At 68.6% G+C, this 112,049-nt stretch carries 112 protein-coding genes and 1 pseudogene (2 of these 113 cut by a window edge); 80 read left to right on the top strand and 33 right to left on the bottom strand.

Annotation, left to right across the window (positions count from 1 at the left end; genetic code table 11):
* The 3 genes in view from ACSHWB_RS06185 to smc are tightly spaced (at most 60 nt apart) and all read left to right on the top strand, a layout consistent with a single transcriptional unit that may run on beyond the window.
* A protein-coding gene (locus tag ACSHWB_RS06185; RefSeq protein WP_093593275.1) for a sigma-70 family RNA polymerase sigma factor crosses the window boundary here: on the top strand, positions 1-309 show its 3' portion. It extends 198 nt beyond the left edge of the window; only the last 309 of its 507 coding nucleotides appear in the window; its start codon lies beyond the left edge, outside the window; it ends in the stop codon at positions 307-309.
* Positions 306-944: an anti-sigma factor family protein gene (locus ACSHWB_RS06180; RefSeq protein WP_439661122.1), complete on the top strand. Its 639-nt coding sequence runs from the start codon at positions 306-308 to the stop codon at positions 942-944. Before ACSHWB_RS06185 ends, ACSHWB_RS06180 begins: the two co-directional genes overlap by 4 nt.
* A gap of 60 nt (positions 945-1,004) precedes the next feature.
* Positions 1,005-4,712 carry a chromosome segregation protein SMC gene (smc, locus tag ACSHWB_RS06175; RefSeq protein WP_439661121.1) on the top strand — a complete coding sequence of 1,236 codons (3,708 nt, stop codon included), beginning with the start codon at positions 1,005-1,007 and terminating at the stop codon, positions 4,710-4,712.
* A 155-nt stretch (positions 4,713-4,867) separates the two neighbouring features.
* Here the strand turns inward: smc and ACSHWB_RS06170 are convergent, their stop codons facing one another.
* From ACSHWB_RS06170 to ACSHWB_RS06160, 3 genes are all read right to left on the bottom strand, one after another.
* A complete protein-coding gene (locus ACSHWB_RS06170; protein ID WP_439661120.1) occupies positions 4,868-5,581 on the bottom strand; it encodes a lysophospholipid acyltransferase family protein in 714 nt (237 codons plus the stop codon).
* Positions 5,582-5,606: 25 nt separating this feature from the next.
* Positions 5,607-5,945, bottom strand: coding sequence for a hypothetical protein (locus tag ACSHWB_RS06165; RefSeq protein WP_439661119.1), 339 nt, complete (start codon positions 5,943-5,945; stop codon positions 5,607-5,609).
* Between the two features lie 128 nt (positions 5,946-6,073).
* Positions 6,074-6,523 carry a tetratricopeptide repeat protein gene (locus tag ACSHWB_RS06160; RefSeq protein ID WP_439661118.1) on the bottom strand — a complete coding sequence of 150 codons (450 nt, stop codon included), beginning with the start codon at positions 6,521-6,523 and terminating at the stop codon, positions 6,074-6,076.
* Positions 6,524-6,611: 88 nt separating this feature from the next.
* Here ACSHWB_RS06160 and ACSHWB_RS06155 point away from each other — a divergent pair, with 88 nt between their 5' ends.
* Entirely contained in the window at positions 6,612-7,535 is a 924-nt protein-coding gene (locus tag ACSHWB_RS06155; protein ID WP_439661117.1) for a GNAT family N-acetyltransferase, read from the top strand.
* Here the strand turns inward: ACSHWB_RS06155 and ACSHWB_RS06150 are convergent.
* Together ACSHWB_RS06150 and ACSHWB_RS06145 are read right to left on the bottom strand one after the other, a co-directional pair.
* A complete protein-coding gene (locus tag ACSHWB_RS06150) occupies positions 7,485-9,059 on the bottom strand; it encodes a sodium:solute symporter (protein WP_439661116.1) in 1,575 nt (524 codons plus the stop codon). The genes ACSHWB_RS06155 and ACSHWB_RS06150 overlap by 51 nt on opposite strands.
* A complete protein-coding gene (locus tag ACSHWB_RS06145) occupies positions 9,047-10,177 on the bottom strand; it encodes an anhydro-N-acetylmuramic acid kinase (RefSeq protein WP_439664530.1) in 1,131 nt (376 codons plus the stop codon). The genes ACSHWB_RS06150 and ACSHWB_RS06145 overlap by 13 nt, the downstream gene beginning before the upstream one ends.
* A gap of 120 nt (positions 10,178-10,297) precedes the next feature.
* Here ACSHWB_RS06145 and ftsY point away from each other — a divergent pair, with 120 nt between their 5' ends.
* The gene (gene ftsY / locus ACSHWB_RS06140) at positions 10,298-11,584 is read left to right on the top strand and encodes a signal recognition particle-docking protein FtsY (RefSeq protein ID WP_439661115.1); all 1,287 of its coding nucleotides are present in this window, start codon (positions 10,298-10,300) and stop codon (positions 11,582-11,584) included.
* Positions 11,585-11,664: 80 nt separating this feature from the next.
* On the opposite strand, the gene ACSHWB_RS06135 is transcribed toward ftsY, so the two are convergent.
* Positions 11,665-12,411 carry an IclR family transcriptional regulator gene (locus tag ACSHWB_RS06135; RefSeq protein ID WP_439661114.1) on the bottom strand — a complete coding sequence of 249 codons (747 nt, stop codon included), beginning with the start codon at positions 12,409-12,411 and terminating at the stop codon, positions 11,665-11,667.
* Between the two features lie 77 nt (positions 12,412-12,488).
* Here ACSHWB_RS06135 and aceB point away from each other — a divergent pair, with 77 nt between their 5' ends.
* The 4 genes from aceB to ACSHWB_RS06115 all read left to right on the top strand — a co-directional run bounded on the left by aceB (position 12,489) and on the right by ACSHWB_RS06115 (position 16,996).
* Positions 12,489-13,973, top strand: a complete 1,485-nt coding sequence (aceB, locus tag ACSHWB_RS06130; protein WP_439661113.1) for a malate synthase A — start codon at positions 12,489-12,491, stop codon at positions 13,971-13,973.
* Entirely contained in the window at positions 13,973-15,142 is a 1,170-nt protein-coding gene (locus ACSHWB_RS06125; protein ID WP_439661112.1) for a DUF6986 family protein, read from the top strand. Before aceB ends, ACSHWB_RS06125 begins: the two co-directional genes overlap by 1 nt.
* A 75-nt stretch (positions 15,143-15,217) precedes the next feature.
* Positions 15,218-15,685 (top strand): Imm1 family immunity protein, encoded by a 468-nt coding sequence (locus ACSHWB_RS06120; RefSeq protein WP_439661111.1) that lies wholly within the window; start codon positions 15,218-15,220, stop codon positions 15,683-15,685.
* Between the two features lie 30 nt (positions 15,686-15,715).
* On the top strand, positions 15,716-16,996 hold the full coding sequence (locus ACSHWB_RS06115) for an FAD-dependent oxidoreductase (RefSeq protein WP_439661110.1): 1,281 nt from the start codon (positions 15,716-15,718) through the stop codon (positions 16,994-16,996).
* On the opposite strand, the gene pucL is transcribed toward ACSHWB_RS06115, so the two are convergent.
* Together pucL and uraD are read right to left on the bottom strand one after the other, a co-directional pair.
* Positions 16,923-17,801, bottom strand: a complete 879-nt coding sequence (gene pucL / locus ACSHWB_RS06110; RefSeq protein WP_439661109.1) for a factor-independent urate hydroxylase — start codon at positions 17,799-17,801, stop codon at positions 16,923-16,925. The two genes, ACSHWB_RS06115 and pucL, sit on opposite strands and share 74 nt — an antisense overlap.
* Positions 17,802-17,805: 4 nt before the next feature.
* A complete protein-coding gene (uraD, locus tag ACSHWB_RS06105; RefSeq protein ID WP_439661108.1) occupies positions 17,806-18,327 on the bottom strand; it encodes a 2-oxo-4-hydroxy-4-carboxy-5-ureidoimidazoline decarboxylase in 522 nt (173 codons plus the stop codon).
* A gap of 84 nt (positions 18,328-18,411) precedes the next feature.
* On the opposite strand from uraD, the gene ACSHWB_RS06100 reads away from it, so the two are divergent.
* From ACSHWB_RS06100 to ACSHWB_RS06025, 16 genes are all read left to right on the top strand, one after another.
* The gene (locus ACSHWB_RS06100) at positions 18,412-19,158 is read left to right on the top strand and encodes a hydroxypyruvate isomerase family protein (RefSeq protein ID WP_439661107.1); all 747 of its coding nucleotides are present in this window, start codon (positions 18,412-18,414) and stop codon (positions 19,156-19,158) included.
* Positions 19,155-20,012, top strand: coding sequence for an NAD(P)-dependent oxidoreductase (locus ACSHWB_RS06095; protein WP_439661106.1), 858 nt, complete (start codon positions 19,155-19,157; stop codon positions 20,010-20,012). Before ACSHWB_RS06100 ends, ACSHWB_RS06095 begins: the two co-directional genes overlap by 4 nt.
* Before the next feature lie 3 nt (positions 20,013-20,015).
* A complete protein-coding gene (gene gcl / locus ACSHWB_RS06090; protein WP_439661105.1) occupies positions 20,016-21,716 on the top strand; it encodes a glyoxylate carboligase in 1,701 nt (566 codons plus the stop codon).
* Positions 21,717-21,775: 59 nt separating this feature from the next.
* Complete coding sequence (locus ACSHWB_RS06085) at positions 21,776-22,789, top strand: glycerate kinase family protein (protein ID WP_439661104.1); 1,014 nt, start codon at positions 21,776-21,778, stop codon at positions 22,787-22,789.
* 5 nt (positions 22,790-22,794) lie between these two features.
* Positions 22,795-24,084 (top strand): allantoinase AllB, encoded by a 1,290-nt coding sequence (gene allB / locus ACSHWB_RS06080; RefSeq protein WP_439661103.1) that lies wholly within the window; start codon positions 22,795-22,797, stop codon positions 24,082-24,084.
* Positions 24,081-25,073 carry an allantoicase gene (gene alc, locus ACSHWB_RS06075; RefSeq protein WP_439661102.1) on the top strand — a complete coding sequence of 331 codons (993 nt, stop codon included), beginning with the start codon at positions 24,081-24,083 and terminating at the stop codon, positions 25,071-25,073. The genes allB and alc overlap by 4 nt, the downstream gene beginning before the upstream one ends.
* 112 nt (positions 25,074-25,185) lie before the next feature.
* Positions 25,186-26,721 (top strand): alpha/beta fold hydrolase, encoded by a 1,536-nt coding sequence (locus ACSHWB_RS06070; protein WP_439661101.1) that lies wholly within the window; start codon positions 25,186-25,188, stop codon positions 26,719-26,721.
* 186 nt (positions 26,722-26,907) lie between these two features.
* Positions 26,908-28,686, top strand: a complete 1,779-nt coding sequence (locus ACSHWB_RS06065; RefSeq protein ID WP_439661100.1) for an FtsX-like permease family protein — start codon at positions 26,908-26,910, stop codon at positions 28,684-28,686.
* A 238-nt stretch (positions 28,687-28,924) separates the two neighbouring features.
* Positions 28,925-30,268 (top strand): ammonium transporter, encoded by a 1,344-nt coding sequence (locus ACSHWB_RS06060; RefSeq protein ID WP_439661099.1) that lies wholly within the window; start codon positions 28,925-28,927, stop codon positions 30,266-30,268.
* The gene (locus tag ACSHWB_RS06055) at positions 30,265-30,603 is read left to right on the top strand and encodes a P-II family nitrogen regulator (RefSeq protein ID WP_030479675.1); all 339 of its coding nucleotides are present in this window, start codon (positions 30,265-30,267) and stop codon (positions 30,601-30,603) included. Before ACSHWB_RS06060 ends, ACSHWB_RS06055 begins: the two co-directional genes overlap by 4 nt.
* A gap of 17 nt (positions 30,604-30,620) precedes the next feature.
* Positions 30,621-32,945, top strand: a complete 2,325-nt coding sequence (locus ACSHWB_RS06050) for a [protein-PII] uridylyltransferase (RefSeq protein ID WP_439661098.1) — start codon at positions 30,621-30,623, stop codon at positions 32,943-32,945.
* A 279-nt stretch (positions 32,946-33,224) separates the two neighbouring features.
* The gene (locus tag ACSHWB_RS06045) at positions 33,225-34,232 is read left to right on the top strand and encodes a hypothetical protein (protein WP_439661097.1); all 1,008 of its coding nucleotides are present in this window, start codon (positions 33,225-33,227) and stop codon (positions 34,230-34,232) included.
* A gap of 68 nt (positions 34,233-34,300) precedes the next feature.
* Positions 34,301-34,861 (top strand): AAA family ATPase, encoded by a 561-nt coding sequence (locus tag ACSHWB_RS06040; RefSeq protein WP_439661096.1) that lies wholly within the window; start codon positions 34,301-34,303, stop codon positions 34,859-34,861.
* Positions 34,858-35,472, top strand: coding sequence for an HAD family hydrolase (locus ACSHWB_RS06035; RefSeq protein WP_439661095.1), 615 nt, complete (start codon positions 34,858-34,860; stop codon positions 35,470-35,472). Before ACSHWB_RS06040 ends, ACSHWB_RS06035 begins: the two co-directional genes overlap by 4 nt.
* 26 nt (positions 35,473-35,498) lie before the next feature.
* Positions 35,499-37,064: a signal recognition particle protein gene (gene ffh / locus ACSHWB_RS06030; RefSeq protein ID WP_439661094.1), complete on the top strand. Its 1,566-nt coding sequence runs from the start codon at positions 35,499-35,501 to the stop codon at positions 37,062-37,064.
* A 2-nt stretch (positions 37,065-37,066) separates the two neighbouring features.
* Positions 37,067-38,122 (top strand): amidohydrolase family protein, encoded by a 1,056-nt coding sequence (locus ACSHWB_RS06025; protein ID WP_439661093.1) that lies wholly within the window; start codon positions 37,067-37,069, stop codon positions 38,120-38,122.
* On the opposite strand, the gene ACSHWB_RS06020 is transcribed toward ACSHWB_RS06025, so the two are convergent.
* Complete coding sequence (locus tag ACSHWB_RS06020) at positions 38,119-38,595, bottom strand: carboxymuconolactone decarboxylase family protein (RefSeq protein ID WP_439661092.1); 477 nt, start codon at positions 38,593-38,595, stop codon at positions 38,119-38,121. The genes ACSHWB_RS06025 and ACSHWB_RS06020 overlap by 4 nt on opposite strands.
* Before the next feature lie 114 nt (positions 38,596-38,709).
* On the opposite strand from ACSHWB_RS06020, the gene ACSHWB_RS06015 reads away from it, so the two are divergent.
* The 15 genes and pseudogenes from ACSHWB_RS06015 to dprA all read left to right on the top strand — a co-directional run bounded on the left by ACSHWB_RS06015 (position 38,710) and on the right by dprA (position 51,170).
* The gene (locus ACSHWB_RS06015) at positions 38,710-39,585 is read left to right on the top strand and encodes an RNA polymerase sigma-70 factor (protein WP_439661091.1); all 876 of its coding nucleotides are present in this window, start codon (positions 38,710-38,712) and stop codon (positions 39,583-39,585) included.
* Between the two features lie 344 nt (positions 39,586-39,929).
* On the top strand, positions 39,930-40,706 hold the full coding sequence (locus ACSHWB_RS06010) for a lysostaphin resistance A-like protein (RefSeq protein WP_439661090.1): 777 nt from the start codon (positions 39,930-39,932) through the stop codon (positions 40,704-40,706).
* Positions 40,706-41,437, top strand: a complete 732-nt coding sequence (locus ACSHWB_RS06005) for a LamB/YcsF family protein (RefSeq protein ID WP_439661089.1) — start codon at positions 40,706-40,708, stop codon at positions 41,435-41,437. Before ACSHWB_RS06010 ends, ACSHWB_RS06005 begins: the two co-directional genes overlap by 1 nt.
* Positions 41,438-41,562: 125 nt before the next feature.
* Positions 41,563-42,006, top strand: a complete 444-nt coding sequence (rpsP, locus tag ACSHWB_RS06000; protein WP_439661088.1) for a 30S ribosomal protein S16 — start codon at positions 41,563-41,565, stop codon at positions 42,004-42,006.
* Positions 42,003-42,242, top strand: a complete 240-nt coding sequence (locus ACSHWB_RS05995; RefSeq protein WP_030468017.1) for an RNA-binding protein — start codon at positions 42,003-42,005, stop codon at positions 42,240-42,242. The genes rpsP and ACSHWB_RS05995 overlap by 4 nt, the downstream gene beginning before the upstream one ends.
* 19 nt (positions 42,243-42,261) lie before the next feature.
* Entirely contained in the window at positions 42,262-42,777 is a 516-nt protein-coding gene (rimM, locus tag ACSHWB_RS05990; protein ID WP_439661087.1) for a ribosome maturation factor RimM, read from the top strand.
* Positions 42,767-43,513: a tRNA (guanosine(37)-N1)-methyltransferase TrmD gene (gene trmD, locus ACSHWB_RS05985; protein ID WP_439661086.1), complete on the top strand. Its 747-nt coding sequence runs from the start codon at positions 42,767-42,769 to the stop codon at positions 43,511-43,513. Before rimM ends, trmD begins: the two co-directional genes overlap by 11 nt.
* A 153-nt stretch (positions 43,514-43,666) precedes the next feature.
* Positions 43,667-44,026 carry a 50S ribosomal protein L19 gene (gene rplS / locus ACSHWB_RS05980; protein ID WP_090013775.1) on the top strand — a complete coding sequence of 120 codons (360 nt, stop codon included), beginning with the start codon at positions 43,667-43,669 and terminating at the stop codon, positions 44,024-44,026.
* A 3-nt stretch (positions 44,027-44,029) separates the two neighbouring features.
* Positions 44,030-44,758, top strand: a pseudogene (gene lepB, locus ACSHWB_RS05975) (signal peptidase I); the annotation flags it as partial.
* 16 nt (positions 44,759-44,774) lie between these two features.
* A complete protein-coding gene (lepB, locus tag ACSHWB_RS05970; protein WP_439661085.1) occupies positions 44,775-45,638 on the top strand; it encodes a signal peptidase I in 864 nt (287 codons plus the stop codon).
* Positions 45,635-46,426, top strand: a complete 792-nt coding sequence (locus tag ACSHWB_RS05965) for a ribonuclease HII (protein WP_439661084.1) — start codon at positions 45,635-45,637, stop codon at positions 46,424-46,426. Before lepB (ACSHWB_RS05970) ends, ACSHWB_RS05965 begins: the two co-directional genes overlap by 4 nt.
* On the top strand, positions 46,426-46,749 hold the full coding sequence (locus tag ACSHWB_RS05960) for a DUF2469 domain-containing protein (protein ID WP_030468024.1): 324 nt from the start codon (positions 46,426-46,428) through the stop codon (positions 46,747-46,749). Before ACSHWB_RS05965 ends, ACSHWB_RS05960 begins: the two co-directional genes overlap by 1 nt.
* Positions 46,750-46,911: 162 nt before the next feature.
* Complete coding sequence (locus tag ACSHWB_RS05955; protein ID WP_439661083.1) at positions 46,912-47,283, top strand: YraN family protein; 372 nt, start codon at positions 46,912-46,914, stop codon at positions 47,281-47,283.
* Position 47,284: 1 nt separating this feature from the next.
* Positions 47,285-48,805 (top strand): YifB family Mg chelatase-like AAA ATPase, encoded by a 1,521-nt coding sequence (locus ACSHWB_RS05950; protein ID WP_439661082.1) that lies wholly within the window; start codon positions 47,285-47,287, stop codon positions 48,803-48,805.
* Between the two features lie 1,249 nt (positions 48,806-50,054).
* Complete coding sequence (dprA, locus tag ACSHWB_RS05945) at positions 50,055-51,170, top strand: DNA-processing protein DprA (RefSeq protein WP_439664529.1); 1,116 nt, start codon at positions 50,055-50,057, stop codon at positions 51,168-51,170.
* A 25-nt stretch (positions 51,171-51,195) separates the two neighbouring features.
* Here dprA and ACSHWB_RS05940 read toward each other — a convergent pair whose 3' ends face one another.
* Both ACSHWB_RS05940 and ACSHWB_RS05935 read right to left on the bottom strand, forming a co-directional pair.
* A complete protein-coding gene (locus ACSHWB_RS05940; RefSeq protein WP_439661081.1) occupies positions 51,196-52,728 on the bottom strand; it encodes a M48 family metalloprotease in 1,533 nt (510 codons plus the stop codon).
* Positions 52,725-53,261, bottom strand: a complete 537-nt coding sequence (locus tag ACSHWB_RS05935) for a hypothetical protein (RefSeq protein ID WP_439661080.1) — start codon at positions 53,259-53,261, stop codon at positions 52,725-52,727. Before ACSHWB_RS05935 ends, ACSHWB_RS05940 begins: the two co-directional genes overlap by 4 nt.
* 157 nt (positions 53,262-53,418) lie before the next feature.
* Here ACSHWB_RS05935 and ACSHWB_RS05930 point away from each other — a divergent pair, with 157 nt between their 5' ends.
* Entirely contained in the window at positions 53,419-54,396 is a 978-nt protein-coding gene (locus ACSHWB_RS05930) for a tyrosine recombinase XerC (RefSeq protein ID WP_439661079.1), read from the top strand.
* Positions 54,371-55,366 (top strand): FliA/WhiG family RNA polymerase sigma factor, encoded by a 996-nt coding sequence (locus ACSHWB_RS05925; RefSeq protein ID WP_439661078.1) that lies wholly within the window; start codon positions 54,371-54,373, stop codon positions 55,364-55,366. Before ACSHWB_RS05930 ends, ACSHWB_RS05925 begins: the two co-directional genes overlap by 26 nt.
* A gap of 1,281 nt (positions 55,367-56,647) precedes the next feature.
* On the opposite strand, the gene ACSHWB_RS05920 is transcribed toward ACSHWB_RS05925, so the two are convergent.
* Complete coding sequence (locus tag ACSHWB_RS05920; protein ID WP_439661077.1) at positions 56,648-57,121, bottom strand: M23 family metallopeptidase; 474 nt, start codon at positions 57,119-57,121, stop codon at positions 56,648-56,650.
* Positions 57,122-57,493: 372 nt separating this feature from the next.
* On the opposite strand from ACSHWB_RS05920, the gene rpsB reads away from it, so the two are divergent.
* The 7 genes from rpsB to ACSHWB_RS05885 all read left to right on the top strand — a co-directional run bounded on the left by rpsB (position 57,494) and on the right by ACSHWB_RS05885 (position 62,757).
* Positions 57,494-58,330 carry a 30S ribosomal protein S2 gene (rpsB, locus tag ACSHWB_RS05915; protein WP_439661076.1) on the top strand — a complete coding sequence of 279 codons (837 nt, stop codon included), beginning with the start codon at positions 57,494-57,496 and terminating at the stop codon, positions 58,328-58,330.
* 71 nt (positions 58,331-58,401) lie between these two features.
* Positions 58,402-59,217 (top strand): translation elongation factor Ts, encoded by an 816-nt coding sequence (gene tsf, locus ACSHWB_RS05910; RefSeq protein ID WP_439661075.1) that lies wholly within the window; start codon positions 58,402-58,404, stop codon positions 59,215-59,217.
* A 126-nt stretch (positions 59,218-59,343) separates the two neighbouring features.
* The gene (pyrH, locus tag ACSHWB_RS05905) at positions 59,344-60,054 is read left to right on the top strand and encodes a UMP kinase (protein WP_396426237.1); all 711 of its coding nucleotides are present in this window, start codon (positions 59,344-59,346) and stop codon (positions 60,052-60,054) included.
* Positions 60,055-60,115: 61 nt separating this feature from the next.
* Positions 60,116-60,673, top strand: coding sequence for a ribosome recycling factor (gene frr / locus ACSHWB_RS05900; RefSeq protein WP_439661074.1), 558 nt, complete (start codon positions 60,116-60,118; stop codon positions 60,671-60,673).
* A gap of 68 nt (positions 60,674-60,741) precedes the next feature.
* Positions 60,742-61,596, top strand: coding sequence for a phosphatidate cytidylyltransferase (locus tag ACSHWB_RS05895; RefSeq protein ID WP_439661073.1), 855 nt, complete (start codon positions 60,742-60,744; stop codon positions 61,594-61,596).
* A 40-nt stretch (positions 61,597-61,636) separates the two neighbouring features.
* Entirely contained in the window at positions 61,637-62,170 is a 534-nt protein-coding gene (locus ACSHWB_RS05890; RefSeq protein WP_439661072.1) for an RNA polymerase sigma factor, read from the top strand.
* Positions 62,167-62,757, top strand: a complete 591-nt coding sequence (locus ACSHWB_RS05885) for a hypothetical protein (RefSeq protein WP_439661071.1) — start codon at positions 62,167-62,169, stop codon at positions 62,755-62,757. Before ACSHWB_RS05890 ends, ACSHWB_RS05885 begins: the two co-directional genes overlap by 4 nt.
* Here ACSHWB_RS05885 and ACSHWB_RS05880 read toward each other — a convergent pair.
* Complete coding sequence (locus ACSHWB_RS05880; protein ID WP_439661070.1) at positions 62,754-63,572, bottom strand: VOC family protein; 819 nt, start codon at positions 63,570-63,572, stop codon at positions 62,754-62,756. The genes ACSHWB_RS05885 and ACSHWB_RS05880 overlap by 4 nt on opposite strands.
* A gap of 95 nt (positions 63,573-63,667) precedes the next feature.
* Here ACSHWB_RS05880 and ACSHWB_RS05875 point away from each other — a divergent pair, with 95 nt between their 5' ends.
* The 4 genes from ACSHWB_RS05875 to ACSHWB_RS05860 all read left to right on the top strand — a co-directional run bounded on the left by ACSHWB_RS05875 (position 63,668) and on the right by ACSHWB_RS05860 (position 67,306).
* Positions 63,668-64,411, top strand: coding sequence for a class I SAM-dependent methyltransferase (locus ACSHWB_RS05875; protein WP_439661069.1), 744 nt, complete (start codon positions 63,668-63,670; stop codon positions 64,409-64,411).
* A gap of 85 nt (positions 64,412-64,496) precedes the next feature.
* Complete coding sequence (locus ACSHWB_RS05870; RefSeq protein ID WP_439661068.1) at positions 64,497-65,594, top strand: polymorphic toxin-type HINT domain-containing protein; 1,098 nt, start codon at positions 64,497-64,499, stop codon at positions 65,592-65,594.
* A gap of 85 nt (positions 65,595-65,679) precedes the next feature.
* Positions 65,680-66,318, top strand: coding sequence for a hypothetical protein (locus ACSHWB_RS05865; protein ID WP_439661067.1), 639 nt, complete (start codon positions 65,680-65,682; stop codon positions 66,316-66,318).
* Positions 66,319-66,328: 10 nt separating this feature from the next.
* Positions 66,329-67,306, top strand: coding sequence for an aldo/keto reductase (locus tag ACSHWB_RS05860; protein WP_439661066.1), 978 nt, complete (start codon positions 66,329-66,331; stop codon positions 67,304-67,306).
* A 1-nt stretch (position 67,307) separates the two neighbouring features.
* On the opposite strand, the gene ACSHWB_RS05855 is transcribed toward ACSHWB_RS05860, so the two are convergent.
* On the bottom strand, positions 67,308-67,811 hold the full coding sequence (locus tag ACSHWB_RS05855; protein ID WP_439661065.1) for a PadR family transcriptional regulator: 504 nt from the start codon (positions 67,809-67,811) through the stop codon (positions 67,308-67,310).
* Between the two features lie 77 nt (positions 67,812-67,888).
* Between ACSHWB_RS05855 and rlmN the strand changes: the two genes are divergently transcribed.
* The 3 genes from rlmN to ACSHWB_RS05840 are packed head-to-tail and all read left to right on the top strand — an operon-like array spanning position 67,889 to position 70,351.
* Entirely contained in the window at positions 67,889-68,995 is a 1,107-nt protein-coding gene (gene rlmN, locus ACSHWB_RS05850) for a 23S rRNA (adenine(2503)-C(2))-methyltransferase RlmN (RefSeq protein WP_439661064.1), read from the top strand.
* A 43-nt stretch (positions 68,996-69,038) separates the two neighbouring features.
* Positions 69,039-69,680: a hypothetical protein gene (locus tag ACSHWB_RS05845; protein WP_439661063.1), complete on the top strand. Its 642-nt coding sequence runs from the start codon at positions 69,039-69,041 to the stop codon at positions 69,678-69,680.
* Positions 69,677-70,351, top strand: coding sequence for a hypothetical protein (locus ACSHWB_RS05840; RefSeq protein ID WP_439661062.1), 675 nt, complete (start codon positions 69,677-69,679; stop codon positions 70,349-70,351). The genes ACSHWB_RS05845 and ACSHWB_RS05840 overlap by 4 nt, the downstream gene beginning before the upstream one ends.
* Positions 70,352-70,733: 382 nt before the next feature.
* Here the strand turns inward: ACSHWB_RS05840 and ACSHWB_RS05835 are convergent, their stop codons facing one another.
* Both ACSHWB_RS05835 and ACSHWB_RS05830 read right to left on the bottom strand, forming a co-directional pair.
* Positions 70,734-71,228: a beta-class carbonic anhydrase gene (locus ACSHWB_RS05835; protein ID WP_439661061.1), complete on the bottom strand. Its 495-nt coding sequence runs from the start codon at positions 71,226-71,228 to the stop codon at positions 70,734-70,736.
* Between the two features lie 117 nt (positions 71,229-71,345).
* Positions 71,346-72,542: a ricin-type beta-trefoil lectin domain protein gene (locus ACSHWB_RS05830; RefSeq protein WP_439661060.1), complete on the bottom strand. Its 1,197-nt coding sequence runs from the start codon at positions 72,540-72,542 to the stop codon at positions 71,346-71,348.
* 136 nt (positions 72,543-72,678) lie between these two features.
* Here ACSHWB_RS05830 and ACSHWB_RS05825 point away from each other — a divergent pair, with 136 nt between their 5' ends.
* Positions 72,679-74,241, top strand: a complete 1,563-nt coding sequence (locus tag ACSHWB_RS05825) for a serine/threonine-protein kinase (protein ID WP_439661059.1) — start codon at positions 72,679-72,681, stop codon at positions 74,239-74,241.
* Here the strand turns inward: ACSHWB_RS05825 and ACSHWB_RS05820 are convergent.
* A complete protein-coding gene (locus ACSHWB_RS05820) occupies positions 74,231-74,593 on the bottom strand; it encodes a winged helix-turn-helix transcriptional regulator (protein WP_439664528.1) in 363 nt (120 codons plus the stop codon). The genes ACSHWB_RS05825 and ACSHWB_RS05820 overlap by 11 nt on opposite strands.
* A gap of 103 nt (positions 74,594-74,696) precedes the next feature.
* On the opposite strand from ACSHWB_RS05820, the gene ACSHWB_RS05815 reads away from it, so the two are divergent.
* A complete protein-coding gene (locus ACSHWB_RS05815) occupies positions 74,697-75,596 on the top strand; it encodes an NADP-dependent oxidoreductase (protein WP_439661058.1) in 900 nt (299 codons plus the stop codon).
* On the opposite strand, the gene ACSHWB_RS05810 is transcribed toward ACSHWB_RS05815, so the two are convergent.
* Positions 75,593-75,850, bottom strand: a complete 258-nt coding sequence (locus ACSHWB_RS05810) for a DUF2631 domain-containing protein (protein ID WP_360047324.1) — start codon at positions 75,848-75,850, stop codon at positions 75,593-75,595. The genes ACSHWB_RS05815 and ACSHWB_RS05810 overlap by 4 nt on opposite strands.
* A 154-nt stretch (positions 75,851-76,004) precedes the next feature.
* Here ACSHWB_RS05810 and ACSHWB_RS05805 point away from each other — a divergent pair, with 154 nt between their 5' ends.
* The gene (locus tag ACSHWB_RS05805) at positions 76,005-77,144 is read left to right on the top strand and encodes an ABC transporter ATP-binding protein (RefSeq protein ID WP_439661057.1); all 1,140 of its coding nucleotides are present in this window, start codon (positions 76,005-76,007) and stop codon (positions 77,142-77,144) included.
* Complete coding sequence (locus tag ACSHWB_RS05800; RefSeq protein ID WP_439661056.1) at positions 77,137-78,273, top strand: polyamine ABC transporter substrate-binding protein; 1,137 nt, start codon at positions 77,137-77,139, stop codon at positions 78,271-78,273. The genes ACSHWB_RS05805 and ACSHWB_RS05800 overlap by 8 nt, the downstream gene beginning before the upstream one ends.
* On the opposite strand, the gene ACSHWB_RS05795 is transcribed toward ACSHWB_RS05800, so the two are convergent.
* Both ACSHWB_RS05795 and ACSHWB_RS05790 read right to left on the bottom strand, forming a co-directional pair.
* Positions 78,260-79,372 carry a cytochrome P450 gene (locus ACSHWB_RS05795; protein WP_439661055.1) on the bottom strand — a complete coding sequence of 371 codons (1,113 nt, stop codon included), beginning with the start codon at positions 79,370-79,372 and terminating at the stop codon, positions 78,260-78,262. The genes ACSHWB_RS05800 and ACSHWB_RS05795 overlap by 14 nt on opposite strands.
* Positions 79,347-79,886, bottom strand: a complete 540-nt coding sequence (locus ACSHWB_RS05790) for a TetR/AcrR family transcriptional regulator (RefSeq protein WP_439661054.1) — start codon at positions 79,884-79,886, stop codon at positions 79,347-79,349. The genes ACSHWB_RS05795 and ACSHWB_RS05790 overlap by 26 nt, the downstream gene beginning before the upstream one ends.
* 114 nt (positions 79,887-80,000) lie before the next feature.
* Between ACSHWB_RS05790 and ACSHWB_RS05785 the strand changes: the two genes are divergently transcribed.
* The 4 genes from ACSHWB_RS05785 to ACSHWB_RS05770 all read left to right on the top strand — a co-directional run bounded on the left by ACSHWB_RS05785 (position 80,001) and on the right by ACSHWB_RS05770 (position 83,969).
* Positions 80,001-80,840 carry an ABC transporter permease gene (locus ACSHWB_RS05785; protein ID WP_439661053.1) on the top strand — a complete coding sequence of 280 codons (840 nt, stop codon included), beginning with the start codon at positions 80,001-80,003 and terminating at the stop codon, positions 80,838-80,840.
* A complete protein-coding gene (locus tag ACSHWB_RS05780) occupies positions 80,837-81,643 on the top strand; it encodes an ABC transporter permease (RefSeq protein ID WP_439661052.1) in 807 nt (268 codons plus the stop codon). Before ACSHWB_RS05785 ends, ACSHWB_RS05780 begins: the two co-directional genes overlap by 4 nt.
* A 74-nt stretch (positions 81,644-81,717) precedes the next feature.
* A complete protein-coding gene (locus tag ACSHWB_RS05775; protein ID WP_439661051.1) occupies positions 81,718-83,322 on the top strand; it encodes a sensor histidine kinase in 1,605 nt (534 codons plus the stop codon).
* Positions 83,319-83,969: a response regulator gene (locus ACSHWB_RS05770; RefSeq protein ID WP_439661050.1), complete on the top strand. Its 651-nt coding sequence runs from the start codon at positions 83,319-83,321 to the stop codon at positions 83,967-83,969. The genes ACSHWB_RS05775 and ACSHWB_RS05770 overlap by 4 nt, the downstream gene beginning before the upstream one ends.
* Before the next feature lie 61 nt (positions 83,970-84,030).
* Here ACSHWB_RS05770 and ACSHWB_RS05765 read toward each other — a convergent pair whose 3' ends face one another.
* Complete coding sequence (locus tag ACSHWB_RS05765) at positions 84,031-84,297, bottom strand: GlsB/YeaQ/YmgE family stress response membrane protein (protein WP_439661049.1); 267 nt, start codon at positions 84,295-84,297, stop codon at positions 84,031-84,033.
* Between the two features lie 135 nt (positions 84,298-84,432).
* Here ACSHWB_RS05765 and dxr point away from each other — a divergent pair, with 135 nt between their 5' ends.
* The 7 genes from dxr to map all read left to right on the top strand — a co-directional run bounded on the left by dxr (position 84,433) and on the right by map (position 91,760).
* Positions 84,433-85,563, top strand: a complete 1,131-nt coding sequence (gene dxr / locus ACSHWB_RS05760; RefSeq protein WP_439661048.1) for a 1-deoxy-D-xylulose-5-phosphate reductoisomerase — start codon at positions 84,433-84,435, stop codon at positions 85,561-85,563.
* Between the two features lie 7 nt (positions 85,564-85,570).
* Positions 85,571-86,782 carry a M50 family metallopeptidase gene (locus tag ACSHWB_RS05755; RefSeq protein WP_439661047.1) on the top strand — a complete coding sequence of 404 codons (1,212 nt, stop codon included), beginning with the start codon at positions 85,571-85,573 and terminating at the stop codon, positions 86,780-86,782.
* A gap of 50 nt (positions 86,783-86,832) precedes the next feature.
* Positions 86,833-87,963: a flavodoxin-dependent (E)-4-hydroxy-3-methylbut-2-enyl-diphosphate synthase gene (gene ispG / locus ACSHWB_RS05750; RefSeq protein ID WP_036016096.1), complete on the top strand. Its 1,131-nt coding sequence runs from the start codon at positions 86,833-86,835 to the stop codon at positions 87,961-87,963.
* A 140-nt stretch (positions 87,964-88,103) separates the two neighbouring features.
* Positions 88,104-88,955: a GNAT family N-acetyltransferase gene (locus tag ACSHWB_RS05745; protein ID WP_439661046.1), complete on the top strand. Its 852-nt coding sequence runs from the start codon at positions 88,104-88,106 to the stop codon at positions 88,953-88,955.
* An 18-nt stretch (positions 88,956-88,973) separates the two neighbouring features.
* Positions 88,974-90,764, top strand: a complete 1,791-nt coding sequence (locus tag ACSHWB_RS05740) for a penicillin-binding transpeptidase domain-containing protein (RefSeq protein ID WP_439661045.1) — start codon at positions 88,974-88,976, stop codon at positions 90,762-90,764.
* Positions 90,764-90,892, top strand: a complete 129-nt coding sequence (locus tag ACSHWB_RS05735) for a hypothetical protein (protein ID WP_439661044.1) — start codon at positions 90,764-90,766, stop codon at positions 90,890-90,892. The genes ACSHWB_RS05740 and ACSHWB_RS05735 overlap by 1 nt, the downstream gene beginning before the upstream one ends.
* 10 nt (positions 90,893-90,902) lie before the next feature.
* Positions 90,903-91,760 carry a type I methionyl aminopeptidase gene (gene map / locus ACSHWB_RS05730; protein WP_439661043.1) on the top strand — a complete coding sequence of 286 codons (858 nt, stop codon included), beginning with the start codon at positions 90,903-90,905 and terminating at the stop codon, positions 91,758-91,760.
* Here map and ACSHWB_RS05725 read toward each other — a convergent pair.
* Entirely contained in the window at positions 91,747-92,427 is a 681-nt protein-coding gene (locus ACSHWB_RS05725; RefSeq protein WP_439661042.1) for a hypothetical protein, read from the bottom strand. The two genes, map and ACSHWB_RS05725, sit on opposite strands and share 14 nt — an antisense overlap.
* 28 nt (positions 92,428-92,455) lie before the next feature.
* Between ACSHWB_RS05725 and ACSHWB_RS05720 the strand changes: the two genes are divergently transcribed.
* Complete coding sequence (locus ACSHWB_RS05720) at positions 92,456-93,955, top strand: cobyric acid synthase (protein WP_439664527.1); 1,500 nt, start codon at positions 92,456-92,458, stop codon at positions 93,953-93,955.
* Here the strand turns inward: ACSHWB_RS05720 and ACSHWB_RS05715 are convergent.
* Positions 93,879-94,772 carry an EamA family transporter gene (locus ACSHWB_RS05715; RefSeq protein ID WP_439661041.1) on the bottom strand — a complete coding sequence of 298 codons (894 nt, stop codon included), beginning with the start codon at positions 94,770-94,772 and terminating at the stop codon, positions 93,879-93,881. The genes ACSHWB_RS05720 and ACSHWB_RS05715 overlap by 77 nt on opposite strands.
* A gap of 73 nt (positions 94,773-94,845) precedes the next feature.
* On the opposite strand from ACSHWB_RS05715, the gene ACSHWB_RS05710 reads away from it, so the two are divergent.
* Complete coding sequence (locus tag ACSHWB_RS05710; protein WP_439661040.1) at positions 94,846-95,736, top strand: LysR family transcriptional regulator; 891 nt, start codon at positions 94,846-94,848, stop codon at positions 95,734-95,736.
* On the opposite strand, the gene ACSHWB_RS05705 is transcribed toward ACSHWB_RS05710, so the two are convergent.
* Positions 95,733-96,824, bottom strand: coding sequence for a winged helix DNA-binding domain-containing protein (locus ACSHWB_RS05705; protein WP_439661039.1), 1,092 nt, complete (start codon positions 96,822-96,824; stop codon positions 95,733-95,735). The genes ACSHWB_RS05710 and ACSHWB_RS05705 overlap by 4 nt on opposite strands.
* 79 nt (positions 96,825-96,903) lie before the next feature.
* On the opposite strand from ACSHWB_RS05705, the gene ACSHWB_RS05700 reads away from it, so the two are divergent.
* Positions 96,904-98,112 (top strand): RNA-guided endonuclease InsQ/TnpB family protein, encoded by a 1,209-nt coding sequence (locus ACSHWB_RS05700; RefSeq protein WP_439661038.1) that lies wholly within the window; start codon positions 96,904-96,906, stop codon positions 98,110-98,112.
* A 54-nt stretch (positions 98,113-98,166) separates the two neighbouring features.
* On the opposite strand, the gene ACSHWB_RS05695 is transcribed toward ACSHWB_RS05700, so the two are convergent.
* A complete protein-coding gene (locus tag ACSHWB_RS05695; protein WP_439661037.1) occupies positions 98,167-99,270 on the bottom strand; it encodes an epoxide hydrolase family protein in 1,104 nt (367 codons plus the stop codon).
* A 45-nt stretch (positions 99,271-99,315) separates the two neighbouring features.
* A complete protein-coding gene (locus ACSHWB_RS05690) occupies positions 99,316-99,987 on the bottom strand; it encodes a FadR/GntR family transcriptional regulator (RefSeq protein WP_439661036.1) in 672 nt (223 codons plus the stop codon).
* 117 nt (positions 99,988-100,104) lie between these two features.
* Here ACSHWB_RS05690 and ACSHWB_RS05685 point away from each other — a divergent pair, with 117 nt between their 5' ends.
* Both ACSHWB_RS05685 and ACSHWB_RS05680 read left to right on the top strand, forming a co-directional pair.
* The gene (locus ACSHWB_RS05685) at positions 100,105-101,280 is read left to right on the top strand and encodes an MFS transporter (protein WP_439661035.1); all 1,176 of its coding nucleotides are present in this window, start codon (positions 100,105-100,107) and stop codon (positions 101,278-101,280) included.
* A 57-nt stretch (positions 101,281-101,337) separates the two neighbouring features.
* A complete protein-coding gene (locus ACSHWB_RS05680) occupies positions 101,338-101,742 on the top strand; it encodes a VOC family protein (RefSeq protein WP_439661034.1) in 405 nt (134 codons plus the stop codon).
* On the opposite strand, the gene ACSHWB_RS05675 is transcribed toward ACSHWB_RS05680, so the two are convergent.
* The 3 genes from ACSHWB_RS05675 to ACSHWB_RS05665 all read right to left on the bottom strand — a co-directional run bounded on the left by ACSHWB_RS05675 (position 101,739) and on the right by ACSHWB_RS05665 (position 104,270).
* On the bottom strand, positions 101,739-102,152 hold the full coding sequence (locus ACSHWB_RS05675) for a hypothetical protein (RefSeq protein ID WP_439661033.1): 414 nt from the start codon (positions 102,150-102,152) through the stop codon (positions 101,739-101,741). The genes ACSHWB_RS05680 and ACSHWB_RS05675 overlap by 4 nt on opposite strands.
* An 87-nt stretch (positions 102,153-102,239) precedes the next feature.
* Positions 102,240-103,613 carry a mycothione reductase gene (locus ACSHWB_RS05670; RefSeq protein WP_439661032.1) on the bottom strand — a complete coding sequence of 458 codons (1,374 nt, stop codon included), beginning with the start codon at positions 103,611-103,613 and terminating at the stop codon, positions 102,240-102,242.
* 129 nt (positions 103,614-103,742) lie between these two features.
* Positions 103,743-104,270, bottom strand: a complete 528-nt coding sequence (locus ACSHWB_RS05665; RefSeq protein ID WP_439661031.1) for a YbhB/YbcL family Raf kinase inhibitor-like protein — start codon at positions 104,268-104,270, stop codon at positions 103,743-103,745.
* A 178-nt stretch (positions 104,271-104,448) separates the two neighbouring features.
* On the opposite strand from ACSHWB_RS05665, the gene ACSHWB_RS05660 reads away from it, so the two are divergent.
* The 3 genes from ACSHWB_RS05660 (at position 104,449) to ACSHWB_RS05650 (ending at position 106,184) form a co-directional block, all read left to right on the top strand.
* Complete coding sequence (locus ACSHWB_RS05660) at positions 104,449-105,129, top strand: polysaccharide deacetylase family protein (protein ID WP_439661030.1); 681 nt, start codon at positions 104,449-104,451, stop codon at positions 105,127-105,129.
* A 65-nt stretch (positions 105,130-105,194) separates the two neighbouring features.
* Positions 105,195-105,644, top strand: a complete 450-nt coding sequence (locus tag ACSHWB_RS05655; protein ID WP_439661029.1) for an AMIN-like domain-containing (lipo)protein — start codon at positions 105,195-105,197, stop codon at positions 105,642-105,644.
* 63 nt (positions 105,645-105,707) lie between these two features.
* On the top strand, positions 105,708-106,184 hold the full coding sequence (locus ACSHWB_RS05650) for an AMIN-like domain-containing (lipo)protein (protein WP_439661028.1): 477 nt from the start codon (positions 105,708-105,710) through the stop codon (positions 106,182-106,184).
* A gap of 63 nt (positions 106,185-106,247) precedes the next feature.
* On the opposite strand, the gene lon is transcribed toward ACSHWB_RS05650, so the two are convergent.
* Positions 106,248-108,599 (bottom strand): endopeptidase La, encoded by a 2,352-nt coding sequence (gene lon, locus ACSHWB_RS05645; protein ID WP_439661027.1) that lies wholly within the window; start codon positions 108,597-108,599, stop codon positions 106,248-106,250.
* 76 nt (positions 108,600-108,675) lie between these two features.
* Positions 108,676-109,326 carry a hypothetical protein gene (locus tag ACSHWB_RS05640; RefSeq protein ID WP_439661026.1) on the bottom strand — a complete coding sequence of 217 codons (651 nt, stop codon included), beginning with the start codon at positions 109,324-109,326 and terminating at the stop codon, positions 108,676-108,678.
* 144 nt (positions 109,327-109,470) lie between these two features.
* On the opposite strand from ACSHWB_RS05640, the gene ACSHWB_RS05635 reads away from it, so the two are divergent.
* Positions 109,471-110,268, top strand: coding sequence for an SAM-dependent methyltransferase (locus ACSHWB_RS05635; protein WP_439664526.1), 798 nt, complete (start codon positions 109,471-109,473; stop codon positions 110,266-110,268).
* Here ACSHWB_RS05635 and srmL read toward each other — a convergent pair.
* Positions 110,241-111,269: a PheS-related mystery ligase SrmL gene (srmL, locus tag ACSHWB_RS05630; protein ID WP_439661025.1), complete on the bottom strand. Its 1,029-nt coding sequence runs from the start codon at positions 111,267-111,269 to the stop codon at positions 110,241-110,243. The two genes, ACSHWB_RS05635 and srmL, sit on opposite strands and share 28 nt — an antisense overlap.
* Before the next feature lie 133 nt (positions 111,270-111,402).
* Positions 111,403-112,049, bottom strand: partial view of a patatin gene (locus ACSHWB_RS05625; protein ID WP_439661024.1) — the 3' portion only. 1,234 nt of this gene lie beyond the right edge of the window; the window shows 647 of its 1,881 coding nt (coding positions 1,235-1,881); its start codon lies beyond the right edge, outside the window; its stop codon occupies positions 111,403-111,405.

Here is a 112,049-nt window from a genome sequence, read left to right as displayed (position 1 = left end):
AACCTGGTGATCTCCGGTTACCGCCGCCGCAACGCACGCGCGACCGAGGTGCCGCTCGAGCCGGTGGACCTGCCACCGGTCAGCGACCAGGTCGAACACGTGCTGCAGACGTGGCAGATCGCGTCGGCGCTGCGGGCGCTCACGCCTGAGCACCGGACGGTCGTCATCGAGCTCTACTACCGCCGCCGCACCGTCGCGGAGGCCGCCAAGACGCTCGGCATCCCGCCGGGCACCGTCAAGTCGCGCTGCTTCTACGCACTGCGGGCGCTGCGCGACGCACTGGAGGAAAGAGGGGTGACCGAGGCGTGAGCTGCCAGCACACCGTCGACGTCGGCGCCTACCTCTTCGGCTCGCTCGACCTCAAGGAACGGGCCGCGTTCGAACGTCATCTCGGCGACTGCGACTGCTGTCAGGCCGAGATGCTGCGGCTGGCCCCGCTGCCGGGCCTGCTCGGCCGCCTGAGCCTTCCGGACGTCGAGAACCTCGACGAGATCCCCGCCTGCCCGCCCGAGCCGAAGCACGACCATCGGCGCGTGCTGATCGCGTGTGCTGCCGTCCTGGTGCTGCTGGCACTGGCCGGGGGGAGTTTCTTCCTGCGGCAGACGCCGTCGCAGCCCACTGCGGCGCCGCCGTCCTCGTCGTCGCAGCCCCCGACGCCGACCTGGGCCGCCAAGGACGCCGCCAGCGGCGTGAACGGCGAGGTCTCGATGGTGTCGAAGACCTGGGGCACCGAGATGTGGTTCAAGCTCGGCGAGGTCAAGCCGGGTGCGCGCTGCAAGGTCATCGTGTTCGACCGGCAGGGCCAGCGGGAGGTCGGCGGCTGGTGGGGCTCCGATCACGGCGCTGACGAGCGGATTCCCGGTTCCACGTCGTTCCGGGTCGACCAGATCGAACGCATGGAGGTCTCCGACGAAAGCGGGCTGTTGGTTACTCTCCGTCCATAGACGCGCAGGTCACGGCATGCCTAACGCATCCAACGCAAACGCTTGGGTACTCTGCCCGGCGTGCATCTCAAGAGCCTGACGCTGAAGGGCTTCAAGTCCTTCGCCTCGGCTACCACGCTGCGCTTCGAGCCCGGCATCACCTGTGTGGTCGGCCCCAACGGGTCCGGCAAGTCCAACGTGCTCGACGCCCTGCGCTGGGTGATGGGCACGCAGGGTGCCAAGGACCTGCGCGGCGGCAAGATGGAGGACGTCATCTTCGCCGGCACGTCCGGCCGCGCGCCGCTCGGCCGCGCCGAGGTGACGCTGACCATCGACAACGCCGACGGCATCCTGCCGATCGAGTACACCGAGGTGTCGATCACCCGCCGCATGTTCCGCGAGGGCGCCACCGAGTACGAGATCAACGGCAACTCGTGCCGCCTGATGGACATCCAGGAACTGCTGTCCGACTCCGGCATCGGCCGCGAGATGCACGTGATCGTCGGTCAGGGCCAGCTCGCCGCCATCCTCGAGTCCAAACCGGAGGAACGGCGCGCGTTCATCGAAGAGGCCGCCGGCGTCCTGAAGCACCGCAAGCGCAAGGAAAAGGCGCTGCGCAAGCTGGAGGCGATGCAGGCGAACCTGACGCGCCTCACCGACCTCACCGCGGAACTGCGCCGCCAGCTCAAGCCCCTCGGCAAGCAGGCCGAGATCGCCCGCCGCGCGCAGGTCGTCCAGTCCGAGCTGCGGGACAGCAAGCTCCGCCTGCTCGCCGACGACCTGGTGACGCAGCGCGAGACCATCGCGCAGGAGGAGCACGACGAGGCGAAGGCCCGCGTGCGCCGTGCCGAGGTCGAGAAGTCGTTGCAGTCGGCGCAGTACCAGCAGAACGAGCTGGAGGAGCGGGTCGCGGCCGACTCGCCGAAGCTGCAGGCCGCGCAGGACACCTGGTACCGGCTGTCCGCTTTGGAGGAACGTCTGCGCGGCACCGTGAGGCTCGCCGCCGAACGCGCCCGCCACCTGTCCGACGTCGTGGACGCGCCCTCGCGCGGACGTGACCCGGACGACCTCGACCGCGAGGCCGAGGAGACCGCCGAGATGGAGCTGGAGCTCCAGGAGGGCGTGACCGAGGCCCGCATCGCGCTCGCGGAGGCCGTGGAGACGCGCGCCGAGCTGGAGCGCATGGTCTCGCAGGCGGAGAAGGCGCACATCGCCGCCGTCCGCGCGATCGCCGACCGCCGGGAGGGCCTCGCCCGCCTGTCCGGTCAGGTGGAAGCGTTGCGCAGCAAGACGAACGCGACCGCCGAGGAGATCGAACGCCTCTCCGTCACGCTGTCAGAGGCCTCCGAACGCGCCGAGTACGCGTCGATGGAGCTGGCAGAGGCCCAGGAGATCACCGGCACCGAGGACGAGGACGACCACGGTCTCGACGAACGCCACCACCAGGCCGTGCAGTCCAACGACGCGGCCAGGCAGCGCGTCGAGGAGCTGGTCAAGGCCGAACGCACCGCGGAACGCGACATCGCGTCGTGGCGCGCCCGCGTCGACGCCCTCTCGCTGGGCCTCACGCGCAAGGACGGTGCGGGCGCGCTGCTCGCGTCGGACGTGCCGGGCCTGCTGGGGTCCGTCGCCGCGCTGCTGACCGTCGAACCCGGCTTCGAGGTGGCGCTGGCCGCAGCCCTCGGCCCGATCGCCGACGCCGTCGCGGTGTCGTCCGGCGACGGCGCGCTGCAGGCGCTGAAGTTGTTGAAGGAGAAGGACGCCGGCCGCGCGGGTGTGCTGATCGGCTCGCATGGATCCACTGTGGACACGTCGCAGTGGGGCTACCTGCCGCAGGGCGCGCGCTGGGCGATCGACGTCGTGCACGCGCCGGAGGCGTTGCGCCCGGCACTGGCCCGCGCGCTCGATCGCCTTGCCGTGGTGGACGATCTGGACACCGCGGCCAGGATGAACGTCCGCGCGGTGACTCGCGATGGCGACCTGTTCGGCACGGACTGGGCGGTCGGCGGTTCGGGTGGCCAGGGGCAGAGCGTCATCGAGGTGCAGGCCGCCGTCGACGAGGCGCAGGAGCAGCTCGCGACCGCGGAACGGGCGCTGGAGCACGCCTCGGCCGCGCTGGAGGGCGCCCGTGCCGAGCAGCAGGCCCGTCGCAAGGTGCTCGACGCGGTCAAGGAGGCCGTGCAGGAGGCCAAGGTCCGGCAGGCCCGCTCCGGCGAGCGGCTGAACCGGATGGCCACGGCCGTGCGGTCCGCGCAGGCCGAGGTCAGCCGCATCTCCGAGGCCCGCGGCAAGGTCGAGCGGTCGCGCGAGGAAGCCCTGATGAAGCTGGCCGAGCTCGAAGAGCGGCTGCTGATGGCCGAGGAGGAGCAGACCCTCGACGACGAGCCGGACACCGACCAGCGGGACGCGCTGGCCGCGGAGCTGGCTCAGGCGCGTCAGGGCGAGATGGACGCACGTCTGGTGCAGCGCACCGCGGAAGAGCGCGCACGGGCGTTGCAGGGCAAGGCAGAGGGTCTGCGTCGGGCCGCGCGCGCCGAGCGTGAGGCACGCGAACGCCACGCCCGCGCGACCCAGCACCGCGCCCGTGGTGCCGTGGTGGCGAAGGCCGTCGCGCACGGCGGCGAGCAGGCGTTGGAACGCATCCAGATCTCGCTGGCCCGTGCCGCCCGTGAACGCGATCAGGCGCAGGAACGCCGTGCGCAGCACGAGCTTCTGCTGACCCAGGTGCGCGCGCTGGTGCGTGAGATGTCCGGCGAGCTGGAGAAGCTCGTCGACGCCGTGCACCGCGACGAGGTCATGCGCGCCGAGCAGCGCATGCGCATCGAGCAGCTGGAATCCAAGATCGCCGAGGACTTCGGCATCGGCCTGGAAGACCTCGTCAACGAGTACGGCCCCGACGTCCTGGTGCCCGCGTCGGCCGCGGAGATGGCCGAGTACCAGGCGGCCAAGGAACGCGGCGAGCAGGTCTCCGAGCCGCAGCCGATGCCGTACGACCGCGACACCCAGGCCCGCCGCGCCAAGCGCGCCGAGCGCGACATGTCGTTGCTGGGCAAGGTGAACCCGCTCGCGCTGGAGGAGTTCGCCGCGCTGGAGGAGCGCTACAAGTTCCTCTCCACGCAGCTCGAGGACATCAAGGACACCCGCCGCGACCTGCTCACCGTCGTGAAGGAGGTCGACGACAAGATCCTTGAGGTCTTCACGCTGGCCTACGAGGACGTGGCGCGCGAGTTCGAGATCGTCTTCAAGGTCCTGTTTCCCGGTGGCGAGGGCCGGCTGGTGCTGACCGAGCCCGGCGACATGCTGACCACCGGCATCGAGCTCGAGGCCCGTCCGCCCGGCAAGAAGGTCAAGCGCCTGTCGCTGCTCTCCGGTGGCGAGAAGTCGCTGGCCGCGGTCGCGATGCTGGTCGCGATCTTCCGCGCCCGCCCCTCACCGTTCTACGTGATGGACGAGGTCGAGGCCGCGCTGGACGACACGAACCTGCACCGGCTGATCAGCCTGTTCGAGCAGCTGCGGGAGAAGTCGCAGCTGCTGATCATCACGCACCAGAAGCCGACCATGGAGATCGCGGACGCCCTGTACGGCGTCTCGATGCGCGGTGACGGCATCTCGCAGGTGATCTCGCAGCGGCTGCGCAACTCGAGCGACGAGCCCGCGCGTGCGGCGGCGAAGCCCGTTGCCGAGGCCGTCGAGTCCGTGGAGTCCGCCGAGCCCGTGGAGTCCGCTGAGCCCGCTGAGCCCGCTGAGACTGCGGAACCTTCGCCGGAACCGGCGGAAGCAGAGGCGTGAAGGGGCGGTCGGAGCGGGTGCCTGGGGGGCTTGAACCGGCTCCGACCGCGGCCTGGCACCTGGTGGTGTGAGATCCCCCAGTCCCAACCTCACCGTTCCAGGTGCGCACGGCCCACTCTGCCGGACGATGCTTGTGGAAACCTTGTATCGCCAGGTCAGGCGCCGCGAGCGTCCAACGCGGCCGCTTCCTCGGGCGTGGGCGCGGTGCCACCGAGGTGCCTCGGCGCCCACCAGGCGCCCGGCTCCGTCGGGTACGCGGCCTGTGCGGTGTCGAGCAGCTCCTGCATCCGCTTGCGCAGCACGTCGTCACCGGAGTCGCCGGGGGCGGGCTCGAACGGCTCGCCGATGAGGATGGTGACGGGGACGTGCCGCTGGGTCAGGTCCTTGGGACGGCCCTTGGTCCACAGTCGCTGGGTGCCCCACAGCGCGACGGGGATGATCGGCACGCCGGCCTCGTGGGCCAGGCGGTTCGCGCCGGACTTGATGTCCTTGACCGTGAACGATCGGCTGATCGTGGCCTCGGGGAAGATCCCGACGACCTCGCCGGTGCGGAGCGCGGACAGGGCCTGCTGGTAGGAGGCCTGGCCCGCGCTCCGGTCGACGGGGATGTGGTGCATGCCGCGCATGAGCGGGCCTGCGATCTTGTTGGCGAAGATCTCGTGCTTCGCCATGAACCGCGTGAGGCGCCCCGAGGGATGCGCCCCGTATCCCGCGAAGATGAAGTCGAGGTAGCTGACGTGGTTCGACGCCAGTACCGCTCCACCTGTGCGCGGGACGTGGTGCGCCCCCTCCACGGTGAGCCGCACGTCGAGCACCTTGAACATGAGCTTCGCTGCGGCGATCACCGGGGGATATACGCGATCCGACATGCTTCCTAACGCTAGCCTAGGAAACCTACTGGCCGGTAGCGGACCCTTCGTGTTCTCGCATGACCTTCGGCACGCCCGCCAGATCCTCGTCGTTGCACAGCAGCTTGAGGTCGTAGTACGGGTTGCCATGGGTGTCGTCATAGTCCAGATGGACTGCGATCACGTCCACGGGTTCGCCCAGCCAGTCCTGGGTCTGCCGCAACCAGGCGGCAGCACGTTCCAGAGCTGACGGAAGATCATCGTCTCGGAATTCGACCGGCCGGTAGGGAACGCCCTGGACACCGTCCCGGATGTTCGCCGGCAAGGGCAGGTCGACAGCCACCCCGGATTCGTTGAGATCGAGTTGGATCGTTTCCTCACTCACCGTAGAAGAGTCCCCCACCCTCACCTGCCCTGCAAGCCCGAATCTGGGTGTTGTGCCTGCGACGTCGGTGTTCGTGAGGTGGCATACCAGCGTCGCGGAGTCCACCGGTGTGAGTGATGTCTCGCACGTCATGTAGTGCGCTTCAAGAACGCGATGTCGCGCTTCACCTTCGTGATCCGGTCGTGAGTGGGCATGAGCACGCGGGACAACGCGGCCAGCAACTGCTCCAGGTCCTCGGCCGCCCCCGCCGCGTCACCGGCCGAGTAGCGCAGGCTGGCGAGCAGCTGCCGGGTCTCCAGCACGTCGGCGTGGTCGGGACCCAGCACGCGAACCTGGTCGCGCAGCAGCGGTTCGCAGGTGTCGATGGCCCTGGCGTACTGCTTCGCCGTGCCGAGCACCCGCGCGAGGTCCAGCCGGACGGCGAGCGTCTGCGGGTCGTCCGCGCCTGCTGTCCGCGCGTAGTCCCTGGAGAGTGCCCTGAACTCGGAGGCGGCGCCCCTGAAGTCGCCCGCGTGGGCCTTGGCCTGGGCCAGCTCGGTCCTGGAGGCCAGCTCGTCGAGTTCTGGAACGGTGGGCATCCGCGCCATTTTACAGTGCCGCGCGATCGTGACCTTGGTCCAGGAAAACCCCTCGCTTCGAACGGCCGTGCGAGCAACCATTCCTCCTATGTACGACATCCGTTTCGCCGAACCTGGCGACCTCGGCGCCACGATGGCGCTGCTGGTCCGGCTCCAGGCCGACAACGCGCATCACATCGGGTACCTCGGTGAGACAGTCGAAGAGCTCCGCGCGGAGCTCGGCGAGTTCGAGCCCAGCTGGGCGGACTGCACGGTGGTGGCCGTCGACGCAGACGACAACATCACGGGCATGCTCAGCGTGGAGGTCGATGCCGAGCTCGGCCGTGCGTGGCTGCACGGACCGTTCGTCGACGTACCGGTCAACCACCCGGCGGGCAGCCGCATCTGGGACCAGACCGCCGACGCGATGTTCCGGCGCGCCACCGAGCTCCTCACCGGCATCACCGACCTCGAGCTCTACGGGCACACCGCCCACAAGCGGCTGGCGGCGTTCGCCGAACGGCACGCCTTCAGCGCGGGCAAGGCCAGTGCCATCCACATACTCGACAACGGGGATCTGCGCACGCTGCTGCTCAGGGACGCCAAGTGTCCCAGCGACCGCGAGATGCGCGTCCTCCCGACAGATCGGTTCGTGCACGAGGCCGTCGCCGTGCTGCACGAGCGATGTTTCCCGCACACGTACTTGTCCGGCAAACAACTCGTCGAGTCAGAGCCGGCCAAACGCACGGTCGTCGTCGCGATGGACGGCCAACGTGTGCTCGGGTACGCCGCCGGCAAGGCCCAACCCGAGGAGTACTACGTCGACTTCGTGGCCGTCGAACCCGAGGTTCGCGGTCAGGGCGTGGGTGCCGCGCTCGTCACCGAACTGCTGTGGAAACTCGCGGCGGACCACGGCGCCAGGCCGCAGGCCGCCGCGTCGATCCACGCGGGCAACGAGTCGTCGCAGCACATGTTCGCCCGCCTAGGATTCCGCCTTCACATCGAGCTCGTCGCGTACCGGCACCCGGCGTGAATGGCTACCCAAATGATGTCGCACTGACAGCAACCCACCCACGAGCAAGGTGACCGTCACCCCCAGGGGCGTGTTCCACCAGCCGGTCAAGGACTTCAGGTCAGCCGTGGCCTTGCCGAAGTTGATCGTCGGTGTGCTGCCGGCGAACTTGACACCGAGAATCACGAAACCGACGACCAGCACCGTCGACACGAACGCGATGATCGCGTCCACCTGACTGGCGCGCTTGAAGATGAGGCCGAGGAGGAAGGCCCCGAGCAGCGCGCCGTAGGTGTAGCCGGCGATGCCGAGCGCCTGCACCACGATCGGATCCGCCGTGGTCTTGTTCGAGGAGGCGAACAGGCCCGCGCACACGATCAGCAGACCCGCCCACACGAGGGTCCAGATCCGCCCGTGGCGCAGGCGTTCCTCGTCGGTCATCGGGGTCCTGCGGATGCGTTCGTAGACGTCTGTGACGGTGCTGGAGGCCAAGGCGCCCAACGACGACGACAGCGCGGCCGCGAGGATGCCGGCGATCACGAAGCCGGACAGGCCCGACGGCAGCGAGTTGACGATGAAGTAGCCGAAGAGCTCGTCCTTGTTGCCGAGCTTCAGGTCCTTCACCGGGTCGACGCCGTTGTAGAAGGCCCACATCATCACGCCGATGAACAGGAAGAACGCGAACTGCAGGAACACCACGAAACCGGAGGCGATCAACGCCTTCTGCGCGGACTTCACGTCCTTCGTGGACATGAGCCGCTGCACGATCAGCTGGTCCGCGCCGTGCGAGGCCATCGACAGCAGCGCGCCGCCGAAGAACGCGGCGATGAAAGGGTAGGCGCCCGTCAGCGGTGACGAGGTGAAGTCGAAGATCTGGAACTTGTCGACGTCGACGGCCTTCGAGAACCAGCCGTCGGGCAGCTGGCCGGAGAGCCACCAGATGACGATCACGCCGCCCAGCACGTACCAGAGCATCTGGATGGCGTCGACCCACACGACCGCGCGCACGCCGCCGAAGAAGCTGTAGAACACCATCGCGATGCCGAGCGCCAGGATGATCGTCCAGTAGTTGGCGTTGATGCCGTACTGCGCGAGCACCAGCTTGATCGGGATCGCCGTGGCGAAGAGCCGGATGCCGTCCGCGAGCAGGCGCGTGAAGAGGAACGTCACGGACGCCGTTGCGCGCATGCCGTTGCCGTAGCGCTGGCCCAGGAACGCGTACGCCGTCACGAGATCACCGGCGATGTAGCGGGGAAGCAGCACGAAGCTGACGATGATGCGGCCGACGATGTAGCCGAGCGCGAGCGTCAGATACGTCATGCCGCCCTGCGCGGGCGTCGCCATGTACGCGATCACCGGCACGCTCAGCACGGTCAGCGTCGACGTCTCCGCGGAGACCACGCTCAGGCAGACGACCCACCAGGAGATGCGCTTCTCGCTGACGAAGTAGTCGGTGGACGACTTCTGCCTGCCGCCGATCCACATGCCCAGCAACGGCATGCCGACGAGGAACAGGACGATGATCGCGAGGTCTAGTCCGCGCACTTCGGTTCCCCCACATTCAGCTTGGTCACTGGACCGGTGACGGGTTCGGGCAGTCGCAGCGGCCCGTCGCCGGGGGTGATGCTGCCGAGCAGCCGCGGTCCGGACGCGCCGGTCGCGGACGGCGTGTTGCCCGCGACCCCGTGCCACGTCAGGAATCCGAGCAGCGCGGCGAGGTAGGCCTCCTTGCCGTCGCGCGGCAGGCCCAGCGAGTCGCTGATCTTCAACGGGATGGGGTCGAGCGCCTTCTCCAGCGCCTCGACCAGCACCGGGTTGCGCATGCCGCCACCGGACGCGACGACCGTGCTCGCGTCGTGCGCGCGGCAGGCGTCCGCGATGGTGCGGGCGGTCAGTTCGGCGAGGGTCCTGAGCATGTCCTCGGCCTGGACCGTGGGAAAGCCCTGGAGGTACTCGGCGTTGAAGTGCTCCTTGCCCGTCGACTTCGGCCACGGCTTCGCGTAGTACGGGTCGGCGAGGAGCTTCTTGAGGACGTCCTCGCGAACGGTGCCCCTGCGCGCGAACTCGCCGTCGGTGTCCTGGCGTCGTTCGCCGCGGGAGAGGACCTCCATGACGGCGTCCATCAGCGCGTTGCCGGGGCCGGTGTCGTAGGCCAGCGGCGGGCTGCCGGGTCTGACGACCGTGATGTTCGCGATGCCGCCGATGTTGAGCGCGATCGCCGGTGCGTCGCCGACCATGCCGGTGAGCCACAGCGCGTCGAGGGTGCTCGCCAGCGGTGCCCCCTGGCCACCCGCGGCGACGTCGCGGACCCTGAGGTCGGCGATCACGGGGAGGCCGGTCCGTTCGGCGATCCAGGCGGGCTGGCCGAGCTGCAGCGTGCCGAGGCAGTCGCCGTCCTGCACCTCGTGGTGCACGGTCTGCCCGAGCGAGGAGATCAGGTCCGCCGGCAGGTACCCGGCGGCGACTTCACCGAAAGCCTGCCCCAGCGACGTGTCGAAGGCGCACACTTCAGCGAGGTCCCGCGGTTTCTCCAGCAGGTCCTTCGGGAACGGGTGCTCGGCACACTGCACCGGCACGAGCTCGACGACGTCACCGTTGATCGACAGGTCGGCGACGGCGACGTCGATGCCGTCCATCGACGTGCCGGAAATCAGTCCGATCACCCTCACGACGTGTGGTCTATTCCACACTGTGGCGGGACGCAAGAGCTTTGGTGAAATCTTCGCCTAAATGAGCAATACATGGTTGACAGGTCACATGCGGGTCTGTGAAACCATGAGCCCGTGCCAACGTCCTCCCTTGTCCTGATCCTCGTCGTCGTGGCGGTCGTGCTGACTGCCGCGCTGGTGACCGGTGTGGTGCTGACGCGTCGCCGTCGCATCAGCCTGACCCAGAAGGAGGAGACGCCGAGGCCTGGCGGATACCAGGCGTCGTCCGGGATCTCGCTCACTCCGGCCGCCCCCGACGCCACCGATGCCGAGGCGGTGGCCGTCGCCGAGGTGGCACCGGTCGAGCACCCGGTGGCCGACAGGACCGAGGTCGACGGCCAGCCGGGTGTCGGCGACGACGCCTCCGTGCCGCGCGACTCGGAGAAGCGCGGTTTCGTCGAGGTCGACCTGCCCGTCGAGGCGTCCGAGGTCGAGGAGATCGAGCCCACCTCCGGCCGCCTGGAGCGGCTGCGCGGCAAGCTCTCGAAGTCGCGCAACGCGTTCGGCACGTCGCTGCTCGGGCTGCTGGGCGCCGGCGACCTGGACGAGGACTCGTGGCAGGACGTCGAGGACACGCTGCTGATCGCGGACCTGGGCGCGGCGCTGACCACCGAGATCGTCTCGACCCTCCGGTCGAAGATCGCCGGTGCCGGCGTGCGGACCGAGGAGGAGGCGCAGGCGTTGCTGCGCACCGTGCTGGTCGACGCTCTCGGACCGCGGATGGACCGGTCCTTGAAGGCGCTGCCGCACGAGGGCAAGCCCGCGGTGCTGCTCGTCGTGGGTGTCAACGGCGTCGGCAAGACCACCACCACCGGCAAGCTGGCGCGCGTGCTGGTCGCTGACGGGCGGACTGTTCTGCTCGGTGCCGCTGACACGTTCCGCGCGGCCGCTGCCGACCAGCTGGAGACCTGGGGCAAGCGGGTCGGCGCGGAGACCGTGCGCGGGCCGGAGGGTGGAGACCCTGCTTCTGTTGCCTTCGAGTCGGTGAAGCGCGGTATGGACACCGGGGTCGACACGGTGCTGATCGACACCGCTGGGCGCCTGCACACCAAGAAGGGCCTGATGGACGAGCTCGGCAAGGTCAAGCGCGTCGTCGAGAAGCAGGCGGTGGTGGACGAGGTGCTGCTGGTCCTGGACGCCACCACCGGGCAGAACGGGTTGACGCAGGCCCGGGTCTTCGCCGAGCAGGTGGACATCACCGGGATCGTGCTGACCAAGTTGGACGGTACGGCCAAGGGCGGCATCGTCTTCCAGGTGCAGCGCGAGCTCGGCGTGCCGGTGAAGCTCGTCGGTCTCGGTGAAGGCGCCGACCACCTGGCGCCGTTCGAGCCGGGCGCCTTCGTGGACGCCCTGCTCGGCTAGCGGCTTCTTCGCCGCACGCGGGGACCTTTCGTACTGTCATGCAGTACGAAAGGTCCCCGCGTGCGGCGAGCAGCAGGGGGTCAGGCTGTTGCGGCCTGGTCGGCGAGTTTCTTCGCCACCGCCAGCACCTCAGGGAGGATGCGGTTCACCGCGTCCTTCGTGAGCCGTCCCTCCGGGCCCGACACCGACACCGCGGCCAGCGTCGGCCCGCCGATCACCGGCACCGCGATGCACCGCACGCCCAGTTCCTGTTCGGACTCGTCCAACGCGAACCCGCGCGCCGAGATCTCGTCCAGCGAGTCCAAGAGCTGGGTCGCGTCCGTGATCGTGTTCGACGTGTACGCGGGCAGGCCCGTGCGTTCCAGCAGCGCGCGCACGTCCGCACGCGGCAGCTGCGACAGCATCGCCTTGCCCACACCGGTGCCGTGCGGCAGCAGCCGCCTGCCCACCTCCGTGAACATGCGCATCGAGTGCTTCGACGGCACCTGCGCCACGTAGACGACCTCGTCGCCGTCCAGCACAGCGAGGTTCGCGGTCTCCTCGACCGAGTCGACGAGCTGCGACAACAACGGCCGCGCCCACGTGCCGTACTGGCGTGAAGCCGTCTCGCCGAGGCGGATCAGGCGCGAGCCGAGGGTGTAGCGCCGGTTGCTGTTCTGGCGCACATAGCCCAGCGTGACAAGGGTGCGGATGAGCCGGTGGATCGTGGGCAGGGGTAGCCCTGACGATGCCGCGAGCTCCGAGAGCGACGCTTCGCCGCCCGCGTCCGCCAGGCGTTCGAGCAGGTCGAAGGCTCTTTGCAGGGACTGCACGCCACCTGTCGTCACGGTGCGGCTCCTCTCGTTGCAGTTCCGCAATGCAAAAACTATAGTCCACACAGCAAAACCGAGAGAGGTGGATCCAGGTGCAGGTCCTGACCGAAGAGGCTCTTGAGTTCGTCGCGAAGCTGCACGAGGCGCACGCCGCCCGCAGGGACGAGTTGCTCGCCCTTCGCAAGGAGCGCCGGCCGCTCGGTTTCCTCGCCGAGACCCGAAGCGTTCGCGACGGTGAGTGGCAGGTGGCCGAGGCGCCGGAGGCACTGCGCGATCGGCGCGTCGAGATCACCGGGCCCACCGAGCGCAAGATGACGATCAACGCGCTGAACTCCGGGGCGAAGGTGTGGCTCGCGGACCTCGAGGACGCGAACACGCCGCACTGGGACAACGTCGTGCAGGGGCAGGTGAACCTGTACGAGGCGGCACGGGAGACGATCGAGTTCACCTCGCCGGAGGGCAAGGAGTACAAGCTCAAGGGCGGGCCGTACCCCACGATCGTCGTGCGGCCGCGCGGCTGGCACCTCGACGAGCGCAACCTCCAGTTCGGCGGCAAGAACGCCGTGGGTGCGCTGGTCGACTTCGGACTGCACTTCTTCCACAACGCCGAGATCGGCAAGCCGTACTACTACCTGCCGAAGATGGAGTCGCATCTCGAAGCACGGCTGTGGAACGACGTCTTCACGACGGCGCAGCAGTTGCTGAACGTCCCGCACGGCACGATCCGTGCGACGGTGCTCATCGAGACGATTCCGGCCGCGTTCCAGATGGAGGAGATCCTCTACGAGCTGCGCGACCACGCGTCTGGGCTCAACGCCGGTCGCTGGGACTACCTCTTCAGCGTCATCAAGTACTTCCGTGACGCGGGTGCGGACTACGTGCTGCCGGACCGCAACAGCGTGACGATGACGGCGCCGTTCATGCGCGCGTACACCGAGCTTCTGGTGAAGACGTGCCACAAGCGCGGGGCGTTCGCCATGGGTGGCATGGCCGCGTTCATCCCGAACCGGCGTGATCCCGAGGTCACCGAGAACGCGCTGCGCAAGGTCCGCGAGGACAAGACGCGCGAGGCGAACGATGGTTTCGACGGGTCGTGGGTGGCGCATCCTGATCTCGTGCCGATTTGCCGCGAGATCTTCGACGGGGTGCTGGGCGACCGGCCGAACCAGATCGACAAGCAGCGTCCGGAGGTCAGCGTCACGGCAGAGCAGCTGCTGGACTTCAAGTCCGCCGGTGGCTCGGCCACGCGGGCAGGCCTGGAGGCCGCTGTCGACGTCGGCGTGCGCTACATCGCGTCCTGGCTGGGCGGCAACGGCGCCGCGGCGATCCACAACCTGATGGAGGACGCGGCCACCGCGGAGATCAGCAGGTCCCAGATCTGGCAGTGGATCAACAACAAGGTCGTGCTCGACGACGGCACGCAGGTCACCGCCGACGCCGTGCGGGAAGTGCTGGCGCGCGTGGGCAACGAGCTGGAAGGCCCGCACGTCGCGGCGGCCGTCGAGCTGTTCGAGCAGGTCGCGTTGTCCGAGGACTTCGTGGACTTCCTGACGCTGCCGGCGTACGAGCGCATCTGATGTACGAGACATCGCTGTCCCCTGAGGACGTCGCGCGGGTGACCGCGCGGCTGTCCACAGTGGAACGCAGCTGGCCGTCGGGCCGTCAGCCCGTGCACACGTGCTACGTGCCCGCCGGCCGCATCATCGGGTCCACGATCGCCGACTGGGGCCGCGAGGCGCTGGAGTCGATCGAACCGGAACTCCTGCCGGAACTCCCCGAGGGCGTGCTGAAGCGCGTCGAGGCGAAGCTCGCGAAGGAGCCGATCGAGGACCTGCGGATCGACTTCGAGGACGGCTACGGCGCGCCCGAGGACGACGTCGAGGACATGGACGCCGAGAGCACGGCGAACCTCGTCTCGCGCTGGGTCGCCGACGGCACCGCGCCGCCGTCGTTCGGGCTGCGGATCAAGTCGTTCGACACGGCAGAGCTGCGCGAGCGAGGACTGCGCACGCTGGACATCTTCCTGACAGCACTGGGAGAGATCCCGCCAGGTTTCGTCATCACTTTTCCCAAAGTGACATCAGTCGACCAGGTCGAGGTGTTCGGGGAGGTGCTCGACCTCTTCGGCGGCGATCTGAGGTTCGAGATCCAGGTCGAGACCACGCAGTCCATTGTGGACCGCGAGGGTCGTCTCGCGATCCCGCGGTTCATCGAGGCGGGCCGCGGCCGGGTGACAGGTCTGCACTTCGGCACCTACGACTACACGGCGGGCTGCGGGCTGTCCGCCGCGCAGCAGCACCTCGCCCACGGCGCGTGCGACTTCGCCCGGCACGTGATGCAGGTTTCCGCAGCTGGCACGGGTGTGCGGCTGTCCGACGGCTCCACCAACGTGCTTCCGGTAGGCGACCAGAAGAAGCACGGCTGGGACACGCACTACCGGCTCACACGACGTTCGCTGGAGCACGGTTTCTACCAGGGTTGGGACCTCCACCCGGCACAACTGGTGACACGATATGCGGCTGTTTACGGTTTCTACCGCGAAGGTCTGGAAGCGAACGCGGCACGTTTGAAGGCGTACGTGCAGAACGTCTCAGGAGGCGTTTTGGACGAGCCCGCGACCGCCCAGGCGCTGTCCTCGTTCTTCCTCCGAGCGGTGGACTGCGGTGCGCTCGATCCGGTGGAAGTGCAGGTGGCGACGGGTCTGGACGAGTCAGCACTGAGGGGCCTCGCCACCCGTTCGAGCTGATCGGGTCATCACCCGTTCGTGTGGTTCTGTCAATGGGTGTCGAATAGTGCGGGCAATGGGTGCAGGGTGGCTCGCATGAGCATGCGAGCGGGCCTGTGGACCGGGCTACCCGACCTCGACGCTGCCGAGCACAAGTACCAGGTCGTCGCGTGCGAGGCGGATGTGGACACGTTGATCAGGCTGCTGGGGCGGCCCGAGTGCAACGACGGGTCGCTCGACCACTTCGGCCGCAACCTCACCGCGGAGGGCGACCCGGACCACAACGTCGTGCTCGCCGTGCGTGGCGCGTGGGGCTACATGTACTACGTCGACAACGGCTTCATGGGGTGGCCGAAGGGCACCGAGGAAGCGCCGTACGTCAACGAGAAGTACACGGACTTCCCGCCCGGTGTCGGCGTGCCGCTGTGCCTGTTCCGGCAGCTGCTGATCGAGTTCATGATCTCCGGCGAACGGCCGACCGGGGTCGACTGGTACTCCGAGGCGGACCTGTTCCACTCGTGGCGCGACCAGCAGATGTCGTTGCGCACTACGGAGAACCGCTGACTCTCAGCTGGTCGCTGGTTGAATGGCCGTATGAAGGCCGTGGTGATGGGTGGGGGAATCGCCGGCTTGCTGGCGGCTCGCGTGCTGGGCGAGTCTCACGAAGTCGTTGTCCTGGAACGCGATGAGCTGACGAACGTGCCCGAGTACCGCGCGGGCGTGCCGCAGGGCAGGCACACGCACGGACTGCTGGTGCGCGGCGGCGAGCTCCTGGAGGAGCTGTTCCCCGGTCTGCGCGACGAGCTGGTGGCGGAGGGGGCAGTGCTCGCCGACGCGGGCGACATGCAGATCCTCAACCCGCTCGGCTGGCTCGCCAAGACGCACCTGGGCATGCCGCTGCTGTCGTTGAGCCGGCCGTTGCTGGAGACCTGCATCCGGCGACGGGTCACCGCCGAGATCGTGAGCGGTGTGCACGTCACCGGGCTGTCGTTCCGCGACGGCGTGGTCGACGGCGTGCTCACCAAGGACGGCAGGATCGACGCGGACCTGGTCGTGGACGCGTCCGGCCGGTCGTCGAAGCTGCCGGCCTGGCTCGCCGCCGCGGGGATCACCACGCCGAAGCCCGAGGTGGTCGACTCCGGTACCGGGTACGCGACGCGGATCTACACCGCGCCGGAGGGTTTTCCCGTGGTGTACGCGGAAAGTCTGTCCGCGCCGGACCTGCCGCGCGGTGTCGCGGCGATGCGCGTCGAGGGCGACCGGATCATGGTCACCGCACAGGGCGCCGTCGGAGACCACCCTCCGCGCGATCTCGACGGGTTCCAGGAGTTCCTGGACTCGTTGCGGGTGCCCATCTCGGAGCTGCTCGCCGAGGCCGAACCGCTCACGCCCGTCTACCTGTTCGCGCGCACTGCCAGTCGTCGCAACGCTTTCGAGGACGTGCCGGGCTGGCCGGGCGGGCTCGTCGCGGTGGGAGATGCGGTGTGCGCGTTCAACCCCGTGTACGGGCAGGGGATCACGGTGGCGGCGATGCAGGCGCTGTTGTTCCGGCAGCACCGGGACTTCAGCGCCAAGGGATGCCGGGCGTTCCAGCGGAAGGTCGCCAAGGCCTCGCAGGTGCCGTGGGCGATGTCCAGCAACGCCGACCGCAGCTGGGTGGAGTCCCAGCGCGGTGGGCTGCTCGGCTGGTACCTGAAGAAGTGGCAGGCCGGGATCGTGCGCGACCCCGACCTGTTCCGCCGCTTCGTCCGGGTCGTGCACATGGTCGCGACGCCGGCGAGCCTGCTCAACCCGGTGGTGTTCAGAAGGCTGGCAAAGTACTCCAGGCCAGACCGGCGTCCGGGGCGTCGTCCCGCAGGATCGACCCCTCGATGAGCCCGTACGGACGGTCCGCGGCGTAGAAGACCTCGTTGTCGTTCTCCAGGCCGAACGCGCTGAGGTCCACCAGGAAGTGGTGCTTGTTCGGCATGGAGAGCCGCACCTCTGCTACCTCGGAGCGCGCGTTCAGCACCGCCTCGCCCATCGCGTACAGCGTCTGCTGCAACGACAGGGAATGCTTGTCCGCGAACGTCTTCAGCATCACGGACCGGATCTCGGCGTACGACTTCGCCCAGTCGACGTCCGTGTTCACGTAACGCCAGCGGGCCGTCACCGACGTCGCCAGGATCCGGTCGTCGGTCTCCTTCAGCGTCGTGTACGGATCCTTCGGATAGCCGTGGAACTCCGAACCCGTCGACTTCAGCACCACGAGGTCGCGCACGCCCGACACGACCCAGGCCTGAGAGCCCTCGATCGTCACGGCGGTGGTGCGCTTCTCGTTCGACCCCTGCGAGAACGCGTGGTCGTGGCCGTCGATGCGCTCCCACGCGTGCTCGTCGATCAGGATCCGCGCGCCGGAGATGGCCTCCTGCGTGCCGACGAAGTGCCGGCCCAGCCGCAGCGCGAAGTCCTCGATCTCACCGACCGGCGCCTGCTTGGCGAAGGCGTAGACGGTGTTCTTCTGCGTGTCGGTCGCGAGCACCTTGGTGTTGTCGCCGGTGAGGTGCGTGTCGGCGAGGTCTCCGCGCAGCGAGGTGCTGACGGTCAGGTCTTTGACGGTGTGCACGGAACCGTTGCGCGACACCGTGACGAGGCGGTTCTCCGCCTTCCCGTACTGGTTGGGGCCCAGGACGATGGCCATGAAATCAGCTCCCGATCAGCTTCTGCAGCCGCAAGGCGGCGATCTTCGCGAGTTCGTCGTTGACGACGCGGAGCTCGACATCCGGCGGGTTGTCCATGCGACTGGACAGGTTGCCGAGCATCTCCGCACCGCTCAGGCCGGTCGCGCACACCAGGTAGATGTGCCCGAACCGATCCTCGTACGCGGCGTTGGCCGCCGCCAGGCGATCAGCCTGGGAGCTGTCCACGCCGGACTGTTCGGACCGCGACCACCTCGCCGACACCCCACCTGTCTTCTGTCGTTCGCCGATGCGCGGGTGCCCGGCGATGGCGCCGAGCACCTCCTCGTCGGAAAGTCCTTGTGCGGCAACCGAAGAAGCCGCGAGGAGTGCATCCATCGACGCGTAGGGCCTGCCCGCCACCATCGCGTCGATCCAGCGGGGTACCGCGAGGCACTCGGAGAGGAGAGGTCGCAGTTCGGCCTCCGGGGCGCTGTTGAAGCTGTCCACGGTTCTCCAAGATTCTGTATCGCGGAATTGAACTTCCACATTCTTGACCCGGGCTGCGCGAGATGTCTAGTGTCTCCGTAGTACGAAATCCAACTTCCGCTATGTGGAAGGAACGCATCCAAGATGTTCGACGCAAACCTGTCCATGCTCTTCACGGAGCTACCGCTGCTGGAGCGTCCTCGAGCCGCCAAGGCCGCCGGGTTCGACGCGGTCGAGATCTGGTGGCCGTTCGCGGACGCCGTACCCGAGACACGGGAGATCGAGGCGTTCGAGGGCGCCATCGTCGACGCGCAGGTGCGCCTCGTCGGCCTGAACCTCTACGCGGGCGACATGCCGGCGGGAGACCGCGGGCTGGCGAGCTGGCCCGGCCGCGAGACGGAGTTCCGCGCGAACGTCGAGATCACCGCGGCCATCGCGGCCCGCCTCGGCTGCCGCACGCTCAACGCGCTGCACGGCAACTTCGAGACGACCGCGCAGACCGTCTCCAACTACCGCTTCGCCGCCGACGTCGCGGCCGAGGCAGGCGCCCAGCTCGTGATCGAACCGCTCAGCGGCGCGCCGAAGTACCCGATCAAGACCGCCCACCAGGCGTTCGAGCTCATCGACGAGATCGACCGCGGCAACGTGAAGCTGCTCGCGGACCTCTACCACCTCGCCACGAACGGCGACGACCTCGACCTCCTCGCCGACCACGTCGACCGCATCGGTCACGTGCAGATCGCCGACGCTCCCGGACGCGGCGAGCCCGGTACCGGCGAGCTCGACCTCTTCGGGCACCTGCAGAAACTCCGCGCCAACGGCTACACGGGCTTCGTGGGCGCCGAGTACAAGCCCGTCACCCACTCCTTCGCTTGGAGGGACAACGCATGACCCGCATCGGTTTCATCGGACTCGGCATCATGGGCAGCCCGATGGCGGCCCACCTCGTAGCCGCCGGGCACGACGTGACGGGCTTCGACCTCAGCTCGGCCTCGCTGGAGAAGCTCGTCGCCGACGGCGGCAAGGCGGCTGCCACAGCACAGGAGGCCGTGAGCGGCGCCGAGGTCGTCATCACGATGCTGCCGAACCACCCGCAGGTCGAGGCGGTGATCGACGAGGTCACTTTCGACGACGGCACGCTGCTGATCGACATGAGCACGATCCGTCCGTCCACGTCGATCGACATCGCGAAGAAGCTCTCGAACGTCCGCGTGCTCGACGCGCCCGTGTCAGGCGGCCAGACCGGCGCCGTGCAGGCGTCGCTCAGCATCATGGTCGGAGGCGAGGAACAGGACTTCGCCGCGGCCAGGCCGTTCCTGGAGGTCGTCGGCAAGACGATCGTCCACGTCGGACCGCACGGCGCCGGCCAGGTCGTGAAGGCCGCGAACCAGCTGATGGTCGGCGGCATCTACGCCCTCGTCGCGGAGTCGATCGTGCTGCTGGAGGCGTCCGGCGTCGACCCGAAGGCGGGCCTGGACGTGCTCGCGGGCGGTCTCGCGGCGAACCGGATCCTGGACCTCAAGCGCGAGTCGATGATCGCGCGCGAGTTCCAGCCGGGCTTCCGGATCGACCTGCACCACAAGGACATGGGCATCGCACTGGACGCGGCACGTGCCGCCGACGTCGCGCTGCCGGTCACCAACCAGATCGCCGCACTGGTCGCGGCGGCACGCGCGCAGGGTTACGGGTCGCTCGACCACTCCGCGCTGCTCAAGGTCATCGAGAACTTCGCGGGAAGGGCCTGACACATGCCGAAGATCCCAGTCATGCAAGCGGTCGTCGAGGTCCTCAAGTCCGAGGGCATCGACGTCGTGTTCGGCTGCCCCGGCGCCGCGATCCTCCCGCTGTACAAGGCGATGGAGCAGGACGGCTCGATCGAGCACCTGATCGTGCGGCACGAGGAGGGCGCGACCCACATGGCGGACGGCTGGTCGCGCACGACCGGCAACGTCGGCGTCGCGATCGGCACCTCTGGTCCGGCCGGCACGAACATGATCACCGGGCTCTACACCGCGCAGGCGGACTCCGTGCCGATCCTGTGCATCACCGGCCAGGCCGCGGTCTCCAAGCTGCACCAGGAGGCGTTCCAGGCCGTCGACATCGTCTCGATCGCCGCGCCCGTCACGAAGTGGGCGGTGCAGGTCAAGGAAGCCGCGCAGATGCCGTGGATCTTCCGCGAGGCGTTCCGGATCGCCCGCTCCGGCAGGCCCGGCCCGGTCCTGATCGACCTGCCGATCGACGTGCAGAAGCAGGAGATCGAGTGGGACTCCAGCATCGACGAACCGTTGCCGGTGCCCAAAAGCGTGCCTTCTGACGCACGGGTCGAGCGCGCGCTGGAGATGTTGCTGGCCGCGGAACGTCCACTGCTGCTCGCGGGTGGCGGTGTCATCCTCGGCGAGGCGTCCGCCGAGCTGCTGGACCTGGCTGAGCTCCTGCAGATCCCGATCCAGGCCACGCTGATGGGCAAGGGTGCGATCGACGAGGACCACCCGCTCTACGCGGGCATGACCGGCATCCAGACCTCGCAGCGCTACGGCAACGCGTCGTTCCTGGAGTCGGACCTGGTGCTGGCGCTGGGCGCGCGCTTCGGCGACCGGCACACCGGTGACCTCGCGACCTACCGCGGCGACCGCAAGTTCATCCACGTCGACGTCGAGCCGACGCAGATCGGCAAGGTGTTCGGGCCCGACCTCGGGATCGTCGCGGACACCAAGCTGTTCCTGCAGGCGCTCCTGGAGAAGGCCCGCGCACGGGGTCCGCGCGCGGCCGGCGAGTGGGTCGGCCGCTGCCAGGAGCTCAAGCGGACGCTGCTGCGGCGCGAGGACTTCGAGACCGTGCCGGTCAAGGCGCCGCGGGTCTTCAAGGAGATCAACGAGTTCTACGGCCCGGACACCTACTTCGTCACGGCCATCGGGCTCTACCAGATCTGGTCCGGCCAGCACCAGAAGGCGCACAAGCCGCGGCACTACCAGGTCTGCGGCCAGGCGGGCCCGCTCGGCTGGGAGATCCCGGCGGCGATCGGCGTGAAGAAGGCGCGGCCGGACGCGGAGGTCGTCGGCATCGTCGGCGACTACTCGTTCCAGTTCCTCGTGGAGGAGCTCGCGGTCGGCGCCCAGTACGACGTGCCGTTCGTGCTGATCATGCTGAACAACGAGTACCTCGGCCTGATCAGGATGGCGGAGGACCACGGCGGCTACGACATGAAGTACGAGGTCGACATCCACTACGACACGAGCGGCTCGGACAACGTGAAGATCATGGAGGCCTACGGCTGCTCCGGCATCCGGGTCGCCGATCCGAGCGAGATCCGCGGCTCGCTGGAGTGGGCGCGCAAGGAGGCTGACAGGACCAGCCGCCCCGTCCTCGTGGAGATCATGATCGAACGCGAGGGCAACACCGCGAACGGCACGTCGATCGCCGCGATGAAGGAATTCGAGCCGCTGCCGTGACCCACCGTGATCGCACGCGGGGCGCTTTCGTACTGAATGACAGTACGAAGGCGCCCCGCGTGAGAAAAAACAAGGCTGTGATCGTCGCGCCGGACAAGTTCAAGGGATCGCTCACCGCCCCGCAGGTCGCTGCCGCTGTCGCGCGCGGTCTGCGGGAGGCGGTCCCGGACGTGGACGTGCGCCTCCTCCCGGTGGCCGACGGCGGCGACGGCACCGTCGACGCCGCCGTCGCCGCCGGGTTCATGAAGGTCGGGCGCTGGGTCACCGGTCCGGTGGGCAAGCCGGTGCCCGCCTCGTTCGCGGTCAAGGGCACGACCGCCGTGGTGGAGGTGGCCTCGGCGGCCGGGCTGACGTTGCTGGAACGGCCGGCGCCGCTCGACGCCACCAGCTACGGCGTCGGTGAGCTGCTGAAAGCCGCGCGGGACGTCGGCTGCACCACGATCGTGCTCGGGCTGGGCGGCAGCGCGTGCACCGACGGCGGCGCGGGGATGCTGGAGGCGCTGGGCGAGGCGTCGTTCGACGGCGTCGACCTCGTGCTGGCCTCGGACGTCGACAACCCGCTGCTCGGGCCTTCTGGTGCCGCCGCGGTCTACGGGCCGCAGAAGGGCGCTTCACCCGACCAGGTGGAGATCCTCGAAGCGCGCCTCGAAGCGTTCGCCCAGCTCATCGGCCCTGAGTACGCCACGCGGCCGGGAGCGGGGGCGGCCGGCGGGATCGGGTTCGCGGCGCTCGCGGTGCTGGGCGCGCGGTTCCGGCCCGGCATCGAGGTGGTGCTGGAACTGGCCGGGTTCGCGCAGGCGGTGCGGGACGCGTCACTGGTGATCACGGGCGAGGGATCGCTGGACGCGCAGACCCGGCACGGCAAGGCGCCGTACGGGGTGGTCAAGGCCTCCGGTGACGTGCCGGTGGTCGCGGTTGCCGGCCAGTGCTCGGTCGAACCCGGTGACCTGGGGCTGAAGGCCGTTTACGCGTTGCTGGACGTCGAACCGGACGTCACGCGCTGCATGGCGCGGGCCGATTCGCTGCTCGGCGTTCTCGGCGGTCGCATCGCCCGCGACTGGGTGTCAGAGTGAGTGCCATGGACCTGGTCTTCCGCGCCCGCAGGGTCGTGACCCCGCAGGGTGAGATCGCGTGCGACGTCGGTGTCGTCGACGGCAGGATCGTCGCCGTCGAGCCCCGCATCGACTCGCCGAACGTCGTGCACCTCGCGGACGACGAGGTGCTGCTGCCAGGCCTGGTCGACACCCACGTGCACGTCAACGACCCCGGCCGCAGCGAGTGGGAGGGCTTCGAGACCGCCACCCGCGCGGCCGCGGCCGGGGGAGTCACGACGATCATCGACATGCCGCTCAACAGCATCCCGCCGACGGTCGAGGTGGCGGCGCTGGAGATCAAACGCAAGGCCGCGGCGAACGTCTCGGTGGACGTCGGGTTCTGGGGCGGCATCGTCCCCGGCAACCTCGCGGACCTGAAGCCTTTGCACGAGGCCGGCGTCTTCGGCTTCAAGTGCTTCCTGCTGCACTCGGGCGTCGACGAGTTCCCCGCGGTGACCACCGAGGAATTGGAAGCAGCGCTGCGGCAGCTGGCCACGCTCGACGCGTTGACGATCGTGCACGCCGAGGACGCGCACACGGTCCGTGAGTCGGAGCCGGACTACGCGGGCTTCCTGGCGTCACGGCCGCGCGAGGCCGAGAACAAGGCGATCAGCGACGTCGTGGAGCTGACCCGCAGGACCGGCGCCCGCACGCACATCCTGCACCTGTCGTCGTCGGACGCGCTCTCGATCCTGGAGGCCGCGAAGCGCGAAAGCCTGCGGATCACCGCCGAGACCTGCCCGCACTACCTCACGTTCACCGCGGAGGAGATCCACGACGGGCAGACGGAGTTCAAGTGCTGCCCGCCGATCCGCGAGGCGGAGAACCGCGAGGCGTTGTGGCAGGGCCTGCGCGACGGCGTGATCGACCTGGTCGTCAGCGACCACTCGCCGAGCACGGTGGAGCTCAAGGAAGGCGACTTCGCGACGGCGTGGGGCGGCATCGCGTCGCTGCAGCTCGGCCTGCCGGCGGTGTGGACGGGCGCACGGGAGCGCGGCTTCCAGCTCACCGACGTCGTTCGCTGGATGTCCACGCACCCGGCGCGCCAGGTCGGGCTGGAGACCAAGGGCGCCATCGAGGTCGGCAAGGACGCGGACCTCGTGGTCTTCGCGCCGGACGAGACCTTCGTGGTGGACAAGGACAAGCTCCACCACCGCAACCCGGTCACGCCGTACCACGGCCGCGCGCTGAACGGCGTTGTGCGGCAGACGTGGTTGCGGGGCAAGGAAATCAGCACAACGCAGGGCAAGTTGCTACGCAGAGGAGAAGCATGACCGAGTGGACCCGGCTGCCCGATCTCGCCTCGCGCGCGGCAGGAGGTGGTGTGGTGTGGGCGAACGACGAGCTGTTCGCCGAGCGGGAGAACCTGATCAAGCCCGCCGAGCCGGTCTACCAGACCTACACCTTCGGTCACAAAGGCCAGGTCTACGACGGCTGGGAGACCCGCCGCCGTCGTGAGGCCGGCGTGGACCAGGCCGTGGTCAGGCTCGGCATGCCCGGCGTCGTGCGCGGGATCGTGGTCGACACGGCGTTCTTCAAGGGCAACTACCCGCCGTTCTGCTGGGTCGAGGGCGCCCAGGTCGACGGCTACCCGTCCGGCGACGAGATCACCGAGTGGTTCCCGCTGGTCGAACGCACCGCGCTGAAGGGCGACGAGAAGCACTTCTTCGACGTCACCGAGGGACGCCGCGTCACGCACGTACGGCTGACCATCGACCCGGACGGCGGTGTGGCCCGGCTGCGCGTGCACGGCGAACCGCTGGCCGACCCGCGTCTGCTCGTGGGCGGCATCGACCTCGCCGCGCTGGAGAACGGCGCTGTCGTCACCGGCTGCAGCAACATGTTCTACAGCTCGCCGAACAACCTCATCGCCCCTGGTCAGGCCACGGTCATGGGGGAGGGATGGGAGACCGCGCGCCGCCGTGACGACGGCAACGACTGGGTGTCGCTCAGGCTCGCCGCGGCCGGGGTCGTGCAGCTGGTCGAGCTCGACACGAGCCACTTCAAGGGCAACGCGCCGGGCTGGGCGTCCGTCCGCGGCTGCGACGAGCGCCAGGACCCGGACACGTGGTTCGACCTGCTCCCGCGCACCCGGCTGCAGCCCGACACGCGGCACCGGTTCGTCGTGGAGGCGGCCGAGGCGACGGCCGTGCGGCTCGACATCTATCCGGACGGCGGTATGGCACGGCTCCGGGTGCTCGGCACCCCTACGAGTGACGGCCTATCCCACCTGCGGACGATGTGGGCCAAAACGACTAACTGAGGGTGGTTGTACGACCACGGTCTGATTCTTCTCCCTACCTAGGTTGGTTGTCTGCGTCACACGATCGGTGGAAGCGTTCCTCCCGGAAGTTCGGGGATCAGGGAGGAATTCCATGCAACCGATGGTGCGCGCCTTCGGCGCCGCGATCGCCAGTTCTGCATTGGTTCTAGGCGCGAGTCAGGTCGCGATCGCGGCTCCGGAAGGGCAGCCGGAGTACCAGGTCGGCGCGATCGACTGGAAGCCGTGCGAGGAGAAGCCGACGGTCGACTGCGGCTTCCTCGAGTTGCCCATCGACTACAAGAAGCCGAACGGCGAGAAGTTCAAGCTCGCCGTGTCGCGCCTGAAGGCGGCGAACCCGTCGCAGCGCATCGGCGCGATGGTGATCAACCCCGGTGGACCGGGTGGTTCGGGCGTCGACTTCTCGATGTTCGCGGACGGGTACTTCAGCAAGGAGATCATCGACAAGTTCGACGTCATCGGGTTCGACCCCCGTGGTGTCGCGCGCAGTGCGCCGATCAAGTGCTCGGCGGAGCTGCTGCAGAAGACGCCGTCGAGCTACCCGAAGACCAAGGCCGAGTTCGACGCTCTGGTCGTGTTCAACAAGGCCCTGCGCGAGGACTGCGCGAAGCAGAGCGGTCCGATCTTCAACTTCGCCTCGACCGCGGAGGTGGCGCAGGACATCGACTCCATCCGCCGCGCGCTGGGCGAGAAGAAGATCAACTACTACGGCATCTCGTACGGCACGATCATGGGCCAGCACTACGCGGAGAAGTTCGGCAAGAACATCCGCGCCATGATCATCGACTCCAACATGGACCACAGCCTCGGCACGAAGCAGTTCCTCGACTCCGAGGCGCGCACCGCCGAGGACTCGTTCAACGAGTGGATCAAGTGGAACGACCGCACGCCGACCTCGCCGTTCGCCGGCCAGGACCTCCGCAAGATCTGGAAGGACCTGCTGGCCAAGGCGGAGCGCGGTGAGGTGCCCGCCCCGTGGGACCCGACCGTCAAGATGACGCCGGAGGACCTCGGTGGCGGCGTGGTCAGCATGGCCTACGGGCCGGCCTGGCAGCGGTTCGCCGAGCAGATCAAGCAGATCATCGACGGCGCGCAGGCCCCGAAGTCGGCCTTCTCGGCGTTCGCCGCCGACGAGACGTTCGACAACCCGTTCCCGGGCATCTTCTGCAACGACTACAACCTCCGCGTCAGCTCGTGGGGCGAGTACCAGTCGCTGGTGAAGTCCGAGTACCGGATCGCGCCGAACACCCGTGGCTCGTCGCTCGGCCACGGCGCCATGATGGGCTGCGTCGGGTTCCCGAAGGCCACGAACCCGCAGCGCACGCTGAAGATCAAGAACTCGCCGAAGATCCTGCTCACCAACGCCAAGCACGACCCGGCGACGGCGTACGAGTGGGCGGTCAACGCACACCGTCAGACCCGTGACACCACCGTCTTCGTGACCTACGAAGGCTGGGGCCACGGCGTGTACGACCGCAGCGAGTGCACGCTGAAGATCAACAACGAGTACCTGGTCTCGCTGAAGCTGCCTCGCAACGGCACCTCGTGCGCTGCGGTCGAGCCGCCGGCGCAGGCGTCGGTCATGTCCGTGAAGCCGCGGATCCCGGCGGGCCCGTTCTCGGTTCGCTAATACAGGTCAGCAGTCGTGCCCCCGGTGTTGGACGCCGGGGGCACGGTGCTGTCAGCGGCCTGGTGGCGTCGGCCGTTCCGAGCAGCGTCCCAGCGGAACCCCTCTATTCCCTGTCGCAACCTGCGGGCGAACCGCAGGTCAGAAGCTATACCTGCGGTGTATACGTCGGGGGTATAGTGCCGTCCCATGGCTGGCCTGTGGTGGCCTCGCGGCAGAGGGGCGTGGGCGCGTTTCGCGTTCACGGCCGCCGGCGTGGCCGTTGGCGTCACGGTTCTGATGCTCTGTCTGACGGCCCAAAGCGCACTGCAGGGCCGTGCGGACCGTTCGGCGTGGCAGTACACCCGCGCGGACACGCCGGGTTCCGGGTCTGTGCAGTGGCTGGCCGTCTCCGACTACTTCCGCGGCGAGCAGATGCTGCGGATCCACGTCGCCGACGTCGGTGCCGACTCGCCCTCGCCGGGATTCACGCTGCCCCGTGCCGGTGAAGTCGTTGCCTCACCGGCGATGCAGCGGCTGTTCGAGTCCACTCCGGACGATCAACTCGACGACCGGTATCCGGGCGAGGTCGTCGGCACGATCCCCGTGGACCTGCTCGCCCATCCCGCGCAGCTCGTCGCCGTGGTAGGCGGCCGGGTGCCCGGCATGTTCACCGCGTCGGGCATCGCCACCTCGCCCGACCACGCGTTCTTCGCGTTCACCCGGATCATCCTCGGGATCGCGGCCCTGGTGCTGCTCGTGCCCGTCGCGGTGTTCTTGGCGATGGCGACCAGAATTGCCGCGGCCCAACGGGAACGCCGCCTGGCCGCATTGCGACTGGTCGGCGCCACCAGGCTGCAGACCGCCCTGATCGCGGCAGGCGAGACCGCGATCGCGGCACTGGCGGGAACGTTCGCGGGGTGGCTGGCCAATGAAGGCTTGCGCCGAGTGCTCGCTTCCTCGGTGACGTACGAGGGTTTCCCGTTCCACGCCGCCGATGTGCGCGCGCCGCTGGCCGTGCTGGCCCTGGTGCCGTTGCTCGCGGTCGTCGTCTCCGTCGTGTCGTTGCGCCGTGTCGACATCGGCCCGCTCGGGATCATCCGGCGCGCCGCGGCCAGGCCCCCGACGGCGTTGCGCGTGTTGCCACTGGTGATCGGCATCGGTGGGTTGTTCCTGGTCACGTACACCTCGGGGCCCGGCTTCGACGAGCTGTCCGCGGTGTTCGTGATCGCGACCCTGGTGGGCGTCGCCGTCGTCGGGCCGTGGGTGTGCCTGCAGGTCGGACGGTTGCTGGCGCGTGCCTCCAGCGCGACGACGGTGCTGGCCGCGCGCCGGATCGAGCAGGACCCGAAGGCGTCGTTCCGCGCGGCGAGCGCGTTGGTGTTCGCGGCCTTCGCGGCGACGTACCTGAGCGGGCTGGTCAGCGCGTACGGAGATCAGCCCGGCACCGCCACCCCGCCGGGCGTGGTGACCGTGTTCGACGGCCGCGACCGCGAGATCCGCAGTGACGGCACGGTGGCCGACGAGGAACGCATCCGCACCCGCGAGGCCATCGCCGCTCCGAACGCCATCATCAACACCCGCCGCGAGTTCGCGCTGCGCGAGCAACGGCTCTGGGACGACATCGAGTCCGCGGTCCGGTTCTCCCTGCTCGTCGTCGTGGTGGTCGCGGGATGCGGTCTCGCGGCCGGTGCGGCCGGAGGCGTGCTCGAACGGCGGCGCTCGTTCGCGTTGCTGAGGGCGACCGGCACGACGCTCGGTCAGCTGCGCCGGGTCGTGCTGCTGGAGACGGGCGTGCCGCTGGTGGCGATGACCGGGCTCGGGGTGGTGCTGGGCGTGGTCACGCTGGTCGCGACGAAGGGACCGTTGCCGGCGCTCGGGTTCGCCGGGGTGGTCGCGTGCGGTCTCGTGGTGGCGTTGCTGATCTCCGCGACCCCGCTGGTGGTGCTGGGGCAGAGCACGGGCGCCGAGACGGTCCGCCGGGAGTGAACCCGGAGTGTCCGGCGGGCTCGTCGCGCCCGGCCGCAATGCCCCGGAAGGGGACACCGCCGACTACTTCTCGTTATCGCGCCGACGCCGTGAGGTGGCCGAATCGAGTCCGTGAACGGCGTGAAACGCGGACGTAACACGTCCAGGTCGACAGTTCACCTCCGCGAAACGTTCCGCGTAAGTGGGGGAAACAGGACATCCCGATGCTCCCTGCAACCGACGTGCAGTGGAGGTCGAAGTGGATACAGGGGACACCGCCTGGGTGCTCACCAGCGCCGCATTGGTGCTGCTGATGACGCCGGGCCTTGCCTTCTTCTACGGAGGCATGGTCCGTTCGAAGAGCGTGCTCAACATGATGATGATGAGCCTGGGCGCGATGGCCGTGGTCGGTGTCCTCTGGGTGCTCTTCGGGTACTCGACGGCATTCGGTGCGGACGTCGCCGGAGGCCTGCTGGGCAAGCCGTTCGAGTTCTTCGGCCTCGACGGGCTGCTGGGCGCCGACTCGCTGTCGGGCAAGATCCCGAGCACCGTGTTCGTGGCGTTCCAGGCGATGTTCGCGATCATCACCGTCGCGCTGATCTCCGGTGCGATCGCTGACCGCGCCCGCTTCGGCCCGTGGCTGCTGTTCGCCGGCCTGTGGGCCACGATCGTCTACTTCCCGGTCGCGCACTGGGTGTTCGACTTCGACGGCAAGGACGCGGCCGGCAACGTCGTCGACCCCGGTGGCTGGATCGCCAACAAGCTCCTCGCGATCGACTTCGCCGGTGGTACGGCGGTGCACATCAACGCCGGTGCCGCGGGTCTCGCGCTGGCGATCGTGCTCGGCAAGCGCGTCGGCTGGCCGAAGGAGCCGATGAAGCCGCACAGCCTGCCGCTGGTCGTGCTCGGCGCCGGTCTGCTGTGGTTCGGCTGGTTCGGGTTCAACGCCGGTTCCGCCCTCGGTGCGAACGGCCTCGCCGGCGTCACGTTCATCAACACGCTCGTCGCGACCTGCGCGGCGATGCTCGGCTGGCTGCTCACGGAACGCATCCGCGACGGCAAGGCCACCACGCTCGGTGCGGCGTCCGGTGTCATCGCCGGTCTGGTCGCGATCACGCCCGCCTGTTCCTCGGTCACCCCGATCGGCGCCATCGCGGTCGGTGCGATCACCGGTGTCCTCTGCGCCCTGGCCGTGTCGCTCAAGTACCGCTTTGGCTTCGACGACTCGCTCGACGTCGTCGGCGTGCACCTCGTCGGTGGTCTGTCCGGCACGATCCTGATCGGCCTGTTCGCCAGCGAGTCGGCCCCGGCCAAGATCAACGGCCTGTTCTACGGCGGCGGCTTCGACCAGCTCTGGCGCCAGGCCGTCGGTGCGTTCGCGGTGCTCGGCTACTCCTTCGTGCTGAGCCTCGCGCTCGGTTACCTGGTGAAGTTCACCGTCGGCTTCCGCGCGTCGGAAGAGGCCGAGGTGGCGAGCATCGACGAGTCCGAGCACGCTGAGCGGGCTTACGAGTACGGCAGCCTCACCAGCGCGCGTGGTACCGGCAAGCCGAGCGTGGCCGCTGGCGCGACCGCGGTCCTCGAGGGGAGCAACAAGAAATGAAGCTGGTCACCGCGATCATCAAGCCGTTCACGCTGGACGACGTGAAGGGCGCCCTGGAACAGCTCGGGGTGCTGGGCATGACGGTCAGTGAAGTGCAGGGCTACGGGCGCCAGAAGGGCCACACCGAGGTCTACCGCGGTGCGGAGTACTCGGTGGACTTCGTGCCCAAGATCAAGATCGAGGTCGTCATCGACGACACGGCCGTCGAGAAGGTGCTGGAAGCAGTGGTCGAGGCCGCCCGCACCGGCAAGATCGGCGACGGCAAGGTGTGGGTGACTCCGGTCGAAACCGTCGTCCGTGTGCGCACGGGTGAACGTGGATCGGACGCGCTTTAACAACTAGGAGACGGCCCGTGGAGAACAACGAAACGGCCGTCGTCACGGCTGACGACCTGGTGCGAGCACGCGAAAGGCTGCTCGTGCCAGGTCGTCGTCGCTTGGCCGCCGAACCGCTGCGCGAGGCACTCGTGGACCTGCACGAGTTCTGGCTCACCAAACATGCGGGGGGAGCGGGGATATCCGGACCGGGTATCGCGCTCGTGGCGGTCGGCGGGCTGGGGCGGCGTGAGCTCGTGCCCTACTCCGACCTAGACCTGGTCCTGGTGCACAACGGCGTCAAGAACGTCGACGAGATCGCCGAGAAGCTCTGGTATCCACTGTGGAACTCCGGCATCGGGCTCGACCACTCGGTGCGCACCGTGGGAGAAGCACTGAGGGTCGCCGCCGGTGACCTGCGCACCGCGTTGGGACTGCTGGACATCCGGCACATCGCGGGTGACCCCGAGGTCACCGCGAAGCTCGCGGAAGGCGCCAAGCAGGCGTGGCGCGGCAACGTTCGCAACCGGCTGGACGAGATGGCCGAGTCGTCGCAGAAGCGCTGGGCGCGCGGCGGCGAGATCGCACACCGCGTCGAACCCGACCTCAAGCACGGTCGCGGGGGACTGCGGGACCTCACACTCCTGGACGCGCTGTCACTCGCGCAGCTGGTGGACCGGCCGTCGGCCGATGTCGACGACGCACGCCGCCTGTTGCTGGACGTGCGGACCGAACTTCGCCGGGTGGCAGGGAAACCTCGTGACGTGCTGCGGGCGCAGGACGGCGACGAGGTGGCCTCCGCGCTGGGGCTGGCGGACCGTTTCGCTTTGGCTCGTTCACTTTCCTCTGCCGCACGCACGGTCGTCTACGCGTTCGACGTGGCCATGCGGGCCGCTCGGGCCGCCGCGCCGAAACGCGGGCTCGGGGCGTTCCTGAGAGGACAACCCCCGCGCAGGCCGTTGGACGAAGGCGTGGTGCTGCACGGGTCTGAGGTCTCGCTGGCCCGTGACGCGATTCCCAGCCGTGATCCGGCGTTGTTGCTCCGTGTCGCGACGGCGGCGGCACGCAGCAAGCACCCGATCGCGACAGGAACGTTGTCCAGGCTCGCGGACTCGGCGCCGGAGCTGCGCCAGCCGTGGCCGCGGGAGGCCCGCGAGGAACTGCTGGCGTTGCTGGGCAGCGGTAGTGGACTCGTGGACGTCGTGGAAGCGTTGGACCGCACGGACTTGTGGGGCCGGCTGTTCCCCGAGTGGGGTGCGGTGCGGGACCTGCCGCCGCGCGACGCCGCGCACATGTGGACGGTCGACCGGCATCTCGTGCAGACCGTCGCCCACGCGGCCAGGCTGGCGACCACGGTGGCGCGGCCGGACCTGTTGCTGCTGGGCGCGTTGATCCACGACATCGGCAAGGGCAGGCAGCAGGACCACTCCGAGGTCGGGGCCGCGCTGGCGACCCAGATCGGGGAGCGCATCGGGTTGTGGCCGCAGGACGTCGAGACGTTGTCCGCGATGGTCCGGCACCACCTGTTGCTGCCGCACACCGCGACCCGGCGCGACGTCGAGGACGAGGCGACCGTGCACCGCGTGGTCGAGACGCTCGGCGGCGACCCGATCCTGCTGGAACTGCTGCACGCGCTGGCGGAGTCGGACTCCATCGCGACGGGGCCCGGCGTGTGGACGGACTGGAAGGCCGCGCTGATGGCCGACCTGGTCTCCCGCTGCCGCAAGGCGATGGCAGGGGAGGCGTTGCCCAAACCGGAACCGCTCGACCCCGTGCACGTGGCGATGGCGGAACGCGTTGCGGCGTCGGGAAAGCCGGACGTGCTGCTGGAGAAGCAGGACCACGCGGCGATCGTGACGGTGATCGCGCCGGACCGGCCCGGCCTGCTGTCCAAGGCCGCCGGTGTGCTCGCGCTGAACTCGCTGGAGGTCCACGCGGCGACGTTGCACGCGCACGGCGGTGCGACGGTGGACGCGTTCACGGTGTCGCCGCGGTTCGGCTCGCTGCCGGACGCCACGCTGCTGCGCGAACAGCTCTCCAGAGCGATCGAGGGGTCGTTGTCGCTGACGGAGAAGCTCGCCGCGAAGGAACGCGACTACGGTGGCCCGCCGCTCGACCCGCCGCCCTCGAAGGTGCTGTGGTTCGACGACGAGGCGACCGGCGCGGTGGTGCTGGAACTGCGGGCCGCCGACCGGATCGGGCTGCTGCACCGCGTGGCCGGAGCACTGGAGCAGTGCGGTGCCGACGTGCAGTGGGCGCGCGTGTCCACGCTGGGCGCGACGGTCGTCGACTCGTTCAGCATCGCGGGCACCGACCTCGACCGGCGCCGGATCGAACGGGCGGTGCTCGACGCGGCCAGGTAGAGGTTGAGTAGGTCTACGCACAACCTCTCCGGGTGCTCACGCTCCTGCGCGCTTCGGAAACCAGGCAGTGTTCGTGGTGTCCGGAAAGCGTCCTCGAGGGGTGGATCGCTTCCCGGACGGGCAGAGGTGGTGGTGACGGGTGACGGCGCCGGGGGAGGTACCGCGCACCCGCACCGCCGCCGCTGTTTCCCGGTCCTGACAACGAGACAGCTTCCTGGACAACCTTCGCGGGGTCCGGGCAGTGTCAGGTTCTCGTGTTCTGACTGGGGAGGAAGAACGTTGAGAACTTTCATGGTGGCCGCCATCGCCGCGGCCTTGATCATTCCCGCCACCGCGCAGGCCGCTCCGGCCGCCGAGGACCTCGGCACGTTGCCCGGTGATCTTCGAAGCACGGCGGCCGACATCAACGACGCCGGCACGATCGCCGGCGTCTCCTACGGCACCGGCACCACCCAGCACGCCGTCCGGTGGGACCGCTGGGACGGCATCAAGAAGCTCGGCGACCTCGGGTTCGACTCGTGGGCGGCGGCCATCAACCGCGACAACGTTGTCGTCGGCTACGCCGTGACCTCCGCGGGCGCGACCCAGGCCGTGAAGTGGAACTCCTCCGGGACCTTGGTCCAGCTGACCGTCGCGGGGGCGACGAGCTCCGTCGCGTACGACGTCAACGACACCGGCACCGTCATCGGCACCGCCACGATCAACGGCGTCAGCCAGGTGGTGCGGTGGGAGTCGTGGGGCGAGGCGAGGGTCCTCGGCGCCGGCAGCGCGTCGCGCATCACCAACGGCGACTGGGTCATCGGCACCAGCGGCGGCGACGTGGTCCGGTGGAACCCCTCTGGTGTGCGGACCGTGCTCGACACGGGCACGTTCGCCGGGGTCAACCAACTCGGCGACGCGGTCGGCACCACGAGCGCCGGCGGTGTGCTGTGGCTGCGCAGCGGCAAGACCCAGCTGGGATCCGGAGCGCGGCCGTCCGACATCAACGACAACGGCGCGGCGGTCGGTGCCATGTCGTCCCAGGCGACCCGCTGGGACGTTTTCAGCGGCGGGGTGGAGACGCTGGCGCCCGCGCCGTCGACCGCCTCCGACGTGAACAGCTCCTGGCTCGTCGCGGGCACCGTAGGCACCTCCGCGGCGACCTGGGACATGGCCGGCACGCAGACCGTGCTGCCCGCGGTGTCCGGTGCCACACGTCACTCCGTGACGGGGCTGAGCGACGTCGGGCAGGTCATCGGCGTCGCGAACTTCGCAAACGGCACCTATCACGCCGTCGTCTGGCGCTGAACCCTGTGCATTTCGCCTGAAATCGGACCAAACTGAACGAGAGGGATGGTCGGAACGTCTTCTAGGACATGACCGCCGTGTTGAACACGCAGATCGCCACCGTCCGAGTGCGGGCGCGCTCGCTCGTCGTCCTCGCCGGGATCCCCGGCGCGGGCAAGACGACGCTGCTCTCCCGCCTGGACGCCGACGAACCGGTCACCGTCCTCGACTCCGACCAGGTGCGCATGTGGCTCGAGCCGCGCGTACCGCTGCCGTACAAGTACTGGCGCGTGTTCGTGCACCTCACGCACCGGTTGCGCGTCTTCTGGGCGGCACTGTTCTGCCGGGGCCTGCTGGTGGTGCACGAGCCGTCCACCAGGCCCGGCACGCGCTTCATGCTGGTGCTCGCCGGACTGCTGTCGGGGCGTTCACGCCAGTTCCTCTGGCTGGACGCCTCGGCGGCGCAGGCCCTCGACGGCCAGATCGCCCGCAAGCGCGTCGTCCGCACTCACGCTTTCGAGCGACACGTCCGCCGCGGTTCGTCGATGCGCGCCCAGTTCGAGGCGGGCTGGGTGCCGTTCGGGTTCAGCGGCGTGACGCTCCTCACCCGTGCGGGAACGTCGGGTGGTCTGCGCATCATGGTGTCGTGATCAAGGCTGTCCTCTTCGACTTCGCAGGCACCCTCTTCGGGCGCCCGACCTACCAATGGCTCTCGCCGCGGCACCTCTCGGTGCTGCGCGCGCCGGCGCCGTTCGTGGCGCGGATGAACGCCGCCGAGCGCGCGGTGTGGGAGGCCAGGGACCTGACCGCGCTGGCGAACAGGTCGGCCCACTGGATCCTGTTCCGGCTGGCGGGGCTGCCGTTCGACGACGAGCTGTTCCAGCGGCTGCACAACCCGGCGTTCTGGCTGCCCTACTCCGACACCGCGGCCGCGCTGACGGCGGTGAGGCCGTTGAAGGTCGGGGTGCTGAGCAACATCTCGTGGGACATCCGGCGGGTGTTCGCGCGCGAGTCGCTGTCCGTGGACGCCTTCGCGTTGTCCTACGAGCTCGGCGTCTCGAAGCCGTCCGCCCGTGCGTTCGACGCGGCCTGCGTGCGGCTCGACGTCGACCCGTCCGAGTGCCTGTACGTGGGTGACGATCCGGTGGCGGATGGAGCAGCGGTGGCCGCGGGACTGCGGTTCGCGCAGATCTCCACTGCTCCGGTCGGCCGCCGTGAACCGGTGCTCCTGGAGGCGCTGGCGAGCCACGGGATCGGGTGAACGTTCGGTTAGCTAGTCTGGAAGGCGTGTTCTCCACGCTTTCCGACCGGCTGACCACGGTTCTCCAGGGCCTTCGCGGCAAGGGCCGGCTCAGCGACGCCGACATCGACGCGACCGCCCGCGAGATCAGGGTCGCCCTGCTCGAGGCCGACGTCGCGCTGCCCGTTGTGCGCAACTTCATCGCGAAGGTGAAGGAACGTGCCAAGGGCGCCGAGGTCCACCAGGCGCTGAACCCGGCGCAGCAGGTCGTGAAGATCGTCAACGAGGAGCTCGTCAACGTCCTCGGTGGCGAGACGCGACGGCTGAACCTCGCGAAGAACCCGCCCTCGGTGATCATGCTGGCGGGTCTGCAGGGGGCCGGTAAGACGACGCTCGCGGGCAAGCTGGCCAAGTGGCTCAAGGGCCAGGGCCACACCCCGCTGCTCGTCGCCGCCGACCTGCAGCGCCCGAACGCGGTGACGCAGCTCCAGGTCGTCGGTGAGCGCGCGGGCGTGCCCGTGTTCGCTCCCGAGCCCGGCAACGGCGTCGGCAACCCCGTCGAGGTCTCGCGCCTCGGCATCGCGGAGGCCAAGGCCAAGCAGCACGACATCGTCCTCGTCGACACGGCCGGTCGGCTCGGTGTCGACGAAGAGATGATGCAGCAGGCCATCGACATCCGGGCCGCCGTCGACCCCGACGAGATCCTGTTCGTGGTCGACGCGATGGTCGGTCAGGACGCGATCAACACCGCCACGGCGTTCCGCGACGGCGTCGGCTTCACCGGTGTCGTGCTCACCAAGCTCGACGGCGACGCCCGCGGTGGTGCGGCGCTGTCGGTCCGCGAGGTCACCGGCCAGCCGATCCTCTTCGCGTCCAACGGTGAGAAGCTCGAGGACTTCGACGTCTTCCACCCGGACCGGATGGCGTCGCGCATCCTCGGCATGGGTGACGTCCTCACCCTGATCGAGCAGGCCGAGCAGCACTTCGACCAGGACCAGGCCGAGAAGGCCGCGGCGAAGCTGCACTCCGGCCAGTTGACGCTCGAGGACTTCCTGGAGCAGATGCTCGCGATCCGCAAGATGGGCCCGATCGCGAACCTGCTCGGCATGCTCCCCGGCGCCGGTCAGATGAAGGACCAGCTCGGGATGCTGGACGAGAAGCACCTCGACCGCATCCAGGCGATCATCCGCGGCATGACCCCTGCCGAGCGCGACGACCCCAAGCTGATCAACGGCTCCCGCCGGCTGCGCATCGCCAACGGGTCCGGCGTCAAGGTCAGCGACGTCAACGACCTGGTCAACCGCTTCTTCGAGGCCCGCAAGATGATGGCGTCGATGGCAGGCCGGATGGGCTTCGGCGGCGGTGGCGGCAGCAAGACCCGCAAGGGCAAGAAGGGGAAGAAGGGCAAGGGCGGACGCGGCCCGACGCCTCCCAAGGTCAAGGGCGGCTTCCCGCCCGGGATGTTCCCCGGTGGCATGCCCGGCATGCCTCCCGGCGGGATCCCCGGCATGCCCCCTGGTGGCGGTCTGCCGAACCTCGGCGGCCTGAACGAGCTCCCGCCCGGCTTCGACCCGTCGAAGTTCAAGTTCGACGGGGACGACAAGAAGAAGTGACCATGCACCTGCGCGGCGTCGTCCTGCCGGACGGCGAGCCGCGAGACCTGTGGGTCGTCAACGGCCGTGTCCGCACCCAGCCGGTGCCGAACGCGCAGACCGTCGTCGACGGCGGGTTCCTGGTCCCCGGCCTGGTCGACGCGCACTGCCACGTCGGCCTGGGCCCGCAGGGCGGCGTCGAGCTGCCGGAGGCCGTGGAGCAGGCGATCACGGACCGCGCCGCGGGCACGTTGCTGATCAGGGACTGCGGTTCACCGATCGACACGACGCCGTTGCAGGAGCGCCTGGACCTGCCGCGGATCATCCGCGCGGGCAAGCACATCGCCCGTCCGAAGCGCTACATCCCGCACATCGGCGTGGAGGTCGAGTCGGACCTGGTGTCGGCGGTGGCCGAGCAGGCCGCGTACGGCGACGGCTGGGTCAAGCTCGTCGGCGACTGGATCGACCGCGGCGCGGGCGACCTGGCTCCACTGTGGACGGACGAGGAACTGGCCCAGGCGATCAAGGTCGCCCACGCGGCCGGTGCCCGCGTGACGGCCCACGTGTTCGGTGAGGACGCACTGCCGGGCCTGATCAACGCGGGCATCGACTGCATCGAGCACGGCACCGGCCTGACCGACGACACCATCTCGCTGATGGCCGCGCACGGCACCGCGCTCGTACCCACGCTGATCAACATCGAGACCTTCCCCGGCATCGCCGACAAGGCCGCCAAGTACCCGGCGTACGCGAACCACATGCGCGACCTGCACGCGCGCGTCTCCACCACTGTGGCGTCCGCGATCGAGGCGGGCGTCCCGGTCTACGCGGGCACCGACGCGGGCGGTGGCATCCAGCACGGCCGCATCGTCGACGAGATCGTCGCGCTGCACGGCGTGGGGATGAGCGCTCTGGACGCCATCGGCGCCGCGTCGTGGGGTGCTCGCGAGTGGCTCGGCTTCCCTTCGCTGACCGAGGGCGCGGCCGCGGACATCGTCGTCTACGACGAGGACCCGCGGGAGAACCTGGAGGTCCTCAGGACGCCGCGCATGATCATGCTCAGGGGCCGGATCCACTAGGCGTGCCGGGCCAGCGCGCCCACCTCGTACGAGCCGCCCTTCTGATGGGTGATGACGGCCATCCGGTTGGCGGCGTTGATCAGCCCGAGCAGGCAGACCAGCGCCGCGACCTGCTCGTCGTCGAAGTGCTTGCGGACGTTCTCCCAGGTCTCGTCGCTCACGCCGTCCCTGGTGAGCACGGTGCCCTCCTCGGTGAACGCCAGCGCGGCCTGCTCGGCCTCGGTGAACACCGTGGTCTCGCGCCAGCCGGCCACCAGGTGCAGGCGCAGCGGGTCCTCGCCGGCCGCGATGGCCTCCTTGACGTGCATGTCGAGGCAGAAGCCGCAGCCGTTCAGCTGGCTCGCCCGCAGGCTGACCAGCTCTGCCGTGATCGCGGGCAGCGGCGACTGGTGCACGGCCTGCCCGAGGCCCGCGAACCGCTTCGCGAGCTTGCTGCCGGTCTCGGTGCCGAAGAGGTTGAAGCGCGGTTCCATGGTCTTTCCTCCCTCGTGGACTTGCTTGACGACCACGAGATGCCGGAGCCCCGAATCCTGTGACTGTGATCCAGCCCACTGTCACAAACCGCCGCCGGCTGGTGTCTTGTGTCCATGGACGCCGCCACCGACTCGTTCGTCAGCCACCGCAACCTGCTCTTCACGATCGCCTACGAGATGCTCGGCTCCGCCGCCGACGCCGAGGACGTGCTGCAGGAGACGTGGCTGAAGTGGTCGGGCGTCGACCACGGCACGGTCGACAACCACCGCGCGTACCTGGTCCGGATCGTCACCCGCCAGGCCCTCGGCCGCCTGCGCACCCTGGGCCGCCGCAAGGAGTCCTACGTCGGCTCCTGGCTGCCGGAGCCGTTGCTGACCACCCCGGACGTCGCCGAGGACGTCGAACTGGCCGACAGCGTGTCGATGGCGGTGATGCTGGTCCTCGAGACTCTCACCCCGACCGAACGGGCGGTGTTCGTCCTGCGCGAGGTCTTCGACCTGGACTACGACGAGATCGCCACCGCCGTGGACAAGAACCCTGCCGCCGTCCGCCAGATCGCGCACCGCGCCCGTTCCCACGTCGCCGCCCGCCGCCCGCGCGAGGTCGTGACGCAGGCGGAGTCCCGCGAGGCACTGGCCGCGTTCCAGCGCGCCACCGAAACGGGTGATCTGCAGGCCCTGCTGGACCTGCTCGCCCCGGACGTCGTGTTCCTCGGCGACGGCGGCGGCGTGAAGCAGGCCGTCCCGCGTCCCGTCGTCGGCGCCTCGAAGGTGGCGCGCATGCTCATGGGCGGCCTGCTGAAGGTCAGCGGCTGGACGATGGAACCGGCCAGGGCCAACGGTTACCCGGCGTTGATCGTGCGGTTCGACGGAGAGCTCGACACCGTGATCGCGGTGCGTGTCGAGGACGGCCGGATCAGCGGCCTCTACGCGGTGCGCAACCCGGCCAAGCTCTCGCACATGGAGCAGGAGACCACCCTGCGGCGCTGAAGATCAGTCCATCAGCCTCTGTCACCGACACCGGTGACGGGGGTTTAGTAGCAGAGTTCGTACGCCGATCCGTTCACAGGAGTGGGACATCCGGCGGGGACCCGATCTGACCATCTTTTGGCCAGGTGCTTGGCCCGGATTCCGTCAGTGCCGCACAGTAACCTCGGATTCGGGGGCGGCAGCGTCCCCCAAGGGGGATCGCGGTCCCCACTCCAAGCGTATCGCGAGGCACTGACAGCGCATCGGTGCTTCAGAGGCCGTCGATCGCGAGGTGGGCTGATCATGAGAGTGCCAGTGCCTGCTGTTCAACCGCGGGAAGTCGCCGCGTGACTAGATTGCAGAGCGTGAGTGAGCCGGAAGCGGTGAAGCCGAAGCGCGGTTTCATCGAGAGCGTGCGGGACATCAGCCGCAATCCCGAGCCCGAGCGGGTCGGCCAGCGCTGGGGTTTCGGCGCGTTCCTCCTGGTGGAGGCTGTTTTCATCCTGAGCGCCGTGTTCATCACCGCGGTGGGTTCGAGCTTCGGTGCGACGCTGGAGAGCTCGACCTCGCTCGTGCTGGTCGGCTCACTCGTGCCGATCATGCTCGCGGCCGCGGTCGCCATCGTGATCACGTACGTGCGCGGTAACGGGCCGGTCGTCGACCTGCGGCTGAGCATGACGAAGGCCGACGTCGTCATCGGCCTCAAGATCGGTGTCATCGGCCTGGTCTTCACCTACGCCGCCGCCACCGTGTGGGCGAAGATCGTCGGCAAGGAGAACGCCACCAGCGCCGTCGGCGAGCTCTTCAGCCAGGCGAACCTGCCGCTGGCCTCCGCCATCACGATGTTCGTCTACATGAGCTTCATCGGCCCGATCTGCGAGGAGATCATCTTCCGCGGGCTGCTCTGGGGCGCGGTCGAACGGCAGGGCTGGAGCAGGTGGGCCGCGTTCGTGCTGACCACGGTGATCTTCGCGGTCAGCCACCTCGAACCGCAGCGCACGTGGTTGCTCCTCGTGATCGCCATCCCCATCGGCGTGGCCCGCCTGATCACCCGCAGTCTCGGGGCGAGCATGGTGGCGCACGTGCTGAACAACTTCCTCCCCGGACTGTCCCTCCTGCTCCTCTCGGCCGGTGTCATCTGATGGACCTGAACAGCGACCTCGGCGAGGGCTTCGGCATCTGGAAGCTCGGCGACGACAACGCGTTGCTGGGCGTCATCACCAGCGCGAACGTCGCGTGCGGCTTCCACGCCGGCGATCCGTCCACGATGCGCAGGGTCTGCGAGGAGGCCGCGAAGAACGGCGTGAAGGTCGGCGCCCAGGTGAGCTACCGCGACCTGGCAGGGTTCGGGCGCCGGTTCATCGACGCCGACCCGGTCGAGCTCGCCGACGAGGTGCTCTACCAGATCGGTGCGCTCGATGCGTGTGCGCGAGCAGCAGGCACCGAGGTCGCGTACGTGAAGCCGCACGGCGCGCTCTACAACGCGACGGTGCATCACGAGCAGCAGGCCAAGGCCGTGGTCAACGGCATCAAGGCGTTCAAGGACCTGCCCGTCCTCGGTCTGCCGTTCTCGCACCTCCTGCGCTGGGCGGAAGCCGCCGGCCTGCGTCCGGTGCAGGAGGCGTTCGCGGACCGCGGCTATCTGCCCGATGGCACGCTCGTGCCGCGTGGGCAGTCGAACGCTCTGCTCACCGACACGAAACAGGTCGTCGAACGCGCCGTGCGCCTGCTGTCGGGCGAACTCGTCGCCGTCGACGGAGCGGTCATCAAGGTGCAGGCCGAGTCGTTGTGCGTGCACGGCGACACACCCGGAGCGGTCGCGCACGCACGTGCGGTGAGGGAAGCGCTCGGCACCGTGAGGCCGTTCGCGTAGGACCCGATTCGGATCCACGGGTCCCCATCTGGCACAATTGCCCGCTGTCCGTCGTGGTCGGCCCCTCTGCCCGGGCCGCGACTGTGCGAACCATCAACACAGAGCTTTCGAGGAGTACCAGGCCCATGGCCGTCAAGATCAAGCTTCAGCGTCTCGGCAAGATCCGCCAGCCGTACTACCGCATCGTGGTCGCCGACGCGCGCACCCGTCGCGACGGCAAGGCCATCGAGACGATCGGCAAGTACCACCCCAAGGAAGAGCCGTCGTTCATCGCGGTCGACTCCGAGCGCGCGCAGTACTGGCTGGGTGTCGGCGCGCAGCCGACCGAGTCGGTCCAGCGCCTGCTGGAGATCACCGGTGACTGGCAGAAGTTCAAGGGCCTGCCGGGCGCCGAGGGCACGCTGAAGGTCAAGGAGCCCAAGACCTCCAAGGCCGAGCTGTTCGCCGCCGCGCTCGCCGCCGCGAACTCCGAGCCGATGACCGAGGCCACCACGCCGAAGGCGAAGAAGGCCAAGAAGGCCGACGACGCGCCCAAGGCCGACGCCGAGGCGCCCAAGGACGAGGCGTGAGTTTGTTGGCTGACGCCCTCGAACACCTCGTTCGCGGCATCGTCGACCACCCGGACGACGTCCGGGTGAACCTCGTCACGACCCGCCGCGGCCGCACCCTCGAGGTCCACGTCCACCCGGACGACCTCGGCAAGGTGATCGGCCGTGGTGGTCGCACCGCGACGGCTCTGCGCACCGTGATGGCCGGTATCGGCGGTCGTGGTGTGCGGGTCGACGTCGTCGACACCGACCGCTGAACGAAGCTGCAAAGGGCAAATGGACGTCGTCGTCGGCCGTGTGGCCAAGGCGCACGGGATCACCGGAGAGCTCTCCGTTGACGTGCGCACCGATTCACCCGAAATGCGGTTCGCGCTAGGGGCAACGCTCCAGGCGAGGCTGCGTGACGGCACGTCCCGAAGCCTCACCGTGTCAGCCGCCCGGCCTCATGCCGGGCGGCTGCTCGTGCGTTTCGAGGAAGTCCTCACGCGCGATGTGGCGGAGTCGTTGCGCGGCACGTTGTTGCTGGGCAGCACCGACGACCTGCCGCCGACCGGTGACCCGGACGAGTTCTACGACCACGAGCTCGAAGGGCTCACGGCCGAACTCGTCGACGGCACGAAGATCGGCACGGTCAAGGAGATCCTGCACGGCCCCGGCGGTGAGCTGCTCGTGGTCATCCGTGACAGCGGCGAGGCGCTCATCCCGTTCGTGCGCGAGATCGTGCCCACCGTGGACGTTCGCGGCGGCCGTGTCGTGATCGACCCGCCAGAGGGCCTTCTCGATGCAGATTGACGTCGTCACGATCTTTCCCGAGTACCTGGCGCCGCTGCGTGCCGCGTTGCTCGGGAAGGCGATCGACCGCGGCCTGATCAGCGTCGGCGTGCACGACCTCCGCGACTGGACCCAGGACGTGCACAAGGCTGTCGACGACAGCCCGTACGGCGGTGGGCCCGGCATGGTCATGAAGGCCGACATCTGGGGTCCTGCCCTGGATGACGTGTGCACGGACGAGACGCGTCTCATCGTGCCGACGCCGGCAGGCCGTCCGTTCACGCAGGCGGTCGCGCACGAGTACGCGACCGAGTCGCACCTCGTGTTCGCGTGCGGTCGCTACGAGGGCATTGACCAGCGAGTGGTCGATGACGCCGCACGGCGCGTACGCGTCGATGAGGTGTCGATCGGTGACTACGTGCTGGTCGGCGGCGAGGTGGCGGTGCTCGCGATCGTGGAAGCGGTCGCACGGCTGCTGCCCGGCGTGCTCGGCAACCCGAAGTCGCACGCGGAGGACTCGTTCCAGGACGGGCTGCTCGAAGGGCCGAGCTACACGCGGCCCGAGGTGTGGCGCGAACTGGCCGTGCCGGACGTGCTGCGTTCCGGCAACCACAAGCTGATCAACCGCTGGCGTCGTGACCAGTCACTCGCCCGGACTCTGGACAGGCGTCCCGACCTGCTGGAATCGCTGCCGGCGGACGCGTTCGACAAGCACGACCGCGCTCTGCTCACGCGCTTGCGCGAGGGCGGGGAGTAGCCCGATTTCATTCCGGAGTGCCTGGTCTGGCACACTGGAACAGTTGCCGCAGCCGGTGCGATACCGGCGTGCGCACACAAGCCGAACCCCCATCATGTCGTGCACTGCCATGGAACATGCTCTGGGAAGTTCAAGACACGTGAGGAACCACCGATGAACATCCTGGACGCGCTTGACGCCCAGTCGCTGCGCACTGACATCCCGGCCTTCCGCGCCGGTGACACGCTGAAGGTTCACGTCCGCGTCATCGAGGGCTCGCGCGAGCGCGTCCAGGTGTTCCAGGGCGTTGTGATCCGTCGTCAGAACGGCGGCATCCGCGAGACCTTCACCGTCCGCAAGGTCTCGTTCGGTGTCGGTGTCGAGCGCACCTTCCCGCTGCACTCCCCGAACATCGCCGAGATCGAGGTCGTCACCCGCGGTGACGTGCGTCGCGCCAAGCTGTACTACCTGCGCGACCTGCGCGGCAAGGCTGCCAAGATCAAGGAGAAGCGCGAGGCCCGTCCGGTCTCCTGACCGGTGGCTTCGAGCCCAGCAGACTTCGAGGACGCCTCCGCACCGGATGAACCGGAGCGGGGGCGTACTCCTGTCTGGAGAGAAGTTCTCTACGTGGTCGTGACGGCCGTCGTGCTGACGGTGCTCATCCAGGCGTTCGTGGCGCGGGTCTACGTGATCCCCTCGGCGTCGATGGAGAACACCCTGCACGGGTGCACCGGCTGCGAGAACGACCGCGTGCTGGTCGACAAGCTCACGTACCGCTTCGGCGACATAGCGCCGGGCGAGGTGGTCGTCTTCCGCGGCCCGGAGGCGTGGACCACGAACGACTTCCGCAGTCCTCAGTCGACGAACCCCGTCGCGGGATTCGTGCAGAACATCGGTTCGTTGCTGGGGATCGCGCCCGCGAACGAACGCGACTTCGTCAAGCGCGTGATCGCGCTGCCCGGCCAGACGGTGATGTGCTGCGACGAGCAGCACCGTGTCGTTGTGGACGGCAAACCGCTCGATGAGCCTTATGTGCACTGGCAGTCCGGCACTTCGCCCGCGGACCACGAACCGTTCGCGCCGATTCGCGTGCCGGAGGGCAGGTTGTTCGTGATGGGGGACAACCGGATGAACTCCACCGACTCGCGCAAACAGGGCGGCGGGGGCGTAGCGGGCACCGTTCCGGTCGAGAACGTCATCGGGAAAGCCCGGTACGTCGTTTTCCCGAAAGATCGGTGGAGTGTTGTGTCGGATCACAACCCCCAGCCCCTAGGCTGATCTCGTGGTCGACGACGCTCCAGAGCAGAACGCGCCCGGTGACGAGCCCAGTTCGGACGCTTCGGGAAAACCCGCGAAGCAGAAGAAAAAGGGCAATTTCTGGAAGGAACTGCCGGTACTCATCCTGGTCGCCTTCGGCCTCGCGATCGGCATCCAGATCTTCCTCGGCCGCGTCTACATGATCCCGTCGGAGTCGATGGAGACGACGCTGCACGGGTGCACCGACTGCTACGGCGACCGGGTGCTCGTGGACAAGGTCACCTACCGCTTCACCGACCCGGCGCCGGGCGACGTGATCGTGTTCCGCGGCCCGCCGTCGTGGCAGAACGACTTCATCTCCGACGAGCCGGCGAACCCGATCTCGCAGGGCCTGTCCTGGATCGGGTCGCTGATCGGCCTGCCGTCGGCGAACGAGGAGGACTTCGTCAAGCGCGTGATCGCCGTCGGCGGGCAGACCGTGAAGTGCTGCGACGAGCAGAACCGCGTGACGGTGGACGGCAAGGCGCTCGACGAGCCGTACAAGCACTTCGACGAGGGCACGCCGGCCGAGCAGGAGTCGTTCGAGGAGCTCAAGATCCCCGACGGCATGCTGTTCGTGCTCGGCGACAACCGCAACCACTCGTGCGACTCGCGCTGCCAGGGCCAGGGCGGCCTCAACGGCCTCGTGCCGGTCGCCGACGTGATCGGCAAGGCGCGCGTGATCGTGCTGCCTCCGTCGAGGTGGGGCGGCGTGTCGGACCACGACCCGCAGACCGTGTCGATGGGCGCGCCGGGATGGCAGCAGAACGTTCCGCTGGGGCTCGGTATCGTCGCGGCGTGGCCGCTTCTGCTGCTCGGGCGTCGAGTGCGAGACCGATTCCGCCGATGACCATGCTGATGCCGCCCCGCGCGGTGGTGCGGGGCTCTGCCGGGAACTGGGCGCTGCAGAGCACGCTGGAGCGTCGGGGCCTCGGCCCTGTCGCCGGCGTGGACGAGGCGGGCCGAGGGCCGTGCGCAGGCCCGTTGGTGATCGCCGCGTGCGTCCTCCGACCGGGTGATGCCGCGCGGTTCGAGGGGCTGAACGACTCGAAGCTGATGACCGCGGCCGCACGCGACCGGATGTACGACCAGGTGATCAAGCGTGCGCTGGATCACTCGGTCGTGGTCGTCTCGCCCGCCGACATCGACTGGCTGGGCATCCACGTCATGAACATCGAGGGCATGCGGCGCGCGGTGGCGCAGATGGCGACGCACCCCGGCTACGTCCTGACGGACGGCTTCAAGGTGCCGGGCATGCCCGCGCCGAACGTGGCGGTGCTCAAGGGAGACCAGGCCGCGGCGTGCGTCGCGGCGGCATCGGTGCTGGCCAAGGTCACGCGGGACCGGATCATGGCGGATCTGCATGATCGTCATCCCGAGTACGGGTTCAACGTGCACAAGGGGTACTGCACGCCCGACCACACGGCAGCGTTGATGGAACACGGGCCGTGTGCGGAGCATCGCTGGTCGTATGTAAATGTGGCAGCGGCGGCTGCCAAGCACGGGCTCGCCGCGCCGCACAGGGTGGCGCGCGGCACGACCACGGCGGCCGTGGTCCAGAATGATGCAACCCCGGCTGACGCCGGGGAGCTCGCGACGAGTGAGGGCGCGGAGCAGATGACCCGCGCGGAGGCGTAATGAGTGCAGAGGATCTCGAGAAGTACGAGACCGAGATGGAGCTGTCGCTGTACAAGGAGTACCGCGACATAGTCAGCCAGTTCTCGTTCGTCGTGGAGACCGAACGGCGTTTCTACCTGGCCAACTCGGTGGACGTGCAGGTGCGCAACGCCGACGGCGAGGTGTACTTCGAGGTGCGCATGTCGGACGCGTGGGTGTGGGACATGTACCGCCCCGCGAGGTTCGTCAAGAACGTTCGTGTCATCACGTTCAAGGACGTGAACGTGGAGGAGCTGGACAAGCCGGACCTGCGTTTGCCGGAAAGCGGGCCGTTCCCCACCTAGGCCACTAGCACACCCCACCGACAACTCCGCCGTTTCAAGATCTACAACGGCCGAGTTGTCCACAGCCGCTGAGTTGTCCACAGATTCCCCTCAGCCCGGCCGCCCCACCCGCCCCGCCCTGCAAGGTCGTACCCAACGACCCGCAGGGAGGCGAGGGCAGTGGTGGCACAGGCACTGGTCGAGACCAGGCAGCAGGAGAAGGGGCGCCAGGGCGAGGATCTGGCGTGCAGGTACCTGGAGGGGCAGGGCCTGGTCGTCCTGTCGCGGAACTGGACGTGCCGCGACGGTGAGCTCGACGTCGTGGCCGTGGAGGGCGACCGCCTGGTCGTCTGCGAGGTCAAGACCAGGTCCGGTCCGGTCTGGGGCCGCCCGGACGAGGCGGTCGACGAACGCAAGCTCTCCCGCCTGCGCCGCACAGCCCTGCGCTGGCTGGGCGCGCACGGCGTCGGCTGGTGCAACGTCCGCGTCGACCTGATCTCGGTCACCTGGCCCCCGTCCGGTGAGGCGCACCTGCAGCACCTGCGGGGAGCCTGAGATGGGCTTGGCGCAGGCGTGGTCCGTCGCTCTGTACGGAGTCGACGGCCTAGCGGTGGAGATCGAGGCCGACGTGGGCGTCGGCCAGCCTCGCACCCACCTCCTAGGGCTTCCCGACGCCTCCTTGCACGAGTCGAAGGAGCGCGTGAAGGCCGCTGTCCGCAACAGCGAGGAGGAGTGGCCGAAGCAGCGCATCGTCCTGGGCCTGTCCCCGGCGAACCTGCCCAAGGGCGGCAGCAGCTACGACCTCGCCATCGCCTGCGCCACCCTCGCCGCCGCCGGCTCGATCCCGTGCGAACGCCTGGCTACCACCGCCCTGCTGGGCGAACTGGCCCTGGACGGCCGAGTCCGCGCCATCCGAGGCGTCCTGCCGTCCCTGCTGGCAGCCCGCCGAGCGGGCCTGAAGACAGCGATCGTCCCGGTGGCCACCCTGCCGGAGGCCACCCTGGTAGACGGCATCGAACTCCACGGCGCCCAAACCCTCGCCGAAGTCCTGACGTGGCTACGAGGCGAGCCGATAACACTGCACCCACCACCGCCCCCAACCACTCCACGTCTGCCAAGTGCCCCCGACCTGGCAGACGTGGTGGGCCAACCAGAAGCCCGCTGGGCCCTGGAAGTGGCCGCAGCAGGCGCCCACCACCTACTCCTGACGGGCCCGCCAGGCACTGGCAAGACGATGCTGGCCGAACGCCTACCGGGCCTACTCCCTCCGCTGACCCGCGAAGAGTCTCTGGCAGTGACGGCAGTCCACTCGGTAGCAGGCGTCCTCTCCTCGGACTACCCGCTGGTGGCCAGCCCACCGTTCGTCGACGTCCACCACACGACGTCGATAGCGGCCCTGATAGGCGGCGGCAGCGGAATGGCCAAGCCAGGCGCAGCCTCCAGGGCACACAAGGGAGTCCTCTTCCTGGACGAGGCCTGCGAGTTCGGCCAGAAGACCATCGACGCCCTCCGCACAGCCCTGGAAGAGGGCGAGGTCCGCATCCCACGCCGCGACGGCATAGCCCGCTACCCGGCCCGCTTCCAGCTGATCCTCGCCACCAACCCGTGCCCCTGCGCCCCACCGAAGGAAACGGACTGCATCTGCACGGCAATGGTCCGCCGCCGCTACCAGTCCCGCCTCTCCGGCCCGCTGCTGGACCGCGTCGACCTGAGGGTCCGAATGAGGGCGACCACAGCCATGGCCAACGCCGACGCCACCCCACCAGAACCAACAGCAGTAGTCCGAGCCCGAGTCCTCAAGGCAAGAACCAGAGCCGCCACCCGCTGGTCGTCCCACGGCCACCCCTGGCAAGCCAACGCCTTGGTCCCAGGCCCGTCCCTACGCCGAGAGTTCGCCCTACCAAAACCAACCACGGCCCTCCTGGACCGAGCCCTAGCCCTAGGCGCCCTGACAGGCAGAGGCGCAGACCGTTGCCTACGCGTGGCCTGGACCCTCGCCGACCTGGCAGAAGCCGACACCCCAACCCCAGACCACGTGGCAGCGGCCCTCCAGTTCAGAGAACGCAGAGCCCCCTGACCACACAAGCCGCCGGGCGCGGAGCCCCCAAGCCCCGACTCCGCGCCCGGCCCCACCAAGCGCCCGCCCAACGCGCCACCACCGACGGCCCTGGCTCTCAACCTGCCGGCCCAGCAGCGAACCGCCAGGCAAGGGCTGGCCCCATGCAGCCGGGCGCGGAGTCCCACTCCCACTCCGCGCCCGGCACCCACCACAGAGACGTTCGGACCCCTGTCCCAACCCAGGCGTCCGAACCACCGGGCACAAGCCGCGAGCCTCAACTCGTGCCCGGCCCCGAGCGGGTCGCCCACCCCTCCCCGGCGGGCGACCCGCTCACCCACCGACGAACAAGGAGCCCACTCATGACCTCTCTCCTGATCCCAGCCGCAACCGTCGCAACCTCGTTCAAGACCGCCATGCCAGCTCTCCTGCAACTGCACTGCACAGTCCGAAACGGCACCTCCGGCGCCAGCCCACCAAACCCGTGGCGCCCGGCCCCCTGGCACCGCTGGCTCCCCTGGTGGTGGTTCCGTTGACCGCAACGCCAACCACCCCACCCGCCCCCTCACCAAGCACCATGCCGACCACCCGGCTAGCCGCACTCGCCAACGAACCCAGCACACCTTCTGACGGCGGCCCGGCAACCCCGCTCACCGCCAGGTCAGCCACTTCGCGAACCACCAGACCGGCCGACTCAGCCACCCCTCAAGCCGTCACCCGACCGGCCAGCCACGCCGCCGACCCCGCCCTCATCCGGCCCATCGCCCGACCGGCCGACCAGGCCGTCGACCCGGTCACCACTCAAGCCGCCGACCAGCCCACCGACTCATCTGTCACCCAGGCCACGGACCCAGCCGCCACCCGAGCCGCCGATTCGCCCGCGGCTGAGGCCGCCAGCCCGGTCACTACTCGGGCCGTCGAACCGGCCACCCCGCGAGCCACCACCCGACCTGATGGCCCCGCCACCACCCAGACCACCGACCCAGCCACCACCCGAGCCGCCCAACCGCCCGCGGTCCAGGTCGCCGGCCCGGCCACCACTCGAGCCGTCGAGCCAGCCACCGTCCCACCGAGCACCCAGGCTGCCAACTCAGCCATCGCCCAGACCACCCGAGCGGCCAACCCGGCCACCGCGCGAGCCACCACCCAGACCACCGACCCGGGCACCACTCAAGCCGCCGAACCGCCTGCGGCCCATGCCGCCAGCCCGGCCACAACTCGAGCTGTCGAGCCGGCCACAGCCCCACCGAGCACCCGCGCCACCGACGCCATCCGCCTAGCAAGGGCCTACCTGTCCCGCGTCGCCGAGCCCTACCCGGCGGACCTCGCGGCTCTGGTCGCCGAAGTCGGTCCGATCGAAGCCGCAGAACGCGTCCGAACCGGCGAAATTTCGCCAACCGTGGCCAGCCAGACATCCGCACGGCGAGCGGAGGAGCACGCCCAGGCGGACCTCGACCTCATCGCGGAGCGTGGCGGCCGGCTGGTCATCCCCGAAGACGAGGAGTGGCCGCGATGGCCGTTGCTCGCACTGGAGAACATCTCCGGCCACCGGTGCGGTGGCGAGCCGCTCGCGTTGTGGGTGCGCGGGCCGCATTTCCTGGCCGACGCGGTGGACAAGGCTGTCGCCGTAGTCGGGTCGCGGGCCTCCAGCGGGTACGGCGAGCACGTTGCCGGCGAGTTCGCCTACGGGTTGGCGTCGGCGGGCATGACGGTTGTTTCCGGTGCCGCGTACGGGATTGATGGCGCCGCCCACCGAGGTGCGCTCAGCGCCGAAGGACTGACGATCGCGGTGCTCGCGTGCGGGGCGGACCAGGCCTATCCCGGCGGGCATCAGGGGTTGCTCGCCAAGATCGCAAGGGAAGGCCTGATCGTCAGCGAGTACCCGCCCCGCGTGATGCCCGCGCGGCATCGTTTCCTCACTCGCAACAGGCTCATCGCCGCGCTGGGTGGCGGCACCGTCGTCGTGGAGGCCGGGCGGCGCAGCGGAGCCAAGAACACGGCTGCGATCACGCTCGCGCTGGGGCGGCCGTTGATGGTGGTGCCCGGGCCCGTCACGTCGGCGAGTTCTGTTGGCTGCCACGAGTTGTTGCGGGACGGACGGGCGGTGTCGGTGAGTTCGGTCGCCGAGATCGTGGAGTCGGTGGGGCGGTTCGGGGACGACCTCGCCACCGAACCCGCCGAGAAGGAGAGCGACCTCGGCGCGCCGCAGGGGGAGGCCATGCGGGTGTACGAGGCCCTCGGGAAGCGGAGTGGCGTCAGCGACGAGGTCGTGTCGGTCGAGTCCGGGGTGCCGTTGGAGCGGGTGCGGGCGTTGTTGCCCGAGCTGGAACTCGCTGGGCTGGCGCTTCAGGTCGACGAGGGCTGGCAGAAGCTGGAGATGAGGTGAGGAGAGTCCACTGTGGACGGATGTCTCACCGAGTGCGCAGGTAGCGCGGGACTGCGAGCGCGGCCACGACGACCACTGCGGTGAGGATCGACCAGAACGTGAGACCGAAGTCCGTCGCGACCGTCACCGCCACGTCGGACTGCTGCGTCGACGACTGGCAGATCGGCAGGTTCCTGGCCTCCTCGGTCGGACAGCCGAGGTAGACGCCACGAAGTCTGGCTGACCAGGTCCACAAGACCGTGAACAGCCAGCCGCCAGCCAAGCAGGCACTAGGCACGGCATACGTGAGGAAGGAGGGCATGCGGGAAGCGCCGGGGTCGGTGCGGCGCCATGACGCGGCCAGGGCGTCGAGCCACCAGCACAGGCCCGAAGTGCCGACAACCAGGGCGAGGAGAACGGATGGTGCGATCGGGATGCCGATCGGAGCCTGGTCGAAGATCCGGGTGTAGAGCGGCAGGTGGCTGCCGATCACCAGGCCGGAGAGCAGCGCGGCGGCGGTGAGCAGGGGGCGCAAGCGGTTGCGGTCTTCCTGCCAGGCGCCGCGCCACAGGTAGAAGGCCGCGAACAGCGTCAGCGGGATGCCGATCGCCACGCCGGTGATGATCGGGGTGTTCCTGTCCTGGGTGTCGCCGCTGAGCAGCAGATCCTGCAACGTGACGAAGGCCGCGCCCGCTGCCGCGGCGCCCAGGAGCACCTGGCCGATCGGTGAGGCCAGCAGGCGCAGTGGGTTCGTCAGGGCTTGGGAGCGTTCGTCGGCGCCGGGGTGATGGCGCAGCCAGGTGCGGACCACCGAGCGGGTCTGGTCGGTCTCGTGTGCTTTGACGGCTGCCAGGAGGCCTTCCACGCCGAACTCGGCCGCGTGCAGGTCGGCGGCGTGTTCACGGGCGCGCAGGAAGGCGCGCGCGATCAGTTCGGTGACGAGGGTCAGTGCGGCCAGGCGCAGTGTGCTCACGAGGAAGGAGGTGACGTCGCCGCGGTCGAGCAGGACATCCAGCCACAGCACCAGCAGGGCGAAGAAGCCGGTGGAGAGGTTGGCGAACCGCAGGACGGTGGCCAGTTGGTACCACCAGAGGTCGCCTGCGTGCACGTGTGCGAGTTCGTGGCGCACCACGGCGTCGAACACGGCTTTGCGTTCGCCGGGCATCGAGTGCAGCGCCAGGATCTCCGGTCCCAGGACGACGATCGGCTTGCGCGGCGGGCCGGTGACGTAGGCGCGGCTGCCCAGGTGTTGGCCGAGGCGTACATCCACGTGGCGCGGCGGGCTCACCTGCCGCACCAACTCCGCCACGGCCTTGCCGGCCTCGCGGAGGCCGGTTTCGGCGAGTGGTGTGGAGCGGCGGATGCGGACGGCGGTGTAGAGGCCGTAGACCGCGAGGCCAGGGGTCAGGAGCATCTGGAGCTTCTGCAGGTAGGCGCCTGCGCCACCCTGTTCGAGGCCGGACAGCCAGTTCGCGACGAAGAAGACGTTGAGCAGCACTGTCGCCGCCAGGAGGAGAAGCAGAAGGACCATCTCGGACGGTAATGCCCTGGGGTTGACCTGCAGCTTCTCTTCGGTCATGCGGAGGTGTCACCGGCCTCGCGTCTGGTGTCGCCGTCGAGGTCCGGGTTGTTGTCGCGTAATACGAGGGCGGTGACGACGGCGTCCGCGAGCGCGTCGGCCTTCTGTTGGTCCATGCCGAGCGAGAGAGCGCGCTCAAGAGCGATCTGACGCACTTCGGTGAGTTGAGTGGTGGTCAGCGGCGTGGGCGGCAGTTCGAGTGGTGCGACGGGCTTGCCGCGGAGCTTTCGCCACGCTTTGCGCACGGCGTTCGAGGTGCCGTCGGTGATCGCTTTGCCGACGTTGTCAGAGACGGCGCTGATCACGCTGCCGGACACGAGGGCGATCACCGGGGTCGCCATCGCGATGACGTCGCCCAGGCCGAAGCCCAGCGGGTCGTCGGCTGCCTGGCGCAGGCGGCGTTCTGCCTGCTTGGGGCTCTCCAGATAGGGGGCGGCGACGATGTCGAACGAGGACAGTTCCTCGGGGGCGATCTTGCGCACGACTCGGCGCGCGAGCTCGTCGGCTGTTCGGACGGTGGTGCTGGCTGCCATCGCTACTCCGAAAGGTGATCTGTGCGTGCGGCCAAACCCCTGCTCGTCACAGGGAGTTGAAACGTTATCGTGTTCCCGATCATGAGAGCGCTCTCAAATGGGGCGAGGGTGTGGCGATACTTGACCAAACGCCCCGACTGGCGCAGCGTCTTGGCCTATGTCCCCGCCGCCGCATGGTCGGACACGTCGTGTCGATCTCGTTCGCCTGCGCGAAAAACTGCCGGCGAACGTTGCAGACGTGTTGCGGCACTACGAACGGCACCTGATGTTGGAGCGTGATCTGTCGCCGCACACGGTGCGCGCTTACATCGGTGACGCGGTGGCATTGCTTGGACATGTCGCGGGGAATATTCCGGAAAACGCAGATGTCCAGCGCATTGACCTGACCAATTTGCGGTCATGGCTTGCTGCGCAACGCACTGCCGGTGCGAGTCGCACGACACTCGCGCGGCGTGCCGCGGCTGCACGCGCGTTCACGGCGTGGGCGCACCGAGCAGGGCATCTGGCCTCGGATCCGGGGCCTCGGCTCGCTGCTCCGCGGCCGCATCGGACGCTGCCGTCAGTGCTGCGCGAGGACCAGGCGAAAGACGCGTTGAGCGCCGTATCCTCTGGCGCGTCCCAAGGCGATCCGGTTGCGCTGCGTGATCAGGCCGTGGTGGAGTTGCTGTACGCCACAGGTATCCGCGTGGCCGAACTCTGTGGTCTTGATCTCGACGACGTGGACTACTCCCTAAGGGTGATTCGAGTTCTGGGCAAAGGTGGACGCGAGCGCACCACGCCGTTCGGCGTACCCGCCGAACGAGCGCTGCGGCGATGGGTGGACGAGGGGCGAAACGCCCTGGTAGCACCGGATTCGCCGCCGGCGGTGTTCCTCGGTGCCCGCGGCGGCCGGCTTAACCAGCGGGCCGTTCGCACGCTGGTTCACGAGGTCGTCGCCGTGGTACCGGACGCGCCCGACATCGGGCCGCACGGGTTGCGCCACTCCGCTGCGACCCATTTGCTGGAAGGAGGAGCGGACCTGCGCACCGTCCAAGAACTGCTTGGTCACGCTACGCTCGCAACGACTCAGCTTTACACACACGTCACTGTCGAACGGCTGAAGGCGATCCATGACCGAACCCACCCCCGTTCCTGACGCCGCAGGGGGAGGATCGCGTACGGCGACCGTGCCCCCTGAACCCGTCCTGCCCGCACCAGTGTCGAAGCAGGCGAGCAACGGGCACCGTCAGAACGGCGCGCCACGCACCGAGGCGACCCCCGAGCCCGGTGCCAACACGCATGTCAACGGCACGCCCGCGGCCGTTCCGACTGCGGTGACGCGCACGGACGTGCGTTCCGGTGACGACGTCGAAGCCGGCATCGTCGCCCTGTGGCGCAGCTACGGCGAGTCCCGTGACCAGAGCCAGCGCGACCGCCTGGTGCTGCACTACGCGCCGCTGGTCAAGTACGTCGCCGGCCGCGTCGGCACCGGCCTGCCCGCGCACGTGGACGTGGCCGATCTGATCCAGTCCGGCATCTTCGGCCTGGTCGACGCGATCGAGAAGTTCGAGCCGGAACGCGGCCTCAAGTTCGAGACCTACGCCATGCAGCGCATCCGCGGCGCGATCCTCGACGACCTGCGCTCCCAGGACTGGGTGCCGCGCTCGGTCCGCAGCCGTGCCCGCGACGTCGAACGAGCCCTGGAGCGCCTCGGCGCCAAGCTGCAGCGCACGCCCACCGACCGCGAGCTCGCCGCAGAGCTCAAGATCGGCCTGGCAGAGCTGCGTGAGCTCTACGGCCAGCTCCAGCTCACCAGCGTCGTCGCGCTCGACGAGCTGATCGCCCCGAACAAGGGCGGCTCCTCCCTGGCGGAGTCGCTGCCCGACGACGCCGCGGAAGACCCGGTGGCGAGCCTTGTCGACCAGGACAGCCGCCGTCAGCTGGCCGACGCGATCGCCCAGCTGGCAGAACGCGACCGCGTGGTCGTGACCCTCTACTACTTCGAGAACCTGACCCTCGCCGAGATCGGCAAGGTCCTCGGCGTGACCGAGTCCAGGGTCTGCCAGCTGCACACCCGCGCCGTCCTGCGCCTGCGCACCAAGCTCAACGAGCAGTCCGAGGCCTGACCGCACCTCGGTCAACCCCCGCAGCCTGGCGCGCGCCGGGCTGTCGAACGCGCGTACCGGACCGCAGGACAGCCGTACCGGGAAGCCGCGTGAACCTCACAAAAGGTGGCTTAACACCCCTTTCCGCCCCTTGCCAGGGCTAATTCACTCGAACGGGTGGCACTTGGGCCTGCTCCAAGTACGCCGCGTGCCCGCTCGGGCATCGCGCCGAACGCCGGAACCGGGGAAACGGGCGGCCGATGGGCAGATGCGTAGAACGCCGATCATGCTCCGAAACGGGTAGGGCCGCCGTCGTGCGGCCTGTGACCGCCTGTACCGCAAGGTGGGCAGTTCGCGATCGGCGCGCTTCGACCGCCGGACGGACGAACAGGCAGATCCGGGAACCGGGCGCCTGGCAAACACAGACGCGGAGAGTCGGGCACCCAGCGCCTCCGGCTGTCGGGCCAGAGAACACGCGCCTGGCGTCGGTCGATGGAACACGTACGTCCGATGTCGGGTGATTGGCGAACCCATGTCGGAGGTCGGGCGGTTGGCGAACCCGCGGTCCTGGGGTGGGCGGCTGGGGAAGCTCGCGGTCCCAGGGCCGTGCGGTCGGCGAGTCCGCGCCAGGTCGAGCGGCTGTTGAACTCGCGCGTTGGGGCTTGGGCGACTGGCAAATCCTCGTGGGGCTCGGGCAGCTCGCGGACCGGCGCCGGGGCTCGAGCAACTGGCGAACCGCGCCGGGGTCGAACGGCCGCTCAACCCGCTGGGGGTCGGACAGCCGCTGAACCCGCGATCCGGGTGCCCGGCGGCTGGGGGCCATCGACCTGGCGGCGGGCGACAACGTTGACTGGCGTCTGGGCGGGGGACGCGGGCGTGCATTGATGGGCGTGCTGGCGGTTTGTGCCGGCGGGGCTGGACCTCGCCGGTGTCGCGGCCGTTGTGGGCGGCTTGGCGCGAGAGCGTCCAACGCGGCCTCGGAGTCGCCGTGGAGTCGCGGCGCTGGGAGGGCGTGCTGCCCAGTTGTTCGCCGTCCCTGCGGCGAGCGGGCCGGCTGGGCGTCAGTGCGGGACATCGGGCTCCTGGGTGTGGTCGGCGGCTGCGGGAGTACGTGGCCAGCGGTTGCGGGCCAGGCGAGGCGTGCAGGTGGGCCGGGAGGCGGGGAGGTGAGCGGGGTTGCCGCCTCCCGGCACCTGGCGGGCGCTTGCGGCGTGTCGGGGTGTGCCGCTGGTCAGCCGCCGGAGAACGGCGGGAAGCGCCCGATCGGAGCGCCGTGCGGGCGTGCCGCGCGGCGCAGGTCGGTCAGCCGCCGCGGGCGGGAGCGGGGAGCGGCAGCAGGCGGACTCGGCCCGCGCTGAGCAGGCGGAGCGGGTCCAGGTAGGCGGTGTCGCGGCGGGCGCCCCAGTGCAGGCAGGCCGACGGGCAGTGACCTGGTTGCAGGTGGCCGATCACCTCCCCGCGGCGCACCGGGCGCCCGGCGGTGACGGTGGGGGCGATCGGTTCGTAGGTGGTGCGCAGGCCCGCGCGGTGTTGGAGCGACACCAGGGTCCTTGCCGCCACCGCCCCTGCGAAGACGACTGTCGCGTCACCCGAGGCCAGGACCGGGGTGCCGGCGGGTGCGGAGAGGTCTACGCCGCGGTGGCCGGGGCCGAACGGCGAGGCCGGGGCCTCGAAGGCGCGCACCACCGCGTGCGGCGGGGGCAGGGGCCATGCGAAGCGCTCCGGTGGCGGGGCCAGCAGCGTCGTGAGCAGCAGGGCGGTGGGGAGGAGGGGCATGGGTCAACGGTCGGGGAAGGGCCACCCCGGGACCAGCGGGTATTGGGAAACTGTGGACAACTCGCCGGTTGTGGACAACTACGCCCTGCGAGGTAGGGGCGATTCGAAGTTTGTCGGGGATGGGGAGTAGACTTTTGGGCGCGTCCCGTCTGTGCGCGGGACGACTTCGCGTGCCAACGCAGATCCGACCGGCTGATCCCAGCAGGGTCGAGTCACGACGTCCGACGGTCCTGACGGAGCAGAGATGCCCGGCGGGTGCGGACGGCGGCTTCGGCACCAGGGCCGATGGTCGAACCCGACCGGAAGCGAAAACCGAACTGACGCGCAAAGGTGAGACCTCGCGCGTCCCTACAGATGAGGTGCGAACCGGCCATGGCCGTCGTAACCATGAAGCAGCTGCTTGACAGCGGCGTGCACTTCGGGCACCAGACCCGACGCTGGAACCCGAAGATGAAGCGCTACATCCTCACTGAGCGCAACGGCATCTACATCATCGACCTGCAGCAGACGCTGACCTACATCGACCGGGCTTACGAGTTCGTGAAGGAAACGGTCGCGCACGGCGGGTCGATCCTGTTCATCGGCACGAAGAAGCAGGCGCAGGAGGCCATCGCCAACGAGGCCCTCCGCGTCGGCATGCCCTACGTGAACCAGCGCTGGCTGGGCGGCATGCTCACCAACTTCTCGACGGTCCACAAGAGGCTTCAGCGCCTCAAGGAGCTCGAGTCGATGGAGCAGACCGGCGGTTTCCAGGGTTTCACCAAGAAGGAAATCCTGATGATGAACCGTGAGAAGGACAAGCTGGAGCGCACGCTCGGCGGTATCCGCGACATGTCCAAGGTGCCCAGCGCCGTGTGGATCGTGGACACCAAGAAGGAGCACATCGCGGTCGGCGAGGCTCGCAAGCTGAACATCCCGATCGTCGCGATCCTCGACACCAACTGCGACCCGGACGAGGTCGAGTTCCCGATCCCGGGCAACGACGACGCGATCCGTTCCGCGGCTCTGCTGACCAAGGTCGTGGCCGAGGCCGCCGCCGCCGGTCTCATGCAGCGCTCCGGTGCCCGCCGCGACGCCGCCGAGGGCCAGGACAAGCCCGAGGTCGCCGCTGACGAGCCGCTGGCGGAGTGGGAGCAGGAGCTCCTCACCACCAACACGGCCCCCGCGACTGAGGCCCCGGCTCCGGCCGAGCAGCCCGTCCAGTCCTGATTTCCCCCACGAGGTGCCCGCAACAAGCGGGCACCTCGTGACCTAAGCGCGTACATCGCAGAAGGAAAACGATGGCGAACTACACCACCGCGGACGTCAAGAAGCTCCGCGAGCTGACCGCCGCCGGCATGATGGACTGCAAGAAGGCGCTGGACGAGGCTGACGGCGACTTCGACAAGGCCGTCGAGATCCTGCGCATCAAGGGCGCCAAGGACGTCGGCAAGCGCGCTGAGCGCACCACGTCCAACGGCCTCGTCGCCGTCAAGGACGGCGCGATGATCGAGCTGCGCTGCGAGACCGACTTCGTGGCCAAGAACGCCGACTTCATCGCCCTGGCCGACGACATCGTCGCGCTCGCCAAGGCCAACAAGGTCGCCGACGTCGACGCCCTCAAGGCCGTCGAGGTCGACGGCAAGACCGTGGACGCGCTGGTCCAGGAGTTCTCCGCCAAGATCGGCGAGAAGCTCGAGCTGGCGAAGGCCGTCGACTACGACGGCACCGTCTCGGTCTACCTGCACAAGCGCGCTGCGGACCTGCCGCCCGCCGTCGGCGTCCTGGTCGAGTACACCGGCGACAACGCCGAGGTCGCCAAGGGCACCGCGATGCAGATCGCCGCGATGCGCCCGAAGTTCGTCACCCGTGACGAGGTTCCCGAGGAGCTCGTCGCCAACGAGCGTCGCATCGCCGAGGAGACCGCTCGCGAGGAGGGCAAGCCCGAGGGTGCGCTCCCCAAGATCGTCGAGGGTCGCGTCAACGGCTTCTTCAAGGATGTCGTGCTCACCGAGCAGGCTTCCGTGACGGACAGCAAGAAGACGGTCAAGGCTCTTCTGGACGAGGCCGGCGTGACGGTTACCCGTTTCGCTCGGTTCGAGGTCGGCCAGAGCTGATTCGCATGAGGGCGGGGTTGCAGGTACCAGCGACCCCGCCCTTGGCGTGTCCACAGAAGTTTCCAGGCCAAAAGCGCGAGGAGAGGACCTGTGAGCGAAGAAGGTAGCCACGGCTACAACCGGGTGATGCTCAAGCTCGGTGGCGAGATGTTCGGCGGCGGTGGCGTCGGCGTTGATCCCGACGTCGTCCAGACAGTCGCCAAGCAGATCGCGGCCGTCCACAAGTCCGGCGTGCAGGTGGCCGTCGTGATCGGTGGTGGCAACTTCTTCCGCGGGTCCGAGCTCCAGCAGCGCGGGATGGACCGTTCGCGCGCCGACTACATGGGCATGCTCGGCACGGTCATGAACTGCCTGGCGCTGCAGGACTTCCTCGAGCGTGAGCACGGCATCGACACGCGCGTGCAGACCTCCATCCAGATGACGCAGGTCGCCGAGTCGTACATCCCTCGCCGCGCGATGCGCCACCTCGAGAAGGAACGCGTCGTGATCTTCGGCGGCGGCGCCGGCCTGCCGTACTTCTCCACGGACACCACGGCCGCCCAGCGCGCGCTGGAGATCGGCTGCGAGATCGTCCTGATGGCCAAGGCCGTCGACGGTGTCTACACGGCCGACCCCAAGATCGACCCGGACGCGTTGATGTTCGACAACATCACCCACCGCGAGGTGCTGGAGCGCGGCCTGAACGTCGCCGACGCGACGGCCTTCAGCCTCTGCATGGACAACAACATGCCGATACTCGTCTTCAACCTCCTCACCGAGGGGAACATCGCGCGCGCGGTGCGTGGTGAGAAGATCGGCACTCTGGTCAGCACCCCCGGTGGCCGCCCGGCCTTCTAGACCTGGTGGGATCTCTCCAGGACCGGGAATTGGGCACGAAAACGCAGAGCAAGGAGCAGTCGTGATCGACGAGACCCTCCTCGACGCCGAGGAGAAGATGGAAAAGGCGGTTTCGGTGGCGAAGGAGAACCTCTCCTCCGTCCGAACCGGTCGTGCGACTCCCTCGATGTTCAACCGCATCCACATTGACTACTACGGCTCGATGACGCCGCTGAACCAGATGGCGAGCATCACCGTTCCCGAGGCGCGCATGGCGGTCGTCAAGCCGTACGACGCGGGCCAGCTCAACGCCATCGAGAAGGCGATCAGGGACTCCGACCTGGGCGTCAACCCGAGCAACGACGGCTCGATCATCCGCATCGTGATCCCGCAGCTCTCCGAGGAGCGCCGCAGGGACATGGTGAAGGTCGCCAAGTCGAAGGGCGAGGACGCGAAGGTCTCCCTGCGCGGCGTCCGTCGCAAGGCGAAGGAAGAGATCGACAAGCTCGTCAAGGACGGCGAGGTCGGCGAGGACGACGGCGCCCGTGGTGAGAAGGAGCTCGAGGCTCTGACCCACCGCTACGTCGCGCAGGTCGAAGAGCTCGTGAAGCACAAGGAAGCCGAACTCCTCGAAGTCTGATGTTCCACTGATGGTTCGCCCGGCCGAGTCGCCGCAGGCGTGATTGCCCAGGCCGGGCGGAGGTCTTGATGGGAGCACAGGTGGCAGGCGGTCCCGCGGACGTCCCCACGTCGAAGCCGTCGCGCGCGGGTCGTGACCTGCGGGCGGCGATCCTGGTCGGGGTCGGCCTCGGCGCGATGATCATCGCGTCGCTGCTGACCGTCAAGGAGACCTTCATCGGCATCGTCGCGGCCGCCGCGGCGGTGTCGACGTGGGAGATGGCGAACGCCTTCCGCAAGAGCGGCATCAACGTCGCCCTGTGGCCCGCGTTGATCGGTGGTCAGGCGATCATCTGGCTGTCGTGGCCGCTGGAGCGCTCCGGCATGATGACCGCGTTCGTGGTCACCGTGCTGGTGTGCATGATCTGGCGGTTCCGCGGCGGCTCTGACGGCTATCTGCGCGACCTCAGCGCATCGGTGTTGACCGTCGCGTACGTGCCGTTGTTCGCGGCGTTCGCGGCCATGCTCGTCGTTCCTGAGGACGGCGCGGGCCGTGCGTTCGCGTTCATCATCGGTGTCGTGCTGTCCGACGTCGGCGGTTATGCGGCCGGTGTCTTCCTCGGCAAGCACCCGATGGCACCGACGATCAGCCCGAAGAAGTCCTGGGAGGGCTTCGCGGGCTCCCTGACCGCCGGTGTGGTCGGCGGCGCGATCACGGTGACGACGCTGCTCGACGGCCAGTGGTGGCAGGGCGCGCTGTTCGGTGCCGCGCTCGTCGTCACGGCCACGGCGGGCGACCTGGTCGAGTCGCTGATCAAGCGCGACCTGGGCATCAAGGACATGGGCACGCTGCTGCCCGGTCACGGCGGCCTGATGGACCGGATGGATTCGCTCCTCCCGTCCGCCGTCGCCTCCTGGCTGCTGCTGCACCTCTTCGTGCAGTAGTCGCTGTGACGTTTTCCGCGCAACGCCGCAACTAGTGGTTGTGAGAGACCACGAGGTACTGGCGGCGTTCGAGCGGATCTACCGCGCCGACGTCGGCGCGATCACCCGGTTCTTCGCGCGCAGATGCACCGAACCGCAGGTGGTCGCGGACCTGACGGCGGACACGTTCGTCCGTGCCATGACGTCGTACGGCACGTTCGACGCCGGCAAGGGCACGGCGACCAGCTGGCTCTACGGCATCGCCCGCCACACGTTCGCCGCCCATCTCGAACGCTCCGCCCGCACCCGCGACCTGGTGCTCAAGGCGGGCGGCCGGCGTGAGCTCGACGGCGACGAACTGGCCGAGCTGGAAGCCCGCATCGACGCCGAACGGCCCGGCCGCGCGCTGCTGGAACGGCTCGCGGAACTCCCTGAGCTGGAACGGGAAGCCGTCGAACTCGTGCACCTCTGTGGTCTCGCGCCCAAGGAAGCGGCCGAAGCGCTCGGCGTGCCCAAGGGAGCGATGCGCACCAGGTTGTATCGCGCCATGGCACGCCTCCGCGCGGTCGTCAACGACGAGGTGGAGGCACGATGACCAAGTTCGAAGACAATCTCTGGGCCCAGTTGGAGCAGGAACACGGCCCCACACTGGTGAAGAGCGTCCGTACGGCGAAGCGTGGGAACGTCGGCCGGTGGCTGGCCGCGGCAGCGGTGGCGGCGGTGCTGGCGACCGGCGCGGCGGTGGCACCCGGCTACTTCGGCGGCGCGCCACCCGCGTACGCCTTGGTGGACAACCCGGACGGCTCCGTGACTCTGACGATCCGCGAGGTCCAGGCGTTCGATGCGGCGACGGCGGAGCTGCGCGGTCGTGGCATCCGCGCATTCGCGGTGCCGATGCGGGTGGACTGCCCGATGACGGAGTACAGCAAGATGCAGGGGCTTGGCCCGAAGAGGAAGGGTGACGAGACCCGGCCGGTCGAGTGGGACCCGCGCGTCGACATGTACCAGGTGAAGATCTACCGCGATCGGATCCCCGCGGACGCCAAGATCGTCCTCTCCGCGATCGACTTCAATCGCAACGGCATGGAACTCTACATCGGGTTCGTGCGCGGAGAGATGCCGGTGTGCGTGCCCGGAGGTGAGCCACCGCAGCCCATCTCCTCGCTGCTGCCGACGCGCTAGTCGTCGTACGGGTCGTCCACCTCGGTGCGCGGCTCGGCCTCGATCACGCGGGACTGGTCGATCACGGAGAACGCCATTCCCGCGTGGTCCTCGACCACGGTGATGCGTCCGAACGGGGTGTCGTAGGGCTCGACGGTCACCCGGCCGCCGAGCTCCAGCACCCGATAAGCCACCGAGTCGGTGCCGATCTCGGGCGCGGCGTTGAAGTACACCATCCAGTGGGAGCGCTCTCCGTACGGGAACTCGCGCCCCATCTTCTGCCGGCCGATCACCTCGGTGCCCTCGACGGACCACGACGCGTAGTCCAGCCGGTGGCCGTCGCCGATCTGCGTGATGTCGTAGTGGCACAGCTCGCCGAAGAACTCGTCGGCCGCCGCACCGTCACGCGTGTTCAGTTCGGCCCAGGCGTAGGCGCCGTGCCCGCCCATGCCGAACCGCCAGTCCGGCGGCACGTGCCGGAACCCGACGACGGCGCCGGTCGGGTCCTCGATCACCGTGCTCTGCGTGTGGTCGGCGCCGTCCTCGGGGTTGCGCAGCACCGAGCCGCCGAGATGGAACGCCTTCTCCGCGGTAGCGCGTGCATGCGGCGTGACCAGGTACAACCGCCACGCGTCCGGCTCGCCCTGCGGCAGCCCGGCGACGGGAATGCCGTCCACCATCGCCACCGTGTAGCCCGCGTCGTCGGCGTAATGCCACCCGAACAGGCCGGTGTAGAACTCGATCGCGCCCTTGAGGTCGTCGACGGATCTTTCGACCCAGCAAGGACTTCCGGACAGCAACGGCGCGAGCTGGGGCGAGTTGGGAGCGATCGACACTGCCGCCTCCTGCAGGGGGAGAATTGCCATCACGCTACGCCGTAGTTGGACGAATTCGAACGGTCACAGGCAAATGGAGGCCCTACAGTGTCTCCGTGAGGGGATTCGTGCGAGCGGCGCTGAACGCGGTGCGCCCGGCAGATGTCGTGCCCAGTCCGAACATCTGGCACTGGCCCGACGTCTACGAGGTGGAGAACCGCGCGCAGGACGTCCACGGCGCGATTTGGGCGGCGTTAAGCGAAGAATGTCCGTTTAGTGACGCTGATGTCGTGGACATCGGCTGCGGCGACGGATTCCACCTGCCGCTGTTCGCCCGCACCGCGAAGTCCGTGACGGGCGTCGAACCGCACCCGCCCCTGGTCGTCCGGGCCAAGCAGCGGGTGGCTGAGTTGCCGAACGCGCGCGCCGTTTCCGGTCCCGCGCAACGGCTCCCGCTCGACGACGCGTCCGCCGATCTGGTGCACGCGCGCACCGCGTACTTCTTCGGGCCGGGCTGCGAACCGGGACTGCGGGAGGCTGATCGGGTGCTGCGGCCTGGGGGTGCGCTCGCGATCGTGGATCTGGATGGTTCGGCCGATCCGTATGGGCCGTGGCTGCGTTCGGATGAGCCGCGGTACGACCCGGCTGTGGTGGAGAAGTTCTTCGCCGACAACGGGTTTTCGCTTCGGCGGGTTACCGCGGAGTGGCGTTTTGAGACGCGCGAGGATCTGGAAGCCGTGCTGCGCATCGAATTCTCGGCGAAGGTGGCCGAGCGGGCTGTTGCGTCGGTGAGCGGGTTGAGCTTTCCGGTCGGGTATCGGCTGCATGTCCGGCGCAAGCCGAAAGGGCTGATCGTCTGATGGGGCGGGGAGCTTTGATGGGCTCCCCGCCCCATCGGCTCAGTGCTTGGGTTTCGGCGAATGTCCGCCGACGAACCTGGTCCCGTTGTCCGTAGGGGAGTGGGTCGACAACAAGGTCAGCAACCTCAACTGGTCCGAGGTCGGCCACACGATTCTCGACGTGGTCGGCATGATCCCCGTGGTCGGCGAGATCGCGGACGGCATCAACGCGGTCTGGTACCTCGCTGAGGGTGACTACGTGAACGCGGCGCTGTCTGCGGCGGCGTTGGTGCCGTTCGCGGGGGCGGCGGCGACGGGCGCGAAGCTCATCGGCAAGGGCCTGCAGAAGTTCGGTGACGCGGCTGTCGGTGCGGCGGGCTGTGTGCGCGCTCTCAACAGTTTCACCGCTGACACGCCTGTGTTGATGGAGGACGGTTCCACCAAGCCGATTCGGCAGGTCCAGCCCGGTGACAAAGTCCTGGCCACCGATCCGACAACAGGCGAAACAGGGCCTCGCGAAGTCACAGACCTGATCGTCGGCAAGGGCTGGAAGGAACTGGTCAAGATCACCGTCGACGTCGACGGTGACGAGGGCGACCGGATTGATGTCCTGACCGCGACCGGGGGGCACCCGTTCTGGGTCGAGAACCGGGCGGCCTGGCGCGAGGCGGACGAACTCGAGGCGGGCGATGACCTGCGTACCGCTGATGGCTCTTTGGTCGAGGTGGTTGGCACCGCTAGCCGAACCGAGTACCGGCTGGTCTACAACCTGACGGTCGACGGCCTGCACACCTTCTATGTCCTTGTCGGGAACACGTCGGTTCTCGTTCACAATTACGGAGCCGGAGGCGGATCTCCGTGTGGTGCGTTCCAGCTCATGCAGCGCGCCACCGAACTGCAGAAGCAAGCAGGCTGGAGCGGCAACACCTCGGTCGTGCGTGTCCGAAGCCTCACTGGCCAGGTAGACGGGGCTGGGAGGGCGTTGGAGCAGACTTGGGTGGCGAGCAACAAGAAGTACATGCCGACCGGCTGGCGGAAGAATGAGTCACTTCGCCCAAATGAGATCTTCCAAAAAGGCGACGGGCACGCGGAAGAGACCATCATCAACAACTTGTTCAACCCGAACACCGGGGTGCAGGAGTGGGGCATCGTTGAAGGTGGAACCTCAACGGGCATCTGTTGGGGCACTGCTATCCTGACCTGACGGGCAACGGAATTTCCGTTGGTGGCCCTGGTTTCAGGTCGAGCAAGATGAATTCCCCCTGGCGGATGTTCTGGAGTTTGTGATCATGCCTGAGGAACCGTACAGAGGGCTCGCCGCAGCACTCGAAAGCGCTTCTGACTGGGGTTTGACCTTGAGTGCGCTCGGCTGCATCCATCGCGCGTCGGCCGTCCTGGTGGCGGCCGGCGTGGTGGAGGAAGATGTCGCGCCGTTCTCTGCCGGCTCCTTGGTGGAGTTGGGGGAGACGCGTGACGTGGCTGCCGTACTGAGTGCTGTGAGGTCGAAACAGCAGAGTTTGGCGGTCTATGCGGCAGATCCCGAGACGGGTGAGTTGCCAGAGGAGACCGATCGGGCTTCTCTGCTCTCCATGGCATCGGAGTTGGTGCTGAGGGCAACTGGGAGCGGAGAGCGTTCCTCGCTTCAGGAATGGTCGGATTTCTGCAGCTCGCTCGCCGTGGACATCGCGCAGGAGCTGGACTGTATGGAATTGACATCGGTGGCTGAATTCGATTCGAATTCGCCTGCCCCCTACGAGGACGTCCCGTCATTGCCTGCGCAGGAGATCTGGACCCAGCTGGAGATCCTCCGGTTGCTGGACAGTCAGGACGCCGATGTGCTCAGCCGGATAGCAGACCTGTCGGGTGCACTGCGGAGCGCACTCGTGGTCATCGCCGCTGAAGCAGTCTCCGAGGGAGATCGGGATTAGGCTTCGGTTCGTGGAGAAGCGAATCGCAGGCAGGTTGAACCGCCAGGTCGGCGTCGTCGGGCTGGGTTGCTGGCAGCTCGGCGCCGACTGGGGCGAGGTGGACGAGAGCGACGCGCTCGCGTTGCTGCACGCCGCGGCGGACACGGGGGTCGACTTCTTCGACACCGCCGACGTGTACGGCGATGGTCGCAGTGAGACGCTCGTCGGTCGGTTCCTCAAGGAGCGCAAGGACGACGGTGTGTTCGTCGCCACGAAGATGGGGCGGCGGCTGCCGGCGCAGGTCGCCGAGGGGTACAGCCGGGAGAACTTCCTCGCGTGGAACGACCGGAGCCGCCGCAATCTGGGCGTCGACACGTTGGACCTCGTGCAGCTGCACTGTCCGCCCACCGCTGTGTACAGCCGTGACGAGGTGTACGACACCTTGGACGAGATGGTTGAGCAGCAACGGATTGCCGCTTATGGCGTGTCCGTGGAGAAGGTCGAGGAGGCCTTGGAGGCGATCAGGCGTCCGCACGTGGCCAGCGTGCAGATCATCCTGAACGCGTTCCGGCTCAAGCCCCTCGAAGAGGTGCTGCCCCGGGCTGCCGAGGCGGGGGTCGCGATCGTCGCGCGGGTGCCGCTGGCGTCCGGGTTGCTGACCGGGAAGTACGACAAGGCGACGACGTTCGGTGCGGACGATCACCGCAACTACAACCGCAACGGTGAGGCCTTCGACGTAGGCGAGACCTTCTCCGGGGTGCCTTACGAGGTGGGGCTGGAGGCCGTTGAACGGCTTCGGCCGCTGGTGCCGGAAGGGGCCACGATGGCGCAGTTCGCGCTCAGGTGGATCGTGGACCAGTCCGGCGTCACGGTGGTGATTCCCGGTGCTCGCAACGTGGAGCAGGCGCGGGGCAACTCGCAGGCCGCCGCGCTCGAACCGGTGGACGGCAAGGCCGTCGCCGAGGTGTACGACGAGCTGATTCGGCCGCACGTGCACGACCGGTGGTAGTTCACTCCTCGGCGAGGATGGCGTACAGCTTGCGCCGCAGCTCGTTGTAGAGCTCGACCGTGCGGGTCTTCTGCTCGGGCGTGCCCGCGTGGGAGATCTGCTCCATCGCGGCGCCGAGCAGGTGGACCGCTGTGCGCAGTTCGCCGTCGACCGGGTCGAGCTGGAACTCGATGTCGCGCCAGGGCGGGGCCGGGTGCTCCGCCCTGCCGTGCTCGGTCACGGTGAACAGCTTCTTGCCTCCTTCTTCCAGTGCGGAGACGAGGCCTTCGTCGGCGAGCATCTGCAGCGTCGGGTAGACCGAGCCGGGGCTCGGGCTCCACACGCCGCCGGTGCGCCTGGCGATCTCCTGAATGATCTCGTAGCCGTGCATCGGCCGTTCTGCCAGCAAGGACAGAACCGCCGCCCGGACGTTGCCGCGCCTCTGGCGGCCGCCCCTGCCGCCGCCCCCGAAGGGACCGCGGCGATGCCTGTGGTGGTGCTCTCTGTGGTGTGGTTTCATCATCATGTCGCTAACGATATATCGGAACCTATCGCGATGCAACGGTCTTGTGTTGGTGAAGTTCGTGGGACACTAGATGTGCTATGACCTCGCTTCCCCTTGTCTTCGACGCGCCCAAGCGCGGCCTGCCGCCGCGCCACCTGGTCGACCTCTCGCCCGCTCAACGCGCGGAAGCCGTTGCGGCCCTTGGCGAGAAGCCGTTCCGGGCGAAGCAGCTGTCGAACCACTACTTCAGCCGCCTGACCGTCGACCCTGCCGAGATGACCGACATCCCGGCGGGTACGCGGGACAAGCTCGTCGCCGACCTGATGCCGCCGTTGTTCACGGTCGTGCGCAAGGTCACTGCCGACGAGGGCACGACGTCGAAGACGTTGCTGCGCGCGCACGACGGCACGCTCATCGAGTCCGTGCTCATGCGCTACCCGGACCGCGCGACGCTGTGCATCTCGTCGCAGGCCGGCTGCGGCATGGCGTGCCCGTTCTGCGCGACCGGCCAGGGCGGCCTGCAGCGCAACCTGTCGACCGCGGAGATCGTGGACCAGGTGCGGATGGGTGCCGCCGCCATGCGTGACGGCGACCTGCCCGGTGGTCCCGGCCGGCTGTCGAACATCGTGTTCATGGGCATGGGTGAGCCGCTCGCGAACTACAAGCGCATCCTCGAGGCCGTTCACCGCATCTGCGACCCGGCGCCGGACGGCCTGGGGATCTCGCAGCGGCACGTCACCGTGTCGACCGTCGGTCTCGTGCCGGCGATCAAGAAGCTGACCGAGGAGAACCTGCAGGTCCGCCTCGCGGTGTCGCTGCACACGCCGGACGACGAGCTGCGCGACACGCTGGTGCCGGTCAACACGAAGTGGAACGTCGCCGAGGTGCTGGAGGCGGCCCGCGGGTACGCCGACAAGACCGGGCGGCGCGTCAGCATCGAGTACGCGTTGATCCGCGACATCAACGACCAGGGGTGGCGTGCCGATCTGCTCGGCAAGAAGCTGCGCAAGCACCTGGGGCAGTTGGTGCACGTGAACCTGATCCCGCTGAACCCGACGCCGGGCAGCAAGTGGGACGCGTCGCCGAAGCCTGTTGAGCGGGAGTTCGTGCGGCGGGTGCGTGAGCAGGGTGTCGAGTGCACCGTGCGGGACACGCGCGGGCAGGAGATCGCCGCGGCCTGCGGTCAGCTCGCCGCCGAAGGCTGAAATCGCTAGCTCGAACTGCTGACCTGGCGTTACCGTCCCCGCGATGAAACTCGAGGGGGAACGCTGGCGCACGCTCGTCAGCGCGGTGAGGCTGGGCAAGGACGAGTACCGAGTGGTGCGGCCTGCCCGGCCGTTGCGTCATGCGCCGCTGTACGAGGGCTACATGGGCGTCGAGGCGTGCGTGGACAAGTCGGCGGCGCTCGAGATCGGCATGGCGTGGGCGTTCGCGATGCGGTCGCCGCGCACGTTGGTGTACCTGCCGTTGCGGCAGAGCGACTGCGAGTGCCGGCGGGGCGATGGGCCGTCGTTGGATCTGGTGCTGCTGCACCACAGCCTCGGGTTTCGCCTGTCGAAGTGGAAGGACGTGCGCGCCAAGCTCCGGGGTGGACGGCCGCACACCGTTGTCTGCCAAGGGTTGCGGCAGGACCGCGATGAGCCGGCCTACTGGGGGAACGAGGAGCTGCTGCGCGGCGACGTCGTGGCCGGTACCGCGTTCGTCGTCGGAAGCAGGCCCGCGTTCCAAGTGGGTGGGCAGGCGTTTCGGCAGCTTGTCGAAGACTGTCCGCGGCACATGCACGAGGTTCCTGGCACCCACTGTTGTGCCGAGGTCACGAAGGATGAGCAGTGCTGGAAGTGGCTGCACGTCGTGTACTGCGATGAGCACAGGGTGAGCACGCGCCGATGAAACTCGAGGGGGAACGCTGGCGCACGCTCGTCAGCACAGTGCGGCTGGGCAGGGACGAGTACCGGGTGGTGCGGCCGGCCAAGCCGTTGAAGCACGCGCCACTGTACGACACGTGTGACGCGTATCTCGGCGTGCAGGTGATCGTGGACAAGGCTGCGGCACGTGAGCTGGCGATGGCGTGGGAGTTCGCCATGCGGTCGCCCAGGACGTTGGTGTACTTGCCGTTGCGCGAGACCGAGTGGGAGTGCCGGGGGCTCGGGGACGGCGATGAACCGTTGCTGGACCTCGTGTTGATGCACCACAGTCTCGGCTTTCCGCCGTCGCGGTGGAAGGAGGTGCGGGCACGGCTCGGGGCCGGCAGGCCGCACACCGTCCACAGTAGAGGGTTTCCGTCGATCGACGGTCTGCTGACGCCGGACTACCAGCCGCTGCGTCGTACGTATCGCGACCTGGTGCGGCATCACTTCGCGGCGGACACGTTGTTCCTCACCGGCAGCTGGAAAGCGTTCGCGCTCAACGGGGACGAGTGGCGGCGGCTGGTCGAGGACGGGCCCCGGCAGATGCATGAGAACCCCGGTGGCCACTGCTGTGCGGAGATCAAGGTCGAGCGGGACTGGGACTGGATGCACGTCGTCTACTGCGATGAGCACCGGGTCAGCGCGAACGCCTGACACTGGGCGTGGGCACGACCTGGCGATCGAAGATGACGGTGAGGTGCTGGTCCTCACCGTCACCGACGGGCCGCGGAGGCGGCGAGCGGCTCTACTGCTGGGCCAGCCTCTGAGCCTGTTGCCAGAGGTTGGGTCCGTTCCTAGCCCGAGCGACCCCGCACCTGGCCCTTCTGGCGTCTGCAAGTACCACTCAACTCAACATCAACAGGCACATTCCTACCACCAACAGGCTTGCGAGGCCCCGAGCGCACGGCGCCTGTTCGTCAGGCGGCGAACAGGTTGGGTGTGGTTGACGGCGATTCGATCAAGAGTTGGTGGTACTTGCAGACGCCTCGGCCCCGACTAGGACACGAGGTTTCGGACAAGGCCTCTTGTCAGGTGCTTAGGGCTGCTTCACCTCGGTCAGCGCGCCGGTCGCCACGTCGAACACGAAGCCGCGCACCGAGTCCTTCACCGGCACGAACGGGTTGCCGAGGATCCGCGCGAGTGACTGGCGCACGTCCTCTTCCAGGTCACCGAAAGCCTCGGCGGACCAGGAGGGCTTGATGCCCACCTCGTCCTGGATCGAGCGCTTGAACTCGTCGTCGGTGAACGTCAGCATGCCGCAGTCGGTGTGGTGGATGAGGATGATCTCGCGCGTGCCGAGCAGGCGCTGGCTGATGGCGAGCGAGCGGATCTCGTCCTCGGTCACGACGCCGCCCGCGTTGCGGATGACGTGCGCCTCGCCCTCGTTCAGGCCCAGCACGCGGTAGACGTCGATGCGGGCGTCCATGCAGGCGACGACGGCCACGTGCTTGGCGGGCGGCAGGGGGAGGGGGCCGGAGAACTGTGCGGAGTAGAGGGCGTTGTTGGCCAGCAGTTCGTCGGTGACCGACATGGTTGTGGTTCCTCTCACCTGGGGTTGCGCTTGAGCCAACTGCCGTATGCGCATACGTGCAACTGGGCCCAGAAGGTGAGAAACGCCCTCACTCCGACACAAGCTGGGGCCGAGATGTCAGGAAAGCTGCCAGTTCTGGTTCGCGCCTCCCGTGCACGTCCAGATGTTCAGCCTGGTGCCGTCAGCGGAGGAGTTGCCGGCGGCGTCGAGGCACTTGCCTGACTGCGGGTTGCGCAAGGTGTTTCCCACGCGCGACCACACTTGGGCTCCGCTGCCGTTGCACGTCCACAGGTGCACGATCGTGCCGTCGGCGACGCCGGATCCGTTGACGTCCATGCACTTCCCCAAGGCGCGCAACGTGTCGCCGACGCGTGACCACTGCTGGGCGCCGGTGCCGTTGCAGCCCCAGAGCTGGATCGTGGTGCCGTCCGCGGTGCCGGAGTTGCTGACGTCGACGCACTTTCCGCCTATGCCGACGATCGCGCCGGAGCCGGACGAGGTCAGGAACTGGCTGCGCGCCACGTTCCAGTGCGTCGCCAGGTAGGAACCCGAGGCGGGGTTGGTGTGGAAGTAGTCGTCGCCGCCGCAGTCGAGCTGGTTCTCGGGGGCACCGGGGCAGACGTTCACCAGGCCGCCGGGCGGGTTCGGGACGCCGCCGTCGTTGTAGCACATGATGTCCTGGTCGTCCCAGCAGTGACCGAACGCCGAGGAGTGCGGTGCCGAACGCTGCACGGCGCCCAGCGTGTGCAGCAGTTCGTGGCCGCTGGCCTGCCACGTCCAGCAGCCCGTTCCCACTGCGGCGTAAGAAGGTCCTGAGTTGTAGCCGTTGTCGGCGCCGGGGCGGTCGTCGCCCGGTGCGCCCCACGCCACGCCGCAGCCGTCGGAGTCGTGCCAGAACAGGTACTTGCGATCAGTGCGGTTGTAGCCACGCGCGGCCAGTTGATCGGCTACGGCTGAAGGGGACGACATCGCCGACTGAGACACGACAACGTTGTCGACCTTCGCGCGGCAGTCGGCCTGCGTCACGAAACGCACGTGCCGGACGCCGCCGCCCAGGCGTGAGGCCGCCTCGACGAACGAGTTGTCGATCTGGTCGGCGAACGTCTGGAACTGGCCCACGAGCTGCGAGTACCGGTCCGCGGACTGGTCGCCGCGCACGTACACGGCCTGAACGCGCTTGCCGCTCACCCCGTCGCCGTCACACACGACGGACTGGACCGAAAACCCGGGGGAAGGCTGCCGGAACTCGTCCGGCAGGTCGTCCACGATCGGACTGAGCAGGGACAACGCCACGAGCAACACGCCAAAAGACATGACAGACCGCCTTCAACGCGATGACAGGGAAGCGGTCTAGACCATCTCGAACGGTAGCGAACCCCGCACGCACTGTCAGCGGACAGAACCGGACAGGAAACCGGTCGACCCGGTCGTGCGGCTACCATGCGGCGTCGTGGGGGATGAAACAAGGCTGGTCGCGGGCCGATACGCGACGCTCAGAGAGCTGGGCCGGGGCGGCATGGGGGTCGTCTGGCTCGCCGAGGACAGGGTCATCGGACGGCAGGTCGCGCTCAAGGAGCTGCGGACGACCGAGACCGAGCGGGTGCTGCGGGAGGCCCGCACAGCAGGCCGCTTGAACAGCCCGAACGTCGTCGGCATCTACGACGTCATCGTCGAGCACGGCGCGACGTACCTGGTCATGGAGCTCGTCGAGGCGCCCACGCTCTCCGAGGTCATGACCCGCAGGAGCCTCACCGAGGACGAGGTCGCGAACATCGGCCTGCAGACGCTCAACGCGCTGGAAGCGGCGCATGCGGCGGGCATCGTGCATCGGGACGTCAAGCCCAGCAACATCATGGTGCTTCCCGACGGACGCGTGAAGCTCGCCGACTTCGGCATCGCCCGCGCGATGGACGATCCGGGGCTGACGGCGACCGGCGGCATCATGGGTTCGCCCGGTTACATGGCGCCGGAACTGTTCGCTGGCAAGCAACCTTCCCCGGCGAGCGACCTGTGGGCGTTGGGCGCCACCATGTTCCACGCCGTCGAGGGCCGTTCCCCGTTCCAGCGCGACACGACCGCGGCCACGATGCACGCGATCATGTACGAGGAGCCGGTCCTGCAACGGACCAGGGGCCCGCTCGCCGACACGATCATGGCGTTGCTGAGCCAGGACGACACCCGCCGGCTCACGGCGACCCAGCTGCGGGAACGGCTCAGCGGCGCCACCGCCGTGGTCAAGCCGCTGTCGCCGTCCGAGCAGACCGTCGTCATCGAACCGGTCACGAGCTACGTCACGCCGAACACGCCGACGCACGCGGACTGGGACGAGAAACCCAAGTCCCGCAAGAAGATCGGTGTGTTCGCCAGTGCCGCGGCCGTGCTCGTGGTGATCGCGCTCACCGCGGTGTTCCTGCTCCAGCCGGAAAAGCAGCAGGGAATCGCGGCCGCGCAGCAGAACATCAGCGCGACGACGACGACCTCGGCGCCGCCGTCCAGCACGACCACCGCCAGCAGTTCCGCGGCGCCGAGCAGCAGCCAGGCGTCCAGCTCCGCGCCGTCGAGCACGCCGAAGTCGACCCAGGCGCAGGCCCAGCCGCCGCAGCAGACGACCCAGCCGAAGCCGCCGCGGCAGACCGTCGCGATCACCCGGTACATCAAGCAGGGCACGCCGTTCCACTTCAGCGGTGTGCCGGGCGTCGGGCCTCCCGCGGGCTTCACGGCCGAGAACACCGGCGGCCTCGGCAGGCTGCTGGTGAACCAGGAACCGGGCACCAAGAAGCTGTACGCCTGCCGCGTCAAGGTCAACGGGGACCCCATGACGTCGCCGTGGGCGGACTGCGAGAAGCAGGACAAGCTCGGCGAGCTCGGGTACGTCTTCGACCAGAAGCCGGCCGACGTCCCCGCGATGCCGTTGTACCGCTGCATCTACGAGGAGGCGCACTTCGACTCGCTCGACCCGAAGTGCGAGGGCTACCGGACCGAGTGGTCCTACGGCTGGGTCGTCACCGGTTGACAGCGGGTTCCAGGCCGAGGGGTTCGGAGCTGTCGAACGTCTCGCGCGCCTCGGCCACGGACTCGTAGTTCTTCTGCGCCCACAACCTCAGCGCGGCCAGCGGCTCGGTGACGCTGCGCCCGAGCTCGGTCAGCTCGTACTCGACGCGCAACGGCACCGAGGGGTAGACCGTGCGCGTGACGAGCCCATCGCGCTCCAGCGTGCGCAACGTCTGCGTGAGCATCTTCTGGCTGACGCCCTCCAGCCGGCGCTTCAGCTCGCCGAACCGCTTGGGTCCGTCCTCCAGATCGCCGATCACCAGCGCCGTCCACTTCGATGCGACCATGTCCAGCAGGTCGCGGCACGGGCACATCTTGAGATAAACGTCCCTGATCACGGCTAGTTTCTACCAGGTACCTAGTGCACAAGATAGTGCCTGATTGCGAACAGAGACCTGCTCTCTCATGCTTGAAGCCATGCGAGCGATCATCCAGAACGAGTTCGGCGGCCCCCTGACCCTCACCGACGTGCCGAAGCCGTCGCCCCTCCCGACGGAGGTGCTGGTCAGGGTGCACGCGGCCGGCGTCAACCCGGTCGACTGGAAGACCAGTGCCGGCAGCGGCATGGCCGGGATGCAGACGCTGCCGTTCATCAACGGCTGGGACGTGTCCGGTGTGGTCGAGGAGGTCGGCTTCGGCGTCACGACCCTCAAGGCTGGCGACGAGGTCTACGGCATGCCGTGGTTCCCGCGCGCCGCGAGCGCCTACGCCGAGTACGTCACCGCGCCGTCGCGCCACTTCGCGAAGAAGCCGAAGAGCCTCACCCACGTCGAGGCGGCCGCACTGCCGCTCGCCGCGCTCACCGCGTGGCAGGTCCTGGTCGACACGGCGGACGTGCAGCCGGGGCAGAAGGTGCTGGTCACGGCCGCGGCCGGCGGGGTCGGCCACCTCGCGGTCCAGATCGCGAAGGCGCGCGGTGCGTATGTCATCGGTACGGCGCGCGAGCCCAAGCACGCGTTCCTGAAGGAGATCGGCGCCGACGAGGTGATCGACTACACGGTGGGCGACTACGCCGGGACCGACGTCGACGTGTTCGTTGATCTCGTCGGCGGCTCGTCACCGGCGTCGGTGCGGCCCGGCGGGTTGTTCGTCGGCGTGCCGTCCGGAGTGGACAGGCCGATCCGCGGCGACATCAGGACCAGTCCGATCCTGGTCGAACCCGACCGCGCCGGCCTGCAGGCGATCGCGGCGCTGGTCGAGTCGGGCGAGCTCAGGGTGCACGTCGACGCGACGTTCCCCCTGGAAGACGCCGGAAAAGCACATGCCCTGGGCGAGACGGGCCGCACCCAGGGCAAGATCGTGCTCGAGACGCTCTAGCGGCGCCAGGACGTGCGGCGGCGAGCCGTGTCCCACACCAGGAACGCGATGATCGTGACGCCGGTGGCGATGAGGAAGATGTTCTCGGTCTTGCCGTGGTGGTTGCCGATCAGCATCAGGAAGCAGAAGCCCGCCGAGAGCCATCCCGCGATGCGGGTGCCCTTGGGGAACGTGCCGTGCCAGCCCCACTCGTGCGACGGCTCCTCGTGAGGGTCGACGGCAGGACGCTTGTCCAGTTCCGAGGACGTAGCCACGGTTTCCTCCACTGCTCATCCGGTTACGGGGTCATCGTCGCACATGACGGCGAGCACGGAGGTGTGAGGTCGCGCGCGCACGACTGACGAGCGAGGTCGCGCGGGTCTAGGCTCGTCGAGGCCTACCCGTTCGATCTTGCGAAGGCGCCTCGACTTGACCGGCTTCTCTCCCGCCGAGGCCTCTGCCCCGGACACGTTCGCCCCCGTCGAGATCGGTCTCCACGGTGTGCGCAAGCGCTTCTCCGACCAGGTGGCGGTCGACGGCGTCTCGCTCAACGTCCACGAGGGCGAGTTCTTCTCGGTGCTCGGCCCGTCGGGCTGCGGCAAGACCACGGTCCTGCGCATGATCGCCGGTTTCGTCGACCCCGACGAGGGCCGCATCGAGCTCGACGGCAACGACATGGTGGGCGTCCCTCCGTACCGGCGGGACGTCAACACCGTCTTCCAGTCGTACGCGCTGTTCCCGCACATGTCGGTGTGGGACAACGTCGCCTACGGCCTCAAGCGCAAGAAGATCCGCGGCGACGAGCTGAAGAAACGGGTCGGCGAGCACCTCGAACTGGTGCGGCTGTCGCAGTTCGCCAAGCGCAGGCCCACGCAGCTCTCCGGCGGGCAGCAGCAGCGCGTCGCCATCGCCCGTGCGCTCGCCGCCGGTCCGCAGCTGCTTCTGCTGGACGAACCGCTCGGCGCACTCGATGCCAAGCTCCGCAAGGAACTGCAGATCGAGCTGATGCGCATCCAGCGCGAGGTCGGCACGACGTTCCTCTACGTCACGCACGACCAGGAGGAGGCGCTGGTCCTCTCGCACCGCATCGCCGTGATGAACGCGGGCAAGATCGAACAGGTCGGCTACCCGGAGGACGTCTACGAACGTCCCGCGACCCGGTTCGTGGCCGGGTTCATCGGCACGTCCAACATCCTCGACGCCGAGGTATCCGGTGTGGACGGTGAGTTCGTCGCGCTGACGGCTCCCGGCGCCACGAACCTGCGCGCCAAGCTCTCCGGCAGCGTCGGTCACGGCCGCAAGGTCGCCGCGACCGTGCGGCCGGAGAAGGTGCACCTGTTCAACGAGACAGCCGAGCCGCCGACCGGCTGGTGCGTGCTCCAGGGCGTCGTCCAGGACGTCGTCTACACCGGCGTTTCCACGCAGTTCGTGGTCGACACCCCTGGTGGCGTGCTCACCGCGTTCGTGCAGAACGCCCAGCGCATCGACGACGCGGGAGCGCCCGGCCAGTCCGTGCGGATGGCCTGGGACCCCGAGTTCACCGTGCTGCTGGAGCAGAAGGATGGCTGAGCAGGTCCGGATCGCCCGGCTGTGGGACGTCGGCAGCCCGCGGGTGACCCGGCGCGCGATGCTGGGTTCGATGGCGTTCTTCGCGCTCGCCGCCTGCGCGGTGGGTCCCGCACCCACGAACACCGGCGGGACCAGCGGTGCAGGCAAGGCGACGAACCTCCGGAACGAGCCCAAGCTCAACTTCTACAACTGGACCGACTACATCGCGCCGGAGACGTTGCCGGGCTTCACCTCCGTCAGCGGCGTCGAGGTCACCTACGACAACTTCTCCACCAACGACGAGATGGAAGCCAAGATCGCGTCCGGTCAGGCCGGTTACGACCTGGTGGTGCCGAGCGACAACTTCCTGCGCCGCTTCCTGAGGTCGGGCCTGCTCCAGCCGCTGGACCACGACGCGATCCCGAACCTGCGCAACCTGGAGCCGCGGTTCGTGGAGGCCGAGTACGACCCCGGCAACCAGTACTCCGTGCCGTGGGCCTGGGGCACAACGGGTCTGGCGTACTCGAAGTCGCAGATCGGCGGCGACGTCACCGGGTTCGACGCCTACGACCTGCCGAACGCCCAGGGCCGCAGCACGATCCTCGACGAGGCCCGCGACGGCATGGCCATCGGGCTGCTCAAGCTCGGCCACGACCCGAACACCACCGACCCGGGGCAGATCGACGACGCGGCGAACTTCCTGCTGTCGTTGAAGAAGAAGCTCGGCCAGATCACCTCGGACGTGATCGAACCGCTCACCTCCGGCCAGGTGCGGCTCGCGCAGTCCTACTCCGGTGACGCGTTCCAGGCGCGCGAGACCAACGACGACATCGGGTACGCCATCCCCACCGAGGGCGGGCTGTCCTACGTGGACCTTCTCGTCATCCCGAACGACGCGCCGCACGCCGAGAACGCGCACCGGTTCATCGACTACGTCCTCGGCGCGGAGGCAGGTGCGGCGCTGTCCAACGCCGTCCGGTACGGCAGCCCCAACGCCGCCGCGAAGCCGTTGATCGACAAGGAGCTGCTGAACGACCCGGTCGTCTACCCGCCGGAGGAACAGCTGAGGAAGCTCCCGTTCACCAAGGACCTCGGCGGCGACGCCGAAGCGCTCTACGCCGACGCCTGGACGAAGGTCAAGACCGGCTGACGGGGAAGTTCCGCATCCCCCGGATCACCACGGAGTCGCGGAACCTGACCGGGCCTGTCTGCCGCAGGTCCGGCATCCTGCGGGCCAGCGCGCGGAACGCCACCTCGCCCTCCATGCGGGCGAGCGTCGCGCCCAGGCAGTAGTGGATGCCGCTGGAGAACGCGAGGTGCTCCGGCTTGTGCACGCGCATCACGTCGAACTTGTGCGCTTCCGGGTAGACCTCGGGATCGCGGTTCGCGGCGCCGATCAGCAGCGTCACCATCTCGTCCCGGCCGATCCCGTCGACCTGCTCGTGCGCGATCCGGCTGGTCAGCTGCACCGGCGGCGCCCACCGCAGCGTCTCCTCGACCACCGCGGACGCGAGTTCCGGGTTTGCCTTGAAGAGCTTCCACTGCGCAGGGTGGTCCAGGAGCGCGCGCGTGCCGTTGCCGATCAGGTTCACCGTGGTCTCGAAGCCCGCGACCAGCAGCAACACCAGCGTGCCGAGCATCTCCTGCGCGGTCAGCCGTTGCTCGGCCTCGGCGGCGACGAGCGAGCTGATCACGTCGTCGCCGGGCGTTCGGCGACGTTGCGCGATGAGCCGGTCGAACAGGTCCAGCACCTTGTCGTTGGCGCTGGCCATCTCCGCGGTGACGCCCGAGTCGAACGAGGCGGCGACGAGCGCGCCGTAGTCGGCGAACTCGGCCGTGTCGGCGTCCGGGATGCCCAGCAGGTCGCTGATCACCGAGATCGGCAGCGGCGCCGCGAAGTCCGTGATCAGGTCGAACTCGTCTTCGTCCAGCAACGACTCCGCGACCTTCTCGACGCGCGTGCGGTACTCGTCGATCTTCTTCGGGCTGAACGCCGGCGTGGCGATCCGGCGCAGCCGCGTGTGGTCGGGCGGGTCGAGCTCCAGGAACGACTCGGGCAACAGGCTGCCGTTGGCCGGATAGGTGCCGTCCGCGTACCTGACGCCGAACCGGCGGTCGCGCAGGATCTTGTTGGCCAGCGGATGGCTCGTCGTCAGCCACATGCCGTTGTCGCGCGTCAGTGGCCCTTGCGCGCGTAGCCGTTCATAGATCGGATGCGGGTCTTCATGTCCGGTCAGTTGCTCCAGCATTTGCTACCCCCTCGAACACCGTGGTGAGCACGAACCGGGGAGCGTCCAGCGGCGCGAGACGGCCGTAGTTGATCGCTTCCCAGGCGTTGAAGAGCCCGGCGTAGAGGGTGTGCAGGATCCACCACGCGGGCAGGTCGCGGCGCAGCTTGGTGCCCTGCAGCCGGGTGATCAGGTCGAGCACGGGCCGGTCCATCTCCTCGATGCGCGTCCGCAGCTCGTCGTCGCGTTCCAGGCCGGGGAAGCGGAGCAGGAACTCCACCCGCGGGCCGAGCGCGACCAGGCGCGTCATGAGGTCCTCGATCGCGTCGTCCGCGGCGAAGTCGACCTCGCACGAGACGGACTCGATCAGGTCCAGCGCGTCGTTCGCGACCGCGCGCACCAGGTCCGCGCGGGTCGGGAAGCGCTTGTGGAGTGTGGTCCTGCCGACACCGGCGGCGCGGGCTACGTCGCTCAGGGACGCCGTCGGGTCCTTGAGCAGCACGGACGTCGCCGTCTGCAGCAGGTGAACACTCATGTTCACAACGGTACACGGATGTTCACTCGGCTTGGTGGTCGAAATCGGCGAAGCCCATTTCGACCACCAAACGAACTTCGTCTTCTAGAAGTGTCACTGGCAGGATGTGCTTCCGTGTTTCGACGCTGGCTGAAGGCCAACGCCCTCCTCGCCCCCACCGGGCTCTGGCTGGGGTTCTTCCTGATCGCGCCGCTCGTCGTGGTCGTCGAGTTCAGCTTCGCGACCCGCCACACCGGGGTCGCCCGCGCGGTGCTGCCGTGGACGACGCAGGCGTACCTGACGGCGCTGGACCCGGCGTTCCTGCCGATCTTCGGGCGGACCCTGCTGTACGCGGGCGCGACGACTCTCGCGTGCCTGCTGCTCGGGTTCCCGCTGGCGTGGTTCATCGCGCGGTACGGCGGGCGCTATCGGACGGCACTGCTCGCGGCGGTGCTGATCCCGTTCTGGTCGAGCTACCTCGCGCGGATCTACGCGTGGAAGGCGCTGCTGGACGGCGAAGGGCTCGTGAACACCGTGCTCGGGTGGGTCGGGCTGGACCGTGACGGTGGATTCCTGCTCACGCACGGAGCAGTGATTCTCGGTCTGACGTACGGCTTTCTGCCGTTCATGGTGTTGCCGCTGTACGTGGCGTGCGAGCGGTTCGACGTCCGGTTGATGGAGGCGTCGTACGACCTCGGGCACGGGCGCGTGTCGACGTTCTTCCGCGTCGTACTGCCAGGGGTGATGAGCGGCGTGCTGGCCGGGTCGCTGCTGGTGCTGGTGCCCGCGGCCGGTGACTTCGTGACGCCGAAGCTGCTCGGCGGGGTCGAGCAGTCGACGTTCGGGTCGGTGATCGACGACCAGTTCCGCGGCGGCAACAACTGGCCGCTGGGTTCGGCGATGGCCGTGCTGCTGCTCGTGCTGGTGGTGTTCGTGCTCGTGCTGCGCGGGCGGCGTGGGGAGGACGTGCTGTGAACCGTCGTCCGTGGGCGCTCGGCGCTGTGGTGGCGCTGGTCTTCCTGTTCTTGTACGCGCCGATCGCGTGGCTCGCCATCGCGTCGTTCAACTCGTCGCGGTCGTTGTCGCGGATCAGCGGGTTCTCGCTGCAGTGGTACGCGGAGCTGGCCGACGACACGCGCGTCTTCGCCTCTCTGCAACTGACCCTGCAGCTCGCGCTGGCGTCGGCGGTGATCTCGACGGTGATCGGGACGCTGGCGGCGTTCGGGCTGCGGCGGGCGTTTCCCGGTCGCGGGTTGTGGACGGTGTTGCTGTCGCTGCCGTTGGTGGTGCCCGAAGTTGTCATGGGCGTGGCGATGCTCGGGTTCTTCGTGAAGCTCGCGGGTGTGCCGCTGGGGTTCGGGGCGTTGCTGTTCGCGCACGTGGCGTTCTCGCTGAGCTTCGTGGTCGTCGTGGTGCGGTCGCGGGTGTCCGGAATGGACGTCCGGATGGAGGAGGCCGCGGCCGATCTCGGGGCGTCGCCGTTCGTGGCGTTCCGGACCGTGACGCTGCCGCTGGTGGCGCCCGCGGTGGTGGCCGGTGCGGCGTTCGCGTTCCTGCTGTCGTTCGACGACGTGGTGATCTCGTCGTACCTGACCGGCGTCGGATCGACGACGTTGCCGGTGTTCGTCTACGCGCAGGCGTCCAAGCGCGGGATCTCGCCGGAGATTGTTGCTTTGTCGACTTTGATGGTGACCGCCACGGCACTGCTGCTGATCATCGGCGTGGTGATCGCCTCGTGGCGTGCTCGCAAGTCGGGGTCAGCCGCTCAGCTGGTGTGAGCGTCAACTTTCGTCGCAGGGATTCGATACTCCAGCGTGCCGCGCGGACATGGGACGTCTCGTAGCTTGAAACCGTGATTACTGCTGTGCGGACCAGGGCTGAGGCGGCCGCCGCCGACACCCTGGCCCGGTTCCGGGCGCTGACGCCGGTGCGGCTCGTCGGCGACATCCTCGTGATGGTCGGCGCGATCCTGCTCGACCTGTGGCCGGGGCCGTGGGCGGAGACGAAGGCGTCGGGGTGGCTGCTCGTCGGGTACGTCGCGGTCTACCTGGTGCTGCTGCCGTTGCGGCACGTGCTGCCGGCGATGGTGATGATCGGCGCCGCGGCCGTCCCGTTCGGCGGGCCCGCGTTGATGGTGCTGGTGAGCTACACGGCCGGCCGCCGGATCGAGTCGTGGATCAAGGCGGTCGTGTCGACGGCGCTCACGTTCGTCGTCGTGTTGCTGCTGTGGGACTGGGACGCCCGGCCGCTCGACATCGAGCCCGTCTACGGGATGCTGATCCTGGTCACGATCTTCGGCGTCGGCGTGGCGCTGCCGTTCCTCGTCGGGCGGTACCTGGCGCAGCGCGAGGCGCTGGTGCAGGCGATGCAGGACCGCGAGGAACGCATGCGCGGCGAGCACAAGATGCTGTCGCGGCAGGTCCGTCTGCGCGAACGCAGCCGCATCGCGCAGGACATGCACGACAGCCTCGGCCACCGGCTGTCACTGATCTCCGTGCACGCCGGCGCCCTGGCCCTGGACCCGTCGCTGGGCGACAAGCAGCGCGAGGCGATCGGGGTGCTGCGCTCGGCGGCGTTGACCGGCATGGGGGAGCTGCGGTCGATCATCGGCGTGCTGCGCGCGGAGGACGGTCCCGACGACGACCCCGCGACGCGGACCGCGGAGTCCATCGACTCGTTGGTGAGCGACGCGCGCAAGGCAGGCGTTCTGGTCAGTCTGGTGCGCGGCGGGCAGGCACACCCGTTGCCGTCACGTGTCTCTCACGCCGCCTATCGCGTCGCACAGGAAGGCCTGACCAACGCCGCCAAGCACGCGCCGGGCGCCGCCGTGCAGGTGACGGTGAAGTACGAGCCGGACGCGCTGGTCGTGGAGGTGCGCAACAACCCGTCGCGCAACGGCTCGGCGGTCCAGGCGCCGGGCGTCGGCCTGATCGGCCTCACCGAACGCGTCCGCGTGGCAGGCGGAATCCTGCACGTCGGCGCGCTGCCGTCCGGCGGCTTCCGGATCGCGGCCGTGCTGCCGTACGAGGAGACGCCGCTCCCGGACGAGCCCGAGGACGAGCAGGACGAGACCGAGTCGCCGCGCGGCATCCGCAAGTGGGCGGGCATCGGCTCGATCGCGGGCGCGTCACTGGTGCTGACGACCATCATCGGCGGCTTCACCTACCTCGGCGCGCAGCCGGTGACCAAGGTCGTCTCGCAGGAGAACCTCGACCGGATCCAGGAGGGCCAGTCGGAGGCGGACGTGCTGAAACTCCTGCCGGCGGGCGACGAACCCCTGGTGGCGGACGGCGAACGCAGGTCGCAGGCCTCGCCGGAACCGCCCGGCGCCACCTGCGTCTACCACATCACCGACGAGCAGTCGTACCTCGCGAAGGGCACCCGAGTGGTGCGTTTCTGCTTCCGAGACGGCAAGCTGGTCGAGAAGAAGATCCACGTGCAGAGGACTGGTCAATGATCCGGGTGCTCATCGCCGACGACGAGCCGCTGATGCGCGCCGGCATCAAGGCCATCCTCGGCACCGCCGAGGACATCGAGCTCGTGGCGGAGGCGGGCGACGGCCGCGAGGCGCTGCAGATCGTGCGCGAACGCCGGGTCGACGTGGCCGTGCTCGACATCCGCATGCCCCGCATGGACGGCCTCGCGTGCGCCAAGGAGCTGCGGGTAGTGGCGCCTTCGGTGCGGGTCGTGATGCTGACGACGTTCGGCGAGGACGACAACATCGTGCGCGCGTTGTCCGACGGTGCTGCTGGGTTCCTCTTGAAGGACTCCGCGCCTGAGGAGCTGCTTCGTGCCGTGCGTGCCGTTCACAACGGTGAGGCGTACCTGTCGCCGATGGTGACTTCGCGCGTCGTTGGCATGGTGGCGACCTCAGGGCAGCCGAAGCGGCAGGAGGCGCAGAAGGCGGTCGAGGGGCTGACCGACCGCGAGGTCGAGGTGCTGGCGCTGCTCGGGCAGGGCATGTCGAACGCCGATGTCGGGGCGAAGCTGCACATGTCCGAGGCGACGGTGAAGACGTACGTGTCGCGGTTGCTGGCCAAGCTGGGGCTGACGAACCGGGTGCAGGCGGCGCTGCTGGCGCGGGACGCGGGCATCGCGAACTGACCTGCCACGAACGAAAAGGCCGTTCGGGTGTCACCCGAACGGCCTCAAACGTTTGAAGAGCCTAAACGCGACTGCGTCGACCCGTCACCAGGCGGTAGATGCCCAGCAGGATCAACGATCCGACGATGGCCAGCAGCCAGGTCCGGAGATCGAAGAACGAGCCCAGATCGGTCCCGAACACCGCGGATCCGATGAATCCGCCCAAGATCGCGCCGACGATGCCGATCAGCATCGTGATGATGATTCCGCCCGGGTCCTTGCCAGGCATGATGGCCTTGGCAATGGCTCCGGCAAGCAGACCGAGCACGATCCATCCGAGGATGCCCACGGAGAGTCTCCTTCCAACGACTTGACGCCGATGGAATGCCCTCGAACTGGCGACTTCACACCTTCAAGACCACTCCGTTATCAAAGTAACGGGCTGTGCCGGGCTCTCAGGCACTCTCCGGAACAATGAGGGGCGATGAGTACTCCACGCACTGTCCTGATCCTGGGCTCGACCGGCTCTGTCGGCACCCAGGCGCTCGACGTCATCCGGCGCAACCGCGACCGCTTCAAGGTCGTCGGGCTCGGCGCGGGCGGACGTCAGCTCGACCTGCTCAGGGAGCAGGCGGCAGAGTTCGACGTGAAGACGGTCGCCGTGGCCAACGGCGCTGATGTGCCCGGCGTCAGGACGCTGACCAGCATGGTCGACCTGATCGACGCGGAACCCGCGGACGTCGTCCTCAACGGCATGGACGGGTCCAGGGGGCTGGAGCCGTCGCTCAAGGCCCTGGAGACCGGGGCCGTGCTCGCGCTCGCGAACAAGGAGTCGCTCATCGCGGGCGGGGCGCTCGTGCTGAAGGCGGCGAAGCCGGACCAGATCGTGCCGGTCGACTCCGAGCACTCGGCGCTCGCGCAGTGTCTTCGGGGTGGCACTCCGAACGAGGTGCACAAGCTGGTGCTCACGGCCTCCGGCGGGCCGTTTCGCGGGAAGACCCGCGGTGAGCTCGAGGCCATCACGGTGCAGCAGGCGATGGCGCATCCGACCTGGTCGATGGGCCAGGTCGTCACGATCAACTCGGCGAACCTGGTCAACAAGGGGCTGGAGCTGATCGAGGCGCACCTGCTGTTCGGGGTTCCCTACGACCGGGTCGACGTGGTGGTGCACCCTCAGTCCATCATCCACTCCATGGTCACCTTCACGGACGGCTCGACGCTCGCGCAGGCGTCGCCTCCGGACATGCGGCTGCCGATCTCGCTGGGGCTGGGGTGGCCCGAGCGCGTGGCGGGTGCCGCGTCCGCCTGTACCTTTGACACCGCCACCTCGTGGACGTTCGAACCCCTGGACAGCGTCACGTTCCCTGCGGTCGAGCTCGCGCGGCAGGCAGGCACCTCCGGCGGTTGCCTTCCTGCCATCTACAACGCCGCGAACGAGGAGGCACTCGCCTCCTTCGTCGCCGGCGACACGTCGTTCCTGTCGATCGTGGACACCATCGGCCAGGTTCTCGGCGAGGCGAACGACTGGCAGGAGGACCCCGCGGACGTCGCGGAGGTCCTGGCCGCCGAGGACTGGGCACGCGCACGTGCCCGCGAGCTGGTTGGAAGGAACTGAGCTTTCCGTGAACACATTCATCAACATCCTCGGGGTGCTGCTGTTCGCGACCGGCATCGCGGTGTCCATCGCGCTGCACGAGTTCGGGCACCTGCTGACCGCGAAGGCCTTCGGCATGAAGGTCACCCGCTACTTCATCGGCTTCGGCCCGAAGCTCTTCTCGTTCCGCAAGGGCGAGACCGAGTACGGCCTGAAGGCGATCCCGGCCGGCGGTTTCTGCGAGATCACCGGCATGACCGCGCTGGACGAGGTGCACCCGGACGACCGCAAGCGCGCCTTCTACAACCAGAAGGTGTGGAAGCGCGTCGTCGTGCTGTCCGCCGGGTCGATCACGCACTTCATCCTCGGCTTCGTCATCCTGCTGATCCTCGCGATGTCGCTCGGCCTGCCGAACAACAAGGACCTGCCGGTCCTCGCCGAGATCACGCCGTGCGTGCAGGACCACACGGTCGGCCTCACCGCCCCGTGCCAGCCCGGCGCCCCCGCTCCGGCCAAGGACGCGGGCCTGCAGCCCGGCGACGAGGTCACGTCCATCGCGGGCAAGCCGATCTCGACGTGGTCGGAGATGCTCAAGGTCACGCGCGACCTGACCGGCCCGACCGAGTTCAAGGTCCTGCGCGACGGCAAGGAGCTCGCCCTCACGGTGAACGTCCCGCAGGTGACCCGCGAGGTGACCAACGGCAAGGGCGGCACCGAGGTCAAGGAGGTCGGCGCCATCGGCGTCACCTGGCAGCAGAACTTCGAGTACAGCCCGCTCGCGGCGGTCCCGGCGTCCCTGGCGTTCACCGGCGACATGTTCGTGAACACCTGGAAGGGCCTCATGCGCTTCCCGGAGCGCATCCCGGCCGTGGTCAAGGCCATCGGCGGCGGCGAGCGCGACCTCGACACCCCGATCTCCGTCGTGGGCGCGTCACGCCTCGGTGGTGACGCCGCGGAGCGAGGCCTGTGGGCGTTCTTCATCCTCATGCTGGCCGGTCTGAACTTCTTCGTCGGTGTGTTCAACCTCCTGCCGCTGCTCCCGCTTGACGGTGGTCACATCGCCGTCAACCTCTACGAACGGGTGCGAGACTGGTTGAGGAAGCTGCGCGGGAAGCCCGCCGGCGCCCCGGTCAACTACATGCGCCTGTTGCCGCTCACCTACGTGGTCATCTTCATCGGCGGCGCCATCACGCTGCTGACCGTGACCGCCGACATCGTCAACCCGATCAGGTTGCAATAAGTGATTTACGGAAAGGTGCACAACCCATGAGTGACGGCGTGATGCTCGGAATGCCGGCACTGCCGCCGCCGGTGCTGTCGGAACGTCGCAAGACCAGGCAGCTGATGGTCGGCAACGTCGGTGTCGGCAGCGAGTTCCCCGTCTCAGTCCAGTCGATGACGACCACGTTGACGTCCGACGTCAACGCGACTCTGCAGCAGATCGCGGAGCTGACGGCGTCCGGCTGCGACATCGTGCGCGTCGCCTGCCCGTCGCAGGACGACGCTGACGCTCTGCCCGCGATCGCCAGGAAGTCCCAGATCCCGGTGATCGCCGACATCCACTTCCAGCCGAAGTACGTCTTCGCCGCCATCGAGGCTGGTTGTGCCGCAGTCCGGGTGAACCCCGGCAACATCCGCAAGTTCGACGACCAGGTGAAGGAGATCGCGGCCGCCGCCAAGGACCACGGCACCCCGATCCGGATCGGCGTCAACGCCGGTTCGCTCGACCCGCGCCTGCTCAAGAAGTACGGAAAGGCCACGCCGGAGGCGCTGGCCGAGTCGGCGATGTGGGAGGCGTCGCTCTTCGCCGAGCACGACTTCCACGACATCAAGATCTCCGTCAAGCACAACGACCCCGTCGTCATGGTGCGCGCGTACGAGCTGCTGGCCGAGCAGTGCGACTACCCGCTGCACCTGGGCGTCACGGAGGCCGGCCCCGCCTTCCAGGGCACCATCAAGTCGGCCGTCGCGTTCGGCGCGCTGCTGCGCCAGGGCATCGGCGACACCATCCGGGTGTCGCTGTCCGCCCCGCCGGTCGAGGAGATCAAGGTCGGTCACCAGATCCTGCAGTCGCTCAACCTGCGGCCGCGCAAGCTGGAGATCGTCTCCTGCCCGTCCTGCGGTCGCGCGCAGGTGGACGTGTACACGCTCGCAGAGCAGGTCACGGCCGGTCTGGAGGGCATGGAGGTGCCGCTGCGCGTCGCCGTCATGGGCTGCGTCGTGAACGGCCCCGGTGAGGCCCGCGAGGCCGACCTGGGTGTCGCGTCCGGCAACGGCAAGGGCCAGATCTTCGTCAAGGGCAAGGTCATCAAGACCGTGCCCGAGCACGCGATCGTGGAGACCCTCATCGAGGAGGCCATGCGCCTCGCCGAGGAGATGGAACCGGTCGAGGGCGGCACCCCCGCCGTCACCGTCGGCTGAAAACGCCACGCGGGGACCTTTCGTACTGCATGTCGGTACGAAAGGTCCCCGCGTGCGTTCAGCCGAGGTGCGGACTGTCACGGTCGGTAGGCACTGTTGGCTGATGCCACACGCGCCGTTCATCTGGCACGCTAGGTGACGTGCTGAGGCTGGCCGGAGCGCGCGTTCTCGACGAACGCGACCTGATCGATGTGCGCGGGGTCTTCGACAACGACCCCGTCGCCGCGTGCATGGTCGCGGCAAGGGTGGAGGTGGCAGGCCTCGACCCGTGGCGTCTGGGCGGCGAGATGTGGGGCTCGGACTCCCGGCCCCTGCGAGGCCGGGTCGACGGCCTGTGCTTCTCCGGCCCGAACCTGATCCCGCTCAAGGGCAGCGCGAACGCCATGCGGATGTTCGCCGACCGCGCCCGCCGCCGTGGCCGCATGTGCTCCAGCCTCGTCGGCCCCGCCGAGCAGGTGCTGACGCTGTGGGACGAGCTCCAGCCCGACTGGGGCCCCGCGCGCGAGGTGCGCGGTGACCAGCCGCTGATGGCCATCTCGAGCACCCCGAAGATCACCCCGGACCCGACCGTGCGGCAGGTCCGCCCCAGCGAGATCAACCGCTACCTCCCCGCGGCCATCTCGATGTTCATCGAAGAGGTGGGCATCGACCCGTGCGCGGAGGACGGCGGCGCGGGCTACCGGGCTCGGGTGTCCGAGCTCATCGCCGCGGGCAGGGCGTTCGCGCGGTTCGAGCACGGCGAGGTCGTCTTCAAGGCCGAGATCGGCGCCATGTCGTCCAGGGTCGGCCAGATCCAGGGCGTCTGGGTCCGCCCCGACCGCCGCGGCGAGGGCATCGGCACCGCGGGCACGGCGGCGGTGGCCGACCGCCTGACCAGGGTTCTCAACCGCACTGCCAGCCTCTACGTGAACGGCTACAACCACGTGGCGCAGGCCGCCTACCGCCGAATCGGTTTCGAACAGGTCGGGCAGTACGCGACTGTCCTCTTCTGAACGGGCATACTCGCGCGGGTGCGCCTTCTCGCGACGATCACGGTGGTGCTGGTGACGCTGAGCGGCTGCGGGCTGTTCGAGTCGGAACCAGGGGCACCGGAGATCACCAACGACTTCCTGGCGAAGCTCGCGTCCGGTGACGTGCAGGGTGCCGCCGGGATGACCGACAACCCGGCCGACGCCAAGGACACCCTGGACAAGTTCCGCGGCGCGCTCAAACCGGAGGGGCTGAGCAGCAAGGTCGACCAGATCCGCAAGAACGGCGAGCTGGCGTCCGAAGCGTCCGTCACGCTCGACTGGAACCTCGGCAAGAACCGCCACTGGACGTACTCGACGAAGTTCGACGTCCGCCAGGAAGGCGACACGTGGAAGGTGCACTGGGCGTCGTCGGTGGCACACCCGAAGCTCGCACCGCAGCAGTCGATCAGGCTCACCGAGCTCAAACCGGACCCGGCGCCGGTGCTCGACCGCGACGGCACGCCGTTGCTGGCCCCCGAACGCGTCGTCTCGGTCCTGCTCGTCGCCAAGGAGGCCGGTGACGTCGGCGCGGTCTCCAAGGCCCTCGCGGACGCGCTGAACCCGCTCGACAAGGCCATCACGCAGCAGACGATCACCGACGGCGTCACGAAGACGCCCGAGGGTCAGGCGTACCAGGTGGCGGCGCTGCGCGACGCGGACTACCAGACCGTGAAGCCGTTGATCTACGAACTGCCCGGCGTGCGGTTCAGCTCGCAGACCTCGCTGCTCGCGCCCAGCCGCAACTTCGGCAACCAGGTGCTGCCCGCGGTGCGCAAGCTCGTCGAGAACGACATCGCCGGCAACGCGGGCTTCCGGGTCAGCACGGTCGACGCGCAGGGCACCGAGGTCGAGGAGCTGCACTCGAAGGCCCCCGAACCCGCCACGGCCGTGAACATCTCGTTGTCGCGGGCGATCCAGGCCGCCGCGGAGGACGCCGTCGAGCCCGTCACGCAGCCCACGATCCTGGTGGCCATCCAGCCGTCCACCGGCGACATCCTGGCCGTCGCGCAGAACGACCAGGCCGACGCCCAGGGCGCACTTGCCCTGACCGGCCGCTTCCCGCCCGGCTCCACGATGAAGGCCGTGTCCGCGCTCGCCGCGATCGAGTCCGGCAAGGTCAATGCCGACACCCCGCTGCCGTGCCCCGGCAAGACCACGATCGACGGCCGGCGGATCGTGCCGAACTCCAGCGAGTTCGACAAGGGCACGATCCCGCTGCGCTCGGCGTTCGCGTTCTCCTGCAACACCACGTTCGCCCAGCTCGCCGTCGACATGCCGGCGGACCTGCTGCCGAGCGCCGCGCTCTCGCTGGGACTCGGCGTCGACTTCGACATCGCCGGGCTCACCACGATCACCGGTTCCGTGCCGCCCGCCACCGACGTGGTGGAACGGGCGGAGGACGCGTTCGGCCAGGGCAAGGTGCTGGCGTCGCCGTTCGGCATGGCACTGGTCTCGGCGTCCATCGCCAAGGGCTCGATGCCGGTGCCGCAACTGGTGCGGGGCAAGGAGACCAAAGCCGACAAACAGCCCACGGCACCGCCCGCCGCCGCGCTCGACCCGGTGCGTCAGATGATGCGCGAGGTCGTCGACTACGGCACTGCACCGCAACTCAAGCCGTACGGAGACGTGCGCGGCAAGACTGGTACCGCGCAGTTCGGTGACGGCGTGCACTCACACGGGTGGTTCATGGGCTACCGGGGCGATCTCGCGTTCGCGACCTTGGTGCTCAGCGGAGAAACTTCAACTCCAGCCGTGGACGTGGCGGCGAGGTTCCTCAAGGTGGTGCCGTGATGAGCAAGACCAAAGACCTGACGATGCGTGAACGCCTGCTCCGCGCGGGCGTCCTGCTGCCGGCGCCGCGGGTGCCGGAGCCGCGGGCGGAGGACCAGGTTCGGGGCGGCACGCGCAAGGACGGCTAATCTGGAACGCATGTCTGTTCGTGCCCCGCTGCAGCCCGGTGTGCAATCTCCGCGGCGCCAGGTGCCCTCGCGCATCGTGCGTCCCGAGTACGTCGACAAGCCCGCGCCGCAGCGCGGCACCGACCCGTGGGTGCAGACGCCGGAGATCATCGACGCCATGCGGATCGCCGGGCGCCTCGCCGCGCAGGCGTTGCAGGAGGCCGGCAAGGTCGTCGTGCCGGGCGTGACGACGGACGAGATCGACGCGGTGGCGCACGAGTTCCTGTGCGACAACGGCGCGTACCCGTCGACGCTGGGCTACCGCGGCTTCCCGAAGTCGTGCTGCACCTCGCTCAACGAGGTCATCTGCCACGGCATCCCGGACAGCACCGTCGTCGAGGACGGCGACATCGTGAACATCGACGTCACCGCGTTCATCGGCGGCGTGCACGGCGACACGAACGCCACCTTCCTCGCGGGCAACGTCTCCGAGGACGCCAAGCTCCTCGTCGAGCGCACGCACGAGGCGACGATGCGCGCCATCAAGGCCGTGAAGCCGGGCCGCGAGCTCAACGTCGTCGGCCGCGTCATCGAGGCGTACGCGAACCGGTTCAACTACGGCGTGGTGCGCGACTTCACGGGCCACGGCATCGGCCGCACGTTCCACAGCGGGCTCGTGGTCCTGCACTACGACGAGCCGTCGGTGAAGACGGTGCTGGAGCCCGGCATGACGTTCACGATCGAGCCGATGATCACGCTCGGGGACTTCGAGGGCGAGATGTGGGACGACGGCTGGACCGTCACCACGAAGGACAAGAGCTGGACCGCTCAGTTCGAGCACACGATCGTCGTGACCGAGACCGGGTCGGAGATCCTCACAGTTTGTTGATCACTGCCTTCAGCGCGGCCGCGACAGCCGACGGCGACGTCGCGGCCGCCAGGTGGTGCGACTCCAGGCGTTCGACGGGCCAGCCGAGTTCGGTGGCCTTGTTCGCCGCCTCCTCGTAGAACGACGACAGCAGCACGTACCCGCACGCCCCGGACCACTCGACGCTCGGGCGCGTCTCCTTCAGGAACTCCCACGGCACCTCGGGTGCCTCGTCGCGCATCTCCTCGCGCAGGCCGGCGGGCACGAGCTTCAGCGGGTCCGTGTCGAACCAGCGGTCCCAGCGCGGCAGCTTGCCGTCGCGCACGGACGCCTTGACCTTGCTCACGAGCGCGGGATCGACGGTCTCGCGCCACGACCTGCCCGGCGTCGGCAGGTCGGAGTCGAGGAACACCAGGCCCGCCACCTCCGTCTCGAGCGCGTCGGCGAAGCACGGCAGCAGCGGGCCCGCGCCGCTGTGACCTACGAGCACCAGCGGGCCGCCGACGCCGGAGTCCTCCAGGGCGTCGGCGAACGCGCCGATCAGCCGCTGGTGCACCGGTGCCTCGTTGATCGTCATCTGCAGGTCGACCAGCAGGACGGCCACCCCGTCGGAGGCCAGTTCGTCGGCGAGCGGGCGCATGCTCGACGGGCCGAGGAACGGGCTGTGCATGAGCACGACGGTGAGCATGGAGGTGATGATGGCAGCATTGGCGTCCATGCGGGGCGCGATGTTGATCTGTGGGACGACCTCGGACGCGGGCAAGAGCGTCCTGGTGGCCGGTCTCTGCCGCTTTCTGGCACGCCAGGGCGTCGACGTCGTGCCGTTCAAGGCGCAGAACATGTCGAACAACTCGTTCGTCACACTCGACGGCGGGGAGATCGGCCGCGCCCAGGCGGTGCAGGCGCGGGCGGCGTTCAAGGAGCCGAGCGTCAGGTTCAACCCGGTGCTGCTCAAGCCGGGCAGTGACCGCACCTCCCAGGTCGTCGTGCTCGGGCAGGCGGTCGGTGAGGTGTCGGCGCTGAGCTACCGCGAACGCAAGCAGCAGCTGCTCGGCACCGTTTTGTCCACTTTGGACGAGCTGCGGCGCGACCACGAGGTCGTGATCTGCGAGGGCGCGGGATCGCCTGCCGAGATCAACCTGCGCGCCAACGACATCGCGAACATGGGGCTGGCCGTCCGCGCGAACCTGCCGGTGCTCGTCGTCGGCGACATCGACCGCGGTGGCGTGTTCGCGCACCTCTTCGGCACGGTCGCGGTGCTGGACGCGGCGGACCAGGCGTTGATCGCCGGCTTCGTCGTCAACAAGTTCCGCGGCGACGCCAGGCTGCTCGAACCAGGCCTGCGCCAGATCAAGCAGCTCACCGGACGGCCGGTGCTCGGTGTGCTGCCGTGGCGCGAGGAACTGTGGCTCGACGCCGAGGACTCGTTGTCCTACAACGCGGACGGCGTGATCGGCAGGCCGCAGCCGCCGGTCAAGGACTGGCTGCGGGTCGCCGTGGTCCGGTTGCCGCGCATCTCGAACGCCACCGACGTGGAGGCGCTGGCCTGCGAGCCCGGTGTGTCCGTGCGGTTCGTGACCGAGCCGTCCAGGCTGGCCGACGCGGACCTGGTCGTGCTGCCCGGCTCCAAGGCCACGGTCTCCGACCTCGCGTGGCTCAGGGAAACCGGCCTGGCGCAAGCGATCCAGCGGTTCGACGGCCCGGTGCTCGGCATCTGCGGCGGCTTCCAGATGCTGTCGAAACGCATCGAGGACGACGTGGAGTCCAAGAACGGCACGGTCGACGGACTCGGCCTGCTCGACGTCGACATCCGCTTCCAGCCGCGCAAGACGCTCGCCACGCCGTCGGGCATCGCGTGGGACGAACCCGTCACCGGCTACGAGATCCACCACGGCCAGGTCGTCCGCAGCACCGAACGGCCGTGGGTCGGCGAGGAGGGCGCGCAGACCGACCGCGTGCTCGGCACCCACTGGCACGGCCTGCTGGAGAACGACGCGTTCCGGCGGAGGTTCCTGCTCTGGGCCGCCGACCGCGCCGGCCGTGACTTCGCACCGGGCGAGGTGAGCTTCCAGGCCGCCCGCGAGGCCCAGCTGGACCTGCTGGGCGACCTGGTCGCCGATCACCTCGACACGAAGGCGGTCATCGACCTGCTGGAACGAGGGGCTCCGGCAGGACTTCCGTTCGTGCCGCCCGGCGCCCCAGCAGCAGCGGAATAGCGAGCCCCGCCAGCACCAGGCCACCGGCCGCGGCCTGCAGCCAGCTGAGGTCCTCGCCGAGGAACGCCCACGCGGAGAGCATCCCGAACACCGGCACCAGCAAGGAGAACGGCGCCACGACCGACGACTCGTACTGGCGCAGCAGGAATCCCCAGATGCCGAACCCGAGCAGCGTCGAGACCCACGCGACGTACCCGACCGCGCCCGCCCCGGACCAGTCCAGGCGGCCGAGCGCGCTCATGTCCTCGGTCAGCGCCGACAGCGCGAACAACGGCAGCACCGCCACCGCGCTCACCCACACCATGAACCGCAACGTGTCCGCAGGCCGCGCGTACCGCATCAGCACGTTCGACACGCCCCAGCAGGCCGCCGCCGCGATGATCAGCGCGAACCCGAGCAGCGGCGACGACAGGCCGTAGTCCCACGCGATCACGCCGATGCCCGCGACGGCCAGCGCGATCCCGGTGATCTGCACGGGCTTCGGCCGTTCGCGCAGCACGATCGCCGCGAACACCGTCGTGAAGATCACCTGGCTCTGCAGCACCAGGCTCGACAGCCCGGACGGCATGCCGGCCTTGAGCCCGATGAACAGGAAGCTGAACTTCGCGACGCCCAGCACCAGCCCTACCGCGACGACCCAGCGCCACGGCACCGACGGGCGGCCGACGATGAAGATCGCGGGCACCGCCGCCGCGAGGAACCTCAACGCGGAGAACAGGATCGGCGGGAACTCGTCCAGGCCCACCTTGAGCACGACGAAGTTGAAGCCCCAGATGGCGGCAACCAGCACAGCGAGCAGGACGTGACGGGGACTCATGCCGTCAAGCTTGCGCTCGACAACTATTTAGCACTAGTTCCGATTGCTTAGGCTTTGGGTTTAGCATCGCTACATGCTCGATCTGGGAAGGCTGAAGGCCCTGAACGCCGTCGCCGTGCACGGCTCGGTCGGCGCCGCGGCCGAGGTGCTCGGCTACACGCCGTCCGCGGTGTCGCAGCAGATCGCCAAGCTCGAACGCGAGACCCGCACCACGCTGCTGGAACGCAGTGGCCGCGGCGTCCGCCTCACCGACGCGGCCCGCCTGCTCGCCGGCACCGCGAGCCAGGTCCTCAAGCTCGTCGAGGAGGCCGAGGTCGCGCTGGAGGAACAGCGGGGCGCCGCGATCGGCCGGCTCTGCATCGGCGCGTTCGCCACGGCCGCGCGCGGACTGCTCCCCGGCGTCCTGGCGGGCCTGATCGACCAGCACCCCGCCCTCGACGTGCGGCTCACGGAGATCGACCCGCCCAACGCCACCGAGGCCGTCGCCCGCGGCGAGCTCGACATGGCGATCGTGCACGACTGGGCGAACACGCCACTGCCGGTGCCGGAGTCGTTGTCACGCGTCCACATCGCCGACGACGTCGCCGAGGTGCTGATCCCGGCGACGAACCCGTTGTCGCGCAAGGAGTTCCTCGAACCCGCCGACCTCGCGGAGCAGCGGTGGATCTGCCAGACCGAAGGGTCGATCTGCTACGACTGGCTCGTGCGGACGTTCCACGGCGCGGGCATCGAACCGGTGGTGGCGTACCAGATCAGCGAGTACCGGACGCAGATCGCGTTGCTGGACAAGGGGATCGGGGTCGCGTTGATCCCTCGGCTGGGCAGGGGAGAGGTGCCGGACAGCGTCAAAGCCGTGCCGTTGCGGCCCACGCCCACCCGGCGGCTCTACGCGGTGTGGCGGACCCAGGCCTCGCGCAGGCCCGCCATCACCGCGGCGCTCGACGTGATCCGGCAGGTCTCCTAAGGCGCGAGGATCACGTGCGGTTTCTTGGGGGACATCACCTTCAGCACCGCCTTGGCCTCGCGGACCACGCCGGCCATGTCCTTCTTGGTGGTCTTGAAGTACGGCTCGATCGTCAGCGTCGCCGCGTCCTTGTTCTCCACCACGTTCCAGGTGCCGCGCAGGAACCCGTCCACGAGGAACGTGGGCGGGAACACGCCGTTGCGCACCGCACCCCACCGCGACCGCGCGTCCTCGCTCATGATCCGCTTGCGGTCGGCGTGGCCCAGCAGCACGTTGTCGAACGCGGGCAGCAGCCGTGCGGGCGCCGGCACGTCCTCGGACACGATCACGCCGTCCGGCACGTCCAGCAGCACCTTGCCGTCCTCGTTCCGGTACTCCACCAGGTCGAGGTCAGCCGCGTGCGCCTTCAGCCCGATCAACCGCGACCAGGCCTGCATGTCCGCCAAGGTCGCCGGTCCGAACGCCCCCAGGTACCGCTTGATCAGCTCCGGCACGGCGGCCTCGGACGGCAGCTCGCGCCCGAGCCACGACGCCATCGCGACGTTCTGCGGAACACCGCCCACGCCCCAGATCCCGCGCGGCGGCACCTGGATCATCGGCACCAGCATCTGCGCCTGCGTGGACATCTCGCGCGCCTTGGCCTCGGGGAAGTGCTCCTCCAGGTGCGCGCCGATCTCCGCGACCGTGCGCGGTTCGGCGTCGATGTACTCGCGGGTGACGCGGGCGAGCTTCTCCAGGTCGATCTCGACGCGGGTGGCGGGCGGCATCACGATCTTCGCCCACTTGTTGAGCTCCGGCTGCAACGCGGTGCGCATCAGGTACACGTCGTCGGCCGAGATCAGGTGCAAAGTGCCGCGCCACAACGTCATCCGCACCAGCGAGCGGTCGATGATCAGTTTGCTCAGCGCGTCGACCTTGTACGGCTTGAGCCGCGTCCACAGCGCGAGGTACGGCGGGATCGGTGCCTGGGCCTGCAGGCCGCCGAGGTGCTCGACGGCCTGGACGATCGGCATGGACGTCCGCTCCAGCAACAGTTGCCGCGCGAGCAACGTGCGGTTGAGGGTGCGGTTCGACAGTGTTGTGCTCACAGCGCACTCCGCTGGAGATCTCGGCGCTCAAGCCGGGGAGGCGTCATACTCATCATTTCAGTCCCGGTACCTTGCTGTTGTGCGAACGGCGTACAGATGTCGGGCTTATCCGACTCCAGAACAAGCGGCAGCGCTGAACCGCACGTTCGGATGTGTACGCCTGGTGTGGAACAAGACCTTGAGCGAGCGAAGCCGTCGCTACCGCTTTGAGGGCGTTCGCACGTCGTATCGTGAGACCGATGCGGCGTTGACTGTGTGGAAGCGTACCGAGGAACTCGCCTTCTTGTCGGAGGTGTCCTCTGTGCCACTGCAGCAGACGTTGCGGCACCAGCATTCCGCGTTCCAGCACTTCTTCTCCGGGCGGTCTCGCTACCCCAGGTTCAAGTCCCGCATCGGACACCAGAGCGCGCACTACACGCGCTCGGCGTTTCGGATGTGCAATGGCGTAGTGACGCTGGCGAAGACAGATGCGCCGCTGCGGTTCACCTGGTCGTTCGAAAAAGCAGAAGTGACCACGCTCAATCCGACGATGGTGATCGTATCGCGAGAGCCGGACGGTCGCTGGTACGTGACCTTTGCCGTTGACGTCGATGCGCCCGCCCCGGCTGAGCCGGTCGGGCACGCACTTGGTGTCGACCTTGGTCTCACCGAATTCCTGGTAACGAGCGACAACGAGCGCATAGCCAGTCCCCGGCACCTGGTGCGCAAGGCCCGCAATCTGGCGCGCTACCAACGTCGACTGGCTCGTTGCAGTTCTGGTAGCAATAATCGCCGTAAGGCGAAGGCCAGGGTCGCGCGCGCACATCGGAAGATCCGTCACGCGCGGCAGGACTTTCTGCACCGCACCAGTACCGCGCTGGTGCGGTCCGCTGATGTGATCGTGATCGAGGACCTCAACGTCGCGGGCATGGTCCGCAACCGTCGTCTCTCCCGCGTGATCTCTGATGCGAGCTGGGGCGAGTTCCGGCGGCAACTCGAGTACAAATGCGAACGCTCCGGTCGCACGCTGGTCGTGATCGACCGCTGGTATCCCTCCAGCAAGACCTGTTCGACCTGTGGTCATCTGCTCACCGAACTCAAACTCTCTGTCAGGAACTGGACGTGCCCTGGCTGTCGCACCCGGCACGACCGGGACCTCAACGCGGCGAAGAACATCCTTGCGGCTGGTCGAGCCGTAGCCCGAGGCGACTCGGGCGATGCCTGCGGAGCTGATGTCAGACGGCAAGGGCCCTCCCTTCCGCTATCGGCTGTGAAACAGGAACCCCATGCCGTGAGGCACTGCGTGTGAGCGCTACTCGCCGCGAGGCGGGTGGGAATTCCTGTCCACCAGGGCAGGATGAAGTCAAAGTGAATCGAAGAACTTCCTGATGTCTTGGACCAGCAGGTCCGGCTCCTCCATCGCGGCGAAGTGGCCGCCGCGGTCGAACTCCGTCCAGTGCACGATCGACGGGATCGTCTTCTCCGCCAGCGACCGCACCGGCAGGCTCAGGTCGTGCGGGAAGATCGCGACGCCGGTCGGCACCGTGGACGGCTGCTGCTGCCCCCAGGACGCCGACTGCTCCTTGTACAGCGCCGCCGACGAGCCCGCCGTGCCGGTGAACCAGTAGATCGACACGTTGGTCAGCATCTGGTCGCGGTCCACCGCGTCCTCGGGTGCGCCGTCGTTGTCCGTCCAGTCGTGGAACTTCTCCGCGATCCACGCCAGCTGCCCGACGGCCGAGTCCGTCAGCGCGTAGGAGAGCGTGCGCGGCCGGCTGCGTTGCAGGTGCATGTAGCCGGAGAGTTCCTTCTGGTAGTGGTCGAGCGACTCCAGCGCGCGCAGTTCCTCGTCCGACAGGTCGTTGACGCCCTGCGGCCGGAAGGTCTGCAGCATGTTCACGTGCACGCCGATGACCTGCTCGGGGAACACCCTGCCGATCTCCTGCGCGATGCCGGAACCCCAGTCGCCGCCCTGCGTGCCGTAGCGGTCGTAACCGAGGCCCTCCATCAGCTTCGCGAACGCCCACGACACGCGCAGGACGTTCCAGCCGGGCTTCTTCGTCGGTCCCGAGAAGCCGAAGCCGGGGATCGACGGGATCACGAGGTGGAAGTCCTCCGACAGCGGCTCGATCACGTTCAGGAACTCGACGAACGAGCCGGGCCAGCCGTGGACCAGCAGCAGCGGCGTCGCGTCCGGGTTCTGCGAGCGGACGTGCAGGAAGTGGATGCGCTGCCCGCTGATCTCGGTCGTGAACTGCGGGTAGGAGTTGAGCCGCTCCTCCTGCGCGCGCCAGTCGAACCCGTCGCGCCAGTACTCGGCCAGCGGGCGCAGGTAGCTCAGCGGGATGCCGTACGACCAGCCGACGCCGGGCAGGTCGTCCTCCGGCCAGCGGGTGTTCGTCAGTCGTGCCCGGAGGTCGTCGACGTCGGTCTGCGGGATCTCGATGCGGAACGGCGTGATCTCCATGGCCCCCACGCTATGAGCTCATGCGGACAGCCATTGTCCGCTTGTTCAGCAGAACTTCTCGATCAGCTCCTCGAAGAAACCGCCCGCCTCGATCGCCGCCTTCTCCTGGTCACCGTCCCGGACCGCGTGCAGCAGCCCGGTGTGCGACACCTGGTCGGTACCAGGCTGACTGGTGTCGACAGACGCCGCCACCGAAGCTTTGACGGCCTCGGTCAAGCCCTGGTAGAGCTCGGCTAGAAGCGCGTTGTGCGAGCACTGGACGAGCAGCACGTGGAACGCGGTGTCGTGCTCGATCACCTCGGCCCACTGCTCGCCCTCCATGGCCGCGTCGCGCTTGTGCAGCAACTCGGTGAGGCGCGCCAGTTCGTCGTCCGTGCGGTGCTTCGCGGCCAGGCGCGCCCCCTCCATCTCGAGGGTGCGGCGGACCTGAAGCACCTCCTTCAGCTCTGTTCCGCACATGCGGCGGACCGCGCCGGAGAGCTCGCTGGTCGCGCGGACGAACGTGCCGTCGCCCTGCCGCACCTCCAGCAGTCCGGCGTGGGAAAGCGCGCGCACGGCCTCTCTGACCGTGTTCCGACCGACTCCGAGCGCGGTGACCAGCTCGGGCTCGGGCGGGATGCGCTGCCCGACGGGCCATTCGCCAGTCGTGATCGCGCTGCGCATCTGCTCGATCACCTGGTCGACGAGGCCCGCCCGTCGGGTAGTGGCCAACGGCACAGCGTCATCCTTTCATCCGAACATCCTACGTCTGCGATAGTGGTGCGCGTGACGATGAAGCAGACGACTCTTGCCGCACAGACTGCCACCGATCCAGGTCGCAGGGTGACGGTCGTCATGAATCGTCACGTTCCGCTGGTCGGGTCCGCGTTGCTCGCGATCGGGGTCGCCCTCGCTGCCGCGAATCTCCGTCCTGCGGTGACCAGTCTGGCCTCGGTCCTCGGCGATGTCCGCGCCGCCCTTGGGGTTTCGGCCGCTTGGACCAGTGCGCTGACGGCCGTTCCGGCGCTTTGTTTCGGCTTCGCGGCGTTCGCGGCCCCCTGGCTGGGTCGCCGCCTCGGCATGGCTCGTGCGATCGGACTGTCATTGGGGGTGCTCACGCTCGGCCTCGTGCTGCGCGTGATCGACGGTCCGTGGGTCGTGCTGGGCGGCACCTTCATCGCATGCGCGGGCATCGCGGTGTCCAACGTGCTGATCCCCGTGGTGGTGAAGGCGTCCTTCCCCACGAAGGTCGGTCTGCTCACCGGTGTCTACACGGGAACGCTCTCGGCCGGCGCCGCGCTGGCCGCTGCTCTGACGCCTCGGCTGGAGGAGTGGCTCGGTTCGTGGCGGCTCGCCGTCGGCGCCTGGGCGTTGCTGTCCCTGGGCGCGGTCGTCGTCTGGCTCGCCGGTGCCCGCCACGGTTCGGTGGCCTCGGTGGTGCGGTCGGCGGCGCCCGTGGAGAAGCGCTCGTTGCTGCGCAGCCCGCTGGCGTGGGTGATCACGGTGTTCTTCGGGCTGCAGTCGCTGTTCGCCTACACCGTCATGGGCTGGCTGCCCGCGATGCTCGTCGACTCCGGCGTCGACAGGAACACCGCCGGCATGCTGCTCGCGGTCTCGATGCTGCTGAGCGTTCCGGTGAGCCTCTTCGTACCGCCGATCGCCGCCCGGTTCTCCAGCCAGGGCCCGATGGTGCTGGCGCTCGGTGTGCTGTCGTTCGCCGGGATCGCGGGCATGCTGGTGGCACCCGCCGCCGCGCCAGGGCTCTGGGTGGTGCTGATCGGGTTCGGCATGGGCATGTTCCCGCTGGCGCTGCTGATCATGTCGTTGCGCACGAAGTCCACTTCGGACACCGCTCGGCTGTCCGCGATGGCGCAGAGCCTCGGATACCTGATCGCGGCTTCCGGGCCGTTCGCGTTCGGCGTGCTGCGCGAGGCCACCGGAACGTGGACGGTGTCGTTGACGATGCAGCTGGTGCTGCTGGCCGCGCTGACCGTCCTGGGCATGATCGCCGGGCGGCCCCGGTACGTGTAGGCCAGTCGGTCAGGAATCGAGAAGCGGTGCGTTCTCGCTGGTCCTAGCGTTGTCGGCATGGACATCAGCATTCACGCCACGTTCCTGCCGCACACCGATCCCGACGCCTCGCTGGCGTTCTACCGCGACCTGCTCGGCTGGGAGGTCCGCGCCGACGTCGGCAGGGGCACGATGAGGTGGATCACCGTCGCGCCCGCCGGTTCCGGGTCCGCCGTCGTGCTGGAACCGCCGGCCATGGCCGAGGGGCTGACGGACGTTCAGCGCACCGCGATCGCCGAGATGATCGAGAACGGCTCGTACGCGTTCATCAACCTGGCCACGCCCGATCTCGAAGGCGCGTTCGACAAGCTTCAGGCCGGTGGCGCGGAAGTCGTGCAGGAGCCGGCCGATCAGCCGTGGGGCGCGCGGGACTGCGTGTTCCGCGACCCGGCCGGCAACACCGTGCGGATCCAGCAGGCCTAGTTCGAGACGAAACCGCGGTGCAGCACCGTGAGCCGGTCGGCGAGGTAACGGGCCCACGCCTGCGCCCGGTCCCAGTCCGGTGCCGCGCCGCCGAAGCTGATCGGCCCGCCGGCGCTGAGCTTGCGGGCCATGCGCAGCACGTCGTTGGGCACCGGCGGAATGCCGCGGTGGTAGAGCCACAGGGGCGTGCGCTTGAGGGAAGCCTTGTGCCGCCGCACGAACCGGTGCGCGTCGCGGGCGGCGGCGTCACCCAGGATCACGGCACCGAACCCGAGCAGCGTCTCGGCCGCGGTGACCGGGAGCACGGTGACTCTCAGCCCGCAGCCCGCGAGTTCGGTGCCGATGATCTGGGCGATCTCGTCCGTGGCGGCGACTTTCGACGTGTAGGCGACGAGGACTCTGTCTGTCATCGCTGCATCGTGGTCGGTGCGCGCGACTTTGGGCAGCGGCGGAAGTCCCTGTCGTTTAAGGCCTTCAGTAGGGCCTTGTGCGATGTATCAGTCCAGAGGCAGGTTCAGCAGCGCGTTCTCGACGAGCTCCGGCATCGCCGGGTGGATCCAGTACTGGCCCTGTGCCATGGACTTCGCGTCCAGGCCGAAGCTCATCGCCTGGATCAGCGGCTGGATCACCGTCGACGCCTGCGGGCCGATGATGTGCGCGCCGAGCAGCTGTCCCGTCGCCGGATCCGCGATCAGCTTCGCGAAGCCCGTCGTGTCCTCCATCGCCCAGCCGTACGCGATGGACGCGTAGGCCTGGCTCGCGCTGACGTAGCGGATTCCAGCTTCCTTGGCCTGTTCCTCGGTGATGCCGACGCTCGCGATCTGAGGGCTGGAGAAGACGGCGGCCGGGACGAAGCGGTGATCCGACTTGATCTGCTCGTCCGGGTGCTGCAGGTTGTGCCGGACCACCTTGGCCTCGTGGTTCGCCACGTGCTTGAGCTGGTAGTCGGAACTGATGTCGCCCAGGGCGTAGATGTGGGGCTGGGACGTCTTCTGGTACTCGTCCACCTTGAGGCGGCCGTCCGGGTGGGTGTCCAGGCCCGCGTTCTGGGTCTGCAGCAGGTCGCTGTTCGGCTGCCTGCCCGTGGCGATGAGGAGCTGTTGCGCCTCAACGGTTTCCTCGCCGTTGGGGCCCTCCAGGTGGAGCTTGACGCCGGTCGCCGTCTTCTCCGCGCGGGTGGTCTTGCGGTTGAGCAGGACGTTCCACTTCTGCTTCGCGATCTCGGTGAAGCGGGTGGCGATCTCCAGGTCCTCGTGGCGCAGGAGGAGGTTCGAGCGGGCGATCACCGTGACGTCGACGCCGAAACTGCTGAAGACGTGGGCGAACTCGGAGGCGATGAAGCCGCTGCCCACGATGACCAGGCTCTCGGGGAGCTCGTCCAGGCGCATGATCGTGTCGCTGGTGTGGAAGCCCGTGGTGTCCAGGTCCGCGATGTCCGGGACGGTGGGGCGGCTGCCCGCCGCCACCACGATGCGGTCCGCGGTGATGGTCTCGCCGGTGCCCGTGTCGATCGTGTGCGCGTCGATGAAGTGGGCGGTGCCCTCGTAGACCGTCACGTTCGCGTTCTCGTTGGCGCGCCAGTTGCGGCCGCCTTCGGCGATCGGGTCGATCCGGTTGAAGATCCGGTCGCGGATCTCCGGCCAGTGGACCGCGTCGAGGTGTGCGTCCACGCCCAGCTTCTTGGCGTTCGCCGGCGCTGCGGCCTGGTCCGCTGTGTGGACGAACATCTTGGTGGGGATGCAGCCCACGTTCAGGCAGGTACCGCCGAAGGTCCCCTTTTCCAGGATGGCGATCTGCCAGCCTGCCATGGCTTCGGTGGGGATGCTGTTGCCGGAGCCGGTGCCGATGATGACCAGGTCGAAGTGCCTCACGTGTTGATCCAACCATTGCGCGGGGGTCTGTGTTCCCTGGTCGGGGGTTACGTGGGGCTTACGGGGTCGCCGCTCCGCCGGGTGGTGGCGGTGGGGTCCCGTGACGGGACCCCACCGCCCTGACCGGTCTCAGTGCTGGTAGGTCGGCGTGATGATCGCCCTCGCCAGGGTGTGGAAGGCCAGGTTGAAGCTGACCACCGCCGGGGACGCGTCGCCGTCCACGTCCAGCTTGTCCACGTCCACGGCGTGCACCACGAAGTAGTAGCGGTGCGGGTGGTCGCCCTTCGGTGGGGCGGCTCCGCCGAAGGCGCGGGTGCTGTAGTCGGAGCGGACGTGGAAGGCGTCGCCCGGGAGGGTCGCGTCTTCCGCACCCGCGCCGGTGGGCAGTTCCGTGGTGGTCGCCGGGAGGTTCACGGCCACCCAGTGCCAGAAGCCCGAGGGGGTGGGGGCGTCCGGGTCGTAGCAGGTGACCACGAAGCTGCGGGTCTCCGCCGGGAAGCCCGACCAGGCGAGGTGCGGCGAGGTGTTGCCGCCTTCGAAGACCTGGGCGTCGGGGAGTTGCTCGCCGTCGCGCACGTCCGCCGAGGTGACGGTGAAGGTGCCGACCTGCGGGAGCAGCTGGTAGGGGTCGGGAGCGACTGGGCGCTCGAGGCTCATGGGAGTCCTCCTTTTGTGATCAGTTCGACCCTATCCCCGTGCAACCGAGGGGGCCTGCGCGACGTCTTTGGTGCGGAGGGGGATTTTGATGTCCAGGTTGCGCCTTTTGGCTGCGTTTTTGCTGGTTGGCGGGGTGGTGGCGTGTGCGGACGCGCCCGAGTCCCCCGTCGGTGGGGCCGTGTTGACGACGTCTGTCGCGCCGGTGACCACCAGTGCGGCCGAGCGGCCCAAGAGGATGTTCGAGCCGCCCTATCCGTACGGGACGGTGCAGGCGAAGGCGCCTGCGGTGACCGACGGGATGGTGCCCGTTGTCACGCACATCCAGACGGACAAGCCGTACGTGTTCATCACGATCGACGACGGGGCCGTGCAGCACCCGAAGGCTCGTGACCTGATGATCGAGGCCGGGGTGTGGCCGTCGGTCTTCCTGAACACGAAGTACGCCGAGGGGCACAAGGACTACTTCAAGCAGCTGCCGGTGACCGTGCACAGTCACACGACGAGCCATCCGAACCTGCAGGGCAAGGGGCTCGAGTTCCAGAAGCACGAGATCTGCGGCAACGCGGACTTCCTGGCCTCGGAGTACGGGAAGCGGCCCACGTTGTTCCGGCCGCCGTTCGGGAACTACGACTCGACCACCCGGCACGCTGCGGCGAGCTGCGGGTTCAAGGCGCTGGTCAACTGGACTGCCGCCGTCAACGACGGGCGGGTGCAGTTCCAGCAGGGGGACAGGCTCAAGCCCGGCGACATCGTGCTCATGCACTTCCGGACGACGTTCGTCGAGGACTTCACGGCGTTCCTGAACCGGGCGAAGCAGGACGGGCTGACGCCGGTGCCGCTGGAGGACTTCCTCGGGTAGCGGGGCAACCGGGAGGCGCGGCCGTGCGTGGAGGGTGCGGGCGCTTTCTGGGAAGAGGGGGAGACATGAGGGGAACCGCTGCCTTGCTCGTCGCCGTGGGGATGGCGACGGGTGTCGTACCGGCCGCCTCGGCTGCCGAGGGGAACGAGCTGACGGCCATCCGGACCGAGCTGCACGCCTCGTTCGACCGGGTCGTGTTCGAGCTGAACGGGGCCGTGCCGTCGGTGACGCACGGGCGGGACGCCGAGCCGGCGCACTGCGCGTCGGGCAAGCCGATCTCGGCCAAGGGCGACGAGTTCGTGGTCGTGACCATGGAGCCGGCCAACGCGCACGACTACACCGGGCCGCGACGCTTCGAGACGCCTGGGCTCGACAAGGTCCGCAGCGTCTCGAACACCTGCGACTTCGAGGCGCACCTGGGCTTCGCGATCGGGTTCGAGGGCGCGGGGCGGGCGTACACCGTCTCGACGCTGACCAACCCGAGCCGTGTCGTCATCGACGTCTGGTCGTTCTGACGCAACTGTGGCCTGGGTCACACGTCTTGAAGACATTGAACGAGCCCTGAGAGGGGGCCGAAGATGAACAGACGTCTTGTCGCGGTGCTCGTCGCCGTACTGGCGGTCTTCACGTTCGTCCCGATCGCGTCGGCGCAGAGCACGCCCACGCTGTCGAACATCCGGACCGGGCAGCACGTCGGGTTCAGCCGCGTGGTGCTGGACCTGTCCGGCCTGCCGACGGAGCACCGGGTCAGCGAGGTCACCAGCGTCTCGCACTGCGCGTCCGGGAACCCGATCGCCATCGCGGCGCCAGGGGTCAACGAGATCCTGTCGGTCACGCTGATCGGTGCGGCGGCGCACGACGACAACGGGAACCTGACGTACACGGGGTCGCAGAACTTCGCGACGCCCGGCCTGAGCCACGTGCGCGGAGTCGCGCTCACGTGCGACTTCGAGGCCACGCTCGGGATCGCTGTCGGGTACACCAATCCCTACTCGTGGCACCGGGTGTTCACGCTGACGAACCCGAACCGGCTCGTCATCGACGTGGGCCTGTAGACGCGGAAAGCCTTGTGGGGGCAGCAGTCGCCGCTGCTGCCCCCACAAGGGGTCTGTTTTCCGTTACGCCGCAACGGTCGTGGCGACGGTCTCCGCCGAGAGCGCGTGCTCCAGCACCTGGGCCACGTCCGAGACGAAGTGCACGGTCAGCTGCTCACGCACCGACTCCGGCACGTCGTCCAGGTCCGGCTCGTTGCGCTGCGGGAGCAGCACGGTCGTGATGCCCGCGCGGTGGGCGGCCAGCAGCTTCTGCTTCACGCCACCGATCGGCAACACCCTGCCGGTCAACGAGATCTCGCCCGTCATCGCCACGTCGGAACGCACCGGGCGGCCCGACAGCAGTGAGGCCAGCGCCGTCGTCATCGTGACACCCGCGGACGGACCGTCCTTCGGCACCGCGCCCGCCGGGACGTGGATGTGCACTCCCCGGTCGGCCAGCGCCGCGGCCCTGTCGTCGTGCGCACGCAGGTACGACAACGCGATCTGCGCGGACTCCTTCATCACGTCGCCCAGCTGGCCGGTCAGCGTGACACCGGACGCGCCGGTGTCCTTCGGGGCCAGCGAGGCCTCGATGAACAGCACGTCGCCACCGACACCCGTGACGGCCAGACCCGTTGCCACGCCGGGGACGGAGGTGCGCTCCGCCGACTCGGGCGTGTTCTTCGGGCTGCCGATGTAGGACTTCAGCGACGGCTGGTCGACCGTGATCGGGAACTCCGCCTCGCCCAGCGCCACCTTCGCGGTCGCCTTGCGCAGGATGCGCGCGAGGGCCCGTTCCAGTTGCCGCACACCGGCTTCCCGCGTGTACTCGCTCGCGAGCTGGTGCAGCGCGGGCTTGTCGAACGTGATGTCCTCAGGGGTGAGGCCGGCGCGTTCGATCTGGCGCGGCAGCAGGTGACCGCTGGCGATCGTGACCTTCTCGTCCTCGGTGTAGCCGTCGAGCTGCACGAGCTCCATGCGGTCGAGCAACGGTGCCGGGATCGTGTCCAGCACGTTCGCGGTCGCGAGGAACACCACGTCCGAGAGGTCGAGCTCGACCTCCAGGTAGTGGTCGCGGAACGTGTGGTTCTGCGCCGGGTCCAGCACCTCGAGCAACGCCGCCGTCGGGTCGCCGCGGTAGTCGGAGCCGACCTTGTCGATCTCGTCGAGCAGCACGACCGGGTTCATCGAACCGGCCTCGCTGATCGCGCGGACGATCCGGCCGGGCAACGCGCCGACGTACGTGCGGCGGTGGCCGCGGATCTCGGCCTCGTCGCGCACGCCACCCAAAGCGACGCGCACGAACTTGCGGCCCATCGCCCGTGCCACGGACTCGCCGAGCGACGTCTTGCCGACGCCGGGAGGGCCCGTCAGCGCGAGCACGGCGCCGGAACGACGTCCGCCCACCACGCCCATGCCGCGGTCGGCACGACGCTTGCGCACGGCCAGGTACTCCGTGATGCGCTGCTTCACGTCGTCCAGGCCTGCGTGGTCGGCGTCGAGGACCTCGCGCGCCGCCTTGATGTCGTAGGAGTCCTCGGTTCGCTCGTTCCACGGAATCTCGAGAACGGTGTCGAGCCACGTCCGGATCCAGCCCACCTCAGGGGACTGCTCGGAGGTGCGCTCCAGCTTGTCGACCTCGGCCAGCGCGGCCTTCGCGACCTTCTCCGGCAGGTCCGCCGCCTCGACGCGGGCGCGGTAGTCGTCCTGCTCGGTCGCGGGCTTGCCGTCGAGCTCGGCCAGCTCCTTGCGGATCGCGGCCATCTGCTGGCGCAGCAGGAACTCCCGCTGCTGCTTCTCGACGCCTTCCTTGACGTCCTTCGCGATCGTCTCGTTGACGTCGAGCTCGGTCAGGTGCGCCTGACCCCACTCCACCAGCTTCTCCAGCCGGGTGGTGACGTCGCTCGTCTCCAGCAGCCAGATCTTCTGCTTCTCGTCGAGGTAGGAGGCGTAACCCGCGAGGTCGGCCAGTGCGGACGGGTCGCTGATCTGCTGCACCGAGTCGACCATCTGCCACGCGCCGCGCGTCTGCAGGATGTTCGTCACGAGCGCGCGGTACTGCTTGGCGAGCTCGCGCGTCCGGTCGGTGATCGGGGAGTCGTCCGCGATCGTCGCGTTGACCCACAGCGCCGCGCCCGGCCCCGTGGTGCCCGTGCCGATGCGCACGCGCTTGGTGCCGCGCACGACGGCAGCGCGTTCGCCACCGGGCAGGCGGCCCACCTGTTCGATCTCGGCCAGCGTGCCCACTGCTGCGTACTTCCCGTCCAGCCGTGGGACGAGCAGCACTTGATGATTCGCCGCGGTCGTGGCCGCGTCTACGGCCGCACGGGCCTCGGCGCTCGCGTCCGCACCGGAGATGCGGATCGGCACCACCATGCCCGGCAGCACCACGACGTCGTCCAGCGGCAGTACCGGCAGGGCCAGAGTCTCGCCCATCTCGTCACCCTCCAAAGTTGAGTCTGTATCGCTCAACCAACTGGAGTGTGCCGGTGTTCCCCTGGCGTGTTCGCTGTCAGCGAGCAGCCGTCCGGAGGCGTCTGACCAGCGCGATCTCGCCGGTCACGCGGGCGAGCGCGGTGCTCGTGGGGCACGCGGACAGCACACCCACGGGCTTGCGGCGCAGGTCGAGGCGGTCGCCGCCGGGGAACCTCACGGAGCACCGGTTGGCGGCCGCGACGAACGGCAGGAGCACCTCGCCCGCCTCGACCGTACGCCCGCTGAGCACCACGGGGCTGGGCGTCCGGCGGGCGGGGGCGACGGGGATCGGGGTGTCGAAGCGCAGCAGCTCCTCGACGGCGTCCCGCGCGATCTCCGGTTCGGTCCTGAGCAACTCGGTCTGGGCCGGATGATCGTGCAGCGCACGCAACGCGTTGGTGAGGAACGCCTGCGTGGTGGCCAGCGCGGTCGCGGCGAACGCCTCCACGCCGTGCGCGAGCGTGAACGCCTCGGCCGCCGTGGCCGCGAGCGATTGCGCGAACGTGGCGTCGTCGGTGTCGAGCAGCTCGATCGTGCACAACGTGATCACGGGCCGGGTGACCTTCATGGCGTGCGCGATCGCCCGTTTGGGTAACGGGTCCGGATCACCGGCGCCTATGTCGAGCACTGTGAGTACGTCGTCGTAACGGGTGATGCACCAGCCACCGATATCGGCGTCGAAGTGCACCGGGGAACGTTCCCTGAGGTGGCGGAACCTCGCGTGGCGTGCAGCGGTGCTGGAGTGCATGGTTCCGACACGTGACCGAAACCATCCCGGTTCGGATGTGTGGCGGTGGACACCCGTGCGGCGACGACGGAGGATGCGCACGTGATGGAAGAGCTGAAGTGGGTCCCGTCCACAGTCGACGTCACGCGGCCCAGCGTGGCGCGGATGTACGACTACTACCTGGGTGGCTCGCACAACTTCGAAGCCGACCGTGCCGCCGCGAAGCAGGTGGAGCAGATCTTCCCCGGCGTCGCCCAGAGCGCGCAGGCGAACCGCTCGTTCCTGCGCCGGGTCGTCCGCCATCTGATGACGGAGGGCGTCGACCAGTTCCTCGACCTGGGCTCCGGCATCCCGACCGTGGGCAACGTCCACGAGATCGCCCAGCACGACAACCCGGACGCGCGCGTGGTCTACGTCGACTTCGAGCCGGTCGCCGTCTCGCACAGCAACGCCCTGCTGGCCGACAACCCCCACGCGAATGCGATCCTGGCCGACCTGCGCGCCACCTCGGCGGTGCTGGCAGGCGCCCGCGAGACGCTCGACTTCTCCCGCCCGGTCGGCGTGCTGGTCATCGCCGCCCTGCACTTCGTCCCGGACACCGACAGCCCGTACGAGGCCATTGCCGAGTACATGGCCGACCTGCCGTCCGGCTCGTACCTCGCCATCACCCACGCCACCTGGGACACGTTGTCCGAGGAGGAGCTCGCCGAGGCCCGTCAGGTCGCCCAGATCTACAGCAACTCCGACAACAAGCTCACGATGCGCACGCACGCCGAGGTGACGCGGTTCTTCGAGGGCATGGAGATGCTGGAGCCGGGCGTGGTCGCGGTCAACGACTGGCGCCCGGACTCCTTCGACGAAGCCCACGTGGGCATCTACGGCGCTGTCGGCCGCAAGCCCTGAAGCAGCCTGTCCCTGATCTCGTTCGTCTCGCGGTCGGTGAGGGTGCGTTCCGGCGCCCTCATCGTCACGCGGATGAGCACGTTCTTCTGACCGTGCCGGGCTTCCAGTCGCTGCTGGACGTGCGGCGGTAGGTCTTCGGCTGGAGTCTCACCGAGGATCTCGATCTCCTCGATGACGTCCTCCGGCACGAGCGCGCGGATCCGGTCGCCCAACGTCTCCACGTCCTCCTGGTCGGCCGCCATGATCGAGATGTCCCTGATCGCGGCCGGGTGCCGGGAGATCGGCCGGTACTCGGTGAGGTCCCGCATCTGGGTGCTGATCCGCGGGTCGGCGTTGCGCAGCAGGCGGATGTCCGGGACCTCCTTGCGCAGCATCAGGATCCGGTCCAGGCCGAGGCCCATCGCGAGGCCGTGCGGGTGGTGTTTGAGGACGTGCCGCGCGGCCCGTCCGCACTCGCCGATCTCGACCCACTCGCCGTTGTGCTCGACGTCGATCTGCTTGCCGTGCGTGGTGTACGGGTGCTGGGCGTCGGCCGTGCGATAACGCTTGCCGGGCAACAGGGTCGTGACGATCGCGTGGATGAGGTCCTCCAGTGGTTCGGCGGTTTCGCTGATCCGCCAGACGTCCAGCTGGTGCGGGGTGCCGGTGTGCAGGCGGTCGACCGTGTCGCGGCGGTAGACCAGGCCGGGGCAGAGCAGCGTCACGTCCGGCGTGGCCTCCCTGAGCGCGGGCGGGATCATCGCCGTGGTGTGGCTGCGCAGCATGCAGGTCTCGCTGACGTACCTGGTGTAGCGGGCGTCCCGGGTGATCGCGTCCCTCGGGTAGCCGAGGTGCTCGTAGTTGTGCTCCACCGGGACGAGCGGGTGGTGGCGGACCTCCCGCGGGTGGTCCAGCACGGCTTTGAGGTCGGCGATCAGGAGCTGCATGGCGTGCGGGCCCTGCGCGGGATCGGTGAGATCGCGGACGTTCAGGGCGTGCACGAGTTCTTCGGTGCGGTACATGGGGTTTCCCGTCTTCCGGTCTGGGTTCCTGACTGCGGAGTCCCCCGACCGACGGGAAGGTTCTCAGGCGCGCGCCACCCACGCAGGTCGGGGGCGGCTAAATCGACGCGTCATGGGTCCCAGGCTAGCGCGCCTACTCGGGTGGCGTCAGCCGCAAATCCGGATCCACCGGCGGCACCCCGTCGAACGGCCCGTCGTCCTTGAGCCGCCCGACGTGGTCCAGCGCGACGTCGATCTCCTCCCGGAACGGGTCGCAGTCGGCAGGGGGAGTGCGGAACCAGTCGTGCAGTTCGGCCGGGATCTCGAACCGCTCCAGCAACTCCTCGTACAGCGCGTCGCGCTCGGCCGCCTGCGTGCCGAGCTCCTGGTACTCGCGCAGCGCCATGCGCAGCCGGATCCAGCGGTAGCGGTCGGTGTTGTGCTGCTGCTCGAACCGTGCGCGCAGCATGTCGCCGGCCTGCTGCCCGCGCAACGCCAGCCGCTTGATCGTGGCGGGCGGCATGAACAGGTTGGAGCCGCCCTCGTCGTCGGACTGCCGCACGTGCGCGATGCGGCCGCGGTAGCCGGGCAGCGCCGACTGCATGGTGTCGCGCCAGTCCAGGAACGTGTCCAGGATGGACACCAGGAACCGCGGCACCGAGCCGATCGACGAGTACGGGGTGCCGGAGGCCGACGCGTCCTGCTCCGGCAGCCACACGTCGGTCCGGTCGCCGTTCGGGTAGGGCTGGATGGTCAGGCCGAACGTGGGCCAGCGCGGCAGCAGCGCGTCGAAGAAGTGGA

It is taken from the genome of Lentzea sp. HUAS TT2 (assembly GCF_051853195.1).
Lineage (GTDB): Bacteria > Actinomycetota > Actinomycetes > Mycobacteriales > Pseudonocardiaceae > Lentzea.
Note: the sequence above shows the minus strand (reverse complement) of the source record. Positions and strands in the feature narration are given on the sequence as shown.

What these genes read in the sequence shown, in the direction of transcription:
- ACSHWB_RS05815 (WP_439661058.1), top strand. Translation starts at nt 74,697, where the DNA reads ATGCGAGCGATCATCCAGAACGAGTTCGGCGGCCCCCTGACCCTCACC.
- srmL (WP_439661025.1), bottom strand. Translation starts at nt 111,269, where the DNA reads ATGTACCGCACCGAAGAACTCGTGCACGCCCTGAACGTCCGCGATCTC.
- rpsB (WP_439661076.1), top strand. Translation starts at nt 57,494, where the DNA reads ATGGCCGTCGTAACCATGAAGCAGCTGCTTGACAGCGGCGTGCACTTC.
- ACSHWB_RS05820 (WP_439664528.1), bottom strand. Translation starts at nt 74,593, where the DNA reads ATGTGCCCGTGCCGCGACCTGCTGGACATGGTCGCATCGAAGTGGACG.
- ispG (WP_036016096.1), top strand. Translation starts at nt 86,833, where the DNA reads ATGCCGGCACTGCCGCCGCCGGTGCTGTCGGAACGTCGCAAGACCAGG.
- ACSHWB_RS06125 (WP_439661112.1), top strand. Translation starts at nt 13,973, where the DNA reads ATGTACGAGACATCGCTGTCCCCTGAGGACGTCGCGCGGGTGACCGCG.
- tsf (WP_439661075.1), top strand. Translation starts at nt 58,402, where the DNA reads ATGGCGAACTACACCACCGCGGACGTCAAGAAGCTCCGCGAGCTGACC.
- ACSHWB_RS05680 (WP_439661034.1), top strand. Translation starts at nt 101,338, where the DNA reads ATGGACATCAGCATTCACGCCACGTTCCTGCCGCACACCGATCCCGAC.
- ACSHWB_RS05720 (WP_439664527.1), top strand. Translation starts at nt 92,456, where the DNA reads ATGCGGGGCGCGATGTTGATCTGTGGGACGACCTCGGACGCGGGCAAG.
- ACSHWB_RS06065 (WP_439661100.1), top strand. Translation starts at nt 26,908, where the DNA reads ATGGCTGGCCTGTGGTGGCCTCGCGGCAGAGGGGCGTGGGCGCGTTTC.
- ACSHWB_RS05635 (WP_439664526.1), top strand. Translation starts at nt 109,471, where the DNA reads ATGGAAGAGCTGAAGTGGGTCCCGTCCACAGTCGACGTCACGCGGCCC.
- allB (WP_439661103.1), top strand. Translation starts at nt 22,795, where the DNA reads ATGGACCTGGTCTTCCGCGCCCGCAGGGTCGTGACCCCGCAGGGTGAG.
- ACSHWB_RS05855 (WP_439661065.1), bottom strand. Translation starts at nt 67,811, where the DNA reads ATGATGATGAAACCACACCACAGAGAGCACCACCACAGGCATCGCCGC.
- ACSHWB_RS05835 (WP_439661061.1), bottom strand. Translation starts at nt 71,228, where the DNA reads ATGTCGGTCACCGACGAACTGCTGGCCAACAACGCCCTCTACTCCGCA.
- ACSHWB_RS05695 (WP_439661037.1), bottom strand. Translation starts at nt 99,270, where the DNA reads ATGGAGATCACGCCGTTCCGCATCGAGATCCCGCAGACCGACGTCGAC.
- ACSHWB_RS05685 (WP_439661035.1), top strand. Translation starts at nt 100,105, where the DNA reads ATGAATCGTCACGTTCCGCTGGTCGGGTCCGCGTTGCTCGCGATCGGG.
- ACSHWB_RS05770 (WP_439661050.1), top strand. Translation starts at nt 83,319, where the DNA reads ATGATCCGGGTGCTCATCGCCGACGACGAGCCGCTGATGCGCGCCGGC.
- ACSHWB_RS05800 (WP_439661056.1), top strand. Translation starts at nt 77,137, where the DNA reads ATGGCTGAGCAGGTCCGGATCGCCCGGCTGTGGGACGTCGGCAGCCCG.
- ACSHWB_RS06020 (WP_439661092.1), bottom strand. Translation starts at nt 38,595, where the DNA reads ATGGAACCGCGCTTCAACCTCTTCGGCACCGAGACCGGCAGCAAGCTC.
- rplS (WP_090013775.1), top strand. Translation starts at nt 43,667, where the DNA reads ATGAACATCCTGGACGCGCTTGACGCCCAGTCGCTGCGCACTGACATC.
- ACSHWB_RS05930 (WP_439661079.1), top strand. Translation starts at nt 53,419, where the DNA reads ATGTCCCCGCCGCCGCATGGTCGGACACGTCGTGTCGATCTCGTTCGC.
- ACSHWB_RS05925 (WP_439661078.1), top strand. Translation starts at nt 54,371, where the DNA reads ATGACCGAACCCACCCCCGTTCCTGACGCCGCAGGGGGAGGATCGCGT.
- ACSHWB_RS06070 (WP_439661101.1), top strand. Translation starts at nt 25,186, where the DNA reads ATGCAACCGATGGTGCGCGCCTTCGGCGCCGCGATCGCCAGTTCTGCA.
- ACSHWB_RS05830 (WP_439661060.1), bottom strand. Translation starts at nt 72,542, where the DNA reads ATGTCTTTTGGCGTGTTGCTCGTGGCGTTGTCCCTGCTCAGTCCGATC.
- pucL (WP_439661109.1), bottom strand. Translation starts at nt 17,801, where the DNA reads ATGGCCATCGTCCTGGGCCCCAACCAGTACGGGAAGGCGGAGAACCGC.
- ACSHWB_RS05940 (WP_439661081.1), bottom strand. Translation starts at nt 52,728, where the DNA reads ATGACCGAAGAGAAGCTGCAGGTCAACCCCAGGGCATTACCGTCCGAG.
- ACSHWB_RS05960 (WP_030468024.1), top strand. Translation starts at nt 46,426, where the DNA reads ATGAGTGCAGAGGATCTCGAGAAGTACGAGACCGAGATGGAGCTGTCG.
- ACSHWB_RS06005 (WP_439661089.1), top strand. Translation starts at nt 40,706, where the DNA reads ATGGACCTGAACAGCGACCTCGGCGAGGGCTTCGGCATCTGGAAGCTC.
- gcl (WP_439661105.1), top strand. Translation starts at nt 20,016, where the DNA reads ATGCCGAAGATCCCAGTCATGCAAGCGGTCGTCGAGGTCCTCAAGTCC.
- ACSHWB_RS06155 (WP_439661117.1), top strand. Translation starts at nt 6,612, where the DNA reads ATGTACGACATCCGTTTCGCCGAACCTGGCGACCTCGGCGCCACGATG.
- ACSHWB_RS06115 (WP_439661110.1), top strand. Translation starts at nt 15,716, where the DNA reads ATGAAGGCCGTGGTGATGGGTGGGGGAATCGCCGGCTTGCTGGCGGCT.
- ACSHWB_RS06040 (WP_439661096.1), top strand. Translation starts at nt 34,301, where the DNA reads ATGACCGCCGTGTTGAACACGCAGATCGCCACCGTCCGAGTGCGGGCG.
- dxr (WP_439661048.1), top strand. Translation starts at nt 84,433, where the DNA reads ATGAGTACTCCACGCACTGTCCTGATCCTGGGCTCGACCGGCTCTGTC.
- rimM (WP_439661087.1), top strand. Translation starts at nt 42,262, where the DNA reads ATGGACGTCGTCGTCGGCCGTGTGGCCAAGGCGCACGGGATCACCGGA.
- ACSHWB_RS05715 (WP_439661041.1), bottom strand. Translation starts at nt 94,772, where the DNA reads ATGAGTCCCCGTCACGTCCTGCTCGCTGTGCTGGTTGCCGCCATCTGG.
- ACSHWB_RS05655 (WP_439661029.1), top strand. Translation starts at nt 105,195, where the DNA reads ATGAGGGGAACCGCTGCCTTGCTCGTCGCCGTGGGGATGGCGACGGGT.
- ACSHWB_RS05725 (WP_439661042.1), bottom strand. Translation starts at nt 92,427, where the DNA reads ATGCTCACCGTCGTGCTCATGCACAGCCCGTTCCTCGGCCCGTCGAGC.
- ACSHWB_RS05845 (WP_439661063.1), top strand. Translation starts at nt 69,039, where the DNA reads ATGAAACTCGAGGGGGAACGCTGGCGCACGCTCGTCAGCGCGGTGAGG.
- ACSHWB_RS05650 (WP_439661028.1), top strand. Translation starts at nt 105,708, where the DNA reads ATGAACAGACGTCTTGTCGCGGTGCTCGTCGCCGTACTGGCGGTCTTC.
- ACSHWB_RS06015 (WP_439661091.1), top strand. Translation starts at nt 38,710, where the DNA reads ATGGACGCCGCCACCGACTCGTTCGTCAGCCACCGCAACCTGCTCTTC.
- ACSHWB_RS06170 (WP_439661120.1), bottom strand. Translation starts at nt 5,581, where the DNA reads ATGTCGGATCGCGTATATCCCCCGGTGATCGCCGCAGCGAAGCTCATG.
- ACSHWB_RS05965 (WP_439661084.1), top strand. Translation starts at nt 45,635, where the DNA reads ATGACCATGCTGATGCCGCCCCGCGCGGTGGTGCGGGGCTCTGCCGGG.
- ACSHWB_RS05735 (WP_439661044.1), top strand. Translation starts at nt 90,764, where the DNA reads ATGAGCAAGACCAAAGACCTGACGATGCGTGAACGCCTGCTCCGCGCG.
- ACSHWB_RS05790 (WP_439661054.1), bottom strand. Translation starts at nt 79,886, where the DNA reads ATGAGTGTTCACCTGCTGCAGACGGCGACGTCCGTGCTGCTCAAGGAC.
- ACSHWB_RS06055 (WP_030479675.1), top strand. Translation starts at nt 30,265, where the DNA reads ATGAAGCTGGTCACCGCGATCATCAAGCCGTTCACGCTGGACGACGTG.
- alc (WP_439661102.1), top strand. Translation starts at nt 24,081, where the DNA reads ATGACCGAGTGGACCCGGCTGCCCGATCTCGCCTCGCGCGCGGCAGGA.
- rlmN (WP_439661064.1), top strand. Translation starts at nt 67,889, where the DNA reads ATGACCTCGCTTCCCCTTGTCTTCGACGCGCCCAAGCGCGGCCTGCCG.
- ACSHWB_RS05920 (WP_439661077.1), bottom strand. Translation starts at nt 57,121, where the DNA reads ATGCCCCTCCTCCCCACCGCCCTGCTGCTCACGACGCTGCTGGCCCCG.
- ACSHWB_RS06120 (WP_439661111.1), top strand. Translation starts at nt 15,218, where the DNA reads ATGAGCATGCGAGCGGGCCTGTGGACCGGGCTACCCGACCTCGACGCT.
- ACSHWB_RS05865 (WP_439661067.1), top strand. Translation starts at nt 65,680, where the DNA reads ATGCCTGAGGAACCGTACAGAGGGCTCGCCGCAGCACTCGAAAGCGCT.
- ACSHWB_RS05665 (WP_439661031.1), bottom strand. Translation starts at nt 104,270, where the DNA reads ATGAGCCTCGAGCGCCCAGTCGCTCCCGACCCCTACCAGCTGCTCCCG.
- map (WP_439661043.1), top strand. Translation starts at nt 90,903, where the DNA reads ATGTCTGTTCGTGCCCCGCTGCAGCCCGGTGTGCAATCTCCGCGGCGC.
- ACSHWB_RS06025 (WP_439661093.1), top strand. Translation starts at nt 37,067, where the DNA reads ATGCACCTGCGCGGCGTCGTCCTGCCGGACGGCGAGCCGCGAGACCTG.
- lon (WP_439661027.1), bottom strand. Translation starts at nt 108,599, where the DNA reads ATGGGCGAGACTCTGGCCCTGCCGGTACTGCCGCTGGACGACGTCGTG.
- ACSHWB_RS05935 (WP_439661080.1), bottom strand. Translation starts at nt 53,261, where the DNA reads ATGGCAGCCAGCACCACCGTCCGAACAGCCGACGAGCTCGCGCGCCGA.
- ACSHWB_RS05885 (WP_439661071.1), top strand. Translation starts at nt 62,167, where the DNA reads ATGACCAAGTTCGAAGACAATCTCTGGGCCCAGTTGGAGCAGGAACAC.
- pyrH (WP_396426237.1), top strand. Translation starts at nt 59,344, where the DNA reads ATGCTCAAGCTCGGTGGCGAGATGTTCGGCGGCGGTGGCGTCGGCGTT.
- ACSHWB_RS05710 (WP_439661040.1), top strand. Translation starts at nt 94,846, where the DNA reads ATGCTCGATCTGGGAAGGCTGAAGGCCCTGAACGCCGTCGCCGTGCAC.
- rpsP (WP_439661088.1), top strand. Translation starts at nt 41,563, where the DNA reads ATGGCCGTCAAGATCAAGCTTCAGCGTCTCGGCAAGATCCGCCAGCCG.
- ACSHWB_RS05675 (WP_439661033.1), bottom strand. Translation starts at nt 102,152, where the DNA reads ATGACAGACAGAGTCCTCGTCGCCTACACGTCGAAAGTCGCCGCCACG.
- ACSHWB_RS05840 (WP_439661062.1), top strand. Translation starts at nt 69,677, where the DNA reads ATGAAACTCGAGGGGGAACGCTGGCGCACGCTCGTCAGCACAGTGCGG.
- ACSHWB_RS06100 (WP_439661107.1), top strand. Translation starts at nt 18,412, where the DNA reads ATGTTCGACGCAAACCTGTCCATGCTCTTCACGGAGCTACCGCTGCTG.
- trmD (WP_439661086.1), top strand. Translation starts at nt 42,767, where the DNA reads ATGCAGATTGACGTCGTCACGATCTTTCCCGAGTACCTGGCGCCGCTG.
- ACSHWB_RS06160 (WP_439661118.1), bottom strand. Translation starts at nt 6,523, where the DNA reads ATGCCCACCGTTCCAGAACTCGACGAGCTGGCCTCCAGGACCGAGCTG.
- ACSHWB_RS05895 (WP_439661073.1), top strand. Translation starts at nt 60,742, where the DNA reads ATGGGAGCACAGGTGGCAGGCGGTCCCGCGGACGTCCCCACGTCGAAG.
- ACSHWB_RS05795 (WP_439661055.1), bottom strand. Translation starts at nt 79,372, where the DNA reads ATGCTGGAGCAACTGACCGGACATGAAGACCCGCATCCGATCTATGAA.
- ACSHWB_RS06095 (WP_439661106.1), top strand. Translation starts at nt 19,155, where the DNA reads ATGACCCGCATCGGTTTCATCGGACTCGGCATCATGGGCAGCCCGATG.
- ACSHWB_RS05950 (WP_439661082.1), top strand. Translation starts at nt 47,285, where the DNA reads ATGGGCTTGGCGCAGGCGTGGTCCGTCGCTCTGTACGGAGTCGACGGC.